This window comes from Sorangium sp. So ce394 (assembly GCF_051474665.1).
Taxonomy (GTDB): Bacteria; Myxococcota_A; Polyangia; order Polyangiales; family Polyangiaceae; genus Sorangium; species Sorangium cellulosum_D.
Genome location: NZ_CP150339.1, coordinates 1,384,118 through 1,499,460, shown reverse-complemented (window position 1 = coordinate 1,499,460; position 115,343 = coordinate 1,384,118). Strand labels below are relative to the sequence as shown.

Here is a 115,343-nt window from a genome sequence, read left to right as displayed (position 1 = left end):
AGGGTGCGCGCAGGGGCTCGCCGACTACTGGCTCGGGCCCTCCGTGTACGTGTCGGCCCACGCCGGCCACCTCTTGCACCGCGTCGCGCCAGAGCGCTACGCGCAAGAAGTCGGCGCCTGCACGCAGTACGTCGCGGGGCTGCAAGAGCCGGAAGGCTACTGGAGCAGCATCTGGTTCTCTTCGAAGTTCGTGACGACGCTGCACGCCGCCAAGCTCTTGGGCATTCACGGCGAAAGGTACCGCCCCCAGCTATGGCGGGCGACCGCCTTCATTCTCGCGACCCAGGGCCACGACGGCAGCTGGGGCGAGACGGTGCTCGAGACCTCGGCGGCGGTGCTCGCGCTCGAAGCCCTGGGCGAAGCGGGCACGGCCGCCCTCCGGAAGGCAAAATCGTGGCTTCGCGCGCGCAAAAAGCACGACGGCTGGGAGGGCGAGCCCATGCTCTATTACTGGTTCGAGACGGGCCCCGCCGAGAAGATGTTCTTTCACTGCCGAGACAAGGGGGCCGTCACCTCCGCCTGGGCCACCCTCGCGCTGGCGAACCCAGCGTAACGCCGCACGTCACGCGCGGGGGCGCGCGCGACGCCGCGTTCAACGACCCGAGAGCGAGGCGCCCCCGGCCAGCGTGGTATAGACAATATCACACAGCCGAGTGAACTCGTTGGATCTGTTCATTCTCCGCATACCGGTGCCGCCGCGCCTCCCCGATCGGGGTGGCGCGGCAGCTCGGGAGCATCGCTCGGAGCTCGAACGGCTCAGAAGTAGCCGTTGAGCGGAGGGGCCTTGCCGTTGACGACGAAGTCGCCGATGGCGGTGGCCTTGCCGTGCGTCGGGTTGTGGGTCGATGCGGTGCGAATGTTGCGCCAGTGCCGATCGAGATTGTAGACGGACTGCGTCGCCGAGGCGCCCCCGACGTCGAACAAGCGGGCAGCGGTGGCGTAGGAGAAGCGGTCGATGGCCACCTTGGCGAGCGCCGAATGGATCTGAGCGCGCTCGGCGAGCGCCTTGTCGGGCAGGCCCTCTTTCACGGACCGAGCCGCCTCGTCGATGACGTCCGCTGCAGCCAGCACGATGGCGTCGGCGGCGAACGAGTCGGCCGCGATCTCGCCGACGACCTGCAGCACCTGCGGATCGGCCGTGGGCTCCTTGGCTTGAGCGTGGGCAAAGTTGCGCTTGCGCCGGCGCACGAGCGCGACGGCGTCGTTCTTCACCGCGCGCAGGATGCCGGCCGCGACCGCCTGCAAGTACAGCTGCAAGAAGGCGTACTGGTAGCTCGGCGCCTGCGGGCCGTCGGGATGACCGTAGACCTCGACCTCGTCGTCGGCCACGAAGACGTTCTCGAGGAGGGTGGTGCCCGTGCCCGTCAGGCGCTGGCCGAAGCCGTCCCAATCGTCCTCGAGCTTGAGGCCTTCACGGCTCACGGGGATGGTGGCCGCCGCGACGTTGCCCTCGGGTGTCGACGCGAAGATCAGCGTGTAGGTCGAGAAGAGGCTGCCCGTCGAGTAGTACTTCTTGCCGTTGAGGCGATAGCCCTTGCCGGACGCGTCTGGCGTGAGCGTGGTCTCGAAGTAGAGGCCGACCGCCTTCGTGCTCTGCTCGCTGAAGCCGTTGCCGAAGATATGGCCGTCGTTGACGAGCTTTATGTTGCGAGCGCGGAGCGGATCGCTGAGCGGCCGCTGCAGCTGCGCCTCCACGAACCAGTAGTGCACGCGGAGGATGTGCACCACGTTGGAGTCGGCCTCGCCGAGCTGGATCAAGAAGTCGAACAGCTGGCGCAGCGTGACGCCCGCGCCGCCCTCGGCGACAGGGATGCGAAGCCGCCCGAGCCCCGCGTCCGCGATCTGCCGGATCTGCTCGTGCGGGGCGATGCGCTTGGCTTCGCGCTCGGAGGCGCCGGCAGCGATCTGCGCCAGCAGCGCCTTCAACTCGGGCGAGCCGAGCTGCAAAATGGCAGAAGGGCCATGGCCGTTGCTGGCCTTGGCGCTCGATTTGTGGGCGGTGTCACTGGTCGCGGCCGACGTCGTCATTTAGATTTCCATCTCTCGTTGCAGCGAGCCATGCCCGCCGTTTGCCAGCGCCCTGCATCCAGCATGCCAGGCGAGCGCAGCCCGCATGCCAGGCCGGATGGGTCTGCTCGCGTCACAAAAGCCGAGACGGGCGCGCTGTGGCGCGTGGCGCTCGCGGCGTTGCTGCCCGAGCAACAGCGCGAGGGCACGGCTGCGCGCTGGGCAGCAGCCGGCGGGCGGTTGGCTCGCCGCGCGCCAGAAGCGCCAGCAGGACTCGATCCGCGCCGGGGCTTGCAGCCGGAGGACGCGTCTTCTCAACGAGACGGAGGTTGTCCGAGAGGTGACGCGCGGGGCTCGCCGCCGCGCTGATGCTGGGCTGCGCGGGCGGACCGGCGGCTCTCCCCGCGAGCGCCGAGGGCGTGAGCTTCGCTGCCAGCCACTCTGTCTTCCCGATGGTCACCCGCGTCATGTCACCGCTTCCCCCGCGGTGCTGCGCCCACCCCAGCGCGCGTGTGGCACGAGCGTTGCTTGACCCTCGCACTCGATCGCCGGAGTTCGGCTCGCGCGTTGTCTTCCGCGGAATTCGTCATGGATGTTCATTTTGGATACTGGATGCCGCTCGGCAGCGGCGGCATGGTGATCAGCAGCCTTCCACAGCGTACAGACTGGACGCTGGAGTGGAACGCGCATATGGCGGCGCGCGCCGAGAATTCGGGCTTATCGCCAGTCCGAGGAGTTCATTCAGGTGCTGCGCGGCCTGTGGACACAGGAGCGCTTCACGTTCAAGGGCGACTTCTTCCGCATCAACGACGCCTGGCTCCTGCCGCGGCCGCTCTCCAAGGATGTGGGCCAACTCGGACTACGCCAATCTGGTGCAACCGAATGACGGCTTCAAGACGCGGCTGATCGGCCCCGCCGAGCAGATCGCAGATCGCATTCGCCAGTACCACGAGGTCGGCGTCGACCTGATCCTCGCTGCCTTCCTGCACTATGAAGACGAGCTGCCACGCTTCGGCGAGACGGTGATCCCGTTGGTGCGCCGAGAGCGCGCAAAGGCCCGCACCGAGCTGTGGAGCAGCAACGGCGTGCTCGCCTGAATCTCCCCCCTTCCCCTCCGCGAAGCCTCAAATGTCTAACCTGTCCAAGCGAATTCTTCTAAATGCGTTCCACATGAACTGCGTGGTGCACCAGTCTCCCGGGTTGTGGATCAAGCCGGGCGACACGATGGAGCGCTACACCGAGCTCGACACGTGGGTAGAGCTCGCCAAGGTGCTCGAGCGCGGCAAGTTCGACGCGCTGTTCCTGGCGGACGTGGTCGGCGTCTACGACGTGTTCCGCGGCAACCGCGAGGCGGCCGTCTCGAGCGCTGCGCAAGTGCCCGTGAATGACCCGCTGCCCTTGATCCCGGCGATGGCGCAAGCGACCGAGCACCTCGGCTTCGCCTGGACGAGCTCCGTCCTGCAGAACCATCCGTTCGCGTTCGCTCGCACGGTCTCCACGCTCGACCACCTGACCCGCGGGCGCGTCGCCTGGAACATCGTGACCTCGTACCTGGAGAGCGGCGCCAAGAACTTCGGACAAAAGGGCCTGCCCAAGCACGACGAACGCTACGACATCGCCGACGAGTACCTCGACATCTGCTATCGGCTGTGGGAGTCGAGCTGGGAAGATGGCGCCGTCATCAAGGATCGCCAGCGTGGCCTCTACACCGACCCGTCGAAGGTTCACAGCGTCGACGTGGATGGGAAGTACTTCCAGGTTCACGGGATCCACCTGAGCGAGCCGTCGCCGCAGCGCACCCCGCTGCTCTACCAGGCGGGCAGCTCGCCGCGTGGCCGCCAGTTCGCGGCGCAGCACGCGGAGTGCGTGTTCGTCCTGGGGCCGAACCCCGGCGTCGTCGGCCAGTACGTTGCCGACACGCGCAGTCGAGCGAGCGCGCTCGGCAGGAACCCGGATGATCTGAAGTTCCTCTCCTACGTGAAGGTGATCACCGGCGGCACCGAGGCCGAGGCCAAGCGCAAGTACGACGACTTCCTGGAGAGCATCAGCTACGACGCCAGCATGGCCCTGCTCTCGGGCTGGTCGGGCATCGATTTCGGCGCGTTTACCCCCGATCAGCCGCTCGAGTACATCGAGACCAACGCCATCCGAACGCTGCTTCACGGTTTCACCGAGGCCGACCCGACCCGCAAGTGGACGCTGCGCGACCTGGCCAAGTACATCGGCATCGGCGGCGCAGGGCCCGTGCTGGTGGGCGCGCCAGAGCAGATCGCCGACCAGCTCGAGCGCTGGGTCGCGGCAGGCGTCGATGGCTTCAACCTCGCGTACGCGATCACGCCGGGCACGTTCGTCGACTTCGTGGACGGCGTCGTGCCGGTGCTACAGCAGCGCGGCCTCACGCAGCGCGAGTATCAGCCAGGCACGCTGCGCGAGAAGATCTACGGCGCCGGCCAGAAGCGGCTGCTCGATCGGCACCCCGCCGCCAAGTACCGCACCATCTCTTCAGGGCAACGGCGCGAGCCGGCGGCATCCCTCGACGCCGTAGCCGAATAATCAGACTTTGAGCAAGGACGACACCATGTCGACGATGACTTTGCTTGACTCACCTCCATCGAAGAACTCTCTTGGCCGGCGCCGGCAGGCGCTCGTCGCGCTGGCCCTCGCGAGCGCGGGCCTCGGCAGCGCCTGCAAGAAGACGGACGACGCGAGCGCCGCGACGCTCGAGCAGCAGGCGCAGGCCGCGACGCCGGCAGCGAGCGCGCCGTCGAGCTCGGGCTCGACGCCGAACGCCGCCGCCCAGTAGTTCATCCCGCTGGCCATCTTCGAGACGCTTCGGTTTCCTGAGTAGGAGACCGGCTCGTCCTATCGGCCAAAGCGGCCCGCGTGCGCCTGCGTAAGCGATGTCGTGGCGGCTCTGTCAGGCGACGGCTGGATCGGAGAAGGCCGGCGGCGTTCAATCCGCCGGTAGTCGCTCCTGATCAAGCTAGCGAGCGGGCGCACCGAGACGTGGATCTCCGATCGGACCGGGCACAAGTCGAGCAGCCAGATCCACCACGACAACCGCGCCGCACGTAAGGTCGCGGAGCTCGGCTTGGGAGACTTCGCGCCCCTTGATGAAGCGATCCCCGAGCTGCGCGGCAAGGGCCGAGCGGTCGGAGGCGCTCGCCTGTCGGGGGGAGCGCAGGCCGGGGCGGCGGGCGAAGGCCGCTTCCTGGGAGCCGCGCCTCCGGGCCAGACGCCGGCATCGGCCGACGTACCGGCTGCCGCGGCGGCAGAAGACGAAGCGGCGGCCGACGGGGCCGCGTTGGGCCACACCGGCGCCTAGCGCGGCGGCAGATCAGCCGGAAGTGATTGAGCAGGCGACAGCGCGGAAGCCTCGATCTGCGCGTGTCGAGGGTCGAACAGGCAGGAACGTCCTTCGATTTCCGCTCACTCTGGATCGAGTCCCCGCCGAGGAAGCCCCCTCAATCCTCTCCCCGCTCGGCGCCCCGCTCGCGCAGGAGGCTCTTCGCCATCCTCCGCTTCATCGGCGGGAAGAGGCTCGTCACCCGGAGCATCGTCCGCATCCCGGCCAGCATCATCGAGCCGATCACCGGCTTGTACATCGGGCTGTCGCCGCCCTGGTCCTTCAAGGACTCGGCGACGGCCTTGAACCCATACTCAATCATCTTCGCCTCGTACCGGTGGACCGCCTCGAGCAGCGAGAGCTTGCCGTCCCGGACGTCGATGAGCCGCTTGCGGAGCAGGTTGGCGTCGCGGAGCGCCGTGTTGGCGCCAGCCCCGCGGCCCGGCGTCATCGTGTGAATGGCGTCGCCGAGCAGGGTCACGTTGCTGGCCTTCCACGGCGGGATCGGCTCGGACGTCGAGATGTTGATCGAGAACGTCGACTCGGGATCGCTCAGGTCATAGATCCGATGCATCCTCGGGCTCCACCCGGGCGTCAGCTCTTTCACGAGCGGGAGCAGCTCGCCGCCGCGCATCTTGAGGAGGCGCGCGGGCACGCGGTCGGCCTTCCACGCGACGCCCCACATGAAATAGTCGCGCGTGTTGTCATAGAGCAGCCCAGGCCACGCGCGGATCAGCTCGGCCTCGGTGCTGCCGACGCCCGTCTTCGGCGCGCCCTCGGCGTCCCAGGGGAACTCCATGGTGTGCATGACCGAAAACAGGCCGCGGGGCGCGAAGATGAACGAAGAGCCCTCGGTCATGACAGAGGGCAAGATCGCCCTCACTTCGTCGGTCAGCGGCGCCTTGCCGCCCACGGCGACCGCGCCGGCGTCGAGGATCTTCGCGTGCGGCAAGCGCTGAGAGCGGACGCGCGAGCGCGCGCCGTCGGCTCCGACGAGCAGGTCGCCCGTGGCGCTGCTGCCGTCCTTGAAGAACGCGGTCACCTTGCCGTCGGGATGCTGCTCGTAATGGGTGAAGACCTTATCGAAATGGATGATCTCCTCGGCCCCGCTGAACAGCACCTGGCGCAAGGTCATCCGGCTGACGGATTTCTCCGAGCTCGTAGGGTCGGGGTTCTGGGGGATGTCGAGCGTCAAGAGCTGCTTGAGCCCCTCCGTCATGAAGCTCACGCGCTTGAGCGGCTTGGCGCACGTCGCGACGAACGTCTCGAACAGCCTGGGCGGGAGGCACGCGGCGAGCGCCCGGCTGCCGTCGGCGTTGATGCCCACGCGGTACCCGTGGAGCCCGCCGGTGCGGGTGCGGTCGCGCTCGTAGACGGCGACGCTTATGCCGGCCTGCATGAGGCCATGGGCGAGCGCCATGCCGCCTGTTCCCGCGCCGATGACGACGACGTGGAGGGGCTTTCCCATAAATCTCCTCAGCGCGCCGGGCCTTTACGGCGCCGCCGCGCTCACGTAGTTTGTTGATCGGCTAAAATACTCAGCGTGTATATTGTTTAGCATCTAAAGGATATGTATGTCAAGGAAGAACCGCGACGCGCTCCTCTGTGAGCTTGGGGACGAGGTCCAGGGCTGGCAGACCGATCAGGAGATCTTCGATGCCGAGGTGGCCGAGCTTCTGGGGCTCAACCGCACGGACCTGCGCTGCCTGGACATCCTCTCCCGCAGCGGGCCGATGACCCCGAGCCAGCTCGCGCAGGCGGCGCGCGTGACCGGGGGGGCCGTCACAGGGGTGCTCGATCGGCTGGAGGGCGCGGGGCTCGTCAAGCGCGTCCGCGACGAGGCTGACCGGCGGCGGATCACCATCGCGCTCACGCCCAAGGTGGGCCGATCGACCGAGGCGATCTACGGCCCGCTGATCGAGGAGGGGAACAAGGCGCTCGAGGCCTTCAGCGCGGCGGAGCTGGAGGTGATCGTCAAGTTCTTGCGGCTGAACCGGGCGGTCCTCGTCAAGCACGCGGACAGGCTGATCGAGCTGCGGAAGAAGCGGTCCGCGCGATCGACCCCCGGGTGACCGATGGCCCCTCCCCTTGCTCACGGTCGCCGACCTGTCCGACGATGGCTGCAGCTCCTCGATCTGGAACCCGGCCGCCGCCTTGAGGCGACGTCGCGCGACCCGGCGTCGGTGGCGTCCGGCAGGAGAAGGGCGGCAGTGCCAGAGGGCACGTCCGTGAGCGGGACGGTGAGCGTCCATGTCAATGAAGAAGCGTGTGTAGGCTCGGGCACTTCGGTGAAGAAGTCGACTTGCTGGAAGGGGCGCAGGCGCATGGTGTCAGCTCAGGGGGGACATCGAGGGCGCCGCGGGCGGCGGGCGATTGCCACGGGCAGCCAGAGCAGCCGACCGAGCGCCTCGTGAACGACCGGGCCGCCATCTCATCCCCGAGGGCGGGGCGTCGGCAGCGTCTGACGAGCTCGCGCCCTGCAGCCGCGGATCGGGCGGTTCCGGCGGCTGCCGCGCGCCCAGCCCGTCACTCCCGGGCCGCCGCGCGGGCCTGCTCGACGCGGCGCAGGCACGTCTCGCGGTTCGCGCGGGCCATGGCTTCCGGCACGCGAAGCAGCTCCATGCTCCGCTCGATGGGCATGCAGTAGCTCGTCGCGGCCCACAGCTTCGGGTCGTCGACGCCGAGGAGCGGCTCGATATCGGCCCATATCCGCACGACCTTGTCGTCGGAGGCCGTGACGATCCGCCGGCCATCCGGGCTGAACGCCGCAGAGTTGACCCCGGAGTCGGAGCCCCGAAGAATGAGGAGCTCGCCCGTGCCGTCGGCGTTCCACAACCGCACGGAGTTGTCGGCAGACGCCGTGACGACGCGCTTGCCGTCGGGGCTGAACTCCGCCCAGAATATCTGGAACTCGTGACCTCGGAGGACGATGGGCCCTCCGGCGCCGTCGGCGTTCCACACGCGCGCGGTCCTGTCCGCAGACGCCGTGACGATGCGCTTGCCATCGGGGCTGAACTCCGCCGACCAGAGCCGATCCTCGTGACCCCGAAGGACGATGGGCTCTCCGGTGCCGTCGGCGTTCCACACGCGCGCGGTCCCGTCGACCGATCCGGTGACGAGGCGCTTGCCATCGGGGCTGAACGACACCCACCCGGCCGCCAGGCCGTGACCTCGAAACACGATGGGCTCTCCGGTGCCGTCGGCGTTCCACACCCGCACCGTCCTGTCGTCCGACGCGGTGGCGACGCGCTTGCCATCGGGGCTGAACGCCGCCGAATAGACCCGAGCCCCGTGGCCGCGGAGGACCAGGAGCTCGCCCATGCCATCGGCGTTCCACACCCGCGCGGTCCCGTCCTCGGACGCCGTGACGATGCGCTTGCCGTCGGGGCTGAACGCCGCCGCGTCGAGGCCATTCTCGTGACCGCGGAGGACCAGCGGCTCGCCCGTGCCGTCGGCGTCCCACACCCGCGCGGTCCTGTCGTACGACGCGGTGACGATGCGCTTGCCGTCAGGGCTGAACGCCGCCGCATGGATCCCTCGCGCGTGGCCGCGAAGGACGATGGGCTCGCCCGTGCCGTCGGCGTTCCACACCCGCGCGGTCCCGTCCTCGGACGCCGTGACGATGCGCTTGCTATCGGGGCTGAACACCGCCGAGTAGACGCGGTCGGAGTGACCGCGGAGGACGACGGGCTCGCCCGCGCCGTCGGCGTTCCACACCCGGGCGATCCTGTCGTACGACGCGGTGACGATGCGCTCGCCGTCAGGGCTGAAGGCCGCCGAGTTGACGGTCGCCTCGGGGTCACGAAGGACCACGCGCCCGCCCGTGCCGTCGGCGTTCCACACCCGGACCGTCCTGTCCGCGCAGGCGGTGAGGAGGTGCTTGCCGTCGGGGCTATAGCTCACCCGCAGGACGAAGTCCGGATGGCTGAGCACCGCGCGGGCGACCCCGCCGTGCAGCGCCGAGAGCGCGAGGACGGACCACGCGCGCGGCACGTCGGGCGGCTCGACCTCGCGCAAGATCGCGAGCACGGTCGTGGGATCGTCCTGCATCTCGCGGGCGGTCGCCATGCGGGTGGCGTTGCGCGCCTCTCGCGCTTCGACGTGCGCGCGCGCCGCTTCCTGGTCGGCGCGCAAGGCTTGCTGGTTGGCGCGCGCGGCCTGCTGGCTCGCGCGCGCGGCCTGCTGGCTCGCGCGGACCGCCAGGAACGAGACCATGACCGCGATCGCGGTGAGCGTGGCGATCATGCCCGTCGCGAGCCGCCGGCGCAGGCGGCGCGCGCGCTCGCAGAGGGCCACGACCGCCAGGAGATAGCGCTCCTCGCGGAAGCCGAGCCCGGAGCGCCCCCCGTCGCCCTGCGCGGCGCGGCGGCGCTCGTACCACTCTCGAGCGCCCTCCGCCGCGTGGTCGCGCCAGAGCAGCCCCTCGGTGTGGCCGCTCGCCTCCCACTGCTGGGCCGCGGCGCGGAGCCGGGCCAGAAACTCCGCGTCCTGCTCGCTCTCGGCGAGCCACTGCCGGAGCTTCGGCCAGCGCTCGATCAGGGACTCGTGGACCAGCTCCACCGTCGTGCCGTCCCGCTCGCCGACGGCCTGCTCGCCGCCCGTCTCGATGAGCAGGAGCCGCGCGCCGGCCAGGTGCTGGACCACCTGCGCGACCGCGTCGCCCTCGCTGCCCTGCGCCAGATCGCGGAGCTCGTCGAGGCTCACCACGGCGCGCGTGCGCTCGGGCGTGACGAGGCGGAGCAGCACCGCCCGCGCCAGCCGCTGGTCGCGCGACGACAGCGCCGAGAGCACCGCGTCGGCGTGGGCGGACAGGGCGCCGGCGACGCCGCCGAGCTGGTCGTAGCTGTCGCGCGTCAGGAGCCGGCGCTCGCGGTCCCGCGCCTCCCACAGCTTGGTGGCCGTGAACTGCAGGAGCGGCAAGGGGCTGCGCGTGCGCTCGAGCGAGCCCAGCATGTGCTCGACCATCTCCGCGGTCTCGAAGCGGTGACCGGCCGTCTCGAGCGGCCTCGTCAGGGCGTCGCGCAAGCCCTCGCGCCCCATCGGCGGCAAGAACGACAGCCCGCGGGTCGCGTCCCGGAGGAAGGCCTGGTCGTCGGCCATGCGCTCGAGGAAGTCCGAGCGGACGGCGAGTAGGACGCGCAGGGGGGACGAGGCGTCGTCGGCCGCGCCCTCCAGGCAGGCGACGAACGCCGCCCGCTCCTCGGGGGCGGCGCCGAGCGTGTAGAGCTCCTCGAACTGGTCGACGAAGAGCAGGATGCGGCGCCGCTGTCCCTCGCGGCGGCAGCGCGCGCGCAGCCGCGCGCCCAGGGTGCCCGGCTGCGCGCGCAGGGCGGCGACGATGCCATCGTGGTCGAGGCGCTCGGGCGCGCCCGCGAGCGCGCCCTCCTCGGTCTCCGTCTCGGCGACCTGCACGAGCACATCCGCGAGCGCGGCGAGCGGCGCGCGACCGGGGCGCAGGATGAACGCTTCCCAGAGGTCCCCCGACCGCTTCAAGGCCGGGATCACGCCCGCGCGCACGAACGACGACTTGCCCGCCCCGGAGGGCCCGGCGACGACCAGGAGCGGCTGGTGGCGCAGCCGCGCCGTCATGGCGGAGATCTCGCGATCGCGGCCGAAGAACCACGCGGCGTCCGCCTCCTGGAAGGCGGACAGGCCGGCGAACGGGCTCTCGTCCTCGCCCAGCGGGAGCGCCCTCCGGCCGGGCAGGAGCGCCTCGAGCGCGGCGAGCAGCTCCCTGGCCGAGCCGACGCGCTCGGCGCTGCGCTTCTTCAGGCAGCGGTCGACGAGCTCGCCGAGCGCGCCCACGTCGGGGCGCCTGGCGGCCAGGCTGGGCATCGGGGCGGCGAAGTTCACGATGTCCGAGAGCCGCGCGAGCGAGAACGGCTCGAGCGGGTGCTCCCCCGCGAGCAGCTCGTACAGGAGGAGGCCCACGGCCCAGAGGTCGGCGCGGGGATCGACGGCGGTGCCCAGCAGCTGCTCGGGCGCCATGTACCGTGGCGTGCCGATGGCCGCGCTGCTCCGGCTCAGGCTGGCGCCTTCGCGGGGCGCCGCCCGCACCCCTGAGAGCGTCGCGGCGCCCTCGGCCTCCATGCGCTTGGCGATGCCGAAATCGAGCACCTTGATGGCGCCGGCGTCGTCGAGGAGGATGTTCTCCGGCTTGAGATCGCGGTGCACGATCCCGAGCTCGTGCGCGCAGACCAGCGCGCGAACGACGGGGATCACGAGCTCGATGGCGACGGCGGGCGCCCTCGGGCAAGGCGGCGTCGCGACGGCCGGCGACCCCGGCGCGCTGGGGTGCTCGCGCTGGGCCATCCACGCGCGCAGCGTGCGCCCTTTGACGTACTCGAGCACGAGGTAGGGATATCCATGGATCCCGTCGACCTCGTGGATGACCACGATGTTCTCGTGCCTGCAGCGCGCCGTGGCCCGCGCCTCGGCCAGGAAGCGCTCGACGGTGTCGCCGGTGTACTCGAGGAGGACCTTGATGGCGACCAGGCGGCCGAGCTTCGTGTCGCGGGCCAGGAACACGACCCCCATGCCGCCCCGGCCCAGCGTGCGGATGATCTCGTAATGCTTGAGGGTGCCGCCGACGCCCACGGGCATGTGGCCCGCGCTGGGCTCCGCCCACCCGTCCCTCGTTCCGGCCTGGAGCGGCGTGGCGCCGTGCGCCTGGTCGCCGGAGCTGGCCGGGGTCACCGCGAGCATGACCGTGCTCGCGAGGTCTTCGCTGGACGACTCGGGCGTGCTCTGCTCGTGAGGCTCGATCACCACACGGCGCCGTCCCAAGGCGGGATCGACGCAGTCGGCGTTCTCCTGCGTTGTCGCCTGTGCGCCGCTCTCTGGTGCGAAGTTCTGCCGGCCCATCACCACCTCTCCGGTCGCTGCTGCCTCGCGCGGCAGCCTGGGGCGAACGCCGCGCACGGTGGGATCGGCCAGGCGAGCCCGGCCTTCGGGCTCCTGCGCCGCCGGCGGGAGAGCTCGACGAGATGGCCGGTCTGATGCTCGGGCGCCCAACGTCGCTGCTCATCGCTTCATAGAGTCGCCGTTGCCCCCTGTCCGCCGCAGGCGCGCCCTCGGAGCACCGCGCGGCGCCCTGCCGGACGAGCACCGCATCCAGGCCAGCTGACCGAGGGCGCGCGGGTGGAGGGGCACCCAGGACAGAACAGGCACCATCACGCGCGCTCCGGCTCAGCTTGTCTCGCCGGTTGCGCCAGGACTAGGCTGCTCGGCGTGCCGTGTCCGGTCCCGCTCCGCGCCCGCCGCTCGCGTTGCCAGGCTCGCCTCGTCCCCGCGCGCGCGGTACGGCGGCCCCCTCCTGGAAACGTGACGCTATATCAGCAGCTCATTCATGCATCGAGGGGGCGGCTTTCACGCCACAGCCTGCGGGCCGATGCGCTTCCTCGAAGAGCGCATCGCCGATGATACCGAGATGCGCGCGCTCCGGGCCATGGCGGTTTCGGCGAGGACGGCCGGCGCGACGCGCTGGCCCAGCCCGAGGCGGCTGGCGCGCCGCGCGGGCGAGCGATGGCGCGAACGAGGCTTTGGATGTCGCCCTCGCACGTTGAGGACGGTAGAGGCCGGCGGCCTGGCTGTGGTTGGCGTGCTCTGAGGGGGGGCCGCCGTGGCATCCTCGTCCTGGGCGCTTGCGCTCCCGACAGCAACCGATCGAGCATGACATCAATGAACACGAGCGACCAGCTGACGCAGCTACGCCGGCGGATCGAGGAGCTCGAGCGGAGCGAGGCGCGTTACCGCGGTATCTTCGAGAGCTCCCCGATCTCCCTCTGGGAGGAGGACTGGTCGGCGGTCAGGCGGCACATCGACCGGATCCTCGCGTCGGGCGTCACCGATCTGGACACGCACCTCCGAGCCCATGTCGACGATGTCTTCACGGGCATCGCCCTGGTGAAGATCCTCGACGTGAACAAGGCCACGCTGGAGCTCTGCCGCGCCTCGAGCAAGGAACAGATCCTCGCCGGGCTGTCGGTCATCTTCGACGAGCCCGCGGTGATGACCTTCCACCGCGAGCTCGTCGCCTTGGGGAGCGGGGCGACGTCCTTCGAGGAAGAGACGTTCATCTCCACGCTCGACGGAGAGCGGAGGACCGTCACGCTCCGGCTCGCGATGAGCGCGGGCTCCGAGCAGACGTGGGAGCGCTGTTTCGTGTCGCTCCTGGACATCACGGATCGCAAGCGGGCCGAGGAGGCGCTGCGCCAGAGCAAGGAGGAGACCATCCGCGCGCAGATGACCATGTTGGCGCAGCTCTCCACGCCGGTGATCCCCATCAGCGACGACGTCATCGTCATGCCGCTCATCGGGGCGCTGGACCGAGCCCGGATGCAGCAGGCCACGGGCGCGCTCCTGGACGAGCTCCAGCGACGCGCGGCGAGGGTCGCCATCCTGGACATCACCGGCGTCCCCGGGATGGACGCGGAGGCCACCTACGGGATCCTCCAGGCGGCGAGCGCCGTGCGGCTGCTCGGGGCGAAGGTGGTGCTGACGGGGATCCGCCCGGAGGTCGCGCGGTGCCTGGTCGATCTCGGCTCCGACCTGCCCGACATCGTGACCCGCGGCACCCTGCAAGCCGGGATCGCCTACGCGATGCAGGGCGGCGCCGGGCAACGCTGAAGCTACGGGGCCACGTCCGCGACCTGGTCATCGGCGAGCCAACGACCGGAAGCTCCATTCACGACCTGATGGACTTCACTGCCCCCATGCTGCTTCAGGTCGTCAGCCAGAACCGTCGTTTTCGATCGGCGGATGGGGGAGACGGATCCCGGAGCCGAGGTGTCGGCGCCGGCTCAAGCGCGGGAGTCCGCGGTGAGCAGGTGGCGAGCTCGGTCGTAGAGGCGCTGGGCGACGGCCGGGTCCAGGGTCGGCAAGGACGTGGGGAGCGGGGTGCGGCGGTCGTAGGCGAGGAGGCGGCCCGCCGGCGGGTCGTCCATGAGGTCGATGATGGGCTGGATGCTCTTCTCCACCGGCTGGGCGAACAGCTTGGCCAGCAGCTCGATGATCGCCTTGGCGGGCTGCCCGAGTGAGCCCGTGCCGCTGTCGGTGAAGCCGAGGTGGTGCAGGAGGTACCGCGTGCGCCCCTCCGGGTGATTGGCCACATACGCGACCCCGAGCAGGTCCGTCGCGCGCCCACCCTGCAGCATCGCCTTGATGCCGCCGTAACCGTCGCGCAGCGACAGGTCGTCCCAGTGAATCGTGCCGTTGGTGATGCGCTCGGTCGTCGCCACCCCGGCCCTGGCCCGCGTCGGGCTCGCCGACCTGGCCCCGCACCTCGAGACGGTGGCCACAGGCCTGCTCGGCCGCCCGACGTCAGGCTCCTCGGAGCGGTGAGCCCAGCGTCACCCGCGCACCCCGCGGCAGATCGGGGTCGACGTGTGGCGGGCGGGACCAGGGCGGCGGCGCGGCGGGCGTCGAAAAAAGCGCCGCGGCTCAGCCTGCTTTCCGGCGGAACGGCTACTGCATGAGCATGGGAACCGCCGAGCCACGACCAGCTGACCGCCGGCTCAGGCTCGTCTCCGCTCAGGCCGACGGGCAACCCGCGCCCGCCAGCGACGAGGAGCTCCTGCGCGCCTTCCACCGGGGCGAACGCGGGATCGGCCTGCGCCTCTACGAGCACCTGCTCCCCGCGGTCGACCGGACCCTGTACCGGATCCTGGGCTGCCGCGAGCAGGACCACGCCGACCTCGTGCAGGGCGCGTTCGAGCAGATCGTGAGCACGCTCGCGAAGCGCCGCTTCGCGGGGGAGTGCAGCCTGGCGGGCTGGGCGTCCGTCATCGCCTGCCACGTCGGGCTGAGCGCGCTGCGCGCCCGCCGGCGCGAGCGCAAGGTCATCGATCGCGCGCCGGGGCCCTTGGAGGACGCCGGCGCCGCGCCCGAGCCGCCCGCGCAGAGCGCCGACCCCGAGCGGGCCGTGAGCGCGCAGCGCGACCTCGAGGCGCTGCGCCGGCACCTCGCGGCGATGGACGGCGACCGCGCGACCGCGCTGCTGCTCCACGCCATGGGCTATTCCATCAATGAAATCGCACACTTGACCGGCGTCTCCGAGGCCGCGGCCCAGTCGCGGCTGTCGCGGGGGCGGCGGGAGCTGAAGGCGCGCTGCGAGCCCGACGCAGCGGCGCGACGCGACGCCGATCGGCCCGAGGAGCCACGATGAAGCAGGACGACGTTGACGCCACCCCGGAGGACCGCGCCGATGCGCCCGGCGTGGAGGCCTCGCTGCGGGCGCTTGTCGAGCAGCCGGTGCCGCCGCTGCCCAGGGCCCAGGCGCGGTACCTCCAGCAGCGGATCGCCGGCCGCATCGACCAGCTCGCCGCCGAGGAGGCGGAGCGGCGCGGCCGCGTCGCCCGGCGGAAGCGGGACGCCCTCGTCGCGGGGGCGCTGGCGGCCGCCCTGGCGGCGGCGGTCGCCGGCGTGCTGATCGGGGTCCGGGCGCAGGACGCCTCGCCCGCGGCGGCGCAGGTGACGGCGCTCCAGGGCTCGGTCGAGATCGCGGCCGGGGGCGCGACGCGCTCGCCGCCGTCGCTCGCCCTCGTGCCGCTCACGAGCGACGAGGAGCTGCGGACCGGCGAGGGCGCGCGGGCGAAGGCGTCGCTCGCGACGGGCGCGACCGTCGAGGTCGGGCCGTCGACCCGCGTGCGGTTCGCGCCGGTGGGGGCCGGGCGCGACCGCCTCGGCGATGTCGTCACCCTCGAGCAGGGCCGGATCGCCGTCGAGGTGCCGCCGCTGCCGACGGGCGTGACCCTGTCGGTGCGGACCCTGGACGCCGTGGTCACGGTCCACGGGACGCGCTTCTCCGTCGAGCGGCAGCCCGGCGCGGCGGGGGCGCCGGCCGAGACGCGCGTGTCGGTCATGGAAGGTCGGGTCGCCGTGCACAGCGACGCGGTCGAGCGCGCCCTGAGGCCCGGCGAGACGTGGTCGTCCCGCGACGAGGAGCGCCGGGTGGACCGGCCCGCCGAGGGGCGGCCGGGCGACGCGCCGGCGCCGCCGCACGGGGAGGCGCAGGACGGCGCCGCCGGCGAGGGCGGCAAGGCTGGCGAGGGCGGCAAGGCCGGCGAGGGGGAGCCGCGCGCGCCGCGCGACGCGCGCGAGGCGCCGGCGCGGGCCTCGCTCACGGCCGAGAACGCGCTGCTCCAGAGCGCGATGGCGGCCCGGAGGGGCGGGCAGCCGGGCCGGGCGATCGAGCGGCTCGACCTCCTCCTCGGCCGCTACCCGGACTCGCCGCTCGCCGAGATCGCCCGCGTGGAGCGCCTGCGCGCGATCGAGATGCTCGGCGACAAGCAACGCACGGCGGCGGAGGCGCGCCGCTATCTCAAGGACTACCCGCAGGGCTTCGGGCGCGAGGAAGCCACGTCCGCCTCGCGCCCGAGCGGCGCTCGCCCGTGAGCGCCCGCGCGCGGCGCCGTGTCGATTTTTAGACAACGCCTGCCTGCTCTCGGCGCCTCCGGCGACTTTCACTTCATCAGAGGCAATCGCCGCCCCGGCGAGCGGGTTCGCCGGCGGCGGCAGGGTCGTGCTTGCTCTTCGATTTGGGAGGATCCCGATGCGTTCGTTCGCGTTGACTGGGTGTTTGTGTGGTGGGCTGTTGTCTCTCGCGATCGTCGGCCCGGCCTGTACCGTGCTGGGGACGGGAGATGCCGGCAGCAACATGGTCTCCGGGGACGACTGCGTCCCGTCGGACGAGGGAGGGAGCGCGCCGGCGCCGAGCTTCCCGGGGTCCGGCACGTCGGGCGCCGGCGAGCCGATCACCGCCGATCTCGATTCGCTGTCGTGTGGAGCGAGCCGCCTGGGCACCCCGGTGGACGAGACCGCCCAGGTCGACTGCTACTACACGAACAGCAACCCGACGACGCCGATGGCCTTCGTCGAGCGGGTCGTCGAGATCGCCGAGAGCGAGGAGCTCGTGCACGTGCGGCTGACGCTCAACCCCGCGTTCGTCGACAACACGTACGGCGAGACGGCCATCGGCTGGGGCGGCGAAGAGCAGGCCGGGCAGCCGCCCGCGCCCGGCGGCGGGCCCGGGCAGCCGCCCGCGCCCGGGCCCGGGCCCGGCGGCGAGCCGAAGCCGAAGGGGCCCAAGGGCCACACGTTCAAGGATCTCGTGGGCAGCGACAAGGCCCAGTTCCAGATGACGGACGGGAAGGGAGAGCTCGTGCTCGACTTCTTCGTCGACTACGTCTCGGTCGACGAGGCGAAGCCGTCGGGCTACGGATCGCTGGGCGTGGTCGGCGGAGAGGGCAAGATGCTCCTCGGAGACGCCGGGGCCGTCGTCGCGGCGACCACCTCGCTCGACCGCGATCTCAACGCGTGCGGGTACGGCGCGTACGTCGTCGACTCCCCGGAGACGGACGAGAGCTACACCCCGAATCCGCAGACACCGGGCTGGGATTACCGGGTCGTGTACGACGTGTGGGTGAGCGCCTCGGCGTTCGGCGCGGCGGGCTTCGGCGACGCGACCATCAGCTATGTGCACGCGTCGCCGAGCAAGTACCCGTCGGACACGCTCACGGTGACGCCGGGGCCGTGCCCCCCCACGACGTGCGAGGGCGAGGACCCGCCCGCCGGCGAAGGCGGCAGCGATCCCGGGGAGGATCCGGGCGGGGGTGAGGAGTGCAAGGACTCGGGTGGGGAGTGCACGGCGAACGCGGACTGCTGCTGGGACAGCGACGTGTGCCTGGGCGGCGTGTGCCAGCCGTTCGATATCCCCCAGTGATGCGGCGCTCCCCGGCGCCGGGGCGACCGTTCGCCCCGGCTCGGGCGGCCCAGCTCAGACCGGGTCCGGGCGGTCCAGCACGGCGTTGAAGACGGTCGGCGGCACCCGCAGGCGCTCGTCGCTCTCGTAGCGCTGGCGCAGCTCGGCGAAGCTCGCGTCGGGCGAGCGCGTGAGCGCGGCGAGCCGGTCGAACAGCGCGAACCGCTCGTCGCCGTGCGGCTCGTTGGGGCGGCTCATCCCGCCCCAGCAATCCCAGGGCAGCATCTCCATGTTGTTGAGCGCCGCCGCGTCGCGCACGATGTTCCCGTCGATGAACCAGTACCCGTGCTCGTCGAGGAAGCCGAACTTCGACGGATCGGCCTCCCCGGCGCGGCACCGCGCCCAGGCGTCGCCCGCGACGACGAAGCGGTCGCGGGGCACGTCGAGCGCGTCGAAGTCGGGGTTCAGCGCCGCCCGCTGGACGTCGTCGAGCTGCGCGTCGACGAGGACCCAGCGCGCCTCGGCGGCGTTCCAGTGCTCTGCGACCCAGTGATCCATGAAGCTGTCGGGGTGGAAATAGCCGCCGAAGCCGCAGCGCGCCCGGGCGGGGACCCCCTTGGCGCGCAGCAGGGCGACCAGGAGCACCGTGAAGTGGCGGCAATTGCCGACGAGGCGCGCGCCGGGCGGCCGGGCGGCGGAGAGCGGCCGGCCGTCGTGGGCGAGGAGGAGCTCCAGCATCCGGTCTGCGGGACGGAGGTGGGGCTCGCCGCGGCGCTCGTCGGAGAGCTCCACGCCGTAGGCCTGCGCCCAGTGCTGGTGCAGCAGCAGGCCCTGCACGACGCGGACGAGCGAGGCCACGTCGCTCGGCAGCTCGTCGAGCCGGGGCGCGTGCGCGCCGGCGGACGTCATCGCGCCGGGGCGCGTGTAGAAATCGAAGATCTCGTGTGCCAGCGTTGTCATCCGTCGTCCGCGAGGTGTGGTGTTCCAGGGGGGTGCAGCGCGCTGCCCGGTGGAGTCTCCCATCCATTCGGGGATGCGGGAAGAGCTCGGGGCTGAATCCGCGGCGCCGAGCTGCCGCGCGGCCGGCCTTCCGTCGGGCGTCCCCTCCCCCGCTTCCGCCGTCAACCAAGGGTTGACGCGGTTGACGTCAGCGATGTTGACCGCACGCCGACCGGCGCCTGCATTCCACGAGAGCTCCGCCGGCGCCCCCATGGCCGCCGCCGTCACGCCGGAAGACGCTGCGATGACAGGGCTATCGTGCCCGCATGGGGCCTTCGGGCACACCCGTTGCACTGGCGACCTCCGGAAATGTTCTTCTGAGCGAGGTCCCATGTCGACGAGAGCTTTCAATGCGTCTGCCCGGCTCCGGGCCGGTATCCTGATCCCCGCGGTCTCTCTCGCGTGGGCGTGCTCGTCGCCGTCCGACGACGCGGCGTCCGAGACGGGCGGGAGCACCAGCATCGGCGGCTCGGGAGGCGGGCCTGTCGCCAGCGGAGCGGCGAGCTCGAGCGCTGCTGGCGCGGGCAGCGGCGGCTCCGGCGCCGGCGCGACGAGCTCGAGCAGCGGCGCGACGAGCTCGAGCGCTGCGGCTTCAGGCAGCGGCGGCGCCGCCGCGAGCTCGAGCGGCGCGGGGGGCGGGGGCGTCGTCCCGACCGGCGATCCGCTCGACATCCTCAGGGAGCTCACGCCATCGGACGAAGAGCTGGCCGAGGCCTACGAGGGATATATCGCCGATGAGGTCGGACCGCTGACCTACGCCACGGAGGGGACGGGGACCGCTCGGACGATCTCCCAGACCATCTTCGTTCCTCCTCATGCCGTGTACGACGGCAAAGGCGAGACGCTGAGCGCCGACGTCGACGCGATGAAATGCGACACCTCGAGCGGTGAGCAGGGCGAGAGCCAGCGGCCGTTCTTCCTCCTCGCGCCCGGCGCCAGCGTGAAGAACGTGACCATCACCTACCCCGGCTGCGAGGGGATCCACATGATGGGCGACAACGCGCTCGAGAACATCACCTGGGAGGACGTCGGAGAGGACGCGGCCTCGGTCCGCAGCTACTTCCCCGGCGGGCGCATCACGATCAAAGACAGCAAGGGGTTCAAGGCCGCCGACAAGATGTTCCAGTTCAACGCGCCCTGCGACGTCCGGATCGAGAACTTCACGGGCGCCGAGATGGGCAAGCTCCTGCGCCAGAACGGCGGGACGGAGTTCGAGCTGCACATCGACCTCAACACCGTCACGGTGACGGGCGTCGTCTCCGCCGTCGTGCAGAGCGACAGCCCGCTCTGCTTCGTCCGCCATCACGACCTCACGTACGAGTTCACCGGCTCGGGCGACAAGAGCGACCGCGTCTTCCGCGACGTTCCGCCGGGGAACATCACCGAGTACTGAGGCTCTCGCTCGCCCGGGTCGCCCGCGCGCTCGGCGTCCGGCGTCGTCGCCCAGCGCTGCGGCGAGCGCTCGCCTCGGGCGCAGCCCCCCGCGCCGCGCGCGGGGTCTCGGCCAAGAGGTCGCCCGGGGGCGCGCTTCGCTCGATTTGGTACACTGCGGCGCAGAAAGGGCTGGCGCGCGAGGGTGCTCCGCATCGATAGCGCGATCCCCGGTCGCGCGCCGCATCGACAGCACATGCAGCCATCCCAGCCAACCTCCTCCTCACGCGCGGCGCCGCGCGCAGGCCGGCGGCCGCGCGCGCGCCTCCTTCTCCCGGCGCTCGCCGCCGCGCTCTCCACGTGCGGCGGCCGAAGCGACGTCCTCGAGGAGGGCGGCGCCGAGGAGGTCGCCCCAGTCCCCGCGTGCGAGCCCGCGCCGGAGGTGTGCGACGGCCTCGACAACGATTGCGACCGCGTCGTCGACGAGGGCTGCCCTTGCGCGGAGGGGCGAGAACGGGGCTGCTACTCGGGCCCGCAGGGCAGCCTGGGCATCGGGGCGTGCAGGGCCGGCGTGCAGGTCTGCTCGCGGGGCGCGTGGGGTCCGTGCACCGGCGAGAGCACGCCGGCGCCCGAGGCGTGCGACCTCGTCGACAACGACTGCAATGGACAGACCGACGAGGGCACGTGCCCCGACGGAACGGCGTGCGGCGCGAGCCTCACCGCGGACATGGCGTCGCCGCCGGAGGGATGGTCCTTCAACGGGACGGCCTTCTGGGACCCGGAGTCGCGGACCGCCGTGCTCACCGAGGCCAGGAGCCAGCAAGCCGGCACCGTCGTCTACCGGAATCCCCTCGCCGCCGACGCCTTCACCGCGACGTTCGAGTTCCGCCTCGGCCGGGGCGACGGCGTGGGCTTCATGCTCCAGGCGACGGGAGCGACGGCCGTGGGCGAGCCCGGCGGCGGCCTCGGCATGGCCGGGCTCGCCGGCTACGGCGTCGAGTTCGATACATACGAGAACTTCGATTGCGATGACGTGAGCAGCGAGCACATGGGCATCGCCGATCTCGCCCGGCCTTGCCCCGGGGGCGTCCTCGGCTCGCTGCTCCAGGTGGAGGGCGATCTCCGGCTCCGCGACGCCGCGTTCCATACGGCCCGCATCGAGCTCAATCAGGGCGAGGCGAGCGTGAGCCTCGACGGCAAGCCGCTGATCGAGAAGTTCGCAATCCCCGGGTTTCCCGTCGGGTCGAGGCTCTTCTATGGCTTCGCCGCCGCCACCGGAGATGCCGTCGCGCGCCAGGAGATCCGGAATGTGACGATCACCTTCCCCGCTCCACGCTGCCTGTAGAGCGGTTTTCGCTCGGGTTTAACGCAGGCGTCTTCCGTACTTCGTCTCTCGTCTCCGTTCACGTCTGCGTGCGCGTTGACTCCGGCGAATCGCGCACGCGCACGCGCACGCGCACGCGCACGAAGGACGAGCACGGAAGACGGAAGACGGAAGACGGAAGACGGGGACGAGAGACACCGTACGTCGTCTCTCATCCCCGTCTTCCGTTCTCAGCTACCTCTTACTTCTTCCCTCTTCCGTCTCCCCTCTTACGTCTTCGTGCGCGTGCGCGTGCGCGATTCCCCGGAAATCACGCCGTCACACGCTCGCGGGGCGCGGGCCGCACAGCGGGCGCAGCGCGTCGCGCTCGGCCTGGGGCAGGACCGTGACCGGGTACTTCGGATTGCCGCTCCCGCGATCGAAGAACGGGTGCGGCCACGTCTTGCCGCGGATCTTCCAGCCGAGCACCTTCCCGATCGTGCGCGCGAGCAGCGGCACGTTCGGCTTCACCGTCCCGGGCGGAGGCTCGCCGATCGCGAACTTGCCGAAGATCCCGCCGCGCGGCGGGCCGAAGACCTCGTCGCACGGGCTCGCGCTCGGCGCTTGCTGGAACAGCTCGGTGGCGATGCCGAGGACCGGCAGCCGCGGCGTCGGCGTGTTGCCGAGCGGCGTCTTGCAGCAGCTCGCGTACCACCGATACAGGCCCCGCGGCGTGAGGCGCACGGCGGCGATGACCTCGGCGCCGCGGTCGAACGAGATCGCCGACGGAGGGACCTGCACGATGTCCGAGCCGCCGTGCTCGTCGAGCAGGTCCGCGCGGCCGAGGTGATGTAGAAACGCCTGGCAGTCGGCGCAGTAGCAGATGGCGCGGTTCACCGTGCTCGGCGACGCATCGCGCAGCCATCCGTGGAGCTTTCCGCAACGACACTGGAGCTCGATATCTCGGGACATGGAGCCCACATATCATGTTCTGACGCGCGACGCGCGCGCTTCTCGACGCGCGCGCCTCCCCTGAGCCGCTGGCGACCGCCGGCGCCGCGGCGCGACCTGGACCGCGGCTGGCAGTGTTATTGCTCGCACGATGAGCCGCCGCGCCCGCCTCGCCTCTCTGGATCTGAACTTGCTTGTCGTGCTCGACGAGCTGCTCCGGAGCCAGAGCACCGTCGTCGCGGCGAAGCGCCTCGGTCGGGCGCAGTCGTCGGTGAGCCACGCGCTCGGCCGGCTCCGCGAGGTGTTCGGCGATCCGCTCTTCGTCCGCACCGGAACCGCGCTCCGGCCGACGAGCTTCGCCGAGGAGCTCGCCGCGCCGCTGCGCGCGCAGCTCGACGCGCTGGAGCAGCTCCTCGAGCCGACGGCGGGCGTGGAGCCGTCGCGCCTCGAGCGGACGTTCACGCTCTCCGCGCCTGACTGGGCCGTGGTCCTGATGCTGCCGCCGCTCATGGCGCGGCTGCGCCGCGAGGCGCCCGGCGTCGATATCGTGCTGCGCTCTTTCAGGATGGATGTGGATCGGGCGGTCCAGTCGGGCGAGATCGACGTGGCGCTCGGCGTGAGGTTCCAGCCGCTCTCCGGCCTCGTGATGCAGCGGCTGCTGGAGGAGCCGTTCGTGTGCATCGCGCACCGCGACCACCCCGACCTCGGGGAGCCCATCACGCTCGACGCGTACGCCGCCGCCGCCCATGTCCTGGTCGCGCCCTACGAGCTGCCCGGGAGCCCTCTGGACGACGAGCTCGCGCGGCTCGGGCACCGCCGGCGCGTCGTGCTCCGGGTCCCGCACTTCTCGGCGGCCCTGTTCGTCGTCGCGCAGACGGACCTCATCGCGACGCTTCCGAGCAGCTTCGTCCACGCGACCGCGCCGCTCCTGCGCCTCCGCGTGATCGAGCCGCCGCTCGCGATCCCGCCCTTTTCGTTCTCATGCCTCTTCAGCGCAACACGGCAGAAGGATCCCGCGCACGTCTGGCTCCGCAGGTGCATCTCCGAGATCTGTCGCGAGATCCACGCCGGAACGCCGCGCGCGGCCGTCGGCCGGCCTATCGACACCATCGATAGATAGTAACAGCCGAGGAGGCGCGCCGCGGCGTGGACCGTCCTCGGGGCCGCCATTACGCTCTGGTCCGACGATGAAAGGCCGTCGCGCGGCGCGGCGCGCCGCCGCGATCCGCGAGGCTCGGGCCTCGCGAGCCACCGAAAGGAAAGAACACCATGCGATCCATCACCGCGCTCGGCTTCTCTCTCTGCCTCTCTCTCACCGCGGCCGCCTGCGCCGGCGACGGGTCGGGCGGGAGCGAGGGCAGCGCGGCCTCCGGCGACGGCGTTGACCAGGGCGCGCGCCCGGGCTGGCGCGGGCTCGCTCCGATCGCGGGCGGCCCGCGCCAGGAGCACGGCGTGGTCGCGCTCGACGGCAAGATCTATGTCATCGCGGGCGTCGGCGGCGAGCTGCTCAACACCGGGCGCGTCGAGGTCTACGATCCTCGCGAGGACGCGTGGTCCGAGGCCGCGCCGCTGCCGATGGCGCTGAACCACCCGAACGTCGCGGCCCTGAACGGCAAGATCTACCTGCTCGGCGGCATGATCGGCGAGTTCCCCTGGACGGCCGTCGGCAACGCGTTCGAGTACGACCCGGGCTCCGATACGTGGACGGAGATCGAGCCCATGCCCGAGGGGACCGAGCGCGGGAGCGCCGCCGTCGGCGTGGAGGGCACGAAGATCTACCTCGCGGGCGGGCTGCGCTCGCTGACGCCCCGCTTCCAGGACACGGTGCTCGACGTCTCCTCGTACGACGTCGCGACCGGCGCCTGGGAGGCGTTGCCCGACCTGCCCGAGCCGCGCGATCACGTCGGCGGCGCGGTCGTGGGCTCGACGTTCTACGTGCTCGGCGGCCGGGCGAACGGCCAGGGGAACGTGAAGGACACGGTGTTCGCGTACGATCTCTCGGAGCGGGCCTGGTCGACGCGCGCGCCGATGCCGACGGCGCGCGGCGGCGTCGCGGCGGCCGTGAAGGGCGAGACGATCTACGTCATCGGCGGCGAGGGCAACGAGGAGCCGGGCGCGCTGGGCGTCTTCGACGACAACGAGGCCTACGACGCCGCGCGCGACGCGTGGCAGGTGCTCGCGCCGATGACGACGCCGCGCCACGGCACCGGCGCGGTCGCGGTCGACGGGGCGATCTACGTTCCCGGCGGCGGGACCCAGCAAGGCTTCGGCTCGACCGGCGTCACGGATGCGTTCATGCCCTGAGCGGGGCGCGACCGCGCGAGGCCGGAACGACCGTGTTCCAGCGCTGGAGCGTTCGAGGGGTGAGCAGATCCGCGCTCGGACGGAGATATCGTGGCGCCGGGCATCCGGGCGCGAGCGCCCGGGCGACGGAGCGCTACGCCTTCCTCTACGCCGCGCTTCAGGAATCCACCTCGACGAGCAGGTGGATGGCGGCGACGGTCACGGCGACCGACGGGCGCAGCGCGGAAGGCGCGTCGCGAGCGATGTACGAGCGCCGAGAGCCCGGGGTGATGTCGACCGCCCCGAGGATGCTGCCATCGGCCAGCACGTAGTAGCCGCCGACGTTGCTCGGGCGCACCGTCTGGTGCGCCCACTCGACCCAGAGGACGCGCTCGTCCTCGCTGCGCAGGAGCGCGTCCCAGTCGAGCAGCTCGCGCGGTTCGGGCTTGGGCCCCCCGATCCTGCGCATCTCCTTCACCCACTCGGGCACCCAGTCGGGCTCTTTCGGCCAGGTGGTCTTCAGCTCGACGTCGAACCGCATCGCCCAGGCGCGCGTGCCGTCGTTCAGACGACAGCCGAGCTGACGCGAGCCGCGGTGCCTCCAGGGGTCGCGCGGTCCGGCGCAATCGATGCTGCCCGCCGGCATGTCGGGCCCGGTCATGGCGGCGCGGAGCCGCCAGCGGCTGTCATGGCTCACCTTCGCTGAGCCGAGCTTCATCAGGGCAACGCCCCTGCTGCGCTCGTAGTCGATGGCGGTCACGCGGTAGGGGCCGATGCGGAGGTACTCGGGCGGAAAGAAGCCAGACGGCCTCTCCGTCGGCAGCTCTTCCGCCCGGGGGGCGAACTTGGGATCGAGCTCGAGCTGCACGCAGCCCGCGCACAGCCAGGCCATCAGGAGAGCGCTCGGCAAGGACGACATCGCAGGGCGTCGCGAGATCGCCGTCTCTCGGGGCGAGCGGTTGACCGGGGAGTTCGACACGAAGGCGCTCCTGGAAGGTGGAGGGGAAAGGGCACGCGCCGAGCGCGTCGCGCAGCGACGAGCGCTCGCCGTCGGTGAATCACCGCCGGCCACCAAGCAAGCCATGTGCCTCGCGGTCCGGCGCTCGGGCCGCCGGAGAGCCGCGCGCGCGAGCGCGCAGCGGCCCGCCGTGACGCCGGGGCGACGCGGCGGCTGTGACTGTCCGTTCATGGTCCGGACGAGGCGCCGCCCGGCGTCTCGCCCGGTCACGTCTTCACGGCGCCCGCGGTGAGCCCCTGGACGAGGTAGCGCTGGAGCAGGAGGAACCCGGCCACCACGGGCACGCTGACGACCACCGAGGCGGCCATCACCTGGTTCCAGTAGATGTTCGACTGCGTCGCATACCCTTGCAGCCCCACGGCCAGGGTGCGGCCGTCGTCGTCGGTGAGCACGGAGGCGAACAGGACCTCTCCCCACGCGGTCATGAAGGCGTAGATCGCGACCGCGACCACGCCCGGCTTGGCCGCCGGGAGCACGACCCGGAGCAGCGCGGTGAGCGGCCCGGCGCCGTCCACGAGCGCGGCCTCGTCGAGCTCGCGCGGGATGGTGTCGAAATACCCGGCGATGAGCCAGATGGAGAACGGCAGCGAGAACGTCAGGTACGTGAGGATGAGGCCGAGCCGCGTCCCGTGCAGCGCGAGCCCGGTGGACCGCTCGATCGTGACGAAGAGGAGGAAGAGCGGGAGCAAAAAGAGGATCCCGGGGAACATCTGCGTCGACAGCACGGTGGTGAGGAACGCGCGCCGGCCCCGGAAGCGGTACCGGCTCACCGCATACCCGGCGAGGATCGCCAGCGCCACCGAGAACACCGTCGCGGCCGCCGCGACGACGGCGCTGTTCACGAAGTAGCGCGCGAGCGGCACCGTCCGCCACATGTCGACGAACGGCTGGAGCGTGACCTCCGTCGGCACCCAGGTGAAGGGCCCCTGGACGTCGCGCAGCGGCTTGATCGCCGAGATCAGCATCACATAGAGCGGGACGACCGTGAAGACCGCGAGCGCCGCGAGCACGGCGCGCCGCAGCCAGGCGACCCACGCAGCCTCACGCATGGCGAGCGCTCCTGCCGGTGATCAAGAGATAGCCTGTCGTGACGACGAGCAGAAAGCCCACGAGGAGCACGGACATCGCCGAGCCCAGCCCGAAATTCCAGGTGATGAACGACGCCTGGTAGATGTGGATGGCGATCACGTCGGCCTCCGGCGGCGCCGCCCGCCCGAAGAGCGTGTAAGGCGTCGTGAAGTCGTTGAAGCTCCACAGGAACAGGACGAGCAAGAGCACCTGGTTGACCGGCCGGAGCATCGGGAGCGTGATCGACCGGAAGCGCGTCCACGGGCCGGCGCCGTCGACGCTGGCCGCCTCGTAGAGGTCCGACGGGATGGCCTGGAGGCCCGCCGTCACCGTGAGGAAGGCGAACGGCCACGTCCGCCAGATCGCCACCACCACCAGGCTGAGGAAGCTGTTGCCACCGAGCAGCCAGAACGGGCGATCCTGGACGAGGCCGAGCTGGTCGACGAGCACCGTGTTCACGATGCCCGTGTCGCGCTGGAGCATGAAGCTCCACGTGATGACGCCGGTGAAGATCGGCATCGCGAACGGGATGAGGAACAGCGTCCGCAGCGCCGAGCGGCCGCGGAACGGCTTCTGCAGCGCGACCGCGGCGGCCGTGCCGAGGAGCCACGAGCCGCTGACCACGAGGACGCTGACGGCGACCGTGATCGCGAAGGACCGCAGGAGCTCGACGCCGATCGGAGAGCCGAAGTCGACCGCGATGCGGTAGTTGGCGAGCCCCGCGAACGGCGCCTTGCCCCAGTTGCGGATGTAGCGCTGCGTGAGCTGGAGGAAGCTCATCCACGCCCCGACGAACATCGGGACGATGTGCACGGCGAGCTCGGCGGCGAGCGCGGGCAAGAGGAGCACGTACGGGAACGCCCGCGGCCAGCGCGAGCCCGCCCGCGGCCCCGCGGCGCCGTGCGCCGCCGGGGCCGCCCCGGCGGGCGCCTCTCCCCCGGCGCCTCCCGCGCCGCCCTCCCGCATTACTTGCCGCTCACCATCTGCTGGTTGGCCTTGGTCAGCTTGGCGCGGATCGCGGCCTCGTCCACCGCCTTGCCGGAGGCGGCCTCGGCCAGGAGATCCTTCATGGCCGTGCCCACCAGCGTCTCGAACTGCGTCGTCTCCTCCATCATCGGCATCGACTCCGCCGTCTCGGCGAGCACCTTCTGGAACACCTGGATGTTCGCGGTCTTGAACCGCTCATCGGAGTAGGCCTCGGTCACGACCGGCAGCGAGTTGAAGGCGGCGTTCAGGATCCGCTGCTCCTCGGGGCTCGTCATGAACGCGACGAGCTTGAGCGCGGCGTCCTTGTGCTTGCTGTCCTCGAAGACGGCGATGTTGATGCCGGCCACGTGGCTGTTCACCCGCTTGCCGTTCGCGGGCAGCGGGTCGGGCAGCGGGATCGGCGCCACGCCGTAGGCGTCGCGCGCGAGGCCGTTCTGCTCGATCGCCGTGGCGGCGTAGCTCTGGATCATGAGCATCGCCGCCTTGCCGGCGGCGAAGTCCTTGAGGATCTGCGTGTCGTTCACGTACTCGGCGTTGCTCGGGTTCACGACCTTGTGGACGCTGAGCAGGTCGATGTACTGCTTGACGCCGGCGACGAGCTCCGGGTCGTCGAAGCGCGCCTGCTTGCCCTCGAAGATCGTGGCGCCCTGCTGGCGGCCGAACATGAACGCGAAGTGGGCGTTCTCGGAGTAGCTCGCGCCCATGATGGCGAGGCCGTAACGGCCGCTCTTCGCGTCGGTCAGCTTCTTGGCGACCGCGACGAGCTCGGCCCACGTGGCGGGCGGCTTCTCGACGCCGCCGTCGGCGAACATCTTCTTGTTGTAGAAGAGCCCGTAAGCGAGGCCGTAGAGCGGCACCGAGGCGGGCGGCTGGCCGGGCGCGCCGGTGGCGGACATGCTCGCCGGGATGAACCGGTCCTTGCCGCCGACCTTGGCGAGCGCGGCGTCGTCGAACGGCAGGAACGCGCCGGTCGCCTGGAGCGACGCAGACCACGAGTTGCCGATGTTGAGGACGTCGGGCCCCTTGCCGCTCGTGGTGGCGCCGAGGATCCGGTTGAGCAGGTCCGGCCAGGGGATGACCTCGAGCTTGACCTTGATCCCGGTCTGCTTCTCGAACTTGTCGAGCTCGGGTTGCAGCACCTTCTTGTCGTCCTCGATACTGGGCCCCTGGTTGCTCGCCCAGTACGACAGCGTCACCGGCCCGGACCCCGGCGAAGCCGCGGCGGCCGACCCTGACGGCGAGGGCGACGACGACGGCGCGTCGCCCCCGCTCTTGCCACACGCGGCGGCTCCGAGGGAGAACAGGGCAAATGCGGCTACGGCCTCGATCGTGCGTGACCTCACGGTGACCCCCTCTCCGTCTGAAGATTCACACCCTGTCGCGCGGGTCGCGCGAGCCCGGGCAGGCTACCCCTTGCGCGGTCGGGGTTGCAACGGGGAGCGCCCGCGAGGAGAGCACTTAATCGGTTCAGAGTCAACGGCCAAGAGGGAGCGGCGCGCGCCGCCCGACCCGGGCCGACCCGGGCGCGGGCAGCGGCGCCGGCTTGACGCGCCGCCGGCGCGCAGGGAGTCTCGGCGGCATGGCGCCTCTTCCGCCCACGGGCCGCGATCGGCTCATCGCCATGCTCCGCGCCCCGGACGCCCGCGACCGGCTCCCGATCCGCATCGGGGGGCCCACGCTCCAGGTCGGCGTCACCTGCGAGGACGGGCGGTGGCGGCTACGCCGGCTCGTGCTCGATCACGACGCGCTCACGGAGTTCGGGCGCCGGCAGCTCGCCGCGGGTCGAGGGTTCTTCCCCGACCACGCCAACATGTTCCTCATGCCGGTCGGGGAGGTGCTCGCCGAGGCGGGCGATCTCGATGCCTTCTGCGAGGCGCTCCGGCGGCTCGCCTGGGACCCTTTCTGGTGAGACGACGCCGTGGCGACCCGGCGAGCTCATGCATGCGGTGCATGACGTCCATGCTGCGTTCTCATTGGAAAGATTCTTTCCAATGACATAGACATCGCCGTCGCGCCGATACGACGAGACCTCGCGCAGGCGGTCCCGCTGGACGGCCGCGCCTGCCCTTGCGCTCGACGTGGGATCACCACGGGACGCGCCCTCCACTGACGTTCGCACCTCGGAGAGCGAGACACGGCGCGTGCGCGCCGCGTCGAGCGCGAGCGCGGCCGACGGAGGGCGCCGGCCCGCGGGCACGGAGCGCGAGGCGGGCGACCGGGCGTGGGAGCTCGAGACCATCGGGGCGACAGGAGAAGCAACCAGTGCGCGCACCTGTATATGCTTTGCTCTCATTGTCCTTGGTCGCCTGCAGCGTGGAGGGCTACGTCGAGCCCTCCGAGGAGATCGGCGCGGCGGATGACGCGCTGATCGGGGGGCGACCGGCGCTCGAATCGGAGTATCCGTCGACGGTCCTCGGCCCGGGGTGCACCGCGGCGAAGGTCGGGCCGCGCCACTTCCTCACCGCCGCTCACTGCGTGGATGACGAGTACAACGCCGCCGTGTCCCCGAGCTACGGGCCGGGCGGCTCCTACTGGGTCAGCGCCACCAACACGCCCCCGATCTGGCCCTACGTCGAGCTGACGATCGAGCAGACGTACATCCACCCGCAGTGGCTCGCGGACTGCGCCGCCGCGCTGGCGGGCGGAGCGACCGATTGCGCGGTCAACGTCCTCAACCCGGGGCACACGCCCGACCTCGCGCTCGTCGTCGTCAACGAGCTCTCGCCGACGATCCCGGCCGCCGTGGTGGACGGGGCGCCGGTCGCCGTCGGGGATCCCGTCGTGGCGACCGGCTACGGCTGCGAGGACCCGAGCGGCTCGGGCGGCGGCCTCTTCAAGCTCCAGGAGCTCACCGCGTCGGCCTCCTCGATCCTGAATCACCCCGGCTCCTACGTCTCGGGCCAGGACATCATCGACGTCGCGGCGGCGTACGTGCTCACGCCGGGATACGCCAGCAGCACCAGCTACGCCAGCCTGTGCCCCGGCGACTCGGGCGGCCCGCTCTATCGCCAGAGCTCGACGAGCCTCGTGGTCGTCGGCGTCAACGCCTATTACACGTTCCCGTCCGGCTGGCCTGGCCCGGCGCCCTCGCAGACCAACTGGCACACGCGGCTCGACACGTCGGCGCGCTACCCGGTGACGTCGTGGCTCCAGTCCCTCGGGGTGAGCGTGATCAACGGCGGCACCGCGCCGACCTGCACCGACGGCGTGCAGAACGGCACCGAGACGGACGTGGACTGCGGCGGCACGTGCGCGGCCGACTGCGCGAACGGCGATACGTGCAGCACCAACGCGGACTGCACGAGCCAGAACTGCGTGGCCGGGGTGTGCCAGCCCAGCACCGGGACGGCGCCGTGCAGCAACCTGTGCACGAGCCCCACCGCGTTCGCGGGCCCGAGCTACAACTCGGGCAACCTCGGCACCGGCGCGCGCTGCTTCGAGACCACGGCGAACCTGACCGGCGCCAATTGCGGCAACTTCGCGAGCGGCCGCACGTTCTCGGTCAACGGCACGGCCGTGACCTGCAACGGCGGCAACATCTCGCTGCCCGCGAAGCGCAACGGCGGCTACTGCTTCCAGGCGTCCGCCGGCAACCAGTCGTGGGCGTACTTCAGCACCTGGTAGACGAGATCTCGTGAATCGAGGCGCCTCGACCGAGGCGCGCCGTGACCGGGCCGCGGCCGCACCCCGAGCGGGGGGCGGCCGCGGCCGCTCCATCACCGGAGCTTCTCGTTCGCCGGCGGCGCCTCGAGCCCGAGGTGCTTGAAGAGGAACGCGAACACGTCCGTTTGCTCCTCGATCTTCTCCCCGAGCGGCGTCCCGATGCCGTGGCCCGTCGAGCCGCTCGCCCTGAGCAGGATGGGCGCCGGGCTCGACGTGGCCGCTTGCAGCCGCGCCGCCATCTTCCTCGAGTGGAACGGGTCCACCCGCGCGTCGTTCGCGCCCGTCAGCAGCAGCGTGGCCGGGTATGCGGTCCCGTCCTTCACGTGGTGGTACGGCGAGTAGGCATAGAGCGCCTTGAACTGCTCCGGGTCCTTCACCGTGCCGAACTCGGTCACGTTGAACGCCCCGTTCGGCGTGAGCTCGACCCGGAGCATGTCGTAGATGCCGACGTGCGAGATCACCGCCTTGACCATCTCCGGGTGCTGCGTGAGCTGCGCTCCCATCAGCAGGCCGCCGTTCGAGCCGCCCATGATCGCGAGCCGGTCCGGGCGCGTCATGCGGCCGTCGACGAGGTGCTTGGCGCAGGCCGCGAAGTCGTCGAAGACGTTCTGCTTCTTCGTCAGGTTGCCGCCGTGGTGCCACGCCTCGCCGAACTCGCCGCCGCCCCGCAGGTTGGCGACCGCGAACACCCCTCCCTGGTCGAACCACAGCCGCCAGAGCGGGTTGAACCCGGGAGCGATGCTCATCCCGTACCCGCCGTATCCGGTGAGCAGCGCGGGCGCGCTCCCGTCGAGGGCCGTGTCCTTGCGGCGCAGGATGTTGATGGGCACCTTCGTCCCGTCCTTCGAGGTGCACGCCTCGCGGACGACCTCCACGTCGGCGTAGGACACCGGGGACGTCATCGCGAGCGGCGTCTTCGTCACCTTGCCGTCCTTGGCCGCGACCGCGAACCAGGCCGCCGGCTCGGTGTAGCTGACCCCGCGGAAGAGCATGTCGTCGCCGTCCGCGCGCACGAGCTGCCGAACCGAGGACACCGGCGGGATCGGCACGGTGCCGAGCGCCTTGCCCTTGAGGTCGAAGACGCGGACCTGGGACGGGCCGCCGAGCAGATCCCGGACGTAGAGCCGGCCCTTCGTGGGCAAGAAATCCTGGATCACCGCCTCGCTCTCGGGCACGACGAGCTCCGCCTTCGCGAGATCGAGCTTGCCCGGCGCGAGGCGCACCACCTTGCCGCGCGGCGCGTCCTTGCGCGAGAGGAGGTAGAGCCGGTCGTCGGCGCCGAACTCGGCGTGGATGATCTTGTCGGGGAGGTCGGCGAAGCGGGTCCATTTGCCCGTGGCGTCGAGGAGGTAATGCCAGTACTCGCCGCCGTCGCCGTTCTGCACGCTGGCGAGCACGAGCTTGCCGCTGTCGCTCGTCGTGAGCTCCACCTCGGCGATGCGGGGGAAGTCCTTGCCGAGCGAGTACTTGTCTTCCTTCTCCGGCGCGCCGAGCTTGTGGAAGTAGATCTGCTGATAAAACCCCATGTCCTCCTGCGGGCGCTCGCCGGCGTGCGGGTGGCGGGTGAAGTAGAACCCCTTGCCATCGCCGCTCCAGGCGAGGCTGCCGCCCGCCGTGCCGCTGCTCGCGTAAGGGACGATGTCGCCCGTCTCCTTGCCGGTCGCGACGTCGTAGACGCGCACGGTGCCGTTCTCGCTGCCGCCCTGGGACAGGGAGACCGCGACCTTCTTGCCGTCGCGCGAGGGGACGAACCAGTCGATGGTCGTGTGCCCCTTCGGGTCGACGACCTCCGGATCGACGACGATCCGCTCGGAGCCGGGATCGTTCGCGGATTTCATGACCACGAGGAAGGGCTGCTGCTTCGGCGGCTGGTCCTTGAGGGCGAAGAGTTGCCCGCCGGCGTCGTCGACCGCGTAGTAGTTGGTGGAGGTCGCCGACAGGATCGCCTCGACGCGCGCCCGGACGGCGCCGCGCGTGGGCAGCGCGTCGAGGGTGCCGCGCGTGAGCCGGTTCTGGTCCTCGATCCAGCGCTGGACCTCGGGAGAGCTCGAGTCCTCGAGCCATTGATACGGGTCGACGACCTTGGTGCCGTGGTACTCGTTCGTGACGGGCCGCTTCGGGGTCTCCGGGTACGGCAGGCGAGCTCCGCCTGCCGCGGGCGCGGCAGGCGCGAGGGCCGGCGGCGAGGCCGCGGCGGCGGGCGCGGCCGGCTCGTCCGGCGGCCTCGGCGCGGGCGCGCTGCACGCCGCGAGCAGCGGCAGCGCCAGGGTGATGGCGGGGATCGGGCGCAGGCGGTTCATGCCGTCGAAGCTAGCCCCCGCCGCGCCCGCCGCGGAAGAGAATCGGCCCGTCGGCGGGCGCCGCGCGATCCTGCAACGCTGCAACGCCGCCCTCGCAGGATCGAAACCGCCGGGTCGACGTCCCCGACAGAAAATGCGGGGGATTCCGGGGGGATGGGCCTGGTACGGAGGATGCTTATCCGCCGGCCAGCTCCGCCGGCGGCCTCCGCTACCCCCCGAGGCGCCCGGCGGCGCTGCTATTTTGTGCCTTGATCTCGGGCGTCGCGTTCCCCCGGGCCTCCATGCGGTTGCGGGGCCACGCGCCGGGCGCGGCGTCCTTCGTGCTAGCGTGCGCCGCATGGCGAACGACGTGAACGAGGGAGCGACCACGACCGCCGACGTCGAGGTTCGCGAGGTCGACGACAGCGTCCTGAAGGACCTCGAGTCGAGGTACGCCGACGTGGCCTGTCCGATGCACGGCGGGCCGCCGACGTTCGAGCTCGCCACCGACGGGTCGGTGGTGGAGCGCTTCTGCTGTCCGGCCCTGCTCTCGATCGTCCGCGAGCTCCAGGTCGCCGCGGGCGAGCGGCCTCCGCCGCCGGAAGAGGGCGCGTGAGGATCCAGGGAAAACCAGCGGAGATCGCTCCAGGACGCCGCCCTGGTCCAGTTCCGCGGATCAGAACTCCCGCCAGGGTTCTGCCTCACGAGCGATAGAGGAATAAACGCAAAGACGCAAAGACGCAAAACTACAAATCTTTTTTGCGTCTTTGCGCCTTTGCGCCTTTGCGTTGAACTCTCGTTCCGGATCCCTGGCCGAACTTCTGGCGGGCGGAACTATGCCTCTCCACGGCAGATGGCCTGAACGATCTCGCGCGTGAGCCCGCGCAGCCACGCGTGCGCCTTGTCGCTCTCGAAGCGCTGGTGCCACAGCTGGACGATCCGGACCTCCGGCACGTCGAGCGGCAGCGGCAGGGCGCTGAGGTGGAGCGCCCGCAACATCGGACCGCAGACCCGCGCCGGCAGCGCGACAACGAGGTCGCTCTCGCGGGCGAAATGGGCGGCGGCCGCGGTCGTGGGGGCCGCCGCGACGACGCGCCGCCGGAGCCCCTGGGACTCCAGCGCGTCGTCGATCCGATCGCGCAGGCGGCCGCGCCGCGACACCGTGACGTGGAGCGCCTCCGCGTAGCGCCTGGCGGTGAGCCGGCCGCGCGCGAGCGGATGACCCTGGCGAACGGCCACGACGACGCGATCCTCGCCGATCGACTCCCCGCGGATCTCCGGGAGGGCGGGCTCCGTCGCGCCGATCTCGAGATCGACGCGCCCGTGACGCAGCTCGTCGGTATCCCCCGCGGGCTCCCCGAGGAGCCGGAGCTTCACGTCAGGGGCCTGGTCCTGCACCGCGAAGAGCAGCCGCGTACCGAGCGCCGTCGTGAGCGCGTCGTGGCAGCGGACGGTGAAGGTCCGCTCGAGCTTCTCGAGGTCGAGCGCCCGCTCCGGCGCGAACACCGCGTGCGCCCGCTGGACCAGTGCGTGGACCTCCTGACGCAAGGCCAGCGCGCGGGGCGTCAGCGTCATCGTCCGCCCGGTGCGCACGAGGATCGGGTCCCCCGTGGCGTCCCGGATGCGCCCCAGCGTTCGGCTCATCGCGGGCTGCGAGAGGTGCAATCGGGCCGCGGCGGCGCTGACGCTCCGCTCCTCGAGCAGCGCGTCCAGCGCCGTCAACAGGTTCATGTCCACATGCATCTGGGTAATCCTTCGTATAGCAAGGATGCATTGGACGACATACCGCGTCCAGGGTTTACTCCTCCGCGCTGGAGCTCGCGAGGACGCGCGAGCCGCACGCCCAGGAGGAATCATGTCGACCCATTCGGAGCCGATGACCGACCATTCCATGCGACGGGACCAGAGCGCCGCCCGCGCGGACGACGAGGCCTTGCTGCCCGCGGTCGTCGCGGCGCTCTCCACGGCAGGAGAGCGGCTCGTCGCCCGCTTCTCGACGGCGCCGCGCCTCGGGAGCCGCGAGGAGGTCTTCGCCGCCCTCGCCGACAACGACGCGGTGTCGCTCGACGCGCTCCGCGAGCCGCTCACGCGCGCTCGCCCGGGCGCCGGGTGGGTCGAGGACGAGCTCGAGCGCGGGCCGCTCCCGCCCGGCGAGTGGTGGGTCACCGATGCCGTCGAGGGGAACATCAACCACGTTCACGGGATGACGGACTGGTGCGTCACGGCGACGCTCGTCCGCGACAACGAGCCGGTCCTGACGGCGGTGCACCTGCCCCTCCGCGGCGAGACGTACACCGCCCGGAAGGGCGCCGGCGCGACCCTCGGGGCGAGGAGGCTCCGGACCTCGGCGAAGACGGCGCTCGACGCCGCCTTCGTCGGGACGGGCCAGGCCATGCCGGGCGAGGACCCGGAGACGCACCGGCGGATCGGCCAGTCGGTCGCCGCGATGCTCGGAAGCGCGCTGGTGCTGCGCGTCTCGGTCCCGGCCACCCTCCAGCTCGTGGAGGTCGCCGCCGGCCGGATGGACGTCTTCTGGCAATACAGCCAGGTCCTCTCCGGGCTCGTCGCGGGCGCGCTGCTCGTCGCGGAGGCCGGGGGCGCGGTCACGGACACCCGCGGGAATCCGTGGCGCCTGACCAGCGAAAACTGCCTGGCCGCAGCGCCGGGGCTTCACGCCGGCGCGGTCGCCGTCCTGTCCACCGTTGGCTGAGGAGAGAGGTCTTCAATATGGAACGCGTCTCAGAAAACATCGGAATCCTCGGATCGGGCCGGGTCGGAAGGGCCCTGGCGGGCAAGCTCGCGAGCGCCGGGCACGCCGTCACCGTCGGCACCAGGGACCCCGCGCGCGCGGAGGCGAGCTTTTCGGGGGCGCGCGTCGCGTTCGGCGATCCCGCGGAGGCCGCGCGGAGGGCCGCGATCGTCGTCAACGCCACCCCCGGAGACACGAGCGTCGAGCGGCTCGGCGCCCTCCGCGACGCGCTGAAGGGGAAGATCTTGATCGACGTGTCCAATGCGACGCTGCGCGCCGAGGACGGCCTGCCCGGCAGCCTGCTTTACCCGAACGGCAGCGTCGCCGAGCGCCTCCAGGCGGCGCTGCCGGAGGCGGCGGTGGTCAAGACGCTGAACACGATGCTGTTCACCGTCATGGCGGATCCCACGAGCCTCGGCGTCCGCCCGACCGCGTTCCTCTCCGGCAACGACGAGAGCGCGAAGGCGGTGGTCGCGCGGCTCCTCGGCGATCTGGGATGGCCGGCGGACTGGATCGAGGATCTCGGGGACATCGCGACCGCCCGCGGGCCCGAGGCGGCCGCCTTGCTCGTCCCCTCGGTGCTGCGGCGGCGAGGGCTCGCGCCGTTCGCCATCGCGCTCGCCCGGTGACGTCGCGGCGCGGCGATGGGCCTCCCTCCGCGCGAACCGCACCGGGCGCGTCGTTTTCGTGCTGGGCGGGCGGATGCGGCCGCGCCGTTCGGCCGGCAGCGATAGAAGCGGCGGCGCGCTGCGGGCATGGCGCCCGCTCCGCGGGGCCGAGCGCGAGAATTCGTCAGGCATGGTTAAAGGGCCCCGGGTGTGACGCGGAATAGGCTCATCGATGAGGCTGCGCTACCCGGGCACACATCGGCCGCAGATCGCGGATCGCGCGCCGGCCGCGACACAAGGGCGCGCTCCTGGGCCGCGGGCGCGGCTCGGCCCTCCCCTCGCCTCGCGAACGAATTGCAGGGCGGGCTCGATGCTGCCATGGCTCCTCGGCATGGCGGGGTGGCTCCTGCCGGCGCTCGCCGGCGCTCAGCCGGCCGCCGGCCCCCAGGGGTCGCGCGAGGCCGCGGCGACGCCCTCCGAGGCGCAGAGCTCGGTGGTCCCCCCACGCCTCCTGTCCGCCCCCGAAGCGCCGTATCCGCCGGGGGCGACGGGCGACGCCGCCGTCGTCCTCACCGTGACCGTCGATGCAAAGGGATCTGTTCGCGAGGCAGCGCCGGTCGAGCAGCACGAGCCGTTCTCCAGCGCCGCCGTCCGCGCCGCCCTCGCCTACCGCTTCGAGCCTGCGACCCGGAACGGCGTCGCCGTGGCGGCGAAGATCCGGATGCGGGTGGACTTCACGGCGCCCCGCGAGGCCGCCGCGCCGCCGCCGGACGCGGCGCCCGCCCCGGCGCCGGGCGCCGCGCCACGTCACGACCGCCCGGCAGACCGGGACGCTAGCCCGGCGCCGATCGAGGTCGTCGTTCGCGGCGAGCAGCTCCCGCCCGCCACCCAGTCCATCGCGCGCGGCGAGGTCCGGCAGCTGCCCGGCGCGTTCGGGGACGCCTTTCGCGCCGTCGAGATCCTCCCCGGGGTGATCCCCGCCATCTCCGGGCTTCCGTACTTCTATGTTCGCGGGGCGCCGCCGGCGAACGTCGGATATCTCCTCGACGGCGTCCGCGTCCCGCTCCTGTACCACTTCGCCGCCGGGCCGTCGGTCGTCCATCCGGCGCTCGTCGAGCGCGTCGACCTCTACCCCGGAGGCTACCCCGCCCGGTACGGGCGCTATGTCGGCGGCATCGTGGCGGCCGAGACCGCGGAGCCGCGGCCCGAGCTCCACGGCGAGGGGAACATCCGCCTGTTCGACGCGGGCGCGATGGTGGAGGCGCCGTTCGCGGAAGGGCGCGGGACCGTCCTGCTCGGCGGCCGGTACTCGTACACCGCGGCGGTCGCGTCGCTGATCGCGCCGGACGCGGTGATAGACTACCGCGACTACCAGGCTCGCCTGACCTACGACGTCACGCCGGACGATCGCCTCACCGTCTTCAGCTTCGGATCGTACGATCTCCTCGGGGAGGAGCGGGACGACGGGCTCTCGGTCCTGTTCGGCGTCGAGTTCTACCGCCTCGACCTCAGGTACCGACATCGGTTTCAGAACGGCGAGCTGCGGCTCGGCGCGCTCCTCGGGTTCGATCGGACGGCGCTGGACGGCAATCGCACCGCGCGAGATCGCATGGTCGCGACCCGGGCCGACGTCATCTATCGCGTCCACCCCGACGCCGATGTCCGCGTGGGCGTGGACGGGTCCATCGACTCTTACGTCACCGACATCGTCGGTTATACCGTCAGCCGCGGGGGCTCCAAGCGGCTCGAGCAGCAGTTCGGCTCGCGCGACGACGGGGCGCTGGGCGCCCACGCCGACGTGGTCCTCAGGCTCGCGCCCCGGTTCGAGCTGACCGCCGGCGTGCGCGCGGACCTGTTCGCCTCCGGCGGCGCGACGGCCGTCGGCGTGGATGGCCGGCTCGCGTCCCGGCTCGACGTGACGAAGAGGCTGCGCCTCGTGAACGCGTTCGGCGTCGCGCATCAGCCCCCCTCGACCGTGGCGCCGCTCCCCGGGGTTCAGGTGGCGGGCCTGCGCGGTGGGCTCCAGAAGAGCGCTCAGGGGAGCGCCGGCGTCGAGGCGGATCTCCCCGAGGGGGTCACCGCCGGCGCGACCGCGTTCTACAACGCGTTCTTCGACATGACGGACGCGCTGGGCGCCGTGGCGCACGGGTGGACGGACGACTTCGACGACCTCGCGGACGTGCCCCGGACCCTCGGGTCGAGCTACGGAATCGAGCTCTACGCGAGGCGCCGCCTCACCCGGAAGCTCGGCGGGTTCGCCTCGTACACGCTGTCGCGCTCGACCCAGGCCGCCGGGCGCTCGCGGTCCCCCGCCCCGTTCGACCGGACCCACGTCGCCAACCTCGCGCTGACCTACCAGCTCGACCGGAACTGGCGCGCCGGAGCGAGGTTCCTGTTCTACACGGGCAGCCCGGGCGCCTCGCTCGCCGCCGAGGAGCGCGACGGCTCGGGCGAGCAAGCGACGATCGACCGCGATCCTCCCTTCTACCGGCTCGACGCGCGCATTGAGAGGCGCTGGTCCATCGGCGAGCGCGGCTGGATCTCGGCGGTCCTCGAAGGGATGAACGTGACCGCGCACAAGGAGGTGATCGGTGGAGAAGCGATCGGCCCTGTCACGATTCCGAGCATCGGTGTGGAGGGCGGGTTCTGAGCCCAGGAGGGAAACGATGAGCTCCCGTGCTTCGCTCCTCTCGACCGCCGCGCTCCTCGCCCTGGGCGCTTGCCTGCCGAGCGAGACGAGGCCCGAGCCCGGCGAGCTCGTCTACACGATCTCGGGCGCGGCCGACGTCGTCGGCGGCGTGCAGAGCTCCGACGGCTGGAGCATCGAGTTTTCGAAATTCCTGCTCGCGGCGCGGTACGTGACCACCCACGAGTCCTCCGCGTGCGCCGTCACCGCCATCGCGGACACGCCCACGCTCGTCGACGCGCGGGTGGCGGGGAAGCACGAGGTCGCCAGGGTCCTCGCCACCGGGGAGTGCGGCTTCACCTACCATGTCGGGCCCCTCCCGCCGCGCGAGTACTACGACCCCGAGGAGTGGCTAGGTCCTGGGGTGACCGACGAGGATCTGGCCCTCGTCGAGTCGCTGACGACCGGCGCGTACGTGGAGGGCAAGGCGACCAAGGGGGCGGTGACCAAGGTGTTCCGATGGAGCTTCCTCTTCCAGGATTTCTGCAGCGGTGGATTGCTCTGGAACGCGGATGAGGGCTCGGGTCCGACGATCCGCGTGCGCTCCGGCGCGACCGAGCGGGCCGACCTCGTGATCCGCGGCGACCACCTGTTCTTCGATCGCATGGACGAAGCGGCGGCCCAGGTGCGATTCGACCCGATCGCCGGAGCGGACAACCATCCGGTCCATGGAAACGCCGACGGCGAGGTGACCCGGGAAGAGCTGATGAACGTACCGCTCTCGGCACTCGCGCGGGCTGACGGCGCTTATTCAAGCGAATGGGCGCTCGACCTCGCCACGTGGATGGACATGCGCATGGCCAACGTGGGCCACCTCAACGGGACGGAAGCTTGCTCGTCCCTGGACCTGGAGTAGGCCCGGCGAGGCGCCCCTCGCGGCAGGCCGGACGAGCCTGTCAATCCGTCTCGGGGAGCACCGTCGCGGCGATGATGCCGTCCATCGCGGCGCGCGAGCCGTCCGCGTTCTTGGGGTCGTGGATCTCGATGGTGGCATAAACCGCCTCGAGCCGAGCGTGCGAGATGTCCGCCGACGGCTGGCTCGGCTCCTCGCCGAGCAGCGGCTCGACGCGGGCCCTCGACGTGTCGAAGACGCGGAAGAGCGGGAGCCGGTGATCCGGGATGAAGTACAGGTCGCCGTCCGCGCCGCGAAAGAGCGTGCCCGATACGTGCTCCGTGCCGTCCTGCGCCCGCGGGCGCGCGTCGGACACCGGCGCTGTGGCGTCCGGCCCCTCGGAGGGCATCTCTGCTGCTTGTCGCTCCGCCATGACTCAGGTCCTCCTTGAACGGCTCGCCGACGCCGACGAGCGGCGGCCGGCACGAGGTTCGCGGCCGGCGATCCACGCAGTCTAGGGCAGAGCCTGGGGCCCCCACAAGCGCCTGGTGGCGCCTCCGTCGCCGCGTCCTCAGGCAGCGCAGCGCAGCAGGATCTTCCCCTGAACCGCGCGCGCCCGCAGCGCATCGAGCGCGTCGGCGACGCGCTCGAGCGGCCATGTCGCGTGAACGACCGGATCGAGCGCTCCGCGTTCGACGAGCGCGAGCACCTCGTCCATCGTGCTCGAGAACCGCTCCGGCGCCTCATTGGCCACCGTGAACAGGTCGCTCATGGCGAGCGATACGCTGCGTCCGAAGCCGTCCGCGAGCGCGGCGCCGAGCTCGACGCCTGGCGGCCCTTCGAGGAAGCCGAAGGACACGAGGCGGCCGAAGGGGGCGAGCAAGCCGAGGTCGCGCGCGAGCGTCGCGCCGCCGGTCGCGTTGAGCGCTGCGTCGACGCCGCGCCCGTCGGTCAGCGCGCGCGCCCGCGCCGCGACGTCCTCGCGGCCGTGGACGATCACAGCGGCGGCGCCGTTGCGCGTCGCATGATCCACCTTGGAGGCGTCGCCGACGAGCGCCACCGCGCGCGCGCCGAGGTGCCGCGCCAGCTGCAGAGCGGCGGTCCCGACGCCGCCGGCCCCGCCGTGCACGAGCACCGTCTCGCCGGGGGCGATCCGGGCGCGCTCGCGCAGGAGCACCCACGCCGTCGCGTAGTTGACGATCGACGCGGCGGCGCGGTCGAGCGGCACACCGTCGGGCACGAGCGCGGCGCGGCGCGCCTCGACGTCGGCGAGCTCGGCGAACGCGCCGGTGTGCGGCGTGCCCATCGCGACGACGCGCGCGCCCACCGCCGGCCCGCGCGCGCCCTCGCCCAGCGCCTCGACCGTCCCCGCGAGCTCGAGGCCGAGCCCCACGGGCATCGGCGCCAGGGGGAGCTTCCCGTCGGCGAGGAGCAGATCGATGTGGTTTACCCCGGCGAACGCCACGCGCACGCGCACGTGCCCGCGTGGAACGGGGCCGAGCTCCCGCTCGCCGATCACAGCGCCGCCCGCGCCCGGGCCCGGCCTCAACAATGCAGCTCTCATCCGTGCTGTCCCTCCGCGTTGAACAGGCCCCAGCGTGCCGGCGCGCGGTCCGCCCGTCCAATGGATGCACCGGATGCTATGCATTCACGTCGTGAATCTCTCCGCGCTCGACCTCAATCTGCTCGTCGTCCTGGAGGCGCTGCTCGAGGAGCGCAGCGTGACCGCCGCCGGCAAGCGCGTGGGCCTGAGCCAGCCCGCGACGAGCAATGCCCTCGGCCGGCTCCGCGCGCTGCTCGGCGATCGCCTGCTCGTCCGGCGCGGCCGCGCGCTCTTCCTGACCCCCCGCGGGGAGCAGCTCCGGCGCGACGTGCGCCCGGCCCTGGATCGCCTGCGGGCGGCGCTCGCCCGCCGTCCGGCGTTCGACCCCGCGGCGCTCTGCGACGAGCTGCGGGTGGGCATGAACGACTACGCCGCGTACGTGCTGCTGCCGCGGCTCGTCCGGCGGCTCCGGGCGCGCGCGCCGAGGGCCCGGCTCGCGGTGCTGGCGTTCGAGACGCGCGACGCCGCCCGGGCGCTCGACGCGGGCGAGGTCCACGTCGGCCTCGCGGTGGAGGGGCCCGGGCTGGCCGGGCTCGAGTCCCGGCCGCTCCTGCGCGACGACTTCGCCCTCGTCTGCCAGCCTCCCGCGCCGCGCACGCTGCGGTCGTTCCTCGCGCGGCCGCACCTGCTCGTCTCACCGCACGGCGGGCGCGTCGGGGTGGTCGATCGCGCGCTCGCCGCCCAGCAGCTCGAGCGCGACGTCCACGTCACGCTGCCGCACTTCCTGATGGCGCCTCACCTGCTGTCGGGCACCGACCTCATCGGCGTCCTGGCCGGCGCGGTCGCGCGGGACATCGCCCCTGCGCTGAAGCTCGTCGTCGCGCGGCCGCCGCTCGCTCTCCCGGGCTTCACGCTCTCGGCCGTCTGGCACCCCAGGCTCACGGACGACCCGGCGCACGCGTGGCTGCGCGAGCAGCTCGCGGAGGCCGCGGCCGAGCAGCAGGCCGCGGCCGAGCAGCAGGCGTCGCGGCCGGCCTCCGCGCCCGCCCGGCAGTCGCGCGACGCCTGACGCGGCCCGGCAGGCGCCCCATCGATGGCTGCCCGGCTGCCGCCGGCGATGCTGCCCGCGTCGGGCGTCGTCTTGGAGCGCTGCGATCCGATCGAACCGTTTTGCTCTTCCGACGGCAAGCCCTGGGTCGGTTCATTGACAGCGGCGCCAGGGGATCAGCCCATCGATATAGTTGAACTCGACGGATGCTCTTCCCGTGCCACCGATCGTGGCGCGGAGTTGCACGTTGACCGTAGCCGAGGTCGCACCACACGGGGCGCTGCCCGCTTGTCCCCCGGCAGGGATGGAGAGCAGCTCGAACACCCCTTCGACGTCCGTGTCGATGTTCTGAAACGTCCTGGAGACGCTGGCCGTGCCGGCCAGTGATTGGCTTGCTTGAACCGTGACGACAGCTGCGTCTTCGGTATACACGTCACCAAACACATCCAAGGACGGCGCATCGAACGTGTAGCCCGCTGGAAACGTATAGGTGACCTCGGCGTCAAAAGCGACGTCGTACGTGCCAACGTCGTCGCGGCCCCCGCGAGCGTCATCGAACGTGAGTGCGTATTCCGTGTTGATAGCCCCAACCTGCGTATTCATAGTTCCGCAGCCGGAGGCAGTTGCCTTGATCGAGACCTGGCTCGGGTCAGGCACGTCGCCGCCGTCGAGGGCGGTCGCCTCGCCGTCCACTGTCTCGCCTTCGTCGGAGGTGTCGGCGCACGCGACGCACAGGGAGGAACAAAGCAGCATCGCAAGACACGACCGAACATGATGGCTTAAAAGCTCGTTGGCAAGGGGTGGACGCGATCGATCAACGATACGGTCCCTGGCGCGGCGCCTCACCATCGAGCACCGACACGTCCACGTGCTCGTCGAGCCCCTCGAGCTCCTTCACGTGCCACTCGACCAGCATGCAGCCCGCGCAGATGTACGCCTCGAGCTTGCCGACCCTCCGGCTGCTCCAGACGCTCGGCTTCGCGATGGCGAGCTCGCTCCGCCCGTCGGCGTCCGCGTCGAGGACCTTGGGCGCGTGGAGGATCTTCCTCGCGCCGCATGCGGGGCAGCGGAGCTCGTCGCGCATCGACGCGGATCGCCGCTCGAGCAGCGCCTGGACCTCGCGCTCGAGCCGCCCCCACCCGCCCGTCGAGGGAGCGCTCCGCCGGCGCGCTCGCGGCGTGGGGATCGGTGACGGGATCCGCGACGGGCACGCTCGCGGCGCGGGGGAGCCGGGCGCCGCAGCCCAGGCAGAAGACATAGGCCGCCGGGTTCGAGCGGGCGCACGTGGGGCAGCCCAGGCGGTCGCCGCGCCGTGTACATCGGCGGCATGCCCATCGCGACGCTGGCTCCGCTGTCGGGCCTGCACGCGCTCGAAAGCCTCGCGGTGACCCATTTGGGCGTCTTCGACATCTCAGCCCTCTCCACCATGCCCAGCCTGGAGCACCGTTCACGTTGATCTAGACCGACGACAATGATGTCGCCCCGGTGCCAGGCGAGCACTCCGAGGAGCTCAGCGATCTTCCGATCTCGCGCGCGCTTGCTCGCGCTCCCGCAACTGCGCGAGGTAGTCGTCCGACACGCGCTCGCTGAGGACGAGGTCGAGCTCGATCTCGTCGTCACGGCCGTCACCGGTCCACCTGCGCCATCTGCTGCTCGCCGTAGCGCGCCGCGGACGGCATCTCGGGCAGCGCCGGCCGTCCCTTCCGAGCGCGCGCGCGAGCAGTTCCTCGTTCGTGTAGGGCCCGTGCACCGCGGCGGTGTCGAGGAACGTCACGCCGAGCTCGACGGCGCGGTGGATGGTGGCGATGGACTCGCGCTCGTCGCGCTCCTCGGGGGTGCCGTACGCCTGGCTCATGCCCATCAGGCCGAGCCCGAGGGCCGAGACCGTGAGGCCCTGCGTGCCGAATGTTCCTGAGGTCGGGCTCTACGGTGAGCTCAGGCGCGGTCTTCCCTGAAAAACCCGCGCAGGGATTGCGCGACGAGCTCGGGGCTCCCCCTCCGATCGGCGTTCCAGGGAGCCGCGTGACCGACGCCTTCGAGCTCCGTCCGCTGGACCCTGGGGAGGATCGTCTCCAGCGCATCGAGGGCGTTCTTCAGGTACCTCGGGCTCTTCGTGCCTCCGAGCAGGAGGATCTCGGCTTCGACGGCCTTGAACGACGCGATGCTTTCGCCCCTGTCGACGACCATCTTGAAATCGAAGCGCATCGCCGGGAGCAGCTCGCGCACCGGCGCGTACTGCCCTGAGCCCCTCCTGTCGTCCAGGCGGAGAAATCCCCTCGCCGCCAGCGTGAGCAGCGGGCGGGGGACCGCGGCGAGGAGCCCCGGGGCGAGGCGCACGATGTTGCTCATCGTGACGAGCGCCGAGGCCAGCTGCCCGCGGCGGATCTCGTCGTTGAAGCGAGCGATCCCGTCGAGGGGCACTCCCTCCAGGTAAAACGGGGGCTCGTAGACGGCCGCCTTGCGGACGGAGGGCAAGGCGCGCGCGGCCTCGAGCGTGATGATCGCTCCCGAGCTGAGCCCGAACACGAGGTGGGCGCCGCTTCGCGAGAGGAGGCCATCGAGATCCTCGACCTCTCTGTCGATGGAGTGCCCGGCGTCGTACTCCCGCGGGCTCATGCCCCGCCCCCGCCGGTCAGGGAGGTAGACCGTGAAGTCGTTGGCCAAGGCCCTCGCGAGCTGGTCGTAGTTGGCGGCGGTCCCCATCGCTCCTTGCACCAGGATGACGCCGGGACCTCGGCCGATCCGGCGGTAGCCGATCGTGGTGCCGTCCCTGGAGGTCACGGCGCCCGCCGCGTAGGGTTCTTTCAAGGCCGAAGAGCGGCCCTCTCGGCCGCGTCGTGCTTTTGTCGTCATCGCGTGCTCCATCCCGGCCCTTTGTGACACGGCGGCCAATGACTCAGGCTCGCGCAGCGCCGGCGAGGACTCCTCGTCCCGCCTGCCTCCGTGCAACATCCATCATGGACCTCTAGCTGCTCAGCTGCTTCATCTGCGCGAGCATCTGATCGACCGGCTTGCTGAGCAGCTTGAAGATCAAGCCCGGCGCGATGCGGCTCATGAGCTTGGAGACGTTCGCGAAGCCGACGCGGATCTCCGGGCGGTCTCTCTCGAGCCCCTTCAGGGCCTCATCGACGAGCTTCTCAGCGCTCATGAGCGGCGTGCCCCGGAGCTCCTCGGCGAACGTGTGGCTCAGGGGCGTGTCCACCGCCGGAGGCGCCAGCTCGAAGACCTGGACGTTCGTCTGCTTGAGCTGGACGCGCAGCGACTGCGTGAACGAGTGGATCCCCGCCTTCGTCGCGCCGTAGATCGGGGCGATCGGGTAAGGGGTGAAGGCGAGCCCTGACGACACATTGACGATCGCCGCGCGGGCCTGGGCCTTGAGGTGCGGGAGAAACTGCATCACCATGCGGATCGAGCCGCTCAGGTTGATCTCGATCTCCTCCGTGATGCCCTGGAGATCGGCGCCGAAGGTCTGCAGGTTGACCTTGCGCATGATCCCTGCGTTGTTGATGAGGACGTTCATCGCGGGGAAGTCCTTCATCACTTGCTCGTGGAGGGCCGCGATCGCGTGCGGGTCTCGCACGTCGCTCCGGAGGGTCCGTAGCCCAGGCAGCCTCCGCCGCGCGGCGTCGAGCGCGCCTTCGTCGCGGCCTGTCACGATGACCGTGTTGCCGCGACGGAGGAGCTGCGACGCGAGCTCGGAGCCGATGCCGCCGCTTCCACCGGTGATGAGGATGGTGTTGCCTTGGAGTTTCATGATTGGACCTCTGTCTCGAGCTCTGAGAGAGCGTTCACGCGTTCGACGCCCCCGCCGGCGCCGCGACCCACGGAAAGAAGTACGGCGGAGCAGACAGAAATGCTAATGGATAGTCGTGATGGAGAACATAAACGATGGTTATGGCCGCGATCTCGACCTGAACCTGCTCCGCGTGTTCGTGGTGGTCGCGGAGGAAGGGAGCCTCACGCGCGCTGCGTCGCGCCTCTACGTGACGCAGCCGGCCGTGAGCGCCTCGATGCGGAGGCTCGCGACCTTCGTCGGCGCCGAGCTCATCACCCGTCAGGGTCGCGGCGTGGCACTGACGACGCGCGGCGCCGAGCTGCTCGCGGCGGCGCGCGCGCACCTGGCGCCGCTCATCGCCGCCGCGACGACGGCGCCGCGCTTCGATCCGAAGCTCTCGACCGCCACGATCCGGTTCGGGCTCGCCGATGGGCTCGAGTCCGTGCTCCTCCCGAAGCTGATGGCTCAGCTCCGCGCCGAGGCGCCGCGCATGCAGTTCATCGTGCTGCCCGTGCAGTTTCGGACCGTGGAGGAGAGCCTGCTCTCGAGCAAGATCGACTTCGCCGTCACCGTGGCGGACGAGCTGCCGAAATCCATCCTCCGCCAGCCGCTCACCGCACACCAGAGCGGGCCGAAGGCGTTCGTCTGCCTGTACGACGCACGCTTCACCAAGCTCCCACGCCCGCTCACCGAGCGCGCTTACTTCGCCCAGGAGCATATCATCGTCTCGTACGCCGGCGACACGCGAGGCGTCGTGGAAGACGCGCTGGGCAAAGCCAGGACGGTCCGCGTCTCCGTGCACTCCTTCGGCTACATCGCGGACCTCGTCGAGGGCTCTTCCCTCGTGGCCACGGTGCCGTCGTTGCTCGCTGGCCACCTCATACGGGAGCGGTCGCATCTGCGCGCGGTCCCCGTGCCGTTCTCTCTCGAGGGCGCGCGGCTCGAGCTCTTGTGGTTGCGCGCCGCCGACGACTATCCGGCGGGGCGGTTCGTCCGCGGCGTCGTGGCGAACGTCGTCGGATCGCTGGAGGGGAAGAGCGAAGAGCCGCTCGCCCGCTCCGGCGCGGTGAGGCGCGCGCGGTGAAGGACGTGGCGAAGGCGCTCGAACTCGACGCGCTCCGCCGGCGTGACCACATGCCCGCATCGGCGAGGCTTGTCGACCCACGGTCCGACGCTCTGCGTGATCCCTCGAGATTTTGCCGCGCCTCCTTCAGCTCGTACCGGCGAGCGCGGTGACGGTTTTTGCGATCGGGGTCGCTGCGCCGCGACGTCGGCGTCGAGGCCGGTGTACGGGCGGACGTGCGAGGACGCGCAGGCGACCGGCCGGCTCACGGCGGCCGGAGTCCAGCGCGGCCTCGGCGGCCTCCAGCTCACGCAGCGCCCGCTGGCAGCGCTCGTAATAGAGCTGGCCGTCCGCGGTCAGGCTCTGGCTGCGGGTCGTGCGGTGAAAGAGCCGCACTCCGAGGCGGCCTTCGATGCGGCCGATCGTCTTCGCCACCGCCGATCGCGTGAGGCCGAGACGCGCGGCGGCGAGGGCGAAGCTTCCGGCTTCGGCAGCTTCGACGAAGATGGCAATTCCGTTGAACCGGTCGGACATGAGGCCGGCGATTGTAGACCGAGCGGCTCCAGTGAGTGGATCAACCATCACCACCACGGACGGCGGCGCGCCCTTATGGTCTCGGCGCGTGGGGGAGCGCCAAGGAGCGTGAGATGGAAAACACGATGAAACGCTGGGTGATGGACGCGGTCGGTCGCGATCGGTTGAGGCTGGCGGAGGCTCCGATCCCGGCGCCGGGGCCAGGTGAGATCCTGGTCCGGGTCTCCGCGGTGTCGCTGAATTTCCGCGACAAGCTGGTGGTCGAAAATGGCATGGGCTTGCCCCTCGCCTACCCGTTCACGCCCGCGTCCGACATGGCCGGGGTGGTGGCGGCGACGGGCGCGCAGGTCACCCGCTTCGCGAAAGGTGATCACGTGATCTCGACCTTAGTTCCAGGCTGGATCGATGGTCACGCCCCCGGGACGGCGCGCTCGCCCGCCTACGTAACGCTCGGCGGTGCGCACCCCGGTGTGCTCGCCGAGTACGTGGTCCTCCGCGAGGACTGGGCCGTCACCGCGCCGCGCAGCCTGAGCGCCGCCGCCGCTAGCACGCTCCCTTGCGCCGGTCTCACGGCGTGGTTCGCGCTGGTCGAGCACGGCGATCTCCACGCCGGTCAAACGGTGGTGGTGCAGGGCACGGGCGGCGTGGCCCTGTTCGGCCTGCAGATCGCGGCCGCCCACGGCGCGGAGGTGATCGTGACGTCGAGCAGCGACGACAAGCTCACCCGCGCCAAGGCCCTGGGCGCGCGTCACGTCATCCACCGAGCGACGACAGACTGGGTGCAGGCCGTCTATGAGATCACCGGCGACCGCGGCGCCGATCACATCCTCGAGATCGCCGGGGGCGCGAGCCTGGGCCGCTCCTTGCAGGCAGCGGCCGTCCACGGCCGCATCTCGGTGATTGGCCTCCTCGAAGGGCTCGACTTCTCCGGCGCCTCGTCCCCTCTCCTGCTCAAGCGCCTCACAGTCCAAGGCATCGCCGCCGGCCACCGGCGCGCGCTCGAAGATCTGATCCGCGCGGTCGACCGCCTGGGCCTCGATCCGGTGATCGACTCCGTATACGCGTTCACCGATGTCCCGGCCGCGCTGGATCACCTGGATCGAGGACCCTTCGGGAAGATCGTGGTGAACGTCGGCGGGTAGGTGGACTGGGAGATCCTCGATCTCCGGGCGCGGCTCGAGCCCGCTCCCAAACGCAAGCCGAACGCCTGTCGGCCACGGGCCGAGCTCCTGCGCCGCACGTTCGCGATCGATGTCCTCGAGTGTCCAGCCTGCAAAGGCAGGATGAAGCTCGTCGCCATGGGATTTCGGACGCACGGCACTAACGCTCGTGAGCCTCGCGCAGCCGCACATAATGGTACTCGCGGAGCAGGGCGCGCAGGAACATCGGCTCGTCGCGGAACCCGGCCCGGCGCGCGGCCTCGGCGACGTCGCGGGGCGCGGCGCCCTCGCCGCGCCGCTCGAGGTACCACGAAAGGAGCGCTTCCCGCGAGAGCGGCGCCGCCGAGAGGTCCGGATCGGCGAGCCCGGCCTCCTCCAGCGAACGCTGCTTGTCGCGCGCGCGGGCAAATAGCCCCACATACAGGTCGTCGAGGCGCAGCTGGTCCACGAGGTGCGCGCTGATGTGGGGCGCCGCCCAGCGCTGCACCGCCGCGACCTGGGCCTCGCTCTCCATGAGGCGCGCGAACTCCTCGGCGCGGAGGCCGTTCTCGCGCAGCCAGCCCTCCATCGCGTCCGCGTCCCGGAGCCCGCGCGCGCGACGGAAGCTCAGGATCGCCGCGTCGACCTCCTCGCCCAGCGGGCGCGGCGCGTGCTCGTCCGAGAGCGCCTGGGAGAGCAGGCGCGTCAGCGCGCCCTTGCGCGCCAGCGTGTAGGCGACGGGGTGGAGCCGCGCCTCGTCGAGCAGCGCGCTCTGCATCCACGACCCCTCCCCGCCCTCGTCGCGCGGCTCGTCGAGCGGCGCGGCGGCCTGGCGCAGCGAGTCCCAGAAGATCGTCGCCTCGAAGTGATACCGCACCTGCTTCGGCGCGAGCCCGGCCGCGAGCCTCGCCTCGATCGCGCGCAGCATCGCGAGCGCGTCGGCGCGCTTTCGATCGACCTGGCCTTCGGGCAAAAAGCCCTTCAGGGCCGAGAGCTCTCCCGGGTCGAGCCCCGCGGCGGCGGCCTCCGAGAGCAGCCGCGGATAGCTGCGGTCCGGATAGAACAGCTGCTTCGCTATCCGCAGCAGCGCGGCGCAGGTCGCCGGCCCGACGACCCCGCGCGCCTCCGCCGCCGAGAGCGTGGCGCGGATGTTGACCATCGCCACGGAGAGCACGCGGTAGCCGTAGGCGGCGGGCGCGTGCGCGACGGCGACCTCGTCGTCGTCCTCCAGCTCGCCCCGCTGGTACGCCTCGAACACGTCGCCGACGCCCTCCATGCCGAACGGCGCCAGCTCCACCGCGCGCAGCGCGCCCATGCTGGCGCTGCCGAACACGTGGACGCCCTCGCGCATCGCCCAGAGGATCTCCTTGTGCCAGACCGACGGCACGCCCTCGAAATAGCCGTCGACGATGCCGATCACCGTCGCGCCCCGCTGCGCCGCGCGGTAGACGTCGCCGTGGGCCACCGGCGGCAGGATGACCGCGTCGAGCACCTCGGCCGCCTCGGCGGCGGACAGCGTCGGCCCCAGGAAGAGGTGGACCGTCATCGGGCCTGCCCCTTCTGCGCCCTGGCGCGCGCGCCGGGCACGTAGCTGCGGTCGCCGGACAGCGGCTCCAGGCCGGGCACCACCACGCGCACCACCGGGATCCCCAGCTCCGGGCGGGTCAGCTCGACGGCGATCGCCCGCTTCACGCCCGCGGCGCGGAGCTGCTCGAGCTCCCAGGCGACATCGGCGTTGAAGGTGTCGGCGTGGAAGGTCGGCCCCTCGGCGAAGCGGCGCCGCGGGCCGGGCCGCTCCAGCTCTTCGCGCGCAGCAGCGGTGATGTTCGGGTCGCGCTGCCGCACGTACTGGCTGGGCGTGCGATCGTCGCGGGAGCCGGCGATCTGGGTCAGCCGGCTCTGGGCCGCCTCGGTCAACGCGCGCAGGAGCGCGATCTCGCGCGCGGGGTGACAGCCCATGCCCTCCGTGACGCCGAGCCTGCACAAGGGGTTGTCGCGCCGGTCGCAGATCTTGCACAGGAAGGCGGGGATGCCGATGTCCGACGTGATCTCCCAGACGCCGACGGCGACCTCCGCGCGCGCGTACATGTCGAGCACCGCGCGGCAGCTCCCCTCCGGAACGCTGTCGAGCTCGATCCGCGTGGCCGCGCGCGACGCCGGGCTGCGCTGCCGCCACAGCGTCGTCGCGTCGCGCTCCACCGCCTCGCACAGCCCGTGGCTGATCGCCTCGAGCGCGCCGTTGCCGGAGGCCAGGCCGTTCGAGCTCGCGACGAAGCCGACCAGGGTCCGGTGCATCGCGACCGTGTAGTTGGTGTGCACCACCTCGAACGGCACCCACACCGGCTCGCGCTGGAGCAGGTCGACCCCCTCGACCCAGAGGATCGGCAGATCGGCGTGGAGCTGGGCGCCCGCGATGCGCGGAAGATCGTCGACCTCGACGGCGCGGTGGGTGTAGCGGAGCTCCTCGTACGAGGCCAGCTTGAGCGGCAGGTCGATCCGCTCCGCGTGATACGCCTCGACCGACTCCATGAGGCCGGACGCCTGCGCCGTCGCGAGATCCAGCCCCTTGCCCTGCGATACGGAGAGCGAGCGGGAGTTCGGCCGACAGACCATCACGACCGGAATACCGATGTTGTCGAGGCCCGTGACGTTGGCGACGCGGGTGATGCCCATGACGGGCATGAGGCGGCGCACCCGGCGCAGCGTCTCCTCGGGCGGCACCTGGCGGTGGGTGCCGGCGAGGTATCCCTTGGGGACCGGGCTGTCCAGCGTGCTCGGATCGAACCGGTAGGGCGCCATGGGCGACGGCTCGGCACCCTACCATGAAAGCGCGCCGGCTCGCCTCTCCCCTCGCGTTCGAAGACCCCCATGCAGGAGGTGACGATCCGCTCGCGGACGTCGTCCGACCCCTCTTCCCTCATGCCTCCGCCGTGCTAGAGCAGCCGCCCCGCGCCGTCGTCGACCCCGGGCCTTGACAGCCCGCCCGCCCCTGCTAAACAATCGTTTCAATCCTTTGTTTCATACGGATGTCGCAGGAGTCTGACTCCTTGACGTCGTCGCTGGCGGCGTCGCGCTCGCGCATCTCTTTCCTGTTTGCCTAGAAGGAACCTTGTACATGAGACTGAAGCATCTTCCATACACTTCAACAGCGATTGCATCGATTCTACTGCTCGGAGCGGCGGGCTCGGCGCACGCGGCCGTCTATCCTGCGAGCTCGTCCAGCGGTGGGCCCGGCGTGAGCGGGTGCACGGGCGGCGCGAACTGCACGAATGAAAGCTGGGGCGTCGACCTCAATGACAACACCGGATTCGTCTGGAACGTGGCGGGCGGCGCCGGCGGCAACGCGGACCTCTATGTGAAGATCGCCGTGCTGTCGCAGACCAGAGCGATGAGCCTCTGGCTGAACGGCAGCCAGATCGCCGTCGTCACGTCCAACGCCACGGAGAGCCCGCGCCCGACCGGGAAAGAGCTCGGCCCGTTCCCGGTGACGCTGCAGGCCGGGAACAACACGGTAGAGCTGCGGGACACGCAAGGCACCGCGGAGTTCGACGTGCACAGCCTGCGCGTCGAGCCGACGATCGCCGGCGACGATGAGCTTGAGATTGGGCTCTGGCGACTGATGTCCCGCGCCGACCGTGGCACGTTGAGCCGCGATGCCATCACCGGGCAGCTGGTCGGCGCCGATTACTCGGGCGGTGACTATCAACACTGGCGCTTGGTCGGCGTCGGCGCGAGCAAGTATCAGTTTTTCCACGAGGAGACCGGCCAGTGCTTGGTCGCGTCGAGCGGCACGACGGTGCTCGGCGGCTGCAGCGGCAGCGCGGCGGAGTGGACCGTGGAGACCCTGCGCGCCCGCACGGTGGAGCGCCCGGCCCTGCATCGCTTGCGCTCGAGCGGGAACAGCTGCGCTGTCCCCAACGGCGGCGCGCAGCCCACCCTGGGGACCTGCGACGACAGCGCGCGCTGGTACCTGGAGCCTGTCGGCTTCGGTGAGCGCCTCGCGAGCGTGGAGTTCGATTTTCATGGGCTCCTCCTCGTCAAGCCCAACACCAACGTCCCTGGCGTCACGCAGGGCTCGCTGTCGACCAGCGTCGTCGACGCGGTGCAGGTCGCCTTCGAAGAGCGGGTCGCTTACTGGATGGATCTGATCACGGACGGCCGGGTCGCTTGGCATGGCTCCAGCGTCGTATCCAACGATCCTATCACGTCGCTGTCGGGCTCGGGCAATGACAATTATCTGCCGGCGGCCGTCCACCTTCAGCAAGACGTGCAGAGCTTCGTGCCCCGCGGCGAGTACGACACCGTGCAGGTGTTCTTCACGCCCGGCGACAGCAAGCCGGGGGGCTGGGGGTGGGGCCCGGGGAGCAACTACGAGTCGAACTACACCATGTGGACGACGGTGAACGGGAAAAATACTTTCGCCTCGGAGTGGCTGTCCACCGTCAACAGCGAGCCTGCGGAAGTGTTCATCCACGAACCCATGCACGGCCTCGATGGGTTCTACGAAGAGCTGGGGGTCCCGCTCCCCGAAGGGGTGCTGCATGGATCCGAAGCCAATCGTTATGTCAAATCCAAGACTCCCGGCCGTTCGTACTTGCACTGGTACCGCGACTACTGGTTGGGGACCGTCATCGCCTCCGATGACACCTACCGCGGCTTCGGCCCGCGCGCGTTCGCCCAGATCACGCCGAGAGATTACGCGTTGAGCCCCGCGGTGGACGAGTACAAGATCGTGCAGCACACAAGCGGCAAATGCTTCGTCCCGCAAGGCGGCGCCATGAAGCCGGCCGACGACACGCCGCTGGTGCTGTCGAGCAACTGCAGCACGCTCGCCTCTTCCTTCAGGGTCCTGGCCAGCGGCCTGCTGAAGCATCTCCCGAGCGGACTTTGTATTCACCCGAACCAAGGCACCGCCTACAACGGCGTTGGCCTGATCCTCAACCCCTACTGCGGTCCCGAGGTGCGCCTCTCTTTCGACGTGACGTCCGGTGGGAGCCTGCAGAACAGCGAGACCGGCCGCTGCGTCCACCCGGAAGGTGGATCGGCGACCCCCGCCGAAGGGACCAACCTGATTTTTCACGACGGTTGCGATGAAGAGCGCTTGCGCTTCAACCTGGTCTTGCAGTAGACGAACCCGGTGCAGATCGTGAGTGATTCCATGCAATCGAAGATGAACGCCCTGATGCTATGTGTTGTCGGTGCCCTGGCGATGGGGTGCAACGTCTGTGAGGATCTGGACGCACGGATGTGCGCAGACCTCGGGGCAGAGGATTGCGCCCTCTGGCGAGAGAAAGGGATGAACTTCGTCGCCCAGGCGAAGTCGAGGCCCCGCCGAATGATGAAGGACACGCTGTTCGGGGCCGACGCGCAGACGTGCGAGTCAGCGGGGAGCGACGCGGCGTATTCGCAGATCCTCCAGGCGACGAAGACGCAGATGGCCGCCTACCGCAAGGCGCAGCAGGCCGTGGAGGCAGCGGGGAAGGGGAAGTAGGTGTGCGCCGCCCCGCGAACGCGCCTCCGCGGAGCTGCCCGCTCCGCGAACGGCTCGATCGCGGGGGCCTCGGGGCGCCGGCCTCCTACCCTGAACGGGCGCCCGTTCGCCTCACCCCGCCCGTGGTGATCGTTGACATGGCGAGCGCGCCCCGCGAGCATCGCGCGTCCAACCATGCGCCGACCTTCCCTCGCCTTGTGTCTCGTGGTGGTGTCGGCGCTCGCGTACGGCGGCCCCGGCTGCGGCGATGACCAGCTCTGCGCGCCGGGCGCGCTCTCCGCGTGCTTCCTCCCCGACGGCTCCCTCGGCGCGCAGCGCTGCAATGACGACGGCACCGCGCTCGGCGCCTGCGGCGTCGCGCCGGGGGCGCTCGGCGGCGGGTGCGGCGCCCTGGGCGAGGCGTGCTGTCCGTCGCTCCCGGCCGAGCTCCGCGCGGGCTGCGACGCGGTCGCGGCGCAGGCGGACGACGCCGCGTGCGACGACTACGCCGGCAGCGCGAGCGCGGCCGGGCTCTGCAGCGGCGGCGCCGCGCCGGACGGCGTCCCCTACGGCCCGGGCTGCGCCGGCCTGCTGAACGACTGCTGCGCGTCGTTGCCCGCGCGGCTCGCGTCCGCCTGCCACGCCACGGGATTCCGCGGCAACGAGGCGCTCTGCCGCAGCTTCCTCGAGCGGGAGGCCCAGGCGAACGGCCTCTGCGAGGGGGCCGATCCCGCGGCCGAGAGCTGCGGTTACCTCGCCGAGCAGTGCTGTCCCTCGCTGCCCGGAGGGCCGCGCGAGCGCTGCGAGGACCTCGCCGCCGAGGCGGACGCGGACACCTGCCTGGACTACCTGAGCGGCGCCGCGGACGCGGGCCGGTGCCCCACGCTCGGCGGCGGCGAGCCGCTCGCCTCGGCGGCCTGCGACGCGCTGCTCGAGACCTGCTGCGGCACGCTCGAGCCCGCGCTCGCTTACGAGTGCGACTTGAGCGCGCTCTCCGGCAGCCGCGCGCGCTGCGAGGCGTTCGAGAGCGCCGCCCGGGCCGCCGGCCTGTGCCTCGACGGCGGCGGCGGCGCGGGCGGGGGCTGCGGCGACACGTCGAGCGACGTGGACAACTGCGGCTTCTGCGGGAACGTGTGCGGCGACCAGCACGCCGTCCCCTCCTGCGCGGCCGGCGCCTGCTCGCTCGCCTGCGACCTCGGCTACGGCGACTGCGATCGCGACGCCGCGACCGGCTGCGAGGTCGATTTCGAGGGCGACGTGGACAACTGCGGCGCCTGCGGCAAGGGCTGCAGCGACAGGAACGCCGCGGCCGCCTGCGAGGCCGGCGCGTGCGTGCTCGAGTGCGACGCGGGCTTCGCCGACTGCGACGGCGAGGCCTCGACGGGCTGCGAGGTCGAGCTCGACGCCGACCCGTCCCACTGCGGCGCCTGCGGCAACGACTGCTCCGGCGGCGCCTGCGAGGGCGGGACGTGCGGCCCGGGCGCGCTCCAGCTCGCGTCGGGCCTCGCGGTCCCCTCCGCGATCGCGGTCGACGCCGCCGCCGTCTACGTCGTCGGCTTCCGGCCCGCCGGCGGCGTCGCCGTCCGCGTCGACAAGGCGTCCGGCGCGACGACCTGCCTCGCCACCGGCGCCGCGCCGGGCGCCGCGGCCTGCGGGGCGAGCGAGCGCTTCGAGGGCATCGCCCTGACGGACGCCGGCGCGCTCGTCACCGGCTCCGCCGGCGTGCTCCGGTTCCCGCCGTCCGGCGCCGCGACCACCGTCACCGCGAGCGTCCCCGACCCGTGGGCCGTCGTCAGCGACGGCGCCGCGGTCTGGTTCACGTCGCTCTCGCAGGGCGGCCTGTACCGCACCGACGCGCTCTTCGCCGGGCAGCTCGCCGCCGAGATCACCGGCGCCACCGGCGAGGTGGGCGGCGCGCTCGCCGCCGACGCCGATCACCTCTACTGGACCTGGGCGGACGGCACCGTCATGAAGCTCCGCAAGGACGGCTCCGAGCCGCGCCAGATCGCGTCGGCGCAGGATTTCGAGCGCACCAACCTGACGCCGCAATACCTCGCGGCCGACGCCGCCCACCTCTTCTGGAGCACGCCGAGCGGCTATCTCTTCCGCCTCGACAAGGACGGCTCCGGCCTCGTGGCGCTCGCCGACGGGCAGCCCGGTCCCGCGGGGATCGCGGTGGATCCCGAGGGCGGCGGGGCGCTCTACTGGGTCAACCGCCTCGGCTCGGTGCGCCGGGTGCCCAAGGCGGGCGGCGCCGTGGACACGCTCGCCGTGGGGCAGACCGGCGCGATCGCGATCGCCGTGGACGAGGCGTTCGTCTACTGGGCGACGCAGGCGGGCGACCTGCGGAGGATCGCCAAGTGAGCCTCTCCCGCAGGCCCGGCCGCCGCGCGCTCTCGCGGCTGTGCGGCGCGGCCGCCGTCCTGCTCGGCGGCGGGGGGGTGATCGGCGTGGGCTGCGGCCAGGAGCCGCCGGTGGGCGACGTCGCGCCGCCGCCGCTCGGGCCGCAGGACGACACCGATGCGTGCGAGTGCGCCGGGGGCTTCTATTACAACAACCAGCCGATCCCGCTCGCGGAGACGCGCTGCGATACGTTCGTGTGCGGGCGCGACCTCATCTCCTACCAATGCCTCGACGGCGACACCGCCGCCGACACGTGGCGGAGCTATCCGGAGAACCGGTGCGGCGATCTCGCGTGTCCGGCCGAGGGGACGTTCTGCGGCGAGGACATGGTGAACGGCGAGCCGGCCGCGCTCTACCAGTGCCCGGGCGCGGGGCAGATCCCGCTCGAGTGGCGCATCTGCCCGGGCGGCTGCGAGGACGGCGCGTGCACGGGCGAGGCGAGCGGCGAGTGCCCGTGCGAGACCCCGCCGATCCCGGGGGGCGAGCGCATCCCGGTGCGCTGCGGGCTGACCCTCTGCATGCCGACGGGCGTCGGCGGCGCCGGCGTGAAGCAGGTGTGCACGGCCGAGGGCTGGCGCAACCTCGGGCTCGCGTGCAATCAGCCGCAGGGCGATTGTCCGGCGTGCCGCGGCGTGCAGGGCAGCTCCGGCCGCGAGATCACGACCACGGCCTGCGGCGCGGAGGTGTGCGGCCTCGGCGTCGGGAACCAGAGCCGATGGGTGTGCGGCGAGGAAGGCTGGCTCGACCTCAACCTCCCCTGCGATCCCGGCGCTTCGAACGGCGAGGCCGGCGCGGCGCTCGGCCGGTGTCCGGTGGAGTTCCGCGACAACGACGGCCAGTGGAAGCCCGTCGAGCCGGGACAGACCTTCTGCGGAGATCAGGTGTTCGGCGGCCGCGCCAACAAGGACCTCGCGATCAACCTGGGCGAGCTGGACCTCCGCATCCACGGCAGGGCGGATCGGCTCTACGCCTGCCCGGGCCCCGGCGCGCGCCCCGTGCCTTACCGCGACTGCGGCGGGCGGGGCGGGAGCGGCGCGTGCATGCGCGTGCGGGAGATCCCGCCCGTGCGCTGGCACGAGGCGATCGGCGCCCATCCCGGCGCGAACGAGCCGAAGATCCGCGACTGGGACCGCTGCGACGAGTCGTGCCCGCCGGTCAGCGACGCCATTCACTACTTCCCGACCTACACCAACGGCGGCACGCTCGCCCAGTGCGAGCACGTCTTCTGCGGACAGGACGTGATCACGGGTCGCGTCGGAACGCTGTATCACTGCGCCTACGATCTCGTCAGCGCGAACTACACGTGCCCGCCCGTGAGCGACACGGCGGTCGTGGGGCGCCCCGTCCCGTACGAGGAGTGCCCGGGCGGCTGCGGGCTCCGGGACCTCACGAAGAGCAGCGACAGGTGCGACGCCCACTCGGAGCAGCAGCCGCACGGCATGCCCGATCCCACGCCCACGCCGAGCATCACGTCGACGTGCGATCCGATCGTCGACTACCAGGGGAACGCGGTGCCCGTGCGATCGCTCCGCATCGGCTCGCAGGTCTGCGGTCCCGGCGGGCAGGTGCTCGCGTGCGACGAGCGCCAGCTGAGCCGCCCCGACGGCTGGCGCGCCACGGGGATCCCCTGCGGCACCTCCTGCGGCGTCTGCGGCCCCGACCCGTACGGCGACCAGACCCCGGTCTGCGCGTACTTCGCCGACGCGGAGGGCCTCGCGTGCGACGACGCGAGCTTCGCGCAAAGCTGGAACCCGTGCTCGAACGCCCCTGGTGTCCGGATCAACACCCCGGCGTATTGCGGTCACAGCCTCCCCGGCATCGACCAGGGCGACCCGAACATGCTGTATGTCTGCAAGGCCTATTGCCCGCGCTGGGAGGGCGGGCCGGGGCACATGGCTCCGTGCGAGGGCTCCGAGGGGCTCGGCGGCGGCGGTGTCCCCCGGACGCGCCGCTACTTCCTCGATCACACGGTGTACTGCGCCCTCGGCTGCCAGGGCAATGGGGCGGCGAAGAGCGACGAATGCAAGCGGCCCGGGGGCGGCAAGCGGGCGGCTCCCATCGACGACAGCCGCGTGATCCGGGGGTTCGGCGTCGTGGCCGAGGACTACGGCGGCCGCCACCTCGGCGAGGATCTCGTCAGGAGCTCGGGCGGCACGGCGGGCGCGGAGGTGCACCCGGTGGCCGACGGCCGGCTCCTCTGGAAGGGCTTCAACGGCTCGCAGTACCTCGGCGTGGCGCTTGTCGAGCACCCGCCCAAGGACGGGACGGGGGAGCGCTACTGCTCGTTCTATGGCCACCTGGACGTCGACGGGCTGGCGCCGGGCCTGGAGGCGGGCCAGAACGTGACGACCGACGACGTGCTCGGGAAGGTGGTGCGCTGGGACGATATCCCCTCCCTGCACAACCTCTACTTCGATAAGAAGTGGACCGAGTGCCCCGACTCCTCGGACGAGTTCACGTGCTACGGCGACGGAAGGACGGACAACTCGCACCTGCACTACACGGTGCTCTCCGACGCGGAGTGCCGGCGCTTCGCCGGAAGCAGCAGCGCGCCCTATGGGTACGACGAGTGCAAGACGCCGGATGAGGACGCCGTCGCCCTCACCGCGATGAAGGCCGCGGACGGATGCACGAAGCCCATGGACGGTGCGACGACGGAGGGATACGTCTCGCCGACGTGGTTCATCGAAGCGCCGCCGCAGTGAGCGGCGGCCTCCGCGGCGGTGACGGCCGCCCGCTCAGGGCTTGCCGAGGAAGTCCATCTTGCCGATGTCGAGCCCGTTGTGGCGCAAGATCGCGTAGGCGGTCGTCACGTGGAAGAAGAAGTTGGGCAGCACGAAGCCGAGCAGGTACGGCAGGCCCTTGAACTTCATCGGCTGATCGCGCGTGGGGATCGTGACCTCGCGGTCCTCGGAGCCGTCGATCTGCTCGGCCTTCAGGGTGTTCAGGAACGCGATCGTCTTGGCGATGCGGGCCTGCAGATCGTCGAAGCTGGCCTCGTTGTCCTCGTACTTCGGCACGTCGACGGCTGCGAGCCGCGCACCACAGCCCTTGGCGCTGTCGCTCGCGATCTGGATCTGGCGGGTGAGCGGGAGCATGTCCGGGGCGAGGCGCGCGTCGAGCAGGACGCGCGGCTCGATCTTCTTCGCCTCGGCGTACGCCTCGGCCTTCTTGAGGATCGCCGAGAGGTTGTTGAGCCCCCTCACGAGCACGGGGACCGACGCCTGATACATCGAGATCGCCATCTTCATCTCCTTGCTATCGCACGGTGCGGAAAGCGTGTCCCCCGTACGTCAGGGGCAGCGCGGTGCGGGAGCACCGCCTGTGGGGGCGCGCGCGGGCGCGAACATAGTGGTCGCCCCGCGCCCCCGGCAAGCGCGCCAGCGCACAGAAATCGCCTGGGGCCTCCCGACCGCTCCCGCTCCCGGCAGGGCGCGGGCCCGCCGGCCGCCGCGCACGCCGCCGCTGAGCGCGCGCCGCGGAGGCGCTCCGCCCCGTGGAAACCACGTGAAGTAATGTAAAGCCTCTTGACGTACCGGGCTTTCGACCTTTTTAGAGGCCCAGGATCGGGCGAGCGCCGCCGCGTCCGCTGGTTCCACCTGTCTTGAAAGGATCCTTGTCGATGAAAACCAAGTTACGGCGATCGCCCTCTCGCCTGCTCGCGCTCTCCGCCCTTGCCCTGGCGTCCTGCGGAGTCGAGCCGCTCGAGGAGCAGCCGCCGCTCGGCGGCGCCGAGGCGGCGTTGAACGGCGCTGTCGCGATCGCGGGGCACGTCGGCAACGACGCGTCGAACGCGGGGATGAGCGGCGTCATCGTGCAGCTCAGCGGCGCCGCGAGCGCGCAGGCCGTCACCGACAGCCACGGCAACTTCCTCTTCGCCGGCCTGCCCGCGGGCGCGTACACGCTCACCGCGGTAAAGCCGGGCGCGACGCTCACGCCGAGCACGGTCAACCTCGGCAGCGTCACGACCGACCAGATCCAGAGCTTCACCTGCGCCGGCGCGTGCGGCGGGGGCCCGGCGGTCGATCCGTACAAGGAGATCGCGATCGTCGACCCGTCGGTCACGCAGGACGCGCGCGCCTCGAACGCGACCGGCGGGCCCTGGAGCTTCCGGTACCTGATCGAGCAGATGACCCCGAGCGGCGTCGATCCCGCGGATTTCGTGGCGGAGTGGCTGGAGGGCTTCCAGCCGCTGACGATCAACGGCTATCCCACGACGAGCCGGGGGATGTTCTCGCTCTTGAACCTCTGGCCGACGCGGCCGGACGGCAAGCTCGACCTCGCGCAGGCGCCGTTCCGGCTCCTCGGCATCTTCAACCGGACCGACCTGCACGCGAGCGGCAGCGGCGAGGCGCGCTTCGTGTTCGGCATCGTCCCCCCGAACCACTTCATCGGCGGCATGACGGTGATCTTCGAGTACCGCCTGCCGACCAACTCGATCGCGCCGGACCGGCACAGCTGGATCGCCCGCTTCCACGCGCTCGGGCAGCGCGCCTTCGGCGCCCAGTACAACCAGGAGCTCCAGGCGATCACGGATCTCTTCACGCAGCGCGGCGCCGAGCGCAGCACGATGGGCAACCCCAACGCGAGCGCGCTCGCCCAGCTCCGCACGAGCGAGGATCTGATGGGCGCCCCCTGGTCGTGGCGGGAGTTCCACCTCGTCCCGGAGCCGACCGGCTATCAGGCCTTCCTGCGGCTCGCGGAGGCCGCCCAGACGCCGGATCAGCAGCTCAACGGCGACGCCGGCCTCGAGGCCTTCCTGCTCGCGAACCGCACCGGGATCATCGCCGGCGCGACGCCGCTCGATCCCTCGTTCCTCGGCGGAGAGGCGGAGGGCAACATCGTCCCTTCCGCCACGAAATGGGTCTTCCCCGGCGTGGACGAGCCGCTGCGCCACGCGTTCGCCGGGCAGACCTGCAACGGGTGCCATAACGCCGAGACCCAGCAGCTCGCCACCTTCTATCATGTGGCGCCGTTCGCGACCCCCGGCCCCGACGGCACCGGGGTCCTCTCGAGCTTCGTCAAAGAGGTCGAGATCCCGCGGCGGGTGAGCTTCATGCAGAACCGGCTCACCTGCGCCCCGCTCGCGGGCGACTGCTCGCCCGGGTCCGAGTCGGTCGCGCCCTGATCTTCCGTTTGGCGCCTGAACGCGGGCGCGCCGATTCGGTCGATAGCGGTGGCGCGCTCCGGAGGAGCGCGGCGGTGGTCCTCGACGGCCGCGCCGCCGCCGCGCTATAGGGGGAGGTCATGCGAAACCCTCTTGTCCTCTGCTTGATCGCCGCAGCGCTCGCGGCCGCGTGCGGCTCCACGACGACCGACCCGGACCCGACCGGGAGCGGCGGGTCGGCCGCCAGCTCGACGAGCGCCAGCTCGACGAGCGCCAGCTCGGCCACCGGGACGTCGTGCGTGCCCGGCTCGACCATGTCGTGCACCTGTCACGCCGTGCGCCCTCCGGGCGTCGCGACGTGCCTCCCCGACGGCAGCGGCTACGGGGCGTGCATGGACGCGGACGGCAGCGACTGCGCCTGTCCCCTGGGGCGCGGCGACGGGTGCTGTGCGGGCGACGGCATCTGCTGCGCGTGCGTGCAAGGCTGCGATCGGAGCTCGGATCCCCAGCAGGATGCCGAGACGGACGCGCTCATCGCCTGCGTCTGCGCGGCGGGCGTGTGCGCGGACGAGTGCGAGGTGGAGTGCGCCGGCGGGGGCATCACGGCGGACTGCGCCCCTTGCGTGCAGCAGGCGGGCATGGACGCGTGCAAGGCGGAGTACGAGGCCTGCGGCGGCATGTGAGCCCCGCGGGCGCGCTCCGCGAGGTCGCGGCGCGCGTCATTTTCGGTGCACGAGCGAGCGAAGCTCCAAGCACGCCGCGCTCGCGCTCCGGTCCCCGGACCTCCCCGCTACGTCCCCGCCCCCGGCTCCGCCGCCTTCGCCGGCAGCAGCGCCTCGACCCGGCGGATCAGCTCCGCCGGCTCGATCGGCTTCGGCAGCACGCGCCCCCCGTACGCCGCCAGGAACCGCCGGCTCACCTCGCTCGTCCCGCCTCCGGTCATGAACAGCACCCGGTCCGCGAGCGCCGGCAGCTCCGCCTCGATCCACTCGTGGAGCTCTATCCCCGAGCCTTCCTGCATCACGAGATCGCAGAGCACGACGTCGAAGCCCGCGTCCCGCCGGAGCGCCCTTTGAGCCTGCGCGCCCGAGCCCACGCACACGACCTCGTGCGATGACCCGAGCAGCCCCCCGAGCGCCCGCAGGATGAGCGGCTCGTCGTCCACGACGAGGATGCGGGCGCGCCGCGCCGGCCCCTCGTCGCGCGCCGGCGCCGGCGGCGCCGCGGGCTCGGCGCTCGTCCAGACGGGCAGCCGGACGCGGACGCAGGTGCCCACGCCGGCCTTGCTGCTGATCCCGATGCTCCCGCCGCACGACTCGACGATGCTCCGGCAGATCGCGAGCCCGAGCCCGGTCCCCTCGCCCGCGCGCTTCGTGGTGAAGAACGGCTCGAACAGCCGGGGCATGTGCTCCTCGGCCACGCCGCAGCCCGAGTCCACGACCTCCGCGACGACCTCGCGGCCCTGCTGGCGGGTGCGCACCTCGACGAGGTTGTCGGCGACGCGCCCCTCCCGGATCGACTGCGCCGCGTTGATCAGCAGGTTCACGAACACCTGCGTGAGGCGCCCCTCGGCCCCGCCCACGCGCGAGACCGGGGCGAGCTCGCGCACCACGCGCGCGCGGTGCTTGATCTGCGCGTGCACGATGTTGAGCGCGCCCTCGATCACCGCGTTGACGTCCGTCGGCCCGATCGCCTCGTTCGCCTCGCTGCGCGCGAACACCCCGAGATCCCGGACGATGTGCATCACCCGCGCCGCGCCGTGGCGGGCGTCGTCGAGCGGCTGGGCGAGGTGCGCCGTGGCCGCGCCCTGGCTGGCCAGCCGCCGGATCTCGCGGGCGAGCAGCTCGAGGTTCGCCACCACGTACGCGAGCGGGTTGTTGATCTCGTGGGCCACGCCCGCCGCCAGCTGGCCGACCGCGGCGAGCCGCTCGGTGCGCTCGAGCCGCAGCCGCAGCTCCTCGGCCCGGCGCCGCCCGGTCACGTCGCGCAGGAGCGCCATGCGCGACGGCCGCCCCTGCCAGTCCACGTCGACCCATCGAACATCGATGAAGACCGTGTGCCCCCCGAGCTCCAGGCTCGTCTCGCCGGCCGGCAGCGCCACCGGGCAGCCCCGCCCGGCGACGAGGCGCCCCTCGCCGAGCAGCGCCTCCGCGGCGGGGTTCGCGAACAGCACCGCCCCGCCGGGGTCGAGCACGATCACCCCGTCGGCGCTGCGGGCGATGAGCTGGTGCAGGTTGGCCTCGTTCTCCCGCGCCTCCGCCATGGTCCGCGCGAGCTGCGTCACGAGCTGCTGGCGGCTGACCGCGTAGCGGATGGCGCGCCACAGCGCGTCGGCGTCGAGGCTGCGCTTCACGAGGTAATCCTGCACCGAGGCGCCGAGCGCGCGCTCCGCGAGGCGCACGTCGTCGTGGCCGGTCAGCACCACGATGGGCACGTGCGCGTCCACGTCGCGAATGCGCTCGACCACCTCCAGGCCCTCCCCGTCGGGCAGGGAGAGATCGAGGAGGACGACGTCCCACCCCTCCTTCACGCGCGCGAGCCCCGCCGCGAGCGTCTCCGCGTGCGCGAGCTCGGCGCGCTGCCACGGCACGGCGTCGAGGTGGCTCTGGACGATCGAGGCCGCGATGGCGCTGTCCTCGATCAAGAGAAGGCGAAAGCGCGGCGCCGGCGGAGCCTGGCTGGATTCGGCGGACATAGGTGACCCCCCCTTCGATCAAAGAACTCGAAGGCTTTCCCGGAAGTCAAGCACCTAACGCGGGCGCCGGCATCCGCGTTATCGTCGCGCAATGGAGTTCCTCGCCTTTCCCAAGATGCCGTGCCTCGGCGCAAGCGAGGCTCCGACCTGGGTCGCGCTCGAGAAGCTCCACGGCGCGCAGCTCGTGATCGGCGTCGACGCGGCCGGCGTCCGCTTCGGCAAGCGCAGGGAGTGGCTCCGGGACGAGGACCCGTTCTTCGGCTGGCAGCTCCTCCGCGCGTCGCTCCGGGACGCCGCCCGCGCGGCGTTCGCGGCGGTCGGGGCGGAGCGGCTCGTCCTCTATGGCGAGCTCTTCGGCGGCGGCTATCCCCACCCGGACGTCCCCGCTGGCGGCGCGATCCCGGTGCAGACCGGCGTCTGGTACGCGCCCGATCTGCGGTGGGCGGTCTTCGAGCTCCGCGCCGTCGACGGCGGCGAGGACGCGTTCCTCGCCTTCAGCGAGGCGGCGCCGGTCGCCGCCGCGGCGGGGCTGATGATGCCCCCGGTCCTCGCCCGCGGGCGCAAGGCGGAGATCGCCGCCCTGCCCGAGCGCTTCCCGTCGCGCGTCGCGTCCGCCCTGGGCTTTCCGCCGCTCGGCCCGGCCAACCTCGCGGAGGGGCTGGTCGCCAAGCCCGATGTCCGCATGCCCGCCGGCGCCTACATGGCGTTGAAGCGCAAGATCGCCGAGATGCGGGAGGACCGCTTCGACGAGAGCGCGCCGTGGGATCCGGAGCGCCCGGTGGATCTGCCTACGCTGATCCGCTGGGGCGAGCGGCTCGCGAACGGCCCGCGCCTGGCCTCCGCCGCCTCGAAGGTCGGGCGCCACGATCGCGCGGCCGTCGACGCGGAGGCGGCGCTCGACGTGCTCGTCGATCTCGAAGCGGCGTTCCCCGGCGCGATGCGCGCCCTCTCGCGCGAGGACGGCGAGGCGCTCGAGCGCGCCGTCAGGGCGGCCGTCGCGGGGCTGCCGATCTAGCGCCGCGGTGCCCCTGGGCGAACCTGCGGCGGCGAACCGTCGCGGCTCGTCGCTCACGCCGGGATTTCCCGGGATCGGGGCGCTTCTCCGGCCCAGCGCGCGCAACGAGAGGTCCTCCGCCCGCTGATGCGCGAGCGCGCGCAACGCAGCATCGATGAGCGCCTGCCGGAGGTCGCCATGATGGTAGGCGCTCGACGTCCCCGCGACGACGTTCATGCACGATTTTGCCCCGACGCTGCAGCGTAGCTCCTCGTCGGTCACGTTCCTCCTTGCCTGGAGGTCCTGCCAAGCTGCCCGCCGCCGAAGGGCGCGGGCGCGGGCGCGGTGCCAGCTCTGCGTGCCAGCGGTGCCAGCGGTGCCAGCGGTGCCACCGCGCTCCGAGCGTCGGGTGACCTTCGCACATTGGCCGATGTTTCCGGCGCAGATCCCGCGGTGCGCACGCATCGAATCGCTGAGAGCCGCGCGCGGCACGGCGACTGCAAAGAGCGGCGACTGCAAAGAGCGAGGACCGAGCAAGCGCGCGATGCGAGATACGCAATCGCGGCACGCCCTCGGGAACGCTGGGCGGCCAGCACGACGGCAGCTCATCCTGAGAATCAAGGAGTGAATCTCGTGACCAATCTCATGAAACTGAACCGGCTTCACAGCATGTACGCAGCCCTCGGGCTCCTCGCGTGCGCGGCCTTCGCGCCGGCGTGTGTGGCCGAGGGCGCGACCGGCGACGGCGAGACAGAGCTCGCGACCGGCGGCGACGAGACCGAGCTCGTCGACAGCGGCTCGAGCGCCATCATCAACGGGACCGCCGCCACGTCGTGGATGCGGCGGCGGGTCGTGTCGCTCGGCAACTGCACCGGCGTCATCATCAGCAGAAATCATGTCCTCACGGCCTCGCACTGCAAGCCCGTCGCAGGGACCACGATGGTGCAGTTCTATAGCACCAGCAACACGCCCGACTCGCCTAGCACCGGCGTCACCGACGTCGTCTTCAGGCCCGGCGTCAATCCGTGGATTGACGACCTCGAAGACACCGCGGGCGACTACGCCGACATCGCGATCCTCACGCTCGCGAGCCCGATCCCGTCGACCTCTGTGGTGGCTGGCATCGACGTCAATTACCCAGGAGAAGACGGGACCGGCACCCAGGTCGGCCGCGGGCGGCATGACGACGTGGCCAACCCGACGAGCTTGCTGAAGTATGCGACGAACGGCCTCTATTCGGACAACGTGGATGGCGGATACTTCTACACCAACGACGAACGCACCAACAAGGGGGACTCGGGCGGACCGATCTTCACCCACGGGCAGCTCGTATCCGGAGTGCTCTTCGGCGATGCATGGGTCGCCTTCGCCACGCGCAACAAGTACACGAGCACGGAGTACTACTTCGAGTGGATCCTCGACAACATCGGATACACCGGGAACGGCGTGTACTCGCAGACGCTGACGAACAAGTTCATCGACGGCTGGCCGTACGATCTCGTATCCGGCAACCTGAGGAAGTGCAAGTACGTCTGCGAGCACGATTCGCAGTGCATCGCATACAGCCACGTCGCCGTGGACAATCACTGCTTTCTTTACGACGACATGGGCGAAGGACCGGTGACCTTCAGCGGCGGCACGACCGGCATCAAATGAGGCGCGCGGCACGGCGCGGGCTCACCAGGAGCCCACCACGCCGCCCAGGCGCCACCCGATGACGCCGCGCCCATCTCACACAACCCAACGCATCATGGCGTTGCGGCACGCCCTCGGGAACGCTGGGCGGCCACCTCTACGGCAATTCATCCTGCGAATCAAGGAGTGGATCTCGTGACCAATCTCTTCAACTTGAACCGACTTCACCGCATCTACGCTGCCCTCGGACTCCTCGCGTGCGCGGCCTTCGCGCCGGCCTGTGTGGCCGAGGACGTGACCGGCGACGACGAGGCAGAGCTCGCCGCCGGCGGCGAGGAGACAGAGCTCGTCGACAGCGCAGCGAGCGCCATCACCGACGGGATCACCGCCTCGGGGTGGATGCGGACGCGGACCGTGTCGCTCGGCAACTGCACGGGCGTCATCATCAGCAGAAACCATGTCCTCACGGCCGCGCGCTGCAAGCCTGTCGCAGGGAGCACGACGGTGCGGTTCTATAGCACCAGCGACACGCCCAACGCGACCGTCATCGGCGTCACCACCGTCACCTACAAGGCCGGCGTGGATCCGTGGAACGACGACTTCGAAGACACGGCGGGCGACTACGCCGACATGGCGGTCCTGACGCTCGCGAGCCCGATCCCGTCGACCTCCGCGGTGGCCGGCATCGATCTCAATTATCCCGGAGAAGACGGGAGCGGCATCCAGGTCGGCCGCGGGAACCACAACGGGACGGTCAACACGACGAACGCGCTCAAGTATGCGACGAACGGCCTCTATTCGGACAACGTGGACGATGGATACTTCTACACCAACGACGAGCTCGCCGATCCTGGGGACGCGGGCGGGCCGATCTTCACCCACGGGCCGTTCCTGTCGGGGGTGCTCAGCACCAACACGTGGGTCGCCTTCGCCACGCGCAACAAGTACACGAGCACCCTCTACCACTTCAACTGGCTCCTCGACCGCATCGGGTACACCGGGAACAGCTCGTACTCGCAGACGCTGCAAAACAGGTTCATCGACGGCTGGCCGTACGATCTCATCAACGGCGATCTGAGGACGTGCAAGTACGCCTGCGAGCACGACGCGCAGTGCATCGCATACACCCACGTCTCAGCCCCGGAGAACGATTGCTATCTCTTCGACAACATGGGCGACGGACCGGTGACCTTCAGCGGCGGTACTGTCGGGATCAAGTGAGGCGCGCGGCGCGGCGCGGGCTCATCAGGAGCTCACGGCGCGATCCAAGCACCGCCCGGTGATGCCGCGCCCATCGCGCACGACACCGGAGCTCGCGTCCCACGAGCTCCGTCACACCCATCATCACGGTCACGTTCGTCCTTGCTCGGGGGTGGTGCCGAGCTGCCCACCTCCGAACGCCGCAGCGCGGTGCCAGCGGTGCCAGCGGTGCCAGCGGTGCCAGCGTAGCATCGCCGCCGAGCTTCGAGCGTTGTTCGGAGATCGGCCGAGCTTCCGTCGCAGATACCGCGGTGGTCCCGCCTCGATATTCGGGTGACTGCGCTCGGCACGGCGCGTGCAAACGCGAGCGGCGAGACACGCGATCGCGGCGCGCCCTCGGGAACGCTGGGCAGCCGGATCAACGGCAAATCAGCCTGGGATGCAAGGAGTGAATCTCGTGACCAATCTCTTCACCTCGAACCGGCTTCACCGCATGTACGCAACGCTCGGCCTCCTCGCGTGCGCGGCCTTCGCGCCGGCCTGTGTGGCCGAAGGCGCGACAGGCGACGACGAGGCGGATCTCGCCGCCGGCGGCGACGAGGCCGAGCTCGTCGACAGCGAATCGAGCGCCATCATCAACGGGTCCGCCGCCACGGCGTGGATGCGGCAGCGGGTCGTGTCGCTCGGCGGTTGCACCGGCGTCATCGTCAGCCGAAATCATGTCCTCACGGCCGCGCACTGCCTGCCCGTCCCGGGGACCACGAAGGTGCGGTTCTATAGCACCAGCAACACGCCCGACTCGCCTGCCACCGACGTCACCGACGTTGTCTTCAGGCCCGGCGTGGATCCGTGGAACGACGAGCTCGACGACAGCTCGGGCAACTTCGCCGACATCGCGGTCCTCACGCTCGCGAGCCCCATCCCGTCGACCTCTGTGGTGGCCGCCATCGACCTCAATTACCCCGGAGAAGACGGGACCGGCACCCAGGTCGGCCGCGGGCGGCATGACGACGCGGCCAACCCGACGAGCCTGCTCAAGTATGCGACGAACGGCCTCTACTCGGACAACGTGGATGGTGGATACTTCTACACCAACGACGATCGCGTCAACAAGGGAGATTCGGGCGGGCCGATCTTCACCCACGGGCAGCGCCTGTCCGGGGTTCTCTTCGGCTATCAATGGGTCGCCTTCGCCACGCGCAACAAGTACACGAGCCCGCTCTACTATCTCAACTGGGTCCTCGACAACATCGGGTACACCGGGAGCGGCACATACTCGCAGACGCTGCAAAACAAGCTCATCAACGGATGGCCTTACGAGCTCGTGTCCGGCGACCTGAGGAAGTGCAAGTACGCCTGCGAGCACGATTCGCAGTGCATCGCCTACAGCCACATCGGTGGCCTGGAGAACCACTGCTATCTTTACGATGACATGGGCGACGGGCCGGTGACCTTCAGCGGCGGCACGACCGGCATCAAATGAGGCGCGCTGCCTGGCGCCGCTGATCGCGCGCGCGCCATCAAGACGGCGACGGCGCGCTCACGCCCTCGGGGCCGAGCGCGCGCCCGTATCGCCGGCTCTTTCGTCCCGACATGCCGTGACGTCAGACAGAGGGGACAGCCGAGCCGCGTCTCGGCGCGCGGGCGCGTCGATGAGGCGTAGCCCATGAGGGCTTCGCGGAGCTCGGGGCGGCGCGCTACGCGCGCAGGGCCGCGCGGGGTCGCGCGGCCCTGCGGGGCGGTTGTGTCAGAAGGCGAAGCGCAGGTTGTCGAGCACGTAGGTGCCTGCGTTGGTGGGGGCGTTGAGCGCGAGCCTAAGCTGGCACTCGTTGTCCTGGGCGAGGAGCGCGAGACCCGCCGGAGGCACGACGAAGTTGACGACGTGGGCGCCCGAGCCCTGCGGGAGCGGGACGGTGTTCGTCGCGACCTCCTGGTGCGACATGTTCGCTCCCATGCACTCCAGGAACATCGTGGCATCGCCGAACCAGCCGGGGTTGACCGGCGGCGGCGACACGACGTCGAGCTTCAGCGTCGGCCCGAACGAGGCGAGCTCGCTCGTCGGGAACGACGTGCTCTCGATGACCGTGTAGTTCGAGGCCGCGACCGAGAGCGCGTTCGTCTCCGGATTCGTCGGCGATTCGACGAGGCTCACCGTGGTCCCCTGCACGACGTGCCAGGCGTCCCCGGTCTCGAAGCCGAGCACGCGCTCGGCGGTGGTGACCGGCACGAACGGCCCGTCGTCCACGCCGGGGCTCGTCCCCGCGTTCCACTGCAGCTCCCCCATGAACCGCACGTTGTCGAACCGGAAGCAGTCGCCGTTCGCCGCGTCGGCCATGAGCGAGACCTGCAGGGTGGAGCCGCGGTCGTTCTCCTGGAGGGCAGCGAAGACCGCCTCGGGGAGCGTGAAGTGCGCCGTGACCCACTCGCCCGCCGGGTAGCCGGTCAGCTCGAACTGGCCGGCGTACTGGGACACGGTGTCCTCGGGCCGATCGTGGTAGTAGAGCTGGAGGGAGCCCTGCCATGCCGGGTTCGGCAGCCCGGTCGGGATCCGGACGTCGAGCGCGAGGTGGCGAGAGATCCAGGTGAAGTCCCTCGGGGTGATGGGCGGGCTCTCGAGCGCGCGGGACCCCGAGGAGCACACCCGCTGCGACGTCGCGCCCACGGTCGCGACAGGGCTCATCGAGTTGCTGGCCGTGGTGGTCCAGGGATCGTCCCAGGTGCCGACCCTGGCCTGGCCGCGCGGAGTGGTGCGGTAGGTGGTGGCCCGCAGCGACTTGATGTGCACGGTGGCGCCGGCAGCGCCCGCGACGTCGATGGCGAGGGTGACGGGCTCCTGCGTCTGCTCGAGCGCCGCCAGGGTATCGGCAGGGACGTTGAAGAGCACGTCCGTCTCGCCCGCGGTGAGGACATCGGCGAGCACGACGGTCGAGCCGAGCTGGACGGTGCCGGTCGAGGCGGCGTTCAGGGTGACCTTGAGCCGGGCGCTGCGGGTCGGGTTGCCGGTGACCGCGACGGAGAACCACACCGACCCCGGCGTCCAGCTCGTCCCCTCGCGCTGGTACTCGCGGTCGATACGGGCGTTGCCAGCGCCGTTCGGGGTGATGGTCAAGCCGCTGCCGTCGGCGTTTTGCTCGGCGGAGCCGGGCTGGGCGGGCAGCCAGCTCTCGTCGAACCGGATCTGGCTGGGCGGGTCCGCGGCCGCGTCCCCTGCAGCGATGCGGATCGGGTTTTGGTGGTCTCTCGAGTCGAGGGTCAACGTCGAGTTCAGGTGCGGGTTGTGGATTGTGACGAGCCCGTCGCCCATGGCGCGCACGTACTCGACCCCCGTGAACCCGTAGTCCGCGTCGACCTGCTGGACCAAGAGCAGCGGGAAGTCGATGATCTCCTGGGGCTGCCGCGGGTCGAACGCGCCCGCGGGGTTGCCGCCGATCTTGTCGATCCACATCAGGGACGCCTCCTCCGAGAAGCCGATGTCGAGCCGCTCGTTGCTCACCACCGTCTGGTAGGGGAGCACGTTGCCCTGCGCCGTCAGGCCGGCGTTCCTGGACACGACCGCGCTCAGGACCTCCGCGGCCGGGACGCTCTCCGTCTCCGTGCCCGAGCCCCAGTGACCAGGGACGACCTCCCACAGACCGCCGTGCAGGACGGGGAAGGAGACCAGGACGACGTGCAGGCCGCCGCCTGGCTTGGTGATCACCTTGGCCCTCGATCCGTTGTCCAGCATGACGACGTCGGTAAAGCCCCAGCCAACCGGAGTCCGCGCAGGCCAGTCTTCTTGGGGATCGAAGCCGAGCGTGACGTTCTTGTACACGGGCCCGTTGTTCGAGCTGTAGCCGTTCCCTCTCATGATCGGGGTGACGTCCTGGGCCTCGGTCACGCCCCAGTTGCCCTGATCCCCGGGGAGCAACAGCACGCTCGGCTTCGCGAGGAAGTCGTGCGCGTGCTTCTTGTCCGGCATCGTATCCTCGACAGCCTTGTCGATAGGCCCCAGTCCCGCGTTCTCGAAGTACCGGTACCTGCCGCCCGAGCTGTTCAGGAAGTCGCTCGTGGAGAAGTAGTGCTCGGCCGCGGGCTCGTATCGGTAAGGGCGGAGGATGCCTTCCAGATGCTCGCTCGGCACGCTCGACGGGTTCCAGTCGAGGTCACGCGCGATGGCGTCGAGGTCCGGGTCGCCCATCACGTTGGGCGCCGGATAGCGCGCCGGCCCGTGGATCTCGTACATCATCGGGGAGTAGCGCGCCGCGGCGCGCGTGTACGCGCCGAACCCGGGCTGCTCGTTGTCGGGCTTCAGCATGAAGTGGTGGATCAGCTCCGGCACCTGGTAGCCGCTGAGCACGGCGTCGAGGGCGAACCCTTTGTACTGGTCTCCGCCGTTCCACCACATGCAGTTGCGAGCGGTTTCTGGACAATTCGGATCATCATTGAATGAATACGCGCCCGTCAGGATGCCGAACATGATGGGCGGATAGTCGGAGGTGTACAGCTCCAGGACGTTGTTGTACTGCCAGCGACGCCGCATCGGGGCATACCGCTTGCCGTGGTAGGACTGGAAGGCGACCATGGCGGCGGTGTAATCGACGGCGTTGCGCGCGGCGGTCCGCACCTTCTCGCCTTCGGCATGGCTGGCGAGCTGCATCAAGGCGCGCAGCGTGAGGCCCTGGTACGGGCGCGCGTTGGTCTCGAAGAAGCCGTTCTTCGTGACCCGGCCGAGGATGGAGAGCAGCGCTTGCTCGAGCTCCGTGCCGTCGTTGACGTACTTCTCGGGGCTCAGGTCGTGAATGGCCTGGAGCTCCGGGTCGTGTCGTGGGTTGTTGCGGATCCACTGGTTCGCCAGGTAGATCCAGGCGTTGATCATCAGGACGTGGTTCTCGGTCTCCGGGACGTTCACCCAGAAAGTTTCGTATATCAGCTTACGCACCTTGTCTCCGGCGTAAGGGACGAAGGGGGTGCAGCGAATCTTGTAGAGAACGTCCTCGGGGGGCAGGCCCATGTTGGCGCACTCTGCCCGAGTCCTCTTCGCGTACAAGAGGAGCGCATTGACGGCCTTGTCCGTGAGCAGCGGCTGCGAGCCCTCCGGCGTATTCCCGAACGCGTTCAGCAGCGTCATCGCGTTCATGAGATAGAAATCGAAGTCCGTCTCCGATCCGACGTCAGCGCTATAATACGCGTTGTTGACGAGCCAGTCCTCGACGATCTGCGGGAAGTTCTCCGGCGGCCTGAGCGCGTCCCCTTCGTCCAGGTGGACGAGCGCCGCGAGCCCCGCGGACATGCGGCGGAAGCTCGCGGTCTCCGCGTCTTCCCAGGTCCCGATGTTGGTGAAGTCGCCCCTGAAGGTGAGCATCCACGCCTTCAAGAGCCTCTCGAAGCGGTCGCCCATCTCTGCGTCGGCGTCCGCGACCGAGCCGGGGATCGGGTGCGGATCCCCGTAAATGGCGCACACCTTGTCGCCGACGGCGATGTCGGTGACGTAGTAGTCCTCGTCCCAGTCGGTGGTCCCCCCTTTCCGGTAGACGACGCCTGTGAGCAGGTCGTCGTAGACGCCCCACCTCGGGTTCCGGCTCTCGGTGCGGCCGAACAGGAGCTCCCCCCGGCCATCCAGATCCGTGTCGGCGATGGCGACCGCGCTCGCGCCGACGTCTTCGCCCCAATCCTGGCCGCGGGTGGTCTCGGAGATGATCCCGTTCTCGTCCTTGCTGTAGATCACCAGCCTCGAGCGCTGGTCACCGCCGCTCCGCCCGATCACCAGCTCCTCCCTTTCATCCCCGTTCATGTCCCCGGAGCTGATGGAGATGGCCTGGTGGTCGCCGTCCCAGTTGCTGCTGCCGGGGTCGAAAGGAGCCCCGAAGCCGATGTCCAGGGAGAGGAAGTCGTGCTCGCCCGGGAAGACGAACACGCGCTGGTCGCCGTGATCTCCTTCGGCGATCGCCGCGAGGTCCCCGTTCCCGTCGCCGTCGAAGTCGAGGAGCTTGACCCCGAACACGACGGGGGCGTCGCCGAACACGTCGTCGCCCGCGCTGAAGACGGTGGTGAGATCGCCGCTGCCGCCATCCAGGGTCGCGACCTCGACGCGGAGCCCGATGCCGCTGCACCCGAGGCCGCACTGCCTGTCCCTGGAGATGGCAACGTCGTCGCGACCGTCTCCGTTGACGTCGCGAACGTCGAGCCCCGTCACGTAGTAGTCCGGTCCCCATTCCGGGTTCGAGCGCTGCTCGTGGACCACCTGGAAACGGGAGTTGTCGCCGTCATGGATGAAGTCGTCCAGGACCAGCACCCTGGCCGCCAGCCCATCGGTGCTTTCGTTCAAGCCGACGACGACCTCGTCGTCGCCGTCACCGTCCAGATCGCCCGCCGCCAGGGCCTCCACGCCCTTGCTCGTGCCCCAGTTGCCCAGCGTGGCGATCTGCTTGAAATGGGTGGTTTTGTCGTCGTAGACGACCAGGCGCGGCACGACGTCGCAGTTCACGCAATTGCGCCAGTTGCGCCCCGCGATGAGCTCGAGGTCCGGATCGCCGTCGATGTTGGCGAACGTGATGGCCGTGGCGTAATGGGGCTCGCCGTAGTTGTCGCCGCGCACGGTGAAGACGTGGTCGCCGTCGTACACGTAGATCGACGGTTGGTCCTCGGTGTCGCGGTACCGCGAGACCGCGAAGATCTGAGCTTCGCCCCGGCATTCGGTCTGCGCATCGGCGGTGATTGGAACGCCGATCAGGACGATGGATCCAAGCAATGTTAACCAGTGACGCATCGGTCTCCCTCTCTGGGCCTGCAGGCTGGCTGCGGCGTGAAGGCGGCCCTTTCGCAGCAGCGCACCGCGAAAGCAGCGGCCGTGCCACTGCACGCGCGCCTCCCCGCAGGGCACGGCGAGATGGCCGGTTAGCGGAAGCTGCCCGCTCTCGCTCCCCGGCGCGCATCGCGGCACGTGGCACGTGCCGACTGGCACAAGGCACGTGGCCGAAGGCGGCGTGCCACCCGGCGGCGGGCGCGCTGGTTTTCAGCGCGGGGTGGGGGTGGGGATGGCCTCGCCGCAGAGCGCGCGAGGCGGGCAGGGCCGCGCGGGGTCGCGCGGCCCTGCGGGGCGCTTGTGTCAGGGGGCGAAGCGCAGGTGATCGATCACGTAGGTGCCCGCGTTGGTCGGGCCGTTGATCGCGAGCCGGAGCTGGCACTCGTTGTCCTGGGCGAGGAGCGCGAGACCCGCCGGAGGCACGGTGAAGCTGACGACGTGGGAGCCCGAGCCCTGCGGCAGCGGGACGGTGTTCGTCGCGACCTCCGCGTGCGACATGTTCGCGCCCATGCACTCAAGGAACATCGTGGCATCGCCCGCCCAGCCGGGGTTGACCGGAGGCGGCGACACCACCTGGAGCTTCAGCGTCGGACCGAACGAGGCGAGCTCGCTCGTCGGGAACGACGTGCTCTCGATGACGGTGTAGTTCGAGACCGCGACCGACAGCGCGTTCGCCTCCGGCTGGCTCGGCGACTCGACGAGGCCCGCCGAGGTCCCCTGCACGACGTGCCAGGTATCCGCGGTCTCGAAGCCGAGGACGCGCGCGGCGGTGGTGACCGGCACGAACTGCCCGTCGTTCGCGGGCAAGCTGATCGTCCCGTTCCACTGGAGTTCCCCCATGAACCGCACGTTGTCGAACTGGAAGCAGTCGCCGTTCGCCGGGTCGGCCATGAGCGAGACCTGCAGGGTGGAGCCGCGGTCGGTCTCCTGGAGGGCGGCGAAGACCGGCTCCGGGAGCGTGAAGTGCGCCGTGACCCACTCGCCCGCGGGATAACCGGTCAGATCGAACTGCCCGGCGAACTGGGACACGGTGTCCTCGGGCCGATCATGGTAGTAGAGCTGCACGGATCCCTGCCACGCCGGGTTCGGCAGGCCGGTGGGGATCCGGACGTCGACCGCGAGGTGGCGAGAGATCCAGGTGAAGTCCTTCGGGGTGAAGGGCGGGCTCTCGAGCGTGCGGGAGCCCGCGCCGCACACCCGCTGCGACCTCTCGCCCACGGTCGCGACCGGGATCATCGAGTTGCTGGTCGTGGTCGTCCAGGGGTGGTCCCAGCGGCCGACGAGGGCCTGGCCGAGCGGCGTGGTGCGATAGGTCTTGGCCCGCAGCGACTTGACGTCCACGATGGCGCCGGCAGCGCCCGCGACGTCGATGGCGAGGGTGACCGGCTCCTGCGTCTGCTGGAGCGCCGCCAGGGTGGCGGCAGGGACGTTGAAGAGCACGTCCGTCTCGCCCGCCGTCAGGACGTCGGCGAGCACCACGGTCGAGCCGAGCTGGACGGTGCCGGTCGAGGCCGCGCTCAGCGTGACCTTCAGCCGGGCGCTGCGGGTCGGGTTGCCGGTGACCGCGACGGAGAACCGCACCGACCCCGGCGTCCAGCTCGTCCCCTCGCGCGGGTACTCGCGGCTGATGCGGGCGTTGCCAGCGCCGTTCGGGGTGATGGTGAAGCCGCTGCCGTCGGCGTTGTACGCGGCGGAGCCGGGCTGGGCGGGCAGCCAGCTCCCGTCGAACCGGACCTGGGTGGGCAGGTCCCCGTTGCGGTCCGGGTTCTGGTGGTCCCTCGAGTCGAGGATCAACGTCGAGTTCAGGTGCGGGTTGTGGATTGTGACGAGCCCGTCGCCCATGGCGCGCACGTACTCGACCCCCGTGAACTGGTAGTCCGCGTCGACCTGCTGGACCAAGAGCAGCGGGAAATCGATGACTTCCTCCCACACCTTCGGATCGACCGCGCCCGCGGGGGCGTTACCGATCTTGTCGATCCACAACAGGGACTCCTCCTCCGAGATGCCGATGTCGAGCCGCTCGTTGCTCACCACCGTCTGGTAGGGGAGCGTGTTGCCCTGCGCCGCCAGGCCGGCGTTCCTCGACACGACCGCGCTCAGGACCTCCGCGGCCGGGACGCCCACCTCCTCGGTGCCTGAGCCCCAATGACCAGGGACGACCTCCCACAGACCGCCGTGCATGACGGGGAAGGAGACCACGACGAGGTGCAGGCTGCCGTCCGGCTTGGTGATCACCTTGGCCCTCGACCCGTTGTCCAGCATGACGACGTCGCTCGGGTCCCAGCCATCCGGCGTCCGCACAGGCCAGTCTTCATGCGGATCGAAGCCGAGCGTGACGTTCTTGTAAACGGGCCCGTTGTTCGAGGTATAGCCGTTCCCTCTCATCATCGGCGTGAAGCGCTGGGCCTCGGGCACATCCCAGTTACCGTGATCGTCCGGGAGCAGCAGCACGCTCGGCCTCGCGACGAAGTCGTGCGCGTGCTTCTTTTCCGGCATCGTATCCTCGATATCCTCTTCAGAGATCAGTCCCGGGAGAGGACCCAGTCCCGGGACCCTATCCAGTCCCGCGTTGTCGAACGGCCGGTACCTGCCGCCCGAGCTGTTCAGGAAGTCGCCGGTGGAGAAGTAGTGCTCGAGCGCCGGCTCGTAATTCCAGGTCCCGGAATACCGGCCTTGCTCTATCAGCATCTCTTCCAGGATGCGGTCCGGATCACGCGCGATGGAGTCGAGGTACGGGTCGCCCATCACGTTGGGCGCAGGGTAGCGCGCCGGCCCGTGGATGCGGTAAAACTGCGTGGAGTAGCGCGCCGCGGCGCGCGTGTACGCGCCGAACCCGGGCTGCTCGTTGTCCGGCTTCAGCATGAAGTGGTGGATCAGCTCCGGCACCTGGTAGCCGCTGAGCACGGCTTCGAGGGCGAACCCTCTGTACTGATCTCCGCCGTTCCACCACATGCAGTTGCGAGCCCACTTCGGGCACTCCGGATCATCGTTGAACGAATACGCGCCCGTCAGGATACCGAACATGATCGGCGGATAGTCGCCCGAGTACAGCGCCAGCCGGTCTCTGTACTCCCATTGACGTCGCATCGGAGCATAGCGCTTGCCATGGTACGACTGGAAGGCGACCATGGCGGCCATGTAGTCCACGGCGTTGCGCGCGGCGGTTCGCACCTTCTCGCCTTCGGCGTTTCCCGCGAGCTGCATCAAGGCGCGCAGCGTGAGGCCCTGGTACGGGCGCGCGTTGGTCTCGAACAAGCCGTTCTTCGTGACCCGTCCGAGGATGGCGAGCAGCGCTTGCTCGAGCTCCGTGCCGTCGTTGACGTACCTCTCCGGGCTCCAGTCGTGAAGGGCCTGGATGTCCGGATCTTGCCGTGGATTGTTGCGGATCCACTGGTTGGCCAGGTAGATCCAGGTGTTGATCATGAGGACGTGGTTCTCCGTCTCCGGAACGTCGATGGTGAACCCCAACGCATCCGTGAGTGGCGCTTCGTACACCAGCTTGCGCACCCTGTCTCCGGCGTACGGGACTTGGGGTGTGCAAAAGAGCTCGTAACGGCCGGGCGGGTAGGTGTTGTTCTCGTACTGGAGGAAGGATTCACAGCCCGCCGGGGTCCGCTTCGTGTACATGAGGAGCGCCTTGACGGACGCGTCTGTGAGCAGCGGCGTGTCCCCGAACGCGTTCAGCAGCGTCATCGCGCCCATGAGATAAAAATCGAAGTCCGCCTTCGAACCGACGTCCTCATGCATGTGCGCGTTCTTGACGAGCCAGCGCTCGACGCGCTCCGGGAAGTCGTTCGGTGGCCTGAGAGTGTCCTCCGGGGGTAGATGGACGAGCGCCGCGAGCCCCGCGCCGATGCGGCGGAAGCCCGTGAGGGCCGCCCTGTCCCAGGTCCCGAAGTTGTCCCAGTCGCCTTCGAAGGTGCGCATCCACACCCGCAGCAGCTTCTGGAAGCGGTCGTCCATCTCGTCGTTGGCGTCCGCGATCGAGTCGGGGACGGGGTGCGACTCGCCCTGGATGGTGCACAGCTTGTCGCCGACGGCGATGTCGGTGATGTAGTAGTCCTCGTCCTCGGACCAGTCGCTGGTACCCCCTTTCCGGTAGGCAACGCCTGTGTCGAGGTCGTCGTAGACGCCCCACCTCGGGTTCGGGCTGTCGGTGCGCCCGAACACGAGCTCGCCCCGGCCATCCAGATCCGTGTCGATGACGGCGACCGCGTTCGCGCCGACGTCTCCGCCCCAGTCCTGACCGCGGGTGGTCTCGGAGATGCTCCCGTCGGCGTTCTTGCTGTAGATCACCAGCTTCGAGCGCTTGTCACCCGGGCTCCGCCCGATCACCAGCTCTTCCCGTTGATCATCGTTCATGTGCCCGGAGCTGATGGAGATGGCCTGGAGGTCGCCGTCCCAGTTGCTGCTGCCGGGGTCGAAAGGAGCGTCGAAGTCGATCGGCATGAAGATCTGGTCGTGCGCGCCGGGGAAGACGAACACGCGCTGGTCGCCGTGATCTCCTTCCGCGATCGCCGCGAGGTCCCCCTTGCCGTCGCCGTCGAAGTCGAGGAGCTTGACCCCGAGCACGACAGTGTCATTGCCGAACACGCCATTACCCGCGCTGAAGCGGGTGGTGAGCTCGCCGCTGCTATCCAGGTTCGCGACCTCGACGCGGAGCCCGATGCCGCCGCACGTGATACCGCACGGGCTGTCCCTGGAGATGGCGACCTCGGCGCGACCGTCTCCGTTGATGTCGCGCACGTCGAGCCCCGTCACGTAGTAGTCCGGGCCCCATTCCGGGTTCTCGCGCTGCTCGAGGATCGTCTGGAAATGGGGGTTCCCGCCATCGCGGGTGAAGTTATCCAGGATCAGCACCCTGGCCGGCACGTCATCGGTCGCTTCGTTCAAGCCGACGACGACCTCGTCCTTGCCATCGCCGTCCAGATCGCCCGCTGCCAGGGCAGTCACGCCCTTGCTCGTGTCCCACTCGCCCAGCGTCGCGATCTGCTTGAACTCGTTGTTTTTGTCGTCGTAGACGACGAGGCGCGGCTGGACGTCGCAGCCCAGCAGGCAACTGCGCGAGTTGCGCCCCGCGATGAGCTCGAGGTCCGGATCTTCGTCGATGTTGGCGAACGTGATGGCCGTGGCGTGATAGGGCTCGCCGTAGTCGTCGCCGCGCAAGGAGAAAGCGTGGTCGCCGTCGTACACGAAGATCGACGCTTCATTTGCCGTTTCGCGGTACCGCGAGACGGCAAAGATCTGAGCTTCGCCTCTGCATGGAGTGCTCTGCGCATCGGCGGTGATTGGAACGCCGACCAGGACGATGGATCCAAGCAATGTTAACCAGTGACGCATCGGTCTCTCTCTCTGGGCCTGCAGGCTGGCTGTGACGTGAAGGCGGCCCCTTCGCAGCAGCGCACCGCGAAAGCAGCGGCCGTGCCACAGCGCGCGCGCCTCCCCGCAGGGCGCGGTGAGATGGCCGGCGAGCCGAAGCTGCCCGCTCTCGCTACCCGGCGCGCATTGCGGCACGTGGCACGTGCCACGTGGCACAAGGCACAAGGCACGTGGTCGAAGGCCGCGTGCCACCTGGTGGCGGGCGCGCAGGTCTCCAGCGTGGGGTGGGGGTGGATATGGCCTCGCCGGCGAACGCGCGAGGCGCGCCGGGCCGAGCACCAGCGGCGTCAGGGTCAAGCCGGGGTGGCCCGTGTCGATCGGCCGCGAGCACCACTGGGCCATCGCCGCGCCGATCGTCACGACCAGCAGCCGGGTCGGACAGCGGTGCCGGGCCCTCGTCTGGGTGACGTAGACCGGCCAGACGTACGGCTTGTCCACGTCGACGCCGAGCTGTACGCCGAGCGCGTCGTGCAGCATCTCGGCGGCCAGCGTCGGCCGGTTCTTGAACAGCTCCACCAGGGCTTCATGGGTGACTGAGGGCATCGGGTAGTCTCTCGGGTAGGTACGGCCATGCTGAGTCCTGAGGCGGCGTGCCAGGCGCGTGCGGTAAGTCCCGCAGGGGCCAGAGCAGACGCGTCTCACTCTCAAAATCCGGGCAACTCCCCGGATCGGTCACGCCGTACGACCTGCGTGTGCCCCGACGCCGGGCACGGGCCCTCACTGGACCGGATCTTCGTCGCCCCGAACGTCTGCGTCGGCCGGGCCTACATCCGCAGGCACCGAATCTGGGCATCGCTCGCAATCGACCTCCTCGCCAGCGGGATGTCCGTCCAGGATGTGATCGCCGAGCACAGGATCGAGGAGGACGACGTCCTCGCCTGCATTGCCTACGGTGCTGTAACCTTCGGGTGGCAGGTCTGTAAAATGGGCGGCCGCGGGAAGGCAGGTCGACTTCGGCCAGATCCATCGCACCATAGCGGGGCACCTACCGAGCGCACCATGACCCGTGCGGAGCCGGCGCAGCGAAGGAGACAATCATGGATTTCATCTCACGTGTCACAGAGCAACTAGATCTTGCGGCCCAGCAGCTTCATCAGCGGACTCCGACACACGCACGCTTCGCGCTCATTCCCATCGACAACATCGTCGAATTGATCTTGCACGGATGGTGTGAGGATGCATGCAAGGCCGACGCAAGCCTCGCCAAGCTCGGCCAGGTGAAACTCAGCCGCAAAGAGCGCAAGGCTGCGCTGGGACAGCGATTCGACGAAAAGCCAAAATTTTGCGCCCGCCTAGGTTACATCGACGAGCCACAGCGCGACTTCATCCTCGACTGCCACTCCTACCGAAACGAGCCATACCACGTCAGCCTTGCCTACGAAGAAATCATCGAACCCATCGCATCAGAGTACTACCTCCTCGCATGCGACCTACTGCTCACGCACGAGCGCCACAGCTTCACCAGGTCATTCCCTGACGAGACATACCGCGGGGCTTTCCTCAAACATGCAGGACAACCCGCAGCACCGCACGACCACGGCAAAATATTTGGCCCGGCCAGCCAATCGCTTCGGAACGCTAGACCACAACCAAGCACGTCGCTCCAACGCGCACTTTTCACGTCGATGTTCTGGCGAGTCGAGGCAATCTCCGGCACATTGGATTTCTTGATGAAGGCAGCGCCGCGACACGAATCAAAAGACGAGCTGCTGCTAGAACTCGAGTCGCGCGCAGCATGGCTTACTCACATAGACTCGCGAGCAGACGCCGCAGCACCACCACAGGACTCTCACCTTTACCACGAAGAACGACAAATGTTCCAGGCGTCCTACAAACAGAAGTTTCATGCGGCCGCGCTGGAACGCTGGCGAGATAGAGCCAAGCAGCTGCGTGACGAGCCGGACGCTTACCTTGCGCTCAAGGAGCACGAAGCGCTACGTCGCGAGTGCGAGCCCTACGCCGAGCTGGTATTTGAAGCGGCAGCCGAGATGGATGCCGAATTCCAGCGCCAGTTCGACGAAGCATTTGGAAGATGAGCGACGCCGCTTCTTCGCCCAGCCCGCCCGCGTTCAGCCGGGCCGGCGGGCGTCGAGGAGCTGCCGGGCTCAGCGGGCGACCAGGGGCGAGCGCCAGGGGCGAGCGATGAACCGACCGGCTCCTCCGCGGAAGCGGTCCTCGGCGACGACCTCCACCTCGACCCGGCGCCTGGCCCTCGGCGGGACCGGGGCGTAGGTTTCTTCGTGCGCGGGGCTCGACGGCACGGACCCACGGAGACAGGAACCGAGAAGAGGTCCTGCAAAGCGCGCAAGGCGTCGCCCGTCCGAGGCCCACACGCAGCCGATCGACCGCTGAACGCCGCGAGCAACCCCGGTCACGAGGAGCATCGAACCATGTACACCACAAAGGCTTACTCCGCCGCCAGCGCGACATCGCCGCTGGCCCCCACCCAGATCCCGCGGCGCGATCCGACCGCGCACGACGTGCAGATCGAGATCCTCTTCTGCGGGATCTGCCACTCCGACCTCCACGCCGCCCGCGGCGAGTGGGGCCGCACGGTCTACCCCATCGTACCGGGCCACGAGATCGTCGGCCGCGTCGCCGAGGTCGGCTCGGCGGTCACCAGGTACAAGCCCGGCGACCTCGCCGCGGTCGGCTGTATCGTCGACTCGGACAGGACCTGCTCGAGCTGCATGGAAGGGCTGGAGCAGTTCTGCCCGAACCAGATCATCGTCTTCGGCTCCCCGGACAAGCACCTCGGGGGCGTCACGTATGGCGGCTACTCCGACAGCATCGTCGTCGATGAGCGGTACGTCCTGCGCATCCCCTCGAACCTCGACCCCGCCAGCGCGGCGCCGCTCCTCTGCGCCGGGATCACCACGTACTCGCCTTTGCGCCACTGGGGCATCGAGAAGGGCAAGAAGGTCGGCGTGGTCGGCCTCGGCGGGCTGGGCCATATGGGCGTGAAGTTCGCCCGCGCGTTCGGGGCGCACGTCGTCGTCTTCACCACCTCGCACGGCAAGACGGAGGACGCCCTGCGTCTCGGCGCCGATGAGGTCGTCGTCTCCCGCGACGCGAGCGAGATGCAGAAGCACGCCGGCAGCCTCGACTACATCCTCGATACCGTCTCCGCGGACCATGACGTCAACGCCTTCCTCAACCTGCTCCGCCGCGACGGCAACATGACCCTCGTCGGGGCGCCCGCGAAGCCCCTGAGCGTCGCCGCGTTCGGGCTCATCATGGGGCGCCGCAGCCTCTCCGGCTCGAACATCGGCGGCATCGCCGAGACCCAGGAGATGATCGATTTCTGCGCGGCGAACAACATCGCCGCAGACGTCGAGAGCATCCCCATCCAGAAGGTCAACGAAGCCTACGAGAGGCTGCTCAAGTCCGACGTGAAGTATCGCTTCTCCATCGACATGGCGTCGCTCCGATCCGAGTGAGCGGCGCGACGCGCCCATGAAGACAGCTCCCAAGAAAGACTTCCCGGTCGCCGCGATCCGCCGGTTCCTCGAGCCCGGCCCGATCGTGCTCGTCAGCTCGGCGTGGCGGCGCGAGACCAACATCATGACCATGGGCTGGCACACGGTCATGGAGTTCGCGCCGTCGCTGGTCGGGTGCGTCATCAGCAGCGCGAACCACAGCTTCGAGCTGATCCGCCGGAGCAAGGAGTGCGCGATCAACGTCCCCACCGCGGAGCTCGCCGAGACGGTGGTCGGCATCGGCAACTGCTCGGGCCGCGACACGGACAAGTTCTCCGCCTTCGGGCTCACGCCCGTCCCCGGCGCGGCGGTCGGGGCGCCGCTCATCGCGGAGTGCTACGCGAGCCTCGAGTGCCGGCTCGCGGACGCGCGGCTCGTGAAGACCTACAACTTCTTCATCTTCGAGGTGGTCAAGGCGCACGCCGCGACCACGCCGCGCTACCCGCGCACGATCCATTACCGCGGCGACGGCATCTTCATGCTCTCGGGGGAGAACACGCGCCGTTATCGGCGGCTCTTTCGTCCCGACATGCTGTGACGCGCCGCCCGCGAGCAGCGCCGGGACAGCGCGCCCCGCCCGGGCCGCGGCTCAGCGCGCCGCCGGCGCGTTGACGAGCCGGGCCGCGCACCGGCCCTCGTGGCAAAGACAGCCGCCGCCGCAATCCATCGTCCCCGGCCGGCACTCCTGCGTGCACATCATCCCGCCCTCGCACGCGGGCGCCGTGGCCTTCGCGACGCAGGCGGCCGGGTGGCACCCGCAGACGGGCACGCAGTCCGCGTCGCTCTGGCACGGGTCGCTGCCCACCGCGATCGAGTCGTCCGTCGGGGTGGCCGTGGGCGTCGTCGTGGCCGGATCCGGCGCCGGCGGCGCGTTCGAGCCGGGAGGCTCGTTCCGCGAGGCGCTGCACGCAGCACAGCAGAGCACGGCGGCCAGGAGGAGCCCCATCGAGCGATCGAGGATGTGTCTCATGCGCGTGCTCTCTCACGGATCACCACGAGGTTCCATCACGACCTGCGAGCTCATCCGGGCGTGGCGCCCGATCCCGCGCCGCCGCGCGCGCCGGAGGCCGCCCTCCAGAGCCCCCGGGGGCGCCGCGCCGCCATCTCATCGCCCGCGGAAGCTCTCCACCAGATGGTCCACGAGGGCGCGGACGCGGCGCGGGAGATGGCGGCCCGCCGGGTAGACGACCGACAGATCCGCCGCGCGGACGAACCGGTTCAGCACGGACTCGAGCCGGCCCGCCTCGAGGTCGCCCTCGACGTCCCAGAACGACTTCTGCGCGACCCCGAGGCCCGCGAGCGCCCACGCGCGCACCAGCTCGCCGTCGCTCGAGCTGCGCCGCCCGCGCACGCGCACCGCCTGCGTCCCCTCGCCCTCCGCCGCGAACGTCCACGTCGCCTCGTTCCGGCCCTCCGCGTTCCAGAGCAGGCACTCGTGGTCGGCGAGCTCGCCCGGCGCGCTCGGCCGCGGGTGCCGGGCCCAGTAGCCGGGCGCCGCGCACACGACCCGGTGCCCGGTGGCGAGCCTGCGCGCGGTCAGGCTGCTCCCCTGCAGCGGTCCCACGCGCAAGGCCACGTCGAAGCCCCCGCGCACGAGGTCGACGACCTCGTCCGAGAGGTGGAGATACACGCTGATGCGCGGGTGCGCCTCCAGGAACGCCTCGAGGACGGCGCGCAGGCGGCCGCGCCCGAGATCCGAGGGCGCGGTGATGCGCAGGCTGCCCCGCAGCGAGCTCTGCCCGCGCCGGATGCACGCCTCGCTCCGCTCGATCTCGTCGAGGATGCGGCGGCAGTCGACCAGGTAGCGCTCGCCCTCCTCGGTGAGGCGGAGCCGCCGCGTGCTCCGGACCACGAGCTGCACGCCCAGCCGCTCCTCCAGGGCCGCGAGCCGCGCGCTGACGGTCGACGGCACGGTCGCGAGCGAGCGCGCGGCCGCGCTGAGGCTGCCGCGATCGACGATCTCCAGAAACGTCTGCATCTCGAGGAGCGCGCTCATCTTTCGATTTTATCGAAAGGTGTTGCGCGGCTCGAGCCCGTACTCGCCCTGGCCGCCGCGCTCCACCTTTCCCCTGCGCTCGCGAGCACGGACCGGGCGCGGACAGACCTCGAAGCAGGAGCAAACCATGAGCATCCAGAACAAGGTCGCCCTGGTCGTCGGCGCGCAGGGGATCATCGGCCGCAACCTCATCGATCACCTCGAGGCGCTCGGCGAATGGGACGTGATCGGCCTGTCGCGGCGCGGCGGCGCGTCCTCAGGCCGCGTCCGCCACGTGGTGGTCGATCTGCTCGACCGGGAGGACTGCCGGAAGAAGCTCGGCGGCCTCGCCGAGGTCACGCACATCTTCTACGCCGCCTATCAGGACCGGCCCACGTGGGCCGAGCTCGTGCCGCCGAACCTCGCCATGCTCGTCAACGTGGTCGACGCTGTCGAGCCGGTCGCGTCGGGCCTGCAGCACATCAGCTTGATGCAGGGCTACAAGGTCTACGGCGCGCACCTCGGCCCGTTCAAGACGCCGGCCCGCGAGACCGACGCGCACCACATGCCGCCCGAGTTCAACGTCGACCAGCAGGCGTTCCTCGAGGCCCGGCAGAAGGGCAAGGCCTGGTCCTGGTCGGCCCTCCGGCCGTCGGTGGTGTGCGGCTTCGCGCTGGGCGTCCCGATGAACCTCGCCATGGTCATCGCGGTCTACGCGGCGATGTCGAAGGAGCTCGGCCTGCCCCTGCGGTTCCCCGGCAAGCCGGCCGCCTACGACAGGCTGATCGAGATGACCGACGCGCGCCTGCTCGGCAGGGCCACGGTCTGGGCGGCGACCAGCGCGCCGTGCCGCAACCAGGCGTTCAACATCAACAACGGCGACATGTTCCGCTGGAGCGAGATGTGGCCGAAGATCGCCCGCATGTTCGACATGGAGGCGGCGCCCCCGCTGCCGATGCCGCTCGCGGACGTCATGGCCGACAAGGAGCCGCTCTGGAACGCCATGATCGAGAAACACGGCCTGGCGCGGCACCCGTACCGGGACGTGTCGTCGTGGCGCTTCGGAGATGCGGTGTTCTCGTGGGACTATGACATGATCGCGGACGGCTCGAAGGCGCGCCGGTTCGGCTTCCACGAGCACGTCGAGACGGAGGCGATGTTCCGGGGGATCTTCGAGGATCTCCGGCGGCGGAGGATCATCCCGTGATCGGCCAGCGTCCCCTCACGCTCTCGAGACCGGTCCACCTGCCGTGCCGCGTCCCGCTGGGGCTCCACGGCGAAGGGCTCCCCGACACGGCGGCGTAGCTCCTCGCCGGCGGCGTTCGCCCTTGCCTGGAGGCCCTGCCGAGCTGCCCGCCTCTGAAGGTCGCCGCCGCGGTGCCAGCTGTGAGTGCCAGCGGTGCCACCGGTGCCAGAGGGCTCCGAACGTCGCGTGGCCTCGGCAGATCGGCCGGGTTTCCGGCGCAGATCCCGCGCGCTCACGCCTCCATCCCCGGGTGGCCGCGCGCGGCACGGCGAGTGCAGACACGAAACGCCAGACACGAAACGCCAGACACGAAACGCCAGACACGAAACGCCAGACGCCAGACGCAAGGCAGGCGATTGCGACTCGCCCTCGGGAACGCTGGGCGGACGGATCGACGCGTTTCAACCTGCGAAGCTAAGGAGTGGATCCAGTGACCAGCCTCTTGAACTTGAACCGGCTTCACCGCATGTACGCAACCCTCGGCCTCCTCGCGTCCGCGGCCTTCGCGCCGGCCTGTGTGGCCGAGGGCGTGACCGGCGACGAGGCAGCGCTCGCGGCCGGCGACGAGGCCGAGCTCGTCGACAGCGAATCGAGCGCCATCATCAACGGGAGCGCCGCCACGGCGTGGATGCGGCAGCGGGTCGTGTCGCTCGGCAACTGCACCGGCGTCATCGTCAGCAAGAATCACGTCCTCACGGCCGCGCACTGCCTGCCCGTCGTGGGGACCACGAAGGTGCAGTTCTATAGCACCATGAACACGCCCGACGCGCCCGAAACCGACATCATCGACGTCGCCTTCAAGCCCGGCGTGGATCCGTGGAATGACGAGCTCGACGACAGCGGGGGCAACTTCGCCGACATCGCGGTCCTCACGCTCGCGAACCCGATCCCGTCGACCTCCGTGGTGGCCAGCCTCGACCTCCATTACCCCGGAGACGACGCGACCGGCACCCAGGTCGGCCGCGGGCGGCACGACGGCGCGACCAACTCGACGAGCCTGCTCAAGTACGCGACGAACGGCCTCTACTCGGACAACGTGGACGACGGATACTTCTACACCAACGACGATCGCATCAACAAGGGGGACTCGGGCGGGCCGATCTTCACCAACGGGCAGCGCGTGTCCGGGGTGCTCTGGGGCTACTGGTGGGTCGCCTTCGCCATGCGCAACAAGTACACGAGCACCGAGTACCACCTCAACTGGATCCTCGACAACATCGGTTACACCGGGAGCGGCGCGTACTCGCAGACGCTGACCAACAAGCTCATCGACGGATGGCCCTACGGTTTCGTATCCGGCGACCTGAGGAAGTGCAAGTACGCCTGTCAGCACGACTCGCAGTGCATCGCCTACAGCCACGAAGGAGGCGGGGAGAACAACTGCTACCTCTACGACGACATGGGCGACGGACCGGTGACCTACAGCGGCTTCACGACCGGCATCAAATGAGGCGCGCGGCGCGGGCGCATCAGGAGCTCACCGCGCCGCCCGAGCCCACCCCGAGGATGCCGCGCCCCTCGCGCACGACGCGACGCCTCACGGCGTTGCGTCGTGGCGGACGCGGTCATCCCGCGATGCTCCCTCGCTCCCTCACGCGAGCGCCCGGATCGCCCGCAGCACCGCCTCCACCTCCGCCTCGTCGTTGAGCAGGCTCGGCGCGACGCGCGCGTACGAGCTCCGGTACGGCGACGTCGACGCGATGATCTTCCTCTCGCGGAGCCTCTTCACCGCGGCCTCCGGCGTCATCCCCGCCACCTCGAAGCAGATGATCCCCGCGGAGAGCGCGTCGTCGAGCGGCGTGTGCAGCGTGACGTGGCGCATGCCCTCGAGCCCCTCCTTGCACTGTCGGTTCAGCGCGTGGATGCGCTCCGCGACCTTCGCCTTGCCGATGCGCTCGTGGAACGCGAACGCCGCGGGCAGCGCCCAGCGGTGCTCGAAGGAGTGGAATCCCCCCGGCGTCATCATGTTGGCGTTCGTGGGCGGCGGCGGCTGCCCCCGTAGCCAGGCTTCGTAGGCCTCCTTGCCGAACTGCGGGATGCTCGGGCGGAGCAGCGGCCAGAGCTCGGCCTTGCCCCAGAGCACGCCCGTGCCCCGCGGCCCGAAGATCCACTTGTGACAGCCGGCCGAGAAGAAATCGCAGCCGAGGTCGGCCATCGTGGCGTCCTCGACCCCGAAGCCGTGCACGCCGTCCACGCCGCAGACGACGCGATCCTCCGGCGCCCGCCCCTGGTTCGCCCTGGCGACGACCTCCGCGATCGCGCGCACCGGCGTCTTCACCCCCGTGCTCGAGTGGACCCACGTGATCGCCACGACCCGCGTGGCCGGCGTGATCGCTCGCTCGATCGCGCCCGCCATCTCCGCCTCCGTCGCGTCGCTGCCCCGCTCGTAGAGCGCGATCTTCCGCACCACCGCGCCCGACCGCTCCGCGGCGAGCCGGAGCGACTCGTGCATCGCATAGTGATCGTGCTCCGTCGTGAGCACCTCGTCCCCGGCCTTGAGCGGCAGGCCGAGGTACAGCAAGGCGAGCCCCATCGTGGTGCTGTCCGTCAGCGCGATCTCGTCGGCCTGGGCGCCCATGTACGCCGCGGCGGCCTCCCGCACCGGCGTCGTGTCCTCGTGCTCGTGGACCGCGTCCACCGGGTTCTCGTCGAGCTCCCGCCGCAGCGCCTCGATCGCCTCGCGCACGGGCCGCGGGTGCGAGTCGAGATAGAAGCTCGTCATGTGGATCCACGCCGGCGACACCTCGAACTCGTCCCGGACGCGCTGCCACGCGTCGGCCGGCGCCTTCGCCCCATCGCCCGCGGCCGCCACCGCCTCCGGGGCCGCGCAGCCCGCGGCGCCGATCACCAGCATGCCTTCGAGCAGGCTGCGCCTCGATAGCTTCGTCGTCATCTACAGCTTCCTCCCTCCGTGCCGGGCGCGGTCCCTCTGGAGCCGCGAGCTCGCGCGCCAACGGGCGCTTCGATGCCGCGCCAGGGAGGTCCCCCCTCGCCGCGCCGGCAGGGGAGTATGCACCGGGGCTCCAGACAAGCAGTCACTATCTGACACCAAACAACGTTTCACCGCGCGGCGCTCACCGCGCGGGGCGCGGGTGAAGCGCGCCAATCCGCGCTCTCGGCCTCATCCCGTCACGCCGCTCGAGCGCGACATTCCCGGGTTGCCATGGATGGCCGGTGTCTCCCGCGCGGGGTCGCGCGCCGGTGCCGGGATCTCAGCGGATGAGGTAGCCGTCGATGAACGACGCGACGTCGTCGGCGAGCGTGCCGACCTCGACGGGGACGCCGGCGGCGCGCAGCAGCGCGATCCCGCGGCCGAGGTTCCGCGGGTGGCTGTCGATCACGGCCACGAACACCGCGCCGACGCGCCGGGCGATCAGGGCCTTGGCGCACGACGGGGTGCGGCCGAAGAACGAGCACGGCTCCAGCGTCACGAACGCCGCGCAGTCGGAGAGATCGCCCGGGAGCGTCGCGAGCGCCATGGCCTCGGCGTGGTGGCAGCCGGGCGCCTGCGTGAAGCCCTCCGCGACGACGCTCCCGCCGCGCACCACCACGCAGCCGACGGGCGGGTTCGGGCGGCAGCTCGGGAGCGCGCCGCGCGACAGCTCCAGCGCCCGCGCCATGAAGCGCCGCTTCTCGGCCTCGGTGTACGAGGGCCGAGCCCGCCGGGCGATCTGCGCCTCCACGGCCGGCGCGCTCACGGCGCCGGGCTCGGGTAGCGGGCGTGGATCTGCTCGATCTCGGCGAGCACCTCCTTGCCGAGCTCCACCCCCGCGCTCTTCACGTTCTCCTCGAGCTGCGCGAGCGTGGTCGCCCCGATGATGGTGCTCGCCACGAACCAGCGGCTGCGCACGAAGGCGAGCGCGAGCGTCGCCGGGGTGAGGCCGTGGGCGCGCGCGAGCTTCACGTAGGCCTGCACCGCCTCGTCCACGTTGACCTTCCGGTAGCGCTGGCCGAACGCCTCGAACCGGGCGAGGCGCGAGCCCGGCGGGGGGCCGCCGACGTACTTGCCCGTCAGGAGGCCGAAGGCGAGCGGGCTGTAGGCGAGCAGCGGCACGTCCTCGCGGCGCGAGGCCTCCGCCAGCGCCGCGTCGAACGTGCGGTTGATGAGGCTGTACGCGTTCTGGATCGACACCGGCCGCGGCAGCCCCAGGTGCTCCGCGATGCGGCTGAACTGCGTCACCCCCCACGCGGTCTCGTTGCTGAGCCCGAGATAGCGGACCTTGCCGTCGCGGATCACGTCCGCGAACGCCGCGAGCTGCTCGGGGATCGGCGTGCTCGAGCGCTCGTTCGCCGGGTCGTACGCGGTGGCGCCGAACTGCGGCACGTACCGATCCGGCCAGTGGATCTGGTAGAGATCGATGTAGTCCGTCTTGAGGCGCCGCAGGCTGTCCTCGACCGCGCGCCGGACGTTCGCGCGGTTGACGGCGAGGGAGCCGCCCCGGATCCACGGGAAAGGGCGGCCCGACGCGGCGATCTTCGTCGCGAGGACCACCTTGTCGCGCGGCCTCTGGCTCAGCCACTCGCCCACGTAGCTCTCGGTGCGGCCCTGCGTCTCGGCGCGGGTCGGCACCGGGTACATCTCGGCCGCGTCGACGAAGTTGATGCCCGCGTCGAACGCGTAGTCGAGCTGCGCTTTCGCGTCCTCGAGCGTGTTCTGCTCGCCGAACGTCATCGTCCCAAGGCAGAGCTCCGAGACCCGGAGCTCGCTGTCACCCAGCTGTCGGTAGTGCATCGCTGTTCCGTCCGTGGGCCTCCAGTACCACGGAGCGGCGGCCTCGTCCACCATAACGGACGAGGGCTCTCCTATAGCGGACACCCCGCGGCGGCGTGGCGGCGCCCGACGGGCGCGTGGAGCGCACCGGCGACCGAGGGCGGCCTCCGCTCAGGCCGCGGGTTTGCGCTGGCAGCAGAAGCGCATCGCAGGGGACCACGGTCGATCCCCCGCCTCCCCCGCTCCCCGGCGGCACCAGCGCCAAGCGGCCCACAGCGCTCTCCGATTCCGCCAAGCATGCTGCGCGAACAGCGTGGGTGAAGCGGCGCTCCAGGCGGGCCGCATCAGCGAACGGGGCAGTGAGGCCACTCAAAATAATCTGAAGGGTCGCTCCCCCTGGCGGCACTAAGAGCAGTGAGCTGGCCGGACGGTGCGGCGGGGAGCACGCCATCGGCGAGATCAGACGCAACTCTGCTCGAATTCTCTTCGGCGAATCCGTGTCCACGGCTCGTCGACGCCATCGACGCGAGGCAACGAGCTGGAGTCCGCGCTGCGCTCGCATCCCGCACGTTCACCCAGAACGCCTCTCAGCGCATTTACGCATCCCAATCATAACGTGATTGGGATCCGGGATCGATCCGCTGTGCGCGATCGAGCATGGGCTCGGATCGCGGCGGTCGGTCCGACGCTCCGGGGTAGGACGAATCAAGGCGGAGGACGAGGTGAAGATCAACCAACGACAGTGCGTCGCGGCCCTGGCGGCCGCCTCGCTGGGCTGGGTGTCTGGCTGCGTCGGCGAGGCGGAGTCCGACGTGAACGCGCCGATCACGGGCACGGCCGCGGCGGAGGTCATCGGGCCGAACGTGACCGAGGTCCTCGTCTACGACAATCCGGACCTCGCAGACGACCTGCCGCGCGAGGTGCCGGTCGTCGTGAGCTTCAAGGACAACAAGCCCAACGTGGTGTTCCAGATCGGCTGCGGCTCGAACTATGGGCCGATCCTGGAGGGCTTCGGGTACCCGCGTACGCTCGACCTCAACCAGGCCGCGTTCTACGACTCGTTCGACTCGATGCAGATGCAGCTCGAGCGCGACGCGGGCGGGCCGGTCCCCATCCATACGCTGCGCTGCGACGCCGATCCCAACGTCACGCGCCAGCAAATTTTCCAGGTCTATCGCCGCGTCGACGCCGATCTGGGGAAGGGCGAGTCCGAGTACTACCTCCGGCTCCGCGACGACCCCGGGACGATCTACACCGTAGGATGCAGCAACGTGCTCTCGGCGCTCTCGTGGACGAAGGCGGACGGCAGCAACCTCGAGCAGGTGAGCATCCCCATCAACCGCGCCGTCCTCGATGTCTGGAACGCGCAGGGGATCGCCACGCGGGACATCAACTGCCACACGAGCACCGGGAAGGCGCTCCCGCGGGCCCGCCGCGACCTCCCGCAGCAGACGGCCGAGACGAGCTACGCCGCCGAGGCGGAGCTCTACCTGGTTCGCTATTCCTTCACCGGGATCAGGACGCGCGTGACGCCCTACCTGATCGCCGGCGGGAAGGGCTACGCGATCGACTGCGGCTCGAACGCAGACATGATGAAGCGGGCATTCGGCTTCGACCCCGCGGCGACGCTCGAGGAGCTGTCGACGAGCGACCCGCGCTTCACCGCCTCGGATCCCGACCGGCAGCCGCACCTCGCGTGCGACAGGAGCGTGAAGATCTTCCAGACCGCCGATCAGTCGCCCTCGGCGCGCTATTTCCAGCTCGGCGGCGGCAAGACGCTGGTTCGCTTCACGTGCCCGACGGCCGCGAATTTCTTCGCCGAAGGGGCGCCGGCGGCGCAGTCGGTCCCGAGGGCGGCCGTGCCGTACCTCTTCGTCGACCCGAACGCGCCAGCCAGCAAGACGCGGATGCTGGAGGTCGGGTGCTGGGGCCCCGGTCGCGCCAGGATTGCGCAGCTGTTCTTCTGGGTGTTCGGGCGGGAGCCGAACGACCGCGAGCTCCAGGACACGATGGCGGCCTACGCGGAGTACAGCAAGACGGGCGACACGAGCGAGGCCGAGGCCAATACGATGATGTCGCGCGCCTACGCCGTCTACCTCGGGCTCGCCGACCCGCTCAACGACATCCTCGGTCGCGCCGTCGGAGACGGCAAGAGGAGCAACCCGCGCCGCACGAACCTGGACGGCGGGCGTGTCTTCGACGAGGAGCGGACGTACTTCACGAACGAGATCAACGCGAACATCGAGCAGGCGGCCCGGTATGGCCTCTACAGGTGGACGAACGAGCGCGTGACGAACGCGACGCCCGCTTCGCGCGACGAGCTCCTGGCGAGCTACGATTGGGCCTACGGGTGCTGGCAGACGCCCGTGGAGGTCGGCCCGTGCCCCGCGCCCGAGGGGATCGCGTGGTGGACCGGCGAGTTCTACACCCCCGCGAACAAGGACAAGGGCTACACGCAACGCTCGCTCGAAGCGGAGCACGCGAGCTACCTCAAGAGGTGCTCTGACAAGGCGAACGGCTGCTTCTACGAGATCGAGAACGTGACCGATCGCGCCTGCCACAGGGCCGGCAAACCGTGCGTGGGGAGCGCCGCCTGGAGGGACTACATCGGGGAGTTGCTCCGTGGCAGCCATATCCCCGGGAACTACCTATCCATCATCTGCGTCATAGAGCAATACGACAGTTCCTCGCCGAATATCGCGGCCTGCCGCAAGGGGCGCTGATCGGCCGCGCCGACGGGAGTGACACCATGAAGATCAGGGTTCTAAGCATCGTCGCCGGCGCGGCGTGCGTCGTAGGCCCGGCCGGCGCCGCGCGCGCCGACGTCGCTCCGCCTCCCGCGTGCAGGGCGGCGGCCTCGGAAGGGCCTGTGTTCACGCAGAACAAGCGCCTCTGTTACGAGACGCTCGCGGCGCGCGGGAGCTACCAGGAGATCGTCGATCTCATCGAGGTGGAGACCCTCGGGCTCGCGCCGCAGGAGCGGTACTTCCTCGGGATGGCCTACTTCGGGCTGTCGAACCGCACGGGCGCCGACAGCCTCCGGTGCCACGCCGCGGTCCGCGCCAGCGCGCTCCTCGAGGCGTTCCTGACCGAGCAGCAGGTGCTCTACCGCGAGCAGCACTCGTTCGGCACGTCCGACGACATGAAGTACACGTACCACGCGACGAAGATGGTGGCGGCCCTCGAGGCCGTGAAAGGGTGCGAGGAGTCGTCGCACACGCCGGCCAGCCTGGAGCGCTACGGCCGGCGGTACGCGGTGGGGCGCCTGCGGGGGCTCTTCTACGAGACGTCGGGGCCGGACGCGCTGCGCGACGGCTTCGACGAGAAGATGACGCAGCTCGGCGACCAGATGAAGGCGTTCGTGGCGACGGCGTCCAGCGTGGAGACGCGCTACGGCCTCAACCTGACCGAGATCGACGTGGGGCGGCAGTACCTCTTCGGGATCCGTGACCGCATCAACGGCCTCTTCGGCGTCGAGGCGGTCAAGGTCGCACCGCAGCCCGTCGGAGGTGACGAGTCGTTCCCCAGCTTCGTGTACGACGCGACGTGGAAAGCGCAGATCCTCGGGACGATCGGCGCCAAGACGACCCGCTTCACGGATCTCCTGCTGCCGGAGAAGCGCGGGGAGATCGCGATCATCGAGGCGGAGATCATCGCCGCGATCGGCGGCCTGTCGATGGAGGATTACGTGAGTCGCAAGGAGCGAACGGTGATCGAGCTCAGGGATCTCTCGACGTCGCTGATCCTGGGGACGAACTTCTGGACGGCCATGGAGGCGCCCGAGCGAGCCGGCAGGGCCGCGCTGGACGACGCCCTCGCGAAGCCGAACCGGAACGAGCTCACGCGGACGGCCGCGCACGTCGAGACGCTCTGGCAGGAAGGGATGGCGAAGTACTGCAATTCCTCGCGGCCGGCCTGGTACTGCAGGAGGACGCCGTGAAGAAGATCACGTGGCGTGTCGCGCTGGCCATCGTGCCCCTCTCGGCGCTCGCGTCGCTCGCCTCGCACGCGGCCTCGCTCCCGACCCCGAGCGGCCCCGCGATCGCGGCGCCGTCGTACGTCGATGTCGACGAGGCGTTCCGCCGGGCGACCGCAGGGCGGCCGCTCGATACGGCGCTCCTCTCCTTCGCCTCGAACGAGCTGCGCCCGCCGGCGTCGGGCGGCGGCAGCTCGGGCGGCGAGATCATCGAGGACGACGCCGTGCCCATCGAGGAGGTCACCGGAACCGTGACGACCGTGCGTCTCCTGCCCATCGCCGGCGTCGAGCCGGCCGCGGCGCGCGAGCTCCACCGCCGCGTCGCGCTCCTCGAGCTCCTCGTCGGGGCGCTCCGGAGCTACCGCGAGCCGGAAGGCGCCCCGGCGGGCCGGAGCGACGAGGTCCTCCAGATGGCGAACACCGCGCACCTCGAGCTCTTCGTGGCCCATAGCCTCGCGTACCTCGAAGGGCAGACGCGCGAGGAGAAGTGCCTGTCGTACCAGCGGGCGAACGAGCACGCGCGGTATGTCGGGTTCGGCGCCGACTTCGGCCTCCCCGTGCCGGTCCGCGCCGGCTGGGAGACCCTCCTCGAGGAGGCGCGGGCGTTCCACGCGGGGCCCTTCGCCGACCAGATCCCGGCGAACCTCTGCTCGATGCGCAAGGCGGTGCGCAAAGCCGAGGTGGAGTCGATGCTCCGCGCCGGCATCGACCAGCGGATACGCCTGCGCGTGGAGGCGGAGATCGACGCGACGTCGCGGAGCCTCGCCGAGAAAGAGCGGCAGTACGCGGCGGCCCTCCGGGACTCGGCCGTGGAGCTCCCGACGCGCGAGATCTTCCTGCTCAAGAAGACCGTCGAGGACACGGCGACGCTCTACGAGTTCGTGGAGCGGGACACGCTGGGCCTCGAGCGGGCGCCGGCGACGACGCCGCCGGGGCAGTCGCTCATGGCGCGCCTCCGCGCGAAGCGCAGCGAGATCGACCGCATCCGGAGCAACGCCAGCGCCGCCGGGGTCGACGCCGACGTGGCGGCGGCGCGCGCCACGCTCGAGCGGCACGCGGCGCTCCTCGGCGCCGTGGTGGAGGCCCTCCGCGAGATCGCGAATACGCCCGGGCTCGGCTGGTCGACCCAGGAGAAGCTGGGCGTGTGCGCGACGATCCCCGATGCGCTCACGCCGGAGAACTTCGCGGAGTACGCCGGACGCGTCGACGCCTGCCTGACCGAGGCGGCGCGGGCCTACGGCGCGCTCAAGGACGAGGCGGGCGCGAGCGACCCGGCCCGGACGGCCTTCGTCGAGAAGGTCGCGGGGCTCTCGAAGGCTTATATCGGGTACATCAATAGTCTTTAGCCGACGGCAAAGCTTGCTGGAGCGATCCATGAAACGACTGTTGTCTTCATTCGCCCTCGGTCTGTTGCTGCTGCCTTCGCCCGCGCGCGCCGAGGAGATCGAGTGCATCCCTTCGAACGAGACCGCGATCCGCGCGGAGGTCGGGCGGCTCGTCTCGGAGCTGAAGATCGCGCAGTACCGCGCGAACATGGCGCTCCTCGAGGACAGCTTCGGCGATCTCGAGGCGCTCGTCGGCGCGAGGGGGAGGTGCCCCGAGTCCATGACCACGCGCGTCTGCGACGCGGAGTGCTACTACCAGCGCGCGAACGTCTATCGCTTTCGCGCCACGGGGCTGCCGCTCCTCGACGCCAAGGGGGCCGCGGCGCCCGGCGATGCGCTGACGAGCCCCGCGGAGCTCCTCGCGCAGGCCACGGCGGGGCTCGAGATCGTGGAGCAGGGGATCGCGCGCCTCCCGCGGCAGACGAGCTCGGGGACGGGCGAGGAGCAGAAGAACATCGCCTTCAACAAGTATCTCAAGGCGATGGCGCAGCTCCAGGGGCTCAAGGCGAAGCTGCTCGTGGCGGCGGGCGACGTCTGGTACCGCGAGGCGTCCGTCGCGCGGCTCGACCACATGGGCTACCTGGTCGGCGAGGCGCTCGGCGACGCGCCCGCGGCGGACGGGGACAAAGGGAGCGAGTACTACAAGGCGGCCACGTATTACGATCAAGCGTTCTGGCTCGTCCTCGAGGCCAAGGGCTCCCTCCCCGACAGGGACCTCTTCACCGCCGAGCTCGCGACCCTCGCCACCATCGAGAAGGACGTGACGCTCCGCCTCGACTCGGTGCGCAAAGGCTACCTGTACATCAACATCGATCCGGAGGATTTCCCGCTCATCAGCATCGAGCGGCTCGGCCAGCAGCTGCGGATGCAGGAGGCCGCGATCGAGCAGCAGGACCTGAACATCCAGAACATGCTCGAGGCGTGGGCGCGGAAATACACCGATCTCCAGAACCAGAAGTTCGACATGGCCAACATGAAGCACTCTCGGGCCATCGAGCTCGAGGTGTACAAGATGGCGCAGCTCCAGGACATGGCCGAGCAGCTCAAGAACGACGTGCAGCAGAAGCTGAGCGCGCTCCAGAGCGACATCTCCACGTTCGAGCTCGAGCAGAGGATCCGCGTGCTCGAGCTGGCCTTGAAGCGCGAGACGAAGGAGCTCGAGAACCAGATCGTGCTCCTCCGGGGCCAGCGCGAGCAAGATCTCCTCGCGCTCGACCAGGACGCGGTGCGCGAGCAGATCGCCGAGATCCAGTTCAACATCGACATGACGCTCGCCGCCTTCAACTTCGAGATGCAGCGCGACGGCCTCGAGCTGCAGATCGACGAGCTCTTGAACCGCGTCGCGTCCGACGACAAGGAGCTCGAGCTCGTCGACAACCGCAAGGCGCAGATCGAGCGACAGATCGCGCTCGAGCAGAAGCGTATCGAGGGCTCCGAGATCATCACGAGCCGGCTGCGGACCTCGCAGGAGACGGTGTTCGAATCGATGCGCGTCCCCGTCGTGCACCAGATTTGCTCGGTCGACGCCGAGCTCGCGTTCTACACCGGGGCGGCGCAGGGGTTCACCGATCCGGTCTCCGGGGCCTCGTGCACGAGCCCGCCGTCCATCGAGGCGCCGAAGCCGGCGCTCCTCGATGAGATCTGCATGGCGCGGAAGGAGCTCTCCACCAAGAGCAAGGAGGAGATCGACAAGATCAGGGCGTGCATCGACGGCTCTGGCACGAGCTGCTCTACGAAGGACGAGAACCTGAAGCGGGTCGCGGAGGAGCTCTACAATCAGAACCTCAAGATCTTCGACCACCAGCGCGACATGTGGCAAACGACGATCAATCAGATCAACGATCGCATGCGGGCGCTCGACGCCGCGATGGCCGAACAGAACGGCCTCGACGCGCTGAAGGGGGCTGCGCTCGCGCTCTCGGCCACGGCCGCCGTCCTCGCGGCCATCCCGGACGGCGACACCGGCATCATGGGCATCTTCCCCGTCAAGACGTTCCGCTTCGTCGAGGCGGCGGCGGCGGCGGCGAAGGTCGCGGCCGACACGGCGGCGCAGGTCTACGAGTGGCAGTTCGGAGAGCTGCAGTTCGAGCAGATGATCGCGCAGGAGCGGCACGAGCTCAACGTCCGGGTCGAGGAGCTCAGGAGGGAGATCAACGCCCTCGACATCCACAAGCTGATCGAAGAGTGGACGAAGAAGCGGGCGCTCGCCGAGATCTCGGTCCAGCTCGCGGAGCTCGACAAGGAGGTCGTCGAGATCACCGGCGAGGAGAAGCTGCACGCGATCCAGTGCAGGCTGGATCGGGCGGAGCTCACGGCGACGGTCGCCAAGCTGCGGGCCGACCGCGCGGCGCTCGTGGCCGATCTCCAGACCAAGTCGGACGAGTCGGCGCTCGTCGACTTCGACATCGACGAGCAGGAGAACGTGCGCGAGCAGGCCCAGATCGAGATCCAGCGGCTCACCCTCGCGCTCGGGGAGCTCGACATCGAGGCGAGCAAGATCCAGCAGGACAAGCAGAACCTCCTCGCCATGAAGTCGTCGATCGAGGCGCAGATCAGCCGGATCGGCCACTACCAGGGGAGGGTGCACGATCTCGAGGGGCACTACGACGCGAAGCGCCAGGTGCTGAACGACATCCGGGAGAAGATCCGGCAGAACACCATCAACATCTCGGAGGGGCAGATGGCGTTCCTCGCGTCGGTCATCGAGGACGAGCGGGCGGCGACCTTCGTCCAGATCGAGGATCTCCGCCGGCAGATCCGGATGGTGGAAGAGGCGAAGGATCTCGAGCACGAGCTGCTCGCCATCGAGCGGGAGATGCGCGAGGCGGTGCTGGAGAGCCGCACGCGCATCATGGGGCTCGTCGAGATGGCGCCCGTGAACGACGCCGCCGAGGTCCTCTTCTGGGATTTCGAGGACATGCAGGCGGAGCTCACGCGGGGAGCGAGCGAGTTCCTCGAGGCCAAGCGCCGCGTCGTCGAGAACGTCAACTTCACCTACAACCTGTACCGGAACCGCTACAACGTGCTGAGCGACTTCGCCGGCGACGTCGGGCACCTGTCTCCGGACAGGACGTTCATCGGGACGGCGGCCGAGCTGGATTCGTTCCTCAGCGACTGCGGGACGGTCGGCACGAGCGAGGTCTGCCGACCTTCTTCGCTCGCCTGGAGCACAGAGACGATGGCGGGCAGCGTGGCCGAGTTCACGCTGGAGAAGACGAGCGGCCTCGTGTCCGAGCTCCTCGAGAACGGGCGCGCGCGCTTCGAGATCTCGCCGTTCGCCGGCTCGCAGGCGGATAGCCGGAACCTCGGCAACTTCGTCCTCTGGGACGAGATGACGATGAACGAGCGCGAGCCGATGCGCCTCGTGCACGTCATGGCCGGGGTCTCGAGCTCGTCGTGCCGCTCTCAGCAGATGCAGATGACCCACCTCGGCTTCGGGACCGTCTTCTCGCGCCTGTCGAAGGACAGCAGCGAGATCGTGCCGAGCCTCGTGGTGAAGCGGCCGGTCACGGCGCTCATCCCGGTGTACGGCGGCTCGGACATGGATCTCATGAACGACGAGTACCTCCGCTTCCGTCGCGGCCCGTACACCGCGGAGGGGCTCGAGCGGCGCCTGACCGACGGCCTGATCCAGAACGCGTATCCGTTCGTGGGCCATCCGCTCGTGGGGACGTACGAGATCATCGCCGACGAGAACCTGGTTCGCTGCCTGAACCAGGGTGCTCCGTCGTTGAAGCTCGGGTTCATCTTCGTGCGCAAGCCGGTGCGCTGACGTCCGCGCGCGGGCCGGCGAGCTGAAGATTTACATCTGATGAGAGAAGGAGTCTGTCCGATGGATCGACAGGATTTGGCGTCCTACATCCCGCTGGTCGTTGCGGCGGTGTTCGCGACGCTCCCGGGGATGAGGATGGCGGCGGCCCAGGAGGACGACGAGTGCTCGCGCACGCTCGCGTCGTGCGACCTGCAGGAGCGGAAGACCCACCTGCGGGCGCAGATCTGGTCCGGTCCGTGCGAGCCGTCGCAGTGGGACGCGCTCCCGCGGCAGGGTTATCCCATCGAGAAGGTCGATGGGATCCTGAAGGTCAAGGTGGGGCCGCGCGCGCCGGTGCACTTCCTGAACGGGGTGTGCGAGGCGCATCGCCCGGACGGCGACGTCGACCACGGCCTGCACGAGCTCGAGAAGGCCGCGACCGTGGGCCTGCTCCCGTCGCAGAGGAACGCGGCGGCGCTGTTCGAGGGGCTCCTCCACTGCCGCAAGCTCGCAGAGCTCGACGATCGTTACCAGGGCGAGCTCACCACGAAGCTCGCTCCCCGCGAGGCGTTCTGCATGCACCGGGGCATGGCCAAGGCGAGCTTCACGCGCGTGCGGTGGGAGGGGCTCGAGATGAGCTACGACACCTCGAGCTTCAGCCTGACGGGGCACGCCGAGAGCATGGCGCAATGCTACGCGGAGTACCTGCACGGGGGGTACGACGCCACGTGCGGCGTCGTGTCGTCGCCCTCGCCGGCGGCGATCGACGCGGCGGCGGAGACCGTCTCCCGCGAACTCCTCGCGGATTACTTCGGCACCGCGACGGAGGACGCCCCGCCCGAAGGCAGCGCGATCCCGCCGCTCAAGGCGATGCTGGCGCGCAAGATCGAGATGGCCGACAGCTCGCTCCGGGACTCGGCGGCGCTCCTCGGCGGCCTCGTGCAAAAGAAGGACCTCCTCGTCGGCTCCTACCAGGGGATCGCGTCGATGTTCTGCCTCCCGGAGAGCGAGACCGCGGGGCTCTGCTCGGGGCCCCTCCCCTCGGCCGTGGCGCGCCTCCACGAAGGGTACGAGCGCGCGGTGCTGCGGAGCCAGACGATCCTCGATTTCGTCGATCGCTGGGTCAGCGGTCTCTACGAGCACCAGGGCAAGGACGTCCGCGTCGAGCTGCAGAACAGCCGTGAGGGCCTCCGCGACATGCTCGCGCGCGCCGAGCTGCCGGCGGTCCCGAACGAGATGACCCTCCTCGAGAAGCTCGACCTCATGAAGCGCGACATGGCGCTCCTGGCAAACCGGAGCGCCGTGGAGAACGACCTCATGAAGCGGCAGTGCAGCATCTACTTCTGCGAGATCCGGAATCGCAACCGGACGTTCTTCACGAACGCCTGCAACCAGGTCGACGCGACCGCCGGCCGCCCGGTGAAGGACGTGAACGCGCTCTGCGCGGCGGACGTCGCCGGGACGGTCGTCTCCGGCGCGCAGACGGCCGCCGCGCTGTGCAGCGGCGTCGGCCTTCCGGCGTCGTACGTCTCCAACACCGCGATGACCGCGAGGGCGGTCGACACGTGCATGAGCGAGTTCCACCCGTGACCGCGCGCAACGAGGCGAGCAAGATGAACACGCGAAGATGGTTGTGGGCGCTCGTCCCGGTCGTCGCGAGCGCCTGCGGAGGTGCGGGCGAGCCTGAGGTGGCGACGACGAGCGCGCACGCCGTTCTGGCCGCCAAGCCGACGCTGTTTCGCTACCGCGCGATCGGCGCGGCGGGCTCGGAGATGCGGTATGCTGCCGAGCTGCCGCAGGAGGACGGGACGACGATCCTGCTCCGCCTGGAGGGGTGCCTCGACGAGCGCGTCGTGCGCGAGCTCTTCGGCGTGCGGCGGAGCGCGATCGCCGAGCGGACCGACGTCGTCATCGACGCGGCGGCGCCGATGATCGCGTGTCCGGACCGCATCTCCGCGGAGGCGAGCGTCTACGCGGAGCCGAGGACGCAGGGCCTGTCGCTCCTCGACTACCGGCTCGACGGCGAGCCCCCTCAGGCCGGGCCCGGGCGCTATTTCGTGATTCCCAACCGCTGCGGGGGGCTGATGAAGCACCTCGGGATCGCCGAGCGCGCGCGGCGCGCGCCGGCCCCTCCCCTGGGGAGCCCCGGTTGGACGCCCGAGCCGGGCGCCGCGCCGATCCAGCTCTCGTGCGCGAATGAGCGCGCGGCCGAGCCCTACGACGGCTGGGAGGTCCACTCGGCCTGGTTGCCGAGCGTGGAGTTCCGGTGGATGGTGCTCGTCAAGAAGGGGAATACGTCGTTCTTCGTCGAGTCGCTCGACGGGCGGCCCTACAACGACCTCACCGACGCCGAGCGCGCCAAGGCGCTCAGCGACGTGAGGAAGCTCCTCGCCGTGCCGAGCTCGTGGGAGTCGACCGACGTCGTCCCGGAAGACGAAGAGATCCAGCCCGACATGCCGTTCTTCGACGTGTGCCTGGAGCGGTGCGGTACGGCCAGCTGGGTCCCGACGCACAAGGTCCTGAGGGACGGCTACCTCGAGTGCGAGAGCGGCTCGCTCGATCCGAGCACCGGCGGGTGCCTGGACGGCGAGCGGAAGGGCTATACCGACCGCCTCGAGCTCAACGGGACGACGAGCCGGCGCGCGCCGCTCGGCGGCGTCACCCTGGATCTGCCCATCTGCACCGCGAGCGAGACGTGGGAGCGCCGCTTCGGCCTCTCGGGCCACGACGGCGGCGGGACGTGGCTGACGCGGCTCATCGCGGCCTACAACGCCGGCAAGAGCGAGGACGCGGCGCCCCGTCTGGTCTCGCTTCCGTGCCTCGTGCCGGACCGCACGTGCTCGGTCACGCTCCGCGAGGGCGCGGACCTGTCGACCACGACCGTCGCCACCCTGACGCGCAACTGCGCGGTGGACGCCGAGGCCCTGGAGGTCCGCGTGGGCAAGCGCGCCGCGGTGAGCCGGCCGCCGTTCACCCTGGACGCGGCGACGCTCCCCGCGAGGATGCGCAAGGTGCGCATGATCGGCGAGCCGGAGGGCTCGACCATCACCGTGGCGCAACCGACCTGCGGTTTCGGCACGAGCACCGCGTGCACCGACGCGCAGCCGGCCCTCCTGGTGCAGGGGGATCTGACGGTCGATCTCGAGCACCTCCGGCTCGTGTCGCGCGCCCCTACGGGGAGCACCGCGGGCCCGCCGGCGCCGCTCGCGCGCGTGGGCGTGCAGGCCGCGGGCAGCGCTGCGCGAGGGCTCGTCCTGCGGGTCCGCGACGTGGTCATCGGCGGCGACACGGCGCCGGTGTTCTACAAAGGCATCGTGTTCTCGGGAGGCACGCTCGCGCTCCACAGCTCGAGCGTGCGCGCCTTCACCGACGGGGTGTCGGCCGACCGGGCGCGCGTGTCCATCGTTTCGTGGCCGGTCGCCGGGGGCCATAGCATCGAGTCGCTCGCCCAGCCCGATCTCACGGCGGATGATCTCGTGGATCTCCGGGGGGAGTGGCTCGGGGGCTCGGTCGCGAACTTCCGCGCGCTGACGCTCAGCGCCGACGTGCAGGCGTTCGTCGTCGGGATGCGCGTGTCGGGCCCGATGGCGGTCGCGTGGAACGACGACCGCGCGACGTGGACCGAGGACGGGCTCCTCGCGGTCGACAGCACGTTCACGAGCGCTCCCGGCTACTTCGATCGCGAGTCGGTCATGCTCTCGGTGGGGGGCAGGGGCCAGCTCGACTTCGTGAACTCCACGGTCGTCAACTTCGGACACGTGCTCCGCTGCCCCTCGCGGCTGTCGGGAGGGACGGCGAAGATCATCTTCGACAGGCCGGCGTTCGACGAGATCACGTATGGCCTGAGGCAGGGAGCCTGCACCTTCGAATCGGCGACGCTGTGGGAGCCCACAGGCGAATAAGGCGAGAAGGACCATGACAAAAAGAAAGAGAATCGTCGCCGCGGCCGCGGCGGTGGGGGTCGTGTCGCTTGCGCTCTCGCTCGCGTACCTCGTGCTGCGCCGCGGCGAGCGCGACCGTGGGGTCGATCTCGAGCTCGCGCAGTCGGTGAGCGCCGACTTCGGGGCGCGCGTCGAGGAGCTCTTGAAGCCTTACCTGGAGGCGCAGCCGGGCGTGCGCGTGCGCGTGACCTACAGGCCCCGCGCGGCCGAGGAGGGCCTCTCGGGGGCCCGAGGCGCGCACCTCGTCCTGCGCCCCTTCGAGCCGGCGGAGGCGGGCAAGGTCGCGCCGCTCTTCGCCGCGGACTACGCGGTGCTCGCGTATGACCGCAGCCGCGTCGCCGAGCCGCCGGCGAGCTTTCCGGATCTCGTGACGCAGGCGCTCGCGCTGAAGGCGAACGGCGATGTGGCGTATGGCCTCGCGCTCCCCGAGGAGACCCATCCCCTCCTCCCGCTCTTCGCGGACGTCTTCTGGCCTGCCGCGCCGCAGCGCGAGGCGAAGGCGGCCGCGAAGGAGGCCTTCGCGCTCCTCGGCGATCTGCGCTTCACGTACGGCCTCTCGCCTCACGCGTGCACGTCGGACTGCGCGGCACGCCTGCTCGCGGAGGGGCAGGTCCCGTTCGCGGTGCTCGGCGAGTGGCGGATCCCCGAGCTCCGGCGCGCGCTCGGCGAGCGCCTCGGGCTGGCGCCGCTGCCGTCGCTCTCGCGCGGGGGGCCGCCGCTCAGGAGCGTGGGGCGCACGTACGGCGTGGAGCGCGCGCCGGCGCTGAAGGAGCGCGAGGCGAGCGCCGCGGACGGCGTCGTCGCCTACCTGCGCGGCGAGGGGCAGAAGCGCGTCTTCGCGGCGCTCGGGAAGCTGCCGCTCTCGGAGCCGCCGGGCGCGCAGGGCGGCGTCGCGGAGGCGCCGGCGCCCGCGCAGGTGGAGCAGGCGGGCGTGCTGCGCGCGCCGGCGGTCTCGGCCGGCTGGGCGAGCGTGCGCGCCATGGAGACGGCCCTCGCTCCGCTCTGGGTGGAGTTTGCCGACGGGCGCATCGGCGCGGAAGGCGCCGCGCATGCGCTCGTCGAGAAGGTCTTGGGTATTCCCTCATCAGAAGGAGTGAACTAGCAATGAGGCGAAGGATAATATGGTCTGGCGGTCTAGCGTTCGTGCTGATCGCGTGCGGAGGTAACATCCCAGGGGACGACGTGACGAGCTCCGGGGAGGAGCTCTCGAGCCAGCCGTCGTCGACGGCCACGTCGCCCAGCGATGTATCAGAGCTGGGGGTGCGGCCGGCGCTCGGCGTCATGGTCTCGCCGGATCGCGGTGAGCTCTCGGCGAGCCTTCCGTTTCCCACCTTGCCGTCACGCGCATCCTCCGACGTGAAGGTGGCGCTGTCCTATGGATCCGTGGCCGCCGACCTCTCGGAAGGGTTCGGCGTGGGGTTCCGCTTGAGCGTGCCGTCGATTCAGATGACGACCGACTGGGGCGTGCCCTACCGCGCTCGCCTGAGCAGCTCGCAGGACGTCACGGCGCGCCTGTCGCTGGGCGCCGAGCGCCTGATCTGGGTCAAGACGGATACGGTGAGCGGCAAGACCAGGATCGAGTACCGGCTCGACGCCTCGGAGACGGCCGTTCGGCTCTACCGGTATCCGCAAGGCGGGACCGTGACAATGCGCGACGTATCGGGCGCGCTACAGAATGTGGCGTTCACCGGGTTCGAGGTCGTGTATCCGGACGGCCGGCGGGAGATCTACAGCGAGGAGCCGACCGTCGCCGAGGGGGTGGCGGGCTCGTCGACGTTCTCCCCGACGCGGTGGCCGCTCGTGCACGCCATCTCGCCGACAGGCGATGCGGTGTCGTACGAGTACACCAAGGCGGGCGACCGGTCGTACCTCAAGAGCGTGCGGTTCGCCGGCGGGCGCTCGGTGTACACGCTGGAGTCGGTGCCGCGGCGCGAAGGGCGGGTGAGCCACCTGATGGGCTACCCGCAGGGGCCGGGGCAGCTGTACACGAAGCTCGTGGCGAGCTTCGACGGCGAGCCGATGTACACCTGGTGCTTCGTGCACGCGGTGCACGGCGAGAGCGGCCCGGAGATCGTGACGCACCCGGATTGCCAGGCGCTGGCGAGCGAAGACTTCGCGTCCGACCGGCAGCGCGTTGCGGCCTCGCTCAGCAGCGAGAGCAAGCTTTTGGGGGTGGTTCGGTTCGGGCGCAGCCAGGCGCCGTTCGACCGGTCGACGCCGGCCGAGCCGCTGATCCGGCTCCGGTACACGGCGTGGGGCGCCGACGACCTCGCCGGCCACGAGCTGGTCTATGACATGGACGTGCCGGACGTCTTCGGCTTCGGTCCGAGCGGCGGCTCGGAGCTGATGGACATCAACTCCGATGGCCTCGCGGACATCGTGCGGTATTCGGCGCGCGAGGGGACGAGCGTGCCGTCGTACAACAGCGGAGATCTCGCCGAGGCGAGCCTGTTCACGACCGCAGGCGCGCCGCTTTCGGTGGAGCGGATCTCGGGCGGGGTGTCGCGGAGCGACGTTCCGCGGTTCGACGCGGCCGCGCAGGCGACGAGCGTGTTCCTCCCCGGCGACTTCGACGGCGACGGTCGGACGGACCTCGTGCAGGCCACGGCGTCAGGGACGCGAACGGAGCTCGCGCACTATGCGGGCCGCGGGGAGCGGACGCGACCGTTCTCCGCGGCGCCGAGCTCGACGGTGGTCGATGTCGAGCTCTCGCGGTTCGCGCGCGGCCGGACCCAGGCGATCGACCTCAACGCCGACGGCAAGGCGGACCTGCTCACCACGGTGGCCGGGTCGACGGACAGCACGTGGACGGCGTTCATCAACGTCACGGAGCCGGGCGCCAGCGCGCTGTCGTTCAAGCCGCTCGTGGGGCTGACCTTCCCGTTCCGGCAGGGCGCGGGGACGGAGCTCGACAACCCGGCCTATCGCTTCCTCGACGCGAACGGCGACGGGCTGACCGACTTCGCGGTCATCCGGTCGAGCGGCGCCGGCGAGAAGGGCATCTGCGTCTACGAGAACCAGGGCAAGGTGGTGGCGTACCCGGCAGGCTCGTCCTCGGTGGCGAAGCTGACGGGAGGGCTGCTGTTCGGGGACTCGAGCGCGAACGACCCGGTGTGCGGGCAGGGCCGATTCGTGTCGGTGCCCGGGCTCGCGGCGAGCCAAAACATCAACGCGATGTGGCTGATCGACGTCAACGGCGACGGGGACATGGACCTGGTCAACGTGACGGCGGCGGCCAACGAGCTCGGCGTCTGGCTCGGACGAGGGGAGAAGGGCTTCGCCGCCGAGCGGCGGATGCCGCTCGACGAAGGGGTGTCCGTCGATCCGGACAACAAGTGGAACACCCGGGTCCTGGACATCGACGCCGACGGCGCGGAGGAGATCCTCGTCTACGAGTCGAACGCGGGCGGCGGCCGGATCAAGGTCATCGACTTCAACCGAGATGGGGTGAAGAACCTGATCGGTCCTGACCGCTTGGCGGAGGCGGAAGAGGGCCCGGGTCTGAAGCACGCGTTGCAATACGCGACGAGCACGGACGAGTTGATCCGCGACGCGCGCCGCTTCGGCCGGGACGACGCGCGGGTGCGGGCGCTGCCGTACCCGACGACTGTGGTGAAGCGGCACCTGACGGCCGTGGGTGCGGAGCCGCCGCGGGTGCGCGAGCTTCAGTACCACGCGCCGTACTTCAACGAGCGGGAGCGCAACTTCGCGGGCTTCGGGCAGAGCGAGGAGCTCGATGTCGGAGACGACAGCTCGGCGAGCATCGTTCGCCGGCGCGTCTACCAGGTGGCGTCGGCGGCTGCGCCGGTGAGGCGCTTCTTCGCCGGCAAGCTGCGCACCGAGGAGTCGTTCCACCCGCGGCTCTCGGCCGCGCAGACGGCGCGGATCGCGGCGAGCGCGACCCTGTGGCCGAGCGGCGTCGAGGCGGTGTCGCAGACGGCGGAGACCTGGAGCGAGGAGCCGTATGAGGTGGCGGCGCTGCTCTGGGCGCACGAGGAGAAGTGGGCCCTGGTGCCGCCGGCGCCCGGGCCGAAGACGCCGGCGTTCCTGCAGGAGGCGAGCATTCGGGACGCGCATTGCGGCGAGGCGGGTTGCCCGCCCGCGTGCGTCGCGGGGCCGTGCGCGGAGGCGGCGACGGTGACGCAGACCTTCACGTACGACACGGCCTACAACCGGCTCGTCCGCCAGGAGGAGTCGGCGTCCGCGGTCGCCGGGCCGAACGGGACGCAGGTGCCGGCGCGGCGCTACGTGAACACCTTCTCGTACGACGCGGGCTGGGAGGCGCGCGGCGTGCTGACGGCGCGACGGGAAATTGCGCTGCTCTCGGGTTCGTCAGGGCGGGTGCTGGACAAGACGTCGTACGAGTATGGGCCCGACCTTCCACTGCCGATCCGCGCGACCCAGCCCCTCCTCATCGAGGCGGAGGCGCTCGCCGCGTTGCCCGCGGCGGTGCGTGCGCCGCTGGAGGCCCAGCGCGCACGGGTGAAGGCGTACCGCTACGACGCGTTCGGCAACGTGGTGGAGAGCTCGGATGCGGACGGGATCCTGATCACGAACATCTATGACCCGACCGGCGTTTTCGTGGTCGAGGCGCGGAACGCGCTCGGTCACGCGACGCAGTACTGCTACGGCACGACGGGCTGCGCGCTGACGGCGCTCGCCCCGGCCGCCGAGGGCGCCGTCCCGGCGCGGAGCATCTGGCCCACGCACCTCCGGACGCCGCAGGGCGACGTGGTGCTCAACGAGGCTGATGCCCGCCATCGTATCGTGCGGGTGGCGCACGCGAGCGGCGCAGAGAGCCGCTTCGCTCACCGCGACGCTGGCGCGCAGAGCCCCGCGCTGGTTCGCATCGTCGTGAAAGGCGCGGAGGCGGGGCGCCCCCCCGTCGAGCGCCTGGCTGCCTTCCGCGCTGACGGCCTCTCCCTCGGCGAGGCGGTGGCGCACGAGGCGGGGGGCACACGCATCGTCTCCTTCACCCGCTACGCCCGCCGCGGCGAGCTGATCTTCGACGCGCTCCCGTACTCCAGCGAGACGTCCGTCGGCGAGGCGTTCGACGCGGGTCGCTTCCCCTCGCCTCCCGAGGGCGCGGCGCGCGGGGAGACCTCGGTCTACGACGGGCTCGGGCGCCGGACGACCCGCACGGAGGCGACGGGCCTGGTGACGCGCATCGCCATCGAGCCCTGGGGCCGGCAGATCGAGCGGGAGTTCGGCGCAGGGCATGGCGCGGGCCGCGAGACGCGGCGCGAGGTCGCGCGCAACGACGAGATCTACGCCGTCGTCGACGAGCTCGGGCACGTGCATCGTTACGAGCGGGACGAGAGCGGGCGCCTGCGCGCCATCGTGCTCGCGGGCTCCGAGGCGCCGCGCCGCGTGGCCCACGACTCGGCTGGGAACGTCGTGATGACGTCGCTCCCCGGCGGCCTCACGCGCCTGTGGATCCGTGACGCGCGCGGGCGCGTGCTCGATCAACGCACCTGGGACCGCGCGTTCAAGGTCTCGGAGGGCGTCGAGACGACCTATGACGCGCTCGACCGCCCGATCTCCGTCTTCACGTCGTCGTCGTCGCGCCCGGACGGCTGGGACGAGATCGAGCTCACCTACGACGGCCGCGACGGGGATCCGGCGCAGCCCGAGCTCATCGGGCGCCTCGGCGAGGCGACGATCCTGGACCGCGTGGGCGGGCACCGCGTGCATGAGGCCTTCGCGTACGATCGCGACGGTCGGGTCACGGGCCGGCGGGTGACCTTCGAGGCCGAGGACGCGCGCCGCGAGTATGAAGAGCGGTTCACGTACGACCTCGACGGGACGCTCGCCTCCTACCGCGATCCGTTTGGCAGTGTGTTCAGCTTCGCGCGCACTCCATCGGGGGCTCCTTCGTCGATCGCGTGGTCCGCTGGCGGGCGCGCGGCCGTCCCGCTCCTCGCGGACATCACGTACAACGCGCGCGGCGATCTCGCGAGCTACCGTATCCCGCAAACGCGGCTTCACCGGCAGCTCACCTATGACGCGAGCACGGGGGAGCTCGTGCAGCTCAAGGCGTGCGCGGGCGATGCGTCGTGCGCGGGCGGAGCCTTCCAGGATGTCGCCTACGACCGCCGCGCGGACGGGCGCATCATCGCCGCGCGAGAGGCAGCGGATGTCGCGTCGTACGAGTACAGCGCCCGAGGCGAGCTCACCAGGGCTGTCGTAGCAGGCGTGACTCACACCTACAACTATACGCCGTCCGGCCAGGTCGCCGCATTGGGCGAGGGGGCGGAGGCGCGCCCGTTCGGCGTCGAAGCAGCGGGCGACGGGCTGCCGCTTCCGGAGGGGAGCTCTGGCGAAGTGGATGAATTCGGGCGCCTCGTCGCGCTCGGGTCGTTCCGCCACGCCGAGTACGACCCCTGGGGGCGCCTCCGGCGCGTCGAGGTCGACGGCAGGGCCATCGTTTACGGCTATGAGGTCGTCGGCGATCGGGTCTCGAAGCGCTCGCTCCGCCGCGAGGGGGAGCGCGAGGTGCCGGAGTCGCTCGTCGTCTATCCCACGCGGACGACGAGCGACGACGGCGTGGAGCGCCAGAGCCTCGTGCGCCTCGGAGAGCGGCGCGTCGCGCTCGTCGTCAACGAGGCGCGCGTGCTCGCGCTCGTCGACGATCAGCTCGGGGCCGTGCGGCGCGTGGTCGACGAGCGCGGCGAGGTGGTCTTCTCGGTCGACCCGACGCCGTTCGGGACGCTCGCGCGGGGCATCGGCGACGCGTCCTCGGGCCTCGCCAGCACGGAGATCGTCCTCGGCTTCACCGGCCAGCTGCGTGACCCTGACACGGGGCTCGTGCACATGGGCGCACGCGAGTATGTCTCGACGCTGGCGAGCTTCGCGACCCCGGACCCGTATGCGCTCATGCGACCGGAGTTCTGCGTGGACCGCCTGATGGAGTGCCACCCGTACACGTACGTGGGGCACGATCCGGTCAACTTCACCGACGAAGCGGGTCTCATGGGCAATAACAGCAGCAGGCAGAGCTCGTCACAGTCGAGTCACCACCGCTCGAGCACGTCTCGTTCTAACCACCATTCGAGGAACTCGAGGAACGGCTCGGGGGGCAATGGTTCAAACACCCGGCGCTCGCAAGACTCATCGTCTGGGTGGAGCTCCCACGAACGAGAGAGGCTCGATGAGGCGCTGGCACCTCTGGCGCAGGACGGAAACTATGCCCAGGCCGTGAGACAGGTGAATCAATTGCTCGACACGTTTACCAGTGCCGGGCTCAGCGATCGACCGGCCACGCTACTCAGGCGCGAAATTCAAAGAAATCCGAATTTCGTGAATCGCCTGTCTACCGCGTTCAGTCCGGAAGAGCACGTTCAAGCGCAGTACGAGGAAGTCAGGATCTTCCAGCGAGAGATAAACGGATTCGATGCGCTGTCTCAAAGAATAGCGAACATCGATCCCGAGATCCGAGGCTATCTGTCTTATGTGTTCGCGCAGCGTCTCCCCGAGCCGAATGCCGACTCGACCAATCCGTTCGAGTGAGCGCGTCGCGTGCCGGGGTCGTATCGCCAGGGGGACCGAGAGGCTCCCCCCGGCCCTGGGTCCGGCACGCCGCATCGCGCGGCTCGTAGGCCGGGCGCCGATGTACTGGCACTCGTGACGTCGATACCGCTCGCACGTCGTGGTCGCGAGCGGTGATGCCAGCATGAGCACGATGGCGGATCGGGTTGCTCGGAGGCGCCTGTGAGAGCGGGTGAGTCCGACGACTCGAGCCGCCTCGTGCTTTCCTGCCTCTCACGCTGAGCGCGTGCGGGGTCAACCCTCGATGGATGACGCACGATGAAGCGAAGAACCTTGTGGTCTTTTGGCCTCGCCCTCGCGCTGGCCGCATGCGGGGAAGACGTTCCCGGGGACGACGTCGCGAGCTCCGAGGAGGAGCTCTCGCGTCCGGCGTCGTCAGCGGGCGCGGCGTCCAGCGATGTCTCGGCGCTGGCGCCGCAGCCGGGGCTCGACCTCGTCGTGTCGCCGGATCGCGGTGCGCTCTCGGCGAGCCTCTCGTTTCCGGCGCTGCCGACGCGCGTATCCTCCGATGCGGGGGTGGCGCTGTCGTACACGCAAGCGCCCGCCGATCTTTCGGAGGGGTTCGGCGTGGGGTTCAGCTTGAGCGTGCCGTCGATTCAGATGACCACCGACTGGGGCGTGCCCTACCGTGCTCGCCTCAGCAGCTCGCAGGATGTCACCGCGCGCCTGGCGCTCGGCGCCGAGCGCCTGGTCTGGGTCAAGACGGACACGGTGAGCGGCAAGACGAGGGTCGAGTACCGGCTCGACGCCTCTGAGACCACCGTTCGGCTCTACCGCAATCCGCAAGGCGGGACAGTGGCGATGCGCGACGCGTCGGGCGCGCTGAAGAGCGTGGCGTTCACCGGGTTCGAGGTGGTGTATCCGGACGGCCGGCGGGAGATCTACAGCGAGGAGGCAAACGTCGCCGAGGGGGTGGCCGGCTCCTCGGCGTTCTCCGCGACGCGGTGGCCGCTCGTGCACGCCATCTCGCCCACGGGCGACGCGGTGTCGTACGAGTACACGAAGGCGGGCGACCGGTCGTACCTCAAGAGCGTGCGGTTCGCCGGAGGACGCTCGGTGTACACCCTGGAGTCGGTGCTGCGGACCGAAGGGCGGGTGAGCCACTTGATGGGCTACCCGCAGGGGCCGGGGCAGCTGTACACGAAGCTCGTGGCGAGCTTCGACGGCGAGCCGATGTACACCTGGTGCTTCGTGCACGCGGTGCACGGCGAGAGCGGCCCGGAGATCGTGACGCACCCGGATTGCCAGGCGCTGGCGAGCGAAGACTTCGCGTCCGACCGGCAGCGCGTTGCGGCCTCGCTCAGCAGCGAGAGCAAGCTTTTGGGGGTGTATCGGTTCGGGCGCAGCCAGGCGCCGTTCGACCGGTCGACGCCGGCAGAGCCGCTGATCCGGTTCCGCTACACGGCGTGGAGAGCCGACGACCTGTCCGGCCACGAGCTGGTCTATGACATGGAAGTGCCGGACGTCTTCGGCTTCGGTCCGAGCGGCGGCTCGGAGCTTCTGGACATCGACTCCGACGGCCTCGCTGACATCGTGCGCTACTCGGCGCGCGAGGGGACGAGCGTGCCGTCGTACAACAGCGGCGATCTCGCCGACGCCAGCCTGTTCGCGCAGAGCCGCGCGCCGCTCACCGTGGAGCGGACCACCTCCGGGGTGTCGCGGACCGAGGTGCCCCGGTTCGACGCGACAGCCCAGGCCACGAGCGTGTTCCTCTC

Annotated in this window: 79 protein-coding genes and 2 pseudogenes (2 of these 81 running past the window's edge); 50 read left to right on the top strand and 31 right to left on the bottom strand. The window is 70.3% G+C overall.

The genetic code is table 11. The annotated features are described in order from the left end of the window. Nucleotides 1–553, top strand: partial view of an FAD-dependent oxidoreductase gene (locus WMF33_RS05540; RefSeq protein WP_437336155.1) — the final stretch only. 1,610 nt of this gene lie to the left of the window's left edge; 553 of the gene's 2,163 nt are visible here — the last part of the coding sequence; its start codon lies beyond the left edge, outside the window; its stop codon occupies nt 551–553. Nucleotides 554–756: 203 nt separating this feature from the next. On the opposite strand, the gene WMF33_RS05535 is transcribed toward WMF33_RS05540, so the two are convergent. Next, nucleotides 757–2,028, bottom strand: coding sequence for an acyl-CoA dehydrogenase (locus tag WMF33_RS05535; protein ID WP_437336154.1), 1,272 nt, complete (start codon nt 2,026–2,028; stop codon nt 757–759). Nucleotides 2,029–2,752: 724 nt separating this feature from the next. Here WMF33_RS05535 and WMF33_RS05530 point away from each other — a divergent pair. Genes WMF33_RS05530 through WMF33_RS05515 form a run of 4 tightly spaced genes read left to right on the top strand, consistent with a single transcriptional unit; the run spans nt 2,753 to nt 4,810 of the window. Then, nucleotides 2,753–2,893 carry a hypothetical protein gene (locus WMF33_RS05530; protein WP_437336153.1) on the top strand — a complete coding sequence of 47 codons (141 nt, stop codon included), beginning with the start codon at nt 2,753–2,755 and terminating at the stop codon, nt 2,891–2,893. Further along, entirely contained in the window at nt 2,880–3,104 is a 225-nt protein-coding gene (locus WMF33_RS05525; RefSeq protein WP_437336152.1) for a hypothetical protein, read from the top strand. Before WMF33_RS05530 ends, WMF33_RS05525 begins: the two co-directional genes overlap by 14 nt. Before the next feature lie 40 nt (nt 3,105–3,144). Continuing rightward, nucleotides 3,145–4,560 (top strand): LLM class flavin-dependent oxidoreductase, encoded by a 1,416-nt coding sequence (locus tag WMF33_RS05520; protein ID WP_437339447.1) that lies wholly within the window; start codon nt 3,145–3,147, stop codon nt 4,558–4,560. Nucleotides 4,561–4,585: 25 nt separating this feature from the next. Beyond that, nucleotides 4,586–4,810: a hypothetical protein gene (locus tag WMF33_RS05515; RefSeq protein ID WP_437336151.1), complete on the top strand. Its 225-nt coding sequence runs from the start codon at nt 4,586–4,588 to the stop codon at nt 4,808–4,810. A 661-nt stretch (nt 4,811–5,471) separates the two neighbouring features. Here WMF33_RS05515 and WMF33_RS05510 read toward each other — a convergent pair. Next, complete coding sequence (locus WMF33_RS05510) at nt 5,472–6,821, bottom strand: FAD-dependent oxidoreductase (RefSeq protein ID WP_437336150.1); 1,350 nt, start codon at nt 6,819–6,821, stop codon at nt 5,472–5,474. Nucleotides 6,822–6,927: 106 nt separating this feature from the next. Here WMF33_RS05510 and WMF33_RS05505 point away from each other — a divergent pair, with 106 nt between their 5' ends. Continuing rightward, nucleotides 6,928–7,425 carry a MarR family winged helix-turn-helix transcriptional regulator gene (locus WMF33_RS05505; RefSeq protein WP_437336149.1) on the top strand — a complete coding sequence of 166 codons (498 nt, stop codon included), beginning with the start codon at nt 6,928–6,930 and terminating at the stop codon, nt 7,423–7,425. A gap of 454 nt (nt 7,426–7,879) precedes the next feature. Here the strand turns inward: WMF33_RS05505 and WMF33_RS05500 are convergent, their stop codons facing one another. Then, on the bottom strand, nt 7,880–12,124 hold the full coding sequence (locus WMF33_RS05500) for an nSTAND1 domain-containing NTPase (RefSeq protein WP_437339446.1): 4,245 nt from the start codon (nt 12,122–12,124) through the stop codon (nt 7,880–7,882). A 909-nt stretch (nt 12,125–13,033) separates the two neighbouring features. Between WMF33_RS05500 and WMF33_RS05495 the strand changes: the two genes are divergently transcribed. Next, entirely contained in the window at nt 13,034–13,981 is a 948-nt protein-coding gene (locus tag WMF33_RS05495) for an STAS domain-containing protein (RefSeq protein WP_437336148.1), read from the top strand. Nucleotides 13,982–14,154: 173 nt separating this feature from the next. On the opposite strand, the gene WMF33_RS05490 is transcribed toward WMF33_RS05495, so the two are convergent. Then, nucleotides 14,155–14,652, bottom strand: coding sequence for a hypothetical protein (locus WMF33_RS05490; RefSeq protein WP_437336147.1), 498 nt, complete (start codon nt 14,650–14,652; stop codon nt 14,155–14,157). Nucleotides 14,653–14,831: 179 nt separating this feature from the next. On the opposite strand from WMF33_RS05490, the gene WMF33_RS05485 reads away from it, so the two are divergent. The 3 genes from WMF33_RS05485 to WMF33_RS05475 all read left to right on the top strand — a co-directional run bounded on the left by WMF33_RS05485 (nt 14,832) and on the right by WMF33_RS05475 (nt 18,074). Continuing rightward, a complete protein-coding gene (locus WMF33_RS05485) occupies nt 14,832–15,518 on the top strand; it encodes an RNA polymerase sigma factor (protein WP_437336146.1) in 687 nt (228 codons plus the stop codon). Beyond that, a complete protein-coding gene (locus WMF33_RS05480) occupies nt 15,515–16,747 on the top strand; it encodes a FecR domain-containing protein (RefSeq protein WP_437336145.1) in 1,233 nt (410 codons plus the stop codon). The genes WMF33_RS05485 and WMF33_RS05480 overlap by 4 nt, the downstream gene beginning before the upstream one ends. A gap of 199 nt (nt 16,748–16,946) precedes the next feature. Then, complete coding sequence (locus WMF33_RS05475) at nt 16,947–18,074, top strand: hypothetical protein (RefSeq protein WP_437336144.1); 1,128 nt, start codon at nt 16,947–16,949, stop codon at nt 18,072–18,074. 54 nt (nt 18,075–18,128) lie between these two features. On the opposite strand, the gene WMF33_RS05470 is transcribed toward WMF33_RS05475, so the two are convergent. Next, on the bottom strand, nt 18,129–19,013 hold the full coding sequence (locus WMF33_RS05470) for a transglutaminase-like domain-containing protein (protein WP_437336143.1): 885 nt from the start codon (nt 19,011–19,013) through the stop codon (nt 18,129–18,131). Between the two features lie 370 nt (nt 19,014–19,383). Between WMF33_RS05470 and WMF33_RS05465 the strand changes: the two genes are divergently transcribed. Continuing rightward, entirely contained in the window at nt 19,384–20,445 is a 1,062-nt protein-coding gene (locus tag WMF33_RS05465; protein ID WP_437336142.1) for a pectate lyase, read from the top strand. A 234-nt stretch (nt 20,446–20,679) separates the two neighbouring features. Next, the gene (locus tag WMF33_RS05460; RefSeq protein WP_437336141.1) at nt 20,680–21,768 is read left to right on the top strand and encodes an L-type lectin-domain containing protein; all 1,089 of its coding nucleotides are present in this window, start codon (nt 20,680–20,682) and stop codon (nt 21,766–21,768) included. Nucleotides 21,769–22,065: 297 nt separating this feature from the next. Here WMF33_RS05460 and WMF33_RS05455 read toward each other — a convergent pair whose 3' ends face one another. Continuing rightward, nucleotides 22,066–22,698: a DUF6151 family protein gene (locus WMF33_RS05455; RefSeq protein ID WP_437336140.1), complete on the bottom strand. Its 633-nt coding sequence runs from the start codon at nt 22,696–22,698 to the stop codon at nt 22,066–22,068. Between the two features lie 130 nt (nt 22,699–22,828). Between WMF33_RS05455 and WMF33_RS05450 the strand changes: the two genes are divergently transcribed. Both WMF33_RS05450 and WMF33_RS05445 read left to right on the top strand, forming a co-directional pair. After that, entirely contained in the window at nt 22,829–23,797 is a 969-nt protein-coding gene (locus WMF33_RS05450) for a LysR family transcriptional regulator (protein ID WP_437336139.1), read from the top strand. 149 nt (nt 23,798–23,946) lie between these two features. After that, a complete protein-coding gene (locus WMF33_RS05445) occupies nt 23,947–24,981 on the top strand; it encodes a Kelch repeat-containing protein (protein ID WP_437336138.1) in 1,035 nt (344 codons plus the stop codon). Between the two features lie 157 nt (nt 24,982–25,138). On the opposite strand, the gene WMF33_RS05440 is transcribed toward WMF33_RS05445, so the two are convergent. The 4 genes from WMF33_RS05440 to WMF33_RS05425 all read right to left on the bottom strand — a co-directional run bounded on the left by WMF33_RS05440 (nt 25,139) and on the right by WMF33_RS05425 (nt 29,376). Continuing rightward, nucleotides 25,139–25,852, bottom strand: a complete 714-nt coding sequence (locus WMF33_RS05440) for a hypothetical protein (protein ID WP_437336137.1) — start codon at nt 25,850–25,852, stop codon at nt 25,139–25,141. A gap of 332 nt (nt 25,853–26,184) precedes the next feature. Then, nucleotides 26,185–27,027, bottom strand: a complete 843-nt coding sequence (locus WMF33_RS05435; RefSeq protein WP_061629721.1) for a carbohydrate ABC transporter permease — start codon at nt 27,025–27,027, stop codon at nt 26,185–26,187. Continuing rightward, nucleotides 27,020–28,012, bottom strand: coding sequence for a carbohydrate ABC transporter permease (locus WMF33_RS05430; RefSeq protein WP_437336136.1), 993 nt, complete (start codon nt 28,010–28,012; stop codon nt 27,020–27,022). The genes WMF33_RS05435 and WMF33_RS05430 overlap by 8 nt, the downstream gene beginning before the upstream one ends. After that, on the bottom strand, nt 28,012–29,376 hold the full coding sequence (locus WMF33_RS05425; protein ID WP_061629719.1) for an ABC transporter substrate-binding protein: 1,365 nt from the start codon (nt 29,374–29,376) through the stop codon (nt 28,012–28,014). The genes WMF33_RS05430 and WMF33_RS05425 overlap by 1 nt, the downstream gene beginning before the upstream one ends. 236 nt (nt 29,377–29,612) lie before the next feature. Here WMF33_RS05425 and WMF33_RS05420 point away from each other — a divergent pair, with 236 nt between their 5' ends. After that, a complete protein-coding gene (locus WMF33_RS05420; protein WP_437336135.1) occupies nt 29,613–29,942 on the top strand; it encodes a hypothetical protein in 330 nt (109 codons plus the stop codon). A 383-nt stretch (nt 29,943–30,325) separates the two neighbouring features. Next, nucleotides 30,326–31,657 carry a trypsin-like serine protease gene (locus WMF33_RS05415; protein ID WP_437336134.1) on the top strand — a complete coding sequence of 444 codons (1,332 nt, stop codon included), beginning with the start codon at nt 30,326–30,328 and terminating at the stop codon, nt 31,655–31,657. Nucleotides 31,658–31,749: 92 nt separating this feature from the next. On the opposite strand, the gene WMF33_RS05410 is transcribed toward WMF33_RS05415, so the two are convergent. Then, nucleotides 31,750–33,996 carry a prolyl oligopeptidase family serine peptidase gene (locus WMF33_RS05410; RefSeq protein ID WP_437336133.1) on the bottom strand — a complete coding sequence of 749 codons (2,247 nt, stop codon included), beginning with the start codon at nt 33,994–33,996 and terminating at the stop codon, nt 31,750–31,752. Nucleotides 33,997–34,333: 337 nt separating this feature from the next. Between WMF33_RS05410 and WMF33_RS05405 the strand changes: the two genes are divergently transcribed. Continuing rightward, entirely contained in the window at nt 34,334–34,591 is a 258-nt protein-coding gene (locus WMF33_RS05405; protein ID WP_437336132.1) for a hypothetical protein, read from the top strand. 218 nt (nt 34,592–34,809) lie between these two features. On the opposite strand, the gene WMF33_RS05400 is transcribed toward WMF33_RS05405, so the two are convergent. Beyond that, the gene (locus tag WMF33_RS05400; RefSeq protein ID WP_437336131.1) at nt 34,810–35,718 is read right to left on the bottom strand and encodes a LysR family transcriptional regulator; all 909 of its coding nucleotides are present in this window, start codon (nt 35,716–35,718) and stop codon (nt 34,810–34,812) included. A 112-nt stretch (nt 35,719–35,830) separates the two neighbouring features. Between WMF33_RS05400 and WMF33_RS05395 the strand changes: the two genes are divergently transcribed. The 4 genes from WMF33_RS05395 to WMF33_RS05380 all read left to right on the top strand — a co-directional run bounded on the left by WMF33_RS05395 (nt 35,831) and on the right by WMF33_RS05380 (nt 40,874). After that, the gene (locus tag WMF33_RS05395) at nt 35,831–36,685 is read left to right on the top strand and encodes an inositol monophosphatase family protein (protein WP_437336130.1); all 855 of its coding nucleotides are present in this window, start codon (nt 35,831–35,833) and stop codon (nt 36,683–36,685) included. Between the two features lie 17 nt (nt 36,686–36,702). Next, entirely contained in the window at nt 36,703–37,353 is a 651-nt protein-coding gene (locus WMF33_RS05390) for an NADPH-dependent F420 reductase (protein ID WP_437336129.1), read from the top strand. Nucleotides 37,354–37,702: 349 nt separating this feature from the next. Continuing rightward, nucleotides 37,703–39,982, top strand: a complete 2,280-nt coding sequence (locus WMF33_RS05385; RefSeq protein WP_437336128.1) for a TonB family protein — start codon at nt 37,703–37,705, stop codon at nt 39,980–39,982. A 16-nt stretch (nt 39,983–39,998) separates the two neighbouring features. Then, a complete protein-coding gene (locus WMF33_RS05380) occupies nt 39,999–40,874 on the top strand; it encodes a hypothetical protein (protein WP_437336127.1) in 876 nt (291 codons plus the stop codon). Between the two features lie 40 nt (nt 40,875–40,914). On the opposite strand, the gene WMF33_RS05375 is transcribed toward WMF33_RS05380, so the two are convergent. Further along, nucleotides 40,915–41,283, bottom strand: a complete 369-nt coding sequence (locus WMF33_RS05375) for a hypothetical protein (RefSeq protein WP_437336126.1) — start codon at nt 41,281–41,283, stop codon at nt 40,915–40,917. A gap of 138 nt (nt 41,284–41,421) precedes the next feature. After that, nucleotides 41,422–42,414 carry a quinone oxidoreductase family protein gene (locus tag WMF33_RS05370; protein WP_437336125.1) on the bottom strand — a complete coding sequence of 331 codons (993 nt, stop codon included), beginning with the start codon at nt 42,412–42,414 and terminating at the stop codon, nt 41,422–41,424. 91 nt (nt 42,415–42,505) lie between these two features. Here WMF33_RS05370 and WMF33_RS05365 point away from each other — a divergent pair, with 91 nt between their 5' ends. Continuing rightward, nucleotides 42,506–43,462 (top strand): LysR family transcriptional regulator, encoded by a 957-nt coding sequence (locus tag WMF33_RS05365; RefSeq protein WP_437336124.1) that lies wholly within the window; start codon nt 42,506–42,508, stop codon nt 43,460–43,462. A gap of 132 nt (nt 43,463–43,594) precedes the next feature. Here the strand turns inward: WMF33_RS05365 and WMF33_RS05360 are convergent, their stop codons facing one another. Both WMF33_RS05360 and WMF33_RS05355 read right to left on the bottom strand, forming a co-directional pair. Next, nucleotides 43,595–44,194, bottom strand: coding sequence for a DUF4360 domain-containing protein (locus tag WMF33_RS05360; RefSeq protein ID WP_437336123.1), 600 nt, complete (start codon nt 44,192–44,194; stop codon nt 43,595–43,597). 61 nt (nt 44,195–44,255) lie between these two features. Next, on the bottom strand, nt 44,256–44,525 hold the full coding sequence (locus WMF33_RS05355; protein ID WP_437336122.1) for a hypothetical protein: 270 nt from the start codon (nt 44,523–44,525) through the stop codon (nt 44,256–44,258). A 243-nt stretch (nt 44,526–44,768) separates the two neighbouring features. On the opposite strand from WMF33_RS05355, the gene WMF33_RS05350 reads away from it, so the two are divergent. Further along, nucleotides 44,769–44,897, top strand: a complete 129-nt coding sequence (locus tag WMF33_RS05350) for a hypothetical protein (RefSeq protein WP_437336121.1) — start codon at nt 44,769–44,771, stop codon at nt 44,895–44,897. Between the two features lie 249 nt (nt 44,898–45,146). Here WMF33_RS05350 and WMF33_RS05345 read toward each other — a convergent pair. The 3 genes and pseudogenes from WMF33_RS05345 to WMF33_RS05335 all read right to left on the bottom strand — a co-directional run. Further along, nucleotides 45,147–45,305, bottom strand: a pseudogene (locus tag WMF33_RS05345) (aldo/keto reductase); the annotation flags it as partial. A gap of 71 nt (nt 45,306–45,376) precedes the next feature. Further along, a complete protein-coding gene (locus WMF33_RS05340; protein ID WP_437336120.1) occupies nt 45,377–46,249 on the bottom strand; it encodes an alpha/beta fold hydrolase in 873 nt (290 codons plus the stop codon). Between the two features lie 157 nt (nt 46,250–46,406). Next, entirely contained in the window at nt 46,407–47,195 is a 789-nt protein-coding gene (locus WMF33_RS05335) for an SDR family oxidoreductase (protein WP_437336119.1), read from the bottom strand. A 118-nt stretch (nt 47,196–47,313) separates the two neighbouring features. Between WMF33_RS05335 and WMF33_RS05330 the strand changes: the two genes are divergently transcribed. After that, nucleotides 47,314–48,300, top strand: a complete 987-nt coding sequence (locus WMF33_RS05330) for a LysR family transcriptional regulator (RefSeq protein ID WP_437336118.1) — start codon at nt 47,314–47,316, stop codon at nt 48,298–48,300. Nucleotides 48,301–48,522: 222 nt separating this feature from the next. Here WMF33_RS05330 and WMF33_RS05325 read toward each other — a convergent pair. Further along, nucleotides 48,523–48,813, bottom strand: a pseudogene (locus WMF33_RS05325) (LysR family transcriptional regulator); the annotation flags it as partial. A 113-nt stretch (nt 48,814–48,926) separates the two neighbouring features. Here WMF33_RS05325 and WMF33_RS05320 point away from each other — a divergent pair. Further along, nucleotides 48,927–49,955 (top strand): zinc-dependent alcohol dehydrogenase family protein, encoded by a 1,029-nt coding sequence (locus tag WMF33_RS05320; RefSeq protein WP_437336117.1) that lies wholly within the window; start codon nt 48,927–48,929, stop codon nt 49,953–49,955. Between the two features lie 178 nt (nt 49,956–50,133). Here the strand turns inward: WMF33_RS05320 and WMF33_RS05315 are convergent, their stop codons facing one another. Both WMF33_RS05315 and WMF33_RS05310 read right to left on the bottom strand, forming a co-directional pair. Next, complete coding sequence (locus WMF33_RS05315; RefSeq protein ID WP_437336116.1) at nt 50,134–51,498, bottom strand: TfuA-like protein; 1,365 nt, start codon at nt 51,496–51,498, stop codon at nt 50,134–50,136. Beyond that, a complete protein-coding gene (locus tag WMF33_RS05310; protein WP_437336115.1) occupies nt 51,495–52,751 on the bottom strand; it encodes a YcaO-like family protein in 1,257 nt (418 codons plus the stop codon). The genes WMF33_RS05315 and WMF33_RS05310 overlap by 4 nt, the downstream gene beginning before the upstream one ends. Before the next feature lie 316 nt (nt 52,752–53,067). On the opposite strand from WMF33_RS05310, the gene WMF33_RS05305 reads away from it, so the two are divergent. The 4 genes from WMF33_RS05305 (at nt 53,068) to WMF33_RS05290 (ending at nt 60,530) form a co-directional block, all read left to right on the top strand. Then, a complete protein-coding gene (locus WMF33_RS05305; RefSeq protein ID WP_437336114.1) occupies nt 53,068–55,080 on the top strand; it encodes a hypothetical protein in 2,013 nt (670 codons plus the stop codon). Between the two features lie 168 nt (nt 55,081–55,248). Then, nucleotides 55,249–55,443, top strand: coding sequence for a hypothetical protein (locus tag WMF33_RS05300; protein WP_437336113.1), 195 nt, complete (start codon nt 55,249–55,251; stop codon nt 55,441–55,443). Between the two features lie 174 nt (nt 55,444–55,617). Beyond that, entirely contained in the window at nt 55,618–57,786 is a 2,169-nt protein-coding gene (locus WMF33_RS05295) for a hypothetical protein (RefSeq protein ID WP_437336112.1), read from the top strand. Beyond that, nucleotides 57,783–60,530: a M23 family metallopeptidase gene (locus WMF33_RS05290; protein ID WP_437336111.1), complete on the top strand. Its 2,748-nt coding sequence runs from the start codon at nt 57,783–57,785 to the stop codon at nt 60,528–60,530. The genes WMF33_RS05295 and WMF33_RS05290 overlap by 4 nt, the downstream gene beginning before the upstream one ends. Nucleotides 60,531–60,563: 33 nt before the next feature. Here the strand turns inward: WMF33_RS05290 and WMF33_RS05285 are convergent, their stop codons facing one another. After that, entirely contained in the window at nt 60,564–61,070 is a 507-nt protein-coding gene (locus WMF33_RS05285; RefSeq protein ID WP_061629424.1) for a DUF1993 domain-containing protein, read from the bottom strand. A 377-nt stretch (nt 61,071–61,447) separates the two neighbouring features. Between WMF33_RS05285 and WMF33_RS05280 the strand changes: the two genes are divergently transcribed. Together WMF33_RS05280 and WMF33_RS05275 are read left to right on the top strand one after the other, a co-directional pair. Then, entirely contained in the window at nt 61,448–62,953 is a 1,506-nt protein-coding gene (locus tag WMF33_RS05280) for a carboxypeptidase-like regulatory domain-containing protein (protein ID WP_437336110.1), read from the top strand. A gap of 119 nt (nt 62,954–63,072) precedes the next feature. Continuing rightward, nucleotides 63,073–63,615 carry a hypothetical protein gene (locus WMF33_RS05275; protein WP_437336109.1) on the top strand — a complete coding sequence of 181 codons (543 nt, stop codon included), beginning with the start codon at nt 63,073–63,075 and terminating at the stop codon, nt 63,613–63,615. A gap of 107 nt (nt 63,616–63,722) precedes the next feature. Here the strand turns inward: WMF33_RS05275 and WMF33_RS05270 are convergent, their stop codons facing one another. After that, nucleotides 63,723–65,627 carry a response regulator gene (locus WMF33_RS05270; RefSeq protein WP_437336108.1) on the bottom strand — a complete coding sequence of 635 codons (1,905 nt, stop codon included), beginning with the start codon at nt 65,625–65,627 and terminating at the stop codon, nt 63,723–63,725. A 91-nt stretch (nt 65,628–65,718) separates the two neighbouring features. Between WMF33_RS05270 and WMF33_RS05265 the strand changes: the two genes are divergently transcribed. The 4 genes from WMF33_RS05265 to WMF33_RS05250 all read left to right on the top strand — a co-directional run bounded on the left by WMF33_RS05265 (nt 65,719) and on the right by WMF33_RS05250 (nt 70,939). After that, a complete protein-coding gene (locus WMF33_RS05265; protein ID WP_437336107.1) occupies nt 65,719–66,642 on the top strand; it encodes an RNA ligase family protein in 924 nt (307 codons plus the stop codon). 612 nt (nt 66,643–67,254) lie between these two features. Then, the gene (locus WMF33_RS05260; RefSeq protein ID WP_437336106.1) at nt 67,255–68,277 is read left to right on the top strand and encodes a trypsin-like serine protease; all 1,023 of its coding nucleotides are present in this window, start codon (nt 67,255–67,257) and stop codon (nt 68,275–68,277) included. 174 nt (nt 68,278–68,451) lie between these two features. Then, nucleotides 68,452–69,477 carry a trypsin-like serine protease gene (locus tag WMF33_RS05255; protein WP_437336105.1) on the top strand — a complete coding sequence of 342 codons (1,026 nt, stop codon included), beginning with the start codon at nt 68,452–68,454 and terminating at the stop codon, nt 69,475–69,477. Nucleotides 69,478–69,913: 436 nt separating this feature from the next. Continuing rightward, complete coding sequence (locus WMF33_RS05250; protein ID WP_437336104.1) at nt 69,914–70,939, top strand: trypsin-like serine protease; 1,026 nt, start codon at nt 69,914–69,916, stop codon at nt 70,937–70,939. Nucleotides 70,940–71,203: 264 nt separating this feature from the next. On the opposite strand, the gene WMF33_RS05245 is transcribed toward WMF33_RS05250, so the two are convergent. Continuing rightward, complete coding sequence (locus WMF33_RS05245) at nt 71,204–76,201, bottom strand: FG-GAP repeat domain-containing protein (protein WP_437336103.1); 4,998 nt, start codon at nt 76,199–76,201, stop codon at nt 71,204–71,206. Nucleotides 76,202–76,540: 339 nt separating this feature from the next. Further along, a complete protein-coding gene (locus tag WMF33_RS05240) occupies nt 76,541–82,159 on the bottom strand; it encodes an FG-GAP repeat domain-containing protein (RefSeq protein WP_437336102.1) in 5,619 nt (1,872 codons plus the stop codon). Nucleotides 82,160–82,186: 27 nt separating this feature from the next. Between WMF33_RS05240 and WMF33_RS05235 the strand changes: the two genes are divergently transcribed. The 4 genes from WMF33_RS05235 to WMF33_RS05220 all read left to right on the top strand — a co-directional run bounded on the left by WMF33_RS05235 (nt 82,187) and on the right by WMF33_RS05220 (nt 85,633). Next, nucleotides 82,187–82,687 (top strand): DUF433 domain-containing protein, encoded by a 501-nt coding sequence (locus WMF33_RS05235; protein ID WP_437336101.1) that lies wholly within the window; start codon nt 82,187–82,189, stop codon nt 82,685–82,687. Continuing rightward, entirely contained in the window at nt 82,654–83,652 is a 999-nt protein-coding gene (locus WMF33_RS05230) for a hypothetical protein (protein ID WP_437336100.1), read from the top strand. The genes WMF33_RS05235 and WMF33_RS05230 overlap by 34 nt, the downstream gene beginning before the upstream one ends. 354 nt (nt 83,653–84,006) lie before the next feature. Beyond that, on the top strand, nt 84,007–85,056 hold the full coding sequence (locus tag WMF33_RS05225; protein ID WP_437336099.1) for an NAD(P)-dependent alcohol dehydrogenase: 1,050 nt from the start codon (nt 84,007–84,009) through the stop codon (nt 85,054–85,056). A 16-nt stretch (nt 85,057–85,072) separates the two neighbouring features. Beyond that, the gene (locus WMF33_RS05220) at nt 85,073–85,633 is read left to right on the top strand and encodes a flavin reductase family protein (protein ID WP_437336098.1); all 561 of its coding nucleotides are present in this window, start codon (nt 85,073–85,075) and stop codon (nt 85,631–85,633) included. 51 nt (nt 85,634–85,684) lie between these two features. On the opposite strand, the gene WMF33_RS05215 is transcribed toward WMF33_RS05220, so the two are convergent. After that, the gene (locus WMF33_RS05215; protein ID WP_437318172.1) at nt 85,685–86,065 is read right to left on the bottom strand and encodes a hypothetical protein; all 381 of its coding nucleotides are present in this window, start codon (nt 86,063–86,065) and stop codon (nt 85,685–85,687) included. A gap of 135 nt (nt 86,066–86,200) precedes the next feature. Next, nucleotides 86,201–87,091, bottom strand: a complete 891-nt coding sequence (locus tag WMF33_RS05210) for a LysR family transcriptional regulator (protein WP_437336097.1) — start codon at nt 87,089–87,091, stop codon at nt 86,201–86,203. A gap of 127 nt (nt 87,092–87,218) precedes the next feature. Between WMF33_RS05210 and WMF33_RS05205 the strand changes: the two genes are divergently transcribed. Both WMF33_RS05205 and WMF33_RS05200 read left to right on the top strand, forming a co-directional pair. Continuing rightward, nucleotides 87,219–88,277: an SDR family oxidoreductase gene (locus tag WMF33_RS05205; RefSeq protein ID WP_437336096.1), complete on the top strand. Its 1,059-nt coding sequence runs from the start codon at nt 87,219–87,221 to the stop codon at nt 88,275–88,277. A 469-nt stretch (nt 88,278–88,746) separates the two neighbouring features. Beyond that, on the top strand, nt 88,747–89,766 hold the full coding sequence (locus tag WMF33_RS05200) for a trypsin-like serine protease (RefSeq protein ID WP_437336095.1): 1,020 nt from the start codon (nt 88,747–88,749) through the stop codon (nt 89,764–89,766). 141 nt (nt 89,767–89,907) lie between these two features. On the opposite strand, the gene WMF33_RS05195 is transcribed toward WMF33_RS05200, so the two are convergent. The 3 genes from WMF33_RS05195 to WMF33_RS05185 form a co-directional block, all read right to left on the bottom strand. Continuing rightward, nucleotides 89,908–91,209: an aminotransferase class V-fold PLP-dependent enzyme gene (locus WMF33_RS05195; protein ID WP_437336094.1), complete on the bottom strand. Its 1,302-nt coding sequence runs from the start codon at nt 91,207–91,209 to the stop codon at nt 89,908–89,910. Nucleotides 91,210–91,528: 319 nt separating this feature from the next. Then, on the bottom strand, nt 91,529–91,936 hold the full coding sequence (locus WMF33_RS05190) for a bifunctional diaminohydroxyphosphoribosylaminopyrimidine deaminase/5-amino-6-(5-phosphoribosylamino)uracil reductase RibD (RefSeq protein ID WP_437339445.1): 408 nt from the start codon (nt 91,934–91,936) through the stop codon (nt 91,529–91,531). 74 nt (nt 91,937–92,010) lie between these two features. Next, nucleotides 92,011–93,048 (bottom strand): aldo/keto reductase, encoded by a 1,038-nt coding sequence (locus WMF33_RS05185; RefSeq protein WP_437336093.1) that lies wholly within the window; start codon nt 93,046–93,048, stop codon nt 92,011–92,013. A 701-nt stretch (nt 93,049–93,749) separates the two neighbouring features. On the opposite strand from WMF33_RS05185, the gene WMF33_RS05180 reads away from it, so the two are divergent. The 9 genes from WMF33_RS05180 to WMF33_RS05140 all read left to right on the top strand — a co-directional run. Further along, nucleotides 93,750–95,750, top strand: coding sequence for a hypothetical protein (locus tag WMF33_RS05180; RefSeq protein ID WP_437336092.1), 2,001 nt, complete (start codon nt 93,750–93,752; stop codon nt 95,748–95,750). Nucleotides 95,751–95,776: 26 nt separating this feature from the next. Continuing rightward, complete coding sequence (locus WMF33_RS05175; RefSeq protein WP_437336091.1) at nt 95,777–96,967, top strand: hypothetical protein; 1,191 nt, start codon at nt 95,777–95,779, stop codon at nt 96,965–96,967. Beyond that, nucleotides 96,964–98,349 carry a hypothetical protein gene (locus WMF33_RS05170; protein WP_437336090.1) on the top strand — a complete coding sequence of 462 codons (1,386 nt, stop codon included), beginning with the start codon at nt 96,964–96,966 and terminating at the stop codon, nt 98,347–98,349. The genes WMF33_RS05175 and WMF33_RS05170 overlap by 4 nt, the downstream gene beginning before the upstream one ends. 28 nt (nt 98,350–98,377) lie before the next feature. Beyond that, complete coding sequence (locus WMF33_RS05165; protein ID WP_437336089.1) at nt 98,378–102,160, top strand: hypothetical protein; 3,783 nt, start codon at nt 98,378–98,380, stop codon at nt 102,158–102,160. Between the two features lie 60 nt (nt 102,161–102,220). After that, a complete protein-coding gene (locus WMF33_RS05160; RefSeq protein ID WP_437336088.1) occupies nt 102,221–103,729 on the top strand; it encodes a hypothetical protein in 1,509 nt (502 codons plus the stop codon). A gap of 23 nt (nt 103,730–103,752) precedes the next feature. Continuing rightward, on the top strand, nt 103,753–106,041 hold the full coding sequence (locus tag WMF33_RS05155; protein ID WP_437336087.1) for a hypothetical protein: 2,289 nt from the start codon (nt 103,753–103,755) through the stop codon (nt 106,039–106,041). 13 nt (nt 106,042–106,054) lie between these two features. Beyond that, on the top strand, nt 106,055–107,182 hold the full coding sequence (locus tag WMF33_RS05150) for a hypothetical protein (RefSeq protein ID WP_437336086.1): 1,128 nt from the start codon (nt 106,055–106,057) through the stop codon (nt 107,180–107,182). Nucleotides 107,183–107,262: 80 nt separating this feature from the next. Then, nucleotides 107,263–113,589 carry an RHS repeat-associated core domain-containing protein gene (locus tag WMF33_RS05145; RefSeq protein WP_437336085.1) on the top strand — a complete coding sequence of 2,109 codons (6,327 nt, stop codon included), beginning with the start codon at nt 107,263–107,265 and terminating at the stop codon, nt 113,587–113,589. A gap of 297 nt (nt 113,590–113,886) precedes the next feature. Next, nucleotides 113,887–115,343, top strand: the 5' portion of a protein-coding gene (locus WMF33_RS05140) for a toxin TcdB middle/N-terminal domain-containing protein (RefSeq protein ID WP_437336084.1). 4,954 nt of this gene lie beyond the right edge of the window; only the first 1,457 of its 6,411 coding nucleotides appear in the window; its start codon is at nt 113,887–113,889; the stop codon falls past the right edge of the window.

Bases quoted from the DNA above. Each gene is read 5' to 3' on its own strand.
- WMF33_RS05430 (WP_437336136.1), bottom strand. From the start codon at position 28,012: ATGCGGGAGGGCGGCGCGGGAGGCGCCGGGGGAGAGGCGCCCGCCGGG.
- WMF33_RS05280 (WP_437336110.1), top strand. From the start codon at position 61,448: ATGAAAACCAAGTTACGGCGATCGCCCTCTCGCCTGCTCGCGCTCTCC.
- WMF33_RS05300 (WP_437336113.1), top strand. From the start codon at position 55,249: ATGAACTTCGTCGCCCAGGCGAAGTCGAGGCCCCGCCGAATGATGAAG.
- WMF33_RS05235 (WP_437336101.1), top strand. From the start codon at position 82,187: ATGCTGAGTCCTGAGGCGGCGTGCCAGGCGCGTGCGGTAAGTCCCGCA.
- WMF33_RS05400 (WP_437336131.1), bottom strand. From the start codon at position 35,718: ATGCATGTGGACATGAACCTGTTGACGGCGCTGGACGCGCTGCTCGAG.
- WMF33_RS05410 (WP_437336133.1), bottom strand. From the start codon at position 33,996: ATGAACCGCCTGCGCCCGATCCCCGCCATCACCCTGGCGCTGCCGCTG.
- WMF33_RS05225 (WP_437336099.1), top strand. From the start codon at position 84,007: ATGTACACCACAAAGGCTTACTCCGCCGCCAGCGCGACATCGCCGCTG.
- WMF33_RS05435 (WP_061629721.1), bottom strand. From the start codon at position 27,027: ATGCGTGAGGCTGCGTGGGTCGCCTGGCTGCGGCGCGCCGTGCTCGCG.
- WMF33_RS05305 (WP_437336114.1), top strand. From the start codon at position 53,068: ATGAGACTGAAGCATCTTCCATACACTTCAACAGCGATTGCATCGATT.
- WMF33_RS05265 (WP_437336107.1), top strand. From the start codon at position 65,719: ATGGAGTTCCTCGCCTTTCCCAAGATGCCGTGCCTCGGCGCAAGCGAG.
- WMF33_RS05465 (WP_437336142.1), top strand. From the start codon at position 19,384: ATGTCGACGAGAGCTTTCAATGCGTCTGCCCGGCTCCGGGCCGGTATC.
- WMF33_RS05210 (WP_437336097.1), bottom strand. From the start codon at position 87,091: ATGAGCGCGCTCCTCGAGATGCAGACGTTTCTGGAGATCGTCGATCGC.
- WMF33_RS05515 (WP_437336151.1), top strand. From the start codon at position 4,586: ATGTCGACGATGACTTTGCTTGACTCACCTCCATCGAAGAACTCTCTT.
- WMF33_RS05220 (WP_437336098.1), top strand. From the start codon at position 85,073: ATGAAGACAGCTCCCAAGAAAGACTTCCCGGTCGCCGCGATCCGCCGG.
- WMF33_RS05440 (WP_437336137.1), bottom strand. From the start codon at position 25,852: ATGGCCTGGCTGTGCGCGGGCTGCGTGCAGCTCGAGCTCGATCCCAAG.
- WMF33_RS05320 (WP_437336117.1), top strand. From the start codon at position 48,927: ATGGAAAACACGATGAAACGCTGGGTGATGGACGCGGTCGGTCGCGAT.
- WMF33_RS05355 (WP_437336122.1), bottom strand. From the start codon at position 44,525: ATGCGCGACGAGCTCCGCTGCCCCGCATGCGGCGCGAGGAAGATCCTC.
- WMF33_RS05460 (WP_437336141.1), top strand. From the start codon at position 20,680: ATGCAGCCATCCCAGCCAACCTCCTCCTCACGCGCGGCGCCGCGCGCA.
- WMF33_RS05495 (WP_437336148.1), top strand. From the start codon at position 13,034: ATGAACACGAGCGACCAGCTGACGCAGCTACGCCGGCGGATCGAGGAG.
- WMF33_RS05160 (WP_437336088.1), top strand. From the start codon at position 102,221: ATGGATCGACAGGATTTGGCGTCCTACATCCCGCTGGTCGTTGCGGCG.
- WMF33_RS05350 (WP_437336121.1), top strand. From the start codon at position 44,769: ATGCCCATCGCGACGCTGGCTCCGCTGTCGGGCCTGCACGCGCTCGAA.
- WMF33_RS05505 (WP_437336149.1), top strand. From the start codon at position 6,928: ATGTCAAGGAAGAACCGCGACGCGCTCCTCTGTGAGCTTGGGGACGAG.
- WMF33_RS05470 (WP_437336143.1), bottom strand. From the start codon at position 19,013: ATGACAACGCTGGCACACGAGATCTTCGATTTCTACACGCGCCCCGGC.
- WMF33_RS05195 (WP_437336094.1), bottom strand. From the start codon at position 91,209: ATGACGACGAAGCTATCGAGGCGCAGCCTGCTCGAAGGCATGCTGGTG.
- WMF33_RS05240 (WP_437336102.1), bottom strand. From the start codon at position 82,159: ATGCCCTCAGTCACCCATGAAGCCCTGGTGGAGCTGTTCAAGAACCGG.
- WMF33_RS05165 (WP_437336089.1), top strand. From the start codon at position 98,378: ATGAAACGACTGTTGTCTTCATTCGCCCTCGGTCTGTTGCTGCTGCCT.
- WMF33_RS05185 (WP_437336093.1), bottom strand. From the start codon at position 93,048: ATGCACTACCGACAGCTGGGTGACAGCGAGCTCCGGGTCTCGGAGCTC.
- WMF33_RS05205 (WP_437336096.1), top strand. From the start codon at position 87,219: ATGAGCATCCAGAACAAGGTCGCCCTGGTCGTCGGCGCGCAGGGGATC.
- WMF33_RS05190 (WP_437339445.1), bottom strand. From the start codon at position 91,936: ATGGCGCGGGCGCTGGAGCTGTCGCGCGGCGCGCTCCCGAGCTGCCGC.
- WMF33_RS05385 (WP_437336128.1), top strand. From the start codon at position 37,703: ATGCTGCCATGGCTCCTCGGCATGGCGGGGTGGCTCCTGCCGGCGCTC.
- WMF33_RS05535 (WP_437336154.1), bottom strand. From the start codon at position 2,028: ATGACGACGTCGGCCGCGACCAGTGACACCGCCCACAAATCGAGCGCC.
- WMF33_RS05215 (WP_437318172.1), bottom strand. From the start codon at position 86,065: ATGAGACACATCCTCGATCGCTCGATGGGGCTCCTCCTGGCCGCCGTG.
- WMF33_RS05455 (WP_437336140.1), bottom strand. From the start codon at position 22,698: ATGTCCCGAGATATCGAGCTCCAGTGTCGTTGCGGAAAGCTCCACGGA.
- WMF33_RS05510 (WP_437336150.1), bottom strand. From the start codon at position 6,821: ATGGGAAAGCCCCTCCACGTCGTCGTCATCGGCGCGGGAACAGGCGGC.
- WMF33_RS05285 (WP_061629424.1), bottom strand. From the start codon at position 61,070: ATGGCGATCTCGATGTATCAGGCGTCGGTCCCCGTGCTCGTGAGGGGG.
- WMF33_RS05450 (WP_437336139.1), top strand. From the start codon at position 22,829: ATGAGCCGCCGCGCCCGCCTCGCCTCTCTGGATCTGAACTTGCTTGTC.
- WMF33_RS05330 (WP_437336118.1), top strand. From the start codon at position 47,314: ATGGAGAACATAAACGATGGTTATGGCCGCGATCTCGACCTGAACCTG.
- WMF33_RS05335 (WP_437336119.1), bottom strand. From the start codon at position 47,195: ATGAAACTCCAAGGCAACACCATCCTCATCACCGGTGGAAGCGGCGGC.
- WMF33_RS05295 (WP_437336112.1), top strand. From the start codon at position 55,618: ATGCGCCGACCTTCCCTCGCCTTGTGTCTCGTGGTGGTGTCGGCGCTC.
- WMF33_RS05310 (WP_437336115.1), bottom strand. From the start codon at position 52,751: ATGGCGCCCTACCGGTTCGATCCGAGCACGCTGGACAGCCCGGTCCCC.
- WMF33_RS05370 (WP_437336125.1), bottom strand. From the start codon at position 42,414: ATGAGAGCTGCATTGTTGAGGCCGGGCCCGGGCGCGGGCGGCGCTGTG.
- WMF33_RS05390 (WP_437336129.1), top strand. From the start codon at position 36,703: ATGGAACGCGTCTCAGAAAACATCGGAATCCTCGGATCGGGCCGGGTC.
- WMF33_RS05380 (WP_437336127.1), top strand. From the start codon at position 39,999: ATGAGCTCCCGTGCTTCGCTCCTCTCGACCGCCGCGCTCCTCGCCCTG.
- WMF33_RS05315 (WP_437336116.1), bottom strand. From the start codon at position 51,498: ATGACGGTCCACCTCTTCCTGGGGCCGACGCTGTCCGCCGCCGAGGCG.
- WMF33_RS05480 (WP_437336145.1), top strand. From the start codon at position 15,515: ATGAAGCAGGACGACGTTGACGCCACCCCGGAGGACCGCGCCGATGCG.
- WMF33_RS05420 (WP_437336135.1), top strand. From the start codon at position 29,613: ATGGCGCCTCTTCCGCCCACGGGCCGCGATCGGCTCATCGCCATGCTC.
- WMF33_RS05375 (WP_437336126.1), bottom strand. From the start codon at position 41,283: ATGGCGGAGCGACAAGCAGCAGAGATGCCCTCCGAGGGGCCGGACGCC.
- WMF33_RS05155 (WP_437336087.1), top strand. From the start codon at position 103,753: ATGAACACGCGAAGATGGTTGTGGGCGCTCGTCCCGGTCGTCGCGAGC.
- WMF33_RS05150 (WP_437336086.1), top strand. From the start codon at position 106,055: ATGACAAAAAGAAAGAGAATCGTCGCCGCGGCCGCGGCGGTGGGGGTC.
- WMF33_RS05230 (WP_437336100.1), top strand. From the start codon at position 82,654: ATGGATTTCATCTCACGTGTCACAGAGCAACTAGATCTTGCGGCCCAG.
- WMF33_RS05445 (WP_437336138.1), top strand. From the start codon at position 23,947: ATGCGATCCATCACCGCGCTCGGCTTCTCTCTCTGCCTCTCTCTCACC.
- WMF33_RS05175 (WP_437336091.1), top strand. From the start codon at position 95,777: ATGAAGATCAGGGTTCTAAGCATCGTCGCCGGCGCGGCGTGCGTCGTA.
- WMF33_RS05485 (WP_437336146.1), top strand. From the start codon at position 14,832: ATGGGAACCGCCGAGCCACGACCAGCTGACCGCCGGCTCAGGCTCGTC.
- WMF33_RS05360 (WP_437336123.1), bottom strand. From the start codon at position 44,194: ATGCTGCTTTGTTCCTCCCTGTGCGTCGCGTGCGCCGACACCTCCGAC.
- WMF33_RS05245 (WP_437336103.1), bottom strand. From the start codon at position 76,201: ATGCGTCACTGGTTAACATTGCTTGGATCCATCGTCCTGATCGGCGTT.
- WMF33_RS05395 (WP_437336130.1), top strand. From the start codon at position 35,831: ATGTCGACCCATTCGGAGCCGATGACCGACCATTCCATGCGACGGGAC.
- WMF33_RS05275 (WP_437336109.1), top strand. From the start codon at position 63,073: ATGCGAAACCCTCTTGTCCTCTGCTTGATCGCCGCAGCGCTCGCGGCC.
- WMF33_RS05405 (WP_437336132.1), top strand. From the start codon at position 34,334: ATGGCGAACGACGTGAACGAGGGAGCGACCACGACCGCCGACGTCGAG.
- WMF33_RS05270 (WP_437336108.1), bottom strand. From the start codon at position 65,627: ATGTCCGCCGAATCCAGCCAGGCTCCGCCGGCGCCGCGCTTTCGCCTT.